At 70.5% G+C, this 113,494-nt stretch carries 104 protein-coding genes, 1 tRNA gene and 2 pseudogenes (1 of these 107 only partly in view); 60 read left to right on the plus strand and 47 right to left on the minus strand.

Annotated elements, in window-relative coordinates; all coding sequences use genetic code 11:
- Positions 1-105 precede the first annotated feature (105 nt).
- On the minus strand, positions 106-858 hold the full coding sequence (locus AQJ84_RS13720; RefSeq protein ID WP_030038227.1) for an SDR family oxidoreductase: 753 nt from the start codon (positions 856-858) through the stop codon (positions 106-108).
- Positions 859-955: 97 nt separating this feature from the next.
- On the opposite strand from AQJ84_RS13720, the gene AQJ84_RS13725 reads away from it, so the two are divergent.
- Positions 956-1,588 carry a TetR/AcrR family transcriptional regulator gene (locus AQJ84_RS13725; RefSeq protein ID WP_030038226.1) on the plus strand — a complete coding sequence of 211 codons (633 nt, stop codon included), beginning with the start codon at positions 956-958 and terminating at the stop codon, positions 1,586-1,588.
- Between the two features lie 411 nt (positions 1,589-1,999).
- A complete protein-coding gene (locus tag AQJ84_RS13730) occupies positions 2,000-3,466 on the plus strand; it encodes a sensor histidine kinase (protein WP_030038225.1) in 1,467 nt (488 codons plus the stop codon).
- A gap of 224 nt (positions 3,467-3,690) precedes the next feature.
- On the opposite strand, the gene AQJ84_RS13735 is transcribed toward AQJ84_RS13730, so the two are convergent.
- A complete protein-coding gene (locus AQJ84_RS13735) occupies positions 3,691-3,948 on the minus strand; it encodes a WhiB family transcriptional regulator (RefSeq protein ID WP_016639615.1) in 258 nt (85 codons plus the stop codon).
- A gap of 320 nt (positions 3,949-4,268) precedes the next feature.
- Positions 4,269-5,237, minus strand: a complete 969-nt coding sequence (locus tag AQJ84_RS13740) for a diacylglycerol/lipid kinase family protein (protein WP_030038224.1) — start codon at positions 5,235-5,237, stop codon at positions 4,269-4,271.
- A gap of 115 nt (positions 5,238-5,352) precedes the next feature.
- Here AQJ84_RS13740 and AQJ84_RS13745 point away from each other — a divergent pair, with 115 nt between their 5' ends.
- Positions 5,353-5,808: a hypothetical protein gene (locus AQJ84_RS13745; RefSeq protein ID WP_030038223.1), complete on the plus strand. Its 456-nt coding sequence runs from the start codon at positions 5,353-5,355 to the stop codon at positions 5,806-5,808.
- Between the two features lie 285 nt (positions 5,809-6,093).
- Here AQJ84_RS13745 and AQJ84_RS13750 read toward each other — a convergent pair whose 3' ends face one another.
- From AQJ84_RS13750 to AQJ84_RS13760, 3 genes are all read right to left on the minus strand, one after another.
- Positions 6,094-7,203, minus strand: a complete 1,110-nt coding sequence (locus tag AQJ84_RS13750; RefSeq protein WP_078631553.1) for an RNA polymerase sigma factor SigF — start codon at positions 7,201-7,203, stop codon at positions 6,094-6,096.
- A complete protein-coding gene (locus AQJ84_RS13755) occupies positions 7,200-7,613 on the minus strand; it encodes an ATP-binding protein (protein WP_019058277.1) in 414 nt (137 codons plus the stop codon). The genes AQJ84_RS13750 and AQJ84_RS13755 overlap by 4 nt, the downstream gene beginning before the upstream one ends.
- Before the next feature lie 251 nt (positions 7,614-7,864).
- Positions 7,865-8,125 carry a UBP-type zinc finger domain-containing protein gene (locus AQJ84_RS13760; protein WP_030038221.1) on the minus strand — a complete coding sequence of 87 codons (261 nt, stop codon included), beginning with the start codon at positions 8,123-8,125 and terminating at the stop codon, positions 7,865-7,867.
- An 86-nt stretch (positions 8,126-8,211) separates the two neighbouring features.
- Here AQJ84_RS13760 and AQJ84_RS13765 point away from each other — a divergent pair, with 86 nt between their 5' ends.
- Positions 8,212-9,807: a Na+/H+ antiporter gene (locus tag AQJ84_RS13765; RefSeq protein WP_030038220.1), complete on the plus strand. Its 1,596-nt coding sequence runs from the start codon at positions 8,212-8,214 to the stop codon at positions 9,805-9,807.
- 78 nt (positions 9,808-9,885) lie between these two features.
- Positions 9,886-12,798 carry an FxSxx-COOH system tetratricopeptide repeat protein gene (fxsT, locus tag AQJ84_RS13770; protein WP_053190857.1) on the plus strand — a complete coding sequence of 971 codons (2,913 nt, stop codon included), beginning with the start codon at positions 9,886-9,888 and terminating at the stop codon, positions 12,796-12,798.
- Here fxsT and AQJ84_RS13775 read toward each other — a convergent pair whose 3' ends face one another.
- Together AQJ84_RS13775 and AQJ84_RS13780 are read right to left on the minus strand one after the other, a co-directional pair.
- Positions 12,799-13,716 carry a 1-aminocyclopropane-1-carboxylate deaminase/D-cysteine desulfhydrase gene (locus tag AQJ84_RS13775; protein ID WP_053190890.1) on the minus strand — a complete coding sequence of 306 codons (918 nt, stop codon included), beginning with the start codon at positions 13,714-13,716 and terminating at the stop codon, positions 12,799-12,801.
- A 58-nt stretch (positions 13,717-13,774) separates the two neighbouring features.
- A complete protein-coding gene (locus AQJ84_RS13780; RefSeq protein ID WP_030038216.1) occupies positions 13,775-14,365 on the minus strand; it encodes a peptidoglycan recognition protein family protein in 591 nt (196 codons plus the stop codon).
- A gap of 315 nt (positions 14,366-14,680) precedes the next feature.
- On the opposite strand from AQJ84_RS13780, the gene AQJ84_RS13785 reads away from it, so the two are divergent.
- From AQJ84_RS13785 to AQJ84_RS13795, 3 genes are all read left to right on the plus strand, one after another.
- Entirely contained in the window at positions 14,681-16,087 is a 1,407-nt protein-coding gene (locus AQJ84_RS13785) for a family 2B encapsulin nanocompartment shell protein (RefSeq protein ID WP_030038215.1), read from the plus strand.
- Positions 16,088-16,200: 113 nt separating this feature from the next.
- Positions 16,201-17,289: a family 2 encapsulin nanocompartment cargo protein polyprenyl transferase gene (locus AQJ84_RS13790; RefSeq protein WP_030038214.1), complete on the plus strand. Its 1,089-nt coding sequence runs from the start codon at positions 16,201-16,203 to the stop codon at positions 17,287-17,289.
- Positions 17,290-17,508: 219 nt separating this feature from the next.
- A complete protein-coding gene (locus AQJ84_RS13795) occupies positions 17,509-18,120 on the plus strand; it encodes a GNAT family N-acetyltransferase (RefSeq protein WP_030038213.1) in 612 nt (203 codons plus the stop codon).
- A 107-nt stretch (positions 18,121-18,227) separates the two neighbouring features.
- On the opposite strand, the gene AQJ84_RS13800 is transcribed toward AQJ84_RS13795, so the two are convergent.
- Positions 18,228-18,818, minus strand: coding sequence for a TetR/AcrR family transcriptional regulator (locus tag AQJ84_RS13800; protein ID WP_030038212.1), 591 nt, complete (start codon positions 18,816-18,818; stop codon positions 18,228-18,230).
- A gap of 111 nt (positions 18,819-18,929) precedes the next feature.
- On the opposite strand from AQJ84_RS13800, the gene AQJ84_RS13805 reads away from it, so the two are divergent.
- From AQJ84_RS13805 to AQJ84_RS13820, 4 genes are all read left to right on the plus strand, one after another.
- Positions 18,930-19,514 (plus strand): dihydrofolate reductase family protein, encoded by a 585-nt coding sequence (locus AQJ84_RS13805; protein WP_030038211.1) that lies wholly within the window; start codon positions 18,930-18,932, stop codon positions 19,512-19,514.
- A 26-nt stretch (positions 19,515-19,540) separates the two neighbouring features.
- Positions 19,541-19,786: a hypothetical protein gene (locus tag AQJ84_RS13810; protein WP_030038210.1), complete on the plus strand. Its 246-nt coding sequence runs from the start codon at positions 19,541-19,543 to the stop codon at positions 19,784-19,786.
- Between the two features lie 106 nt (positions 19,787-19,892).
- Positions 19,893-20,306 (plus strand): YciI family protein, encoded by a 414-nt coding sequence (locus tag AQJ84_RS13815; protein WP_030038209.1) that lies wholly within the window; start codon positions 19,893-19,895, stop codon positions 20,304-20,306.
- A gap of 10 nt (positions 20,307-20,316) precedes the next feature.
- A complete protein-coding gene (locus AQJ84_RS13820; protein ID WP_053190860.1) occupies positions 20,317-21,648 on the plus strand; it encodes an RNA polymerase sigma factor in 1,332 nt (443 codons plus the stop codon).
- A gap of 53 nt (positions 21,649-21,701) precedes the next feature.
- Here the strand turns inward: AQJ84_RS13820 and AQJ84_RS13825 are convergent, their stop codons facing one another.
- From AQJ84_RS13825 to sodN, 4 genes and pseudogenes are all read right to left on the minus strand, one after another.
- Positions 21,702-22,442, minus strand: coding sequence for a VOC family protein (locus AQJ84_RS13825; protein WP_030038207.1), 741 nt, complete (start codon positions 22,440-22,442; stop codon positions 21,702-21,704).
- Between the two features lie 151 nt (positions 22,443-22,593).
- A complete protein-coding gene (locus AQJ84_RS42180) occupies positions 22,594-22,791 on the minus strand; it encodes a hypothetical protein (RefSeq protein WP_030038206.1) in 198 nt (65 codons plus the stop codon).
- Positions 22,785-28,920 (minus strand): annotated as a pseudogene (locus AQJ84_RS13835) (DNRLRE domain-containing protein). The gene AQJ84_RS42180 and the pseudogene AQJ84_RS13835 overlap by 7 nt, the downstream one beginning before the upstream one ends.
- 431 nt (positions 28,921-29,351) lie before the next feature.
- Complete coding sequence (sodN, locus tag AQJ84_RS13840; protein WP_030038205.1) at positions 29,352-29,747, minus strand: superoxide dismutase, Ni; 396 nt, start codon at positions 29,745-29,747, stop codon at positions 29,352-29,354.
- A gap of 145 nt (positions 29,748-29,892) precedes the next feature.
- On the opposite strand from sodN, the gene sodX reads away from it, so the two are divergent.
- Positions 29,893-30,327 carry a nickel-type superoxide dismutase maturation protease gene (gene sodX, locus AQJ84_RS13845; protein WP_037802239.1) on the plus strand — a complete coding sequence of 145 codons (435 nt, stop codon included), beginning with the start codon at positions 29,893-29,895 and terminating at the stop codon, positions 30,325-30,327.
- On the opposite strand, the gene AQJ84_RS13850 is transcribed toward sodX, so the two are convergent.
- Positions 30,231-30,860, minus strand: coding sequence for a CGNR zinc finger domain-containing protein (locus tag AQJ84_RS13850; RefSeq protein ID WP_030038203.1), 630 nt, complete (start codon positions 30,858-30,860; stop codon positions 30,231-30,233). The two genes, sodX and AQJ84_RS13850, sit on opposite strands and share 97 nt — an antisense overlap.
- A 99-nt stretch (positions 30,861-30,959) precedes the next feature.
- On the opposite strand from AQJ84_RS13850, the gene AQJ84_RS13855 reads away from it, so the two are divergent.
- Positions 30,960-31,730, plus strand: coding sequence for a class I SAM-dependent methyltransferase (locus AQJ84_RS13855; RefSeq protein ID WP_030038202.1), 771 nt, complete (start codon positions 30,960-30,962; stop codon positions 31,728-31,730).
- Positions 31,731-31,792: 62 nt separating this feature from the next.
- Here the strand turns inward: AQJ84_RS13855 and AQJ84_RS13860 are convergent, their stop codons facing one another.
- The 3 genes from AQJ84_RS13860 to AQJ84_RS13870 are packed head-to-tail and all read right to left on the minus strand — an operon-like array spanning position 31,793 to position 34,491.
- Positions 31,793-32,554 (minus strand): amino acid ABC transporter ATP-binding protein, encoded by a 762-nt coding sequence (locus tag AQJ84_RS13860; RefSeq protein WP_030038201.1) that lies wholly within the window; start codon positions 32,552-32,554, stop codon positions 31,793-31,795.
- Positions 32,551-33,495, minus strand: a complete 945-nt coding sequence (locus tag AQJ84_RS13865) for an amino acid ABC transporter permease (protein WP_030038200.1) — start codon at positions 33,493-33,495, stop codon at positions 32,551-32,553. The genes AQJ84_RS13860 and AQJ84_RS13865 overlap by 4 nt, the downstream gene beginning before the upstream one ends.
- A 33-nt stretch (positions 33,496-33,528) precedes the next feature.
- Positions 33,529-34,491 carry an ABC transporter substrate-binding protein gene (locus AQJ84_RS13870; RefSeq protein ID WP_030038199.1) on the minus strand — a complete coding sequence of 321 codons (963 nt, stop codon included), beginning with the start codon at positions 34,489-34,491 and terminating at the stop codon, positions 33,529-33,531.
- 641 nt (positions 34,492-35,132) lie between these two features.
- Here AQJ84_RS13870 and AQJ84_RS13875 point away from each other — a divergent pair.
- The 4 genes from AQJ84_RS13875 (at position 35,133) to AQJ84_RS13890 (ending at position 38,416) form a co-directional block, all read left to right on the plus strand.
- Positions 35,133-36,356: an NAD(P)-dependent malic enzyme gene (locus AQJ84_RS13875; protein WP_030038198.1), complete on the plus strand. Its 1,224-nt coding sequence runs from the start codon at positions 35,133-35,135 to the stop codon at positions 36,354-36,356.
- Positions 36,357-36,534: 178 nt separating this feature from the next.
- Positions 36,535-37,503, plus strand: coding sequence for a zinc-binding dehydrogenase (locus tag AQJ84_RS13880; protein ID WP_030038197.1), 969 nt, complete (start codon positions 36,535-36,537; stop codon positions 37,501-37,503).
- Between the two features lie 140 nt (positions 37,504-37,643).
- Positions 37,644-37,853, plus strand: a complete 210-nt coding sequence (locus tag AQJ84_RS13885) for a helix-turn-helix domain-containing protein (RefSeq protein ID WP_030038196.1) — start codon at positions 37,644-37,646, stop codon at positions 37,851-37,853.
- Positions 37,853-38,416, plus strand: a complete 564-nt coding sequence (locus AQJ84_RS13890; protein WP_030038195.1) for a Clp protease N-terminal domain-containing protein — start codon at positions 37,853-37,855, stop codon at positions 38,414-38,416. The genes AQJ84_RS13885 and AQJ84_RS13890 overlap by 1 nt, the downstream gene beginning before the upstream one ends.
- Positions 38,417-38,682: 266 nt before the next feature.
- Here the strand turns inward: AQJ84_RS13890 and AQJ84_RS13895 are convergent, their stop codons facing one another.
- Both AQJ84_RS13895 and AQJ84_RS13900 read right to left on the minus strand, forming a co-directional pair.
- The gene (locus AQJ84_RS13895) at positions 38,683-39,756 is read right to left on the minus strand and encodes a PadR family transcriptional regulator (RefSeq protein WP_053190866.1); all 1,074 of its coding nucleotides are present in this window, start codon (positions 39,754-39,756) and stop codon (positions 38,683-38,685) included.
- 1 nt (position 39,757) lies between these two features.
- Entirely contained in the window at positions 39,758-40,714 is a 957-nt protein-coding gene (locus AQJ84_RS13900; protein WP_030038194.1) for a DUF4097 family beta strand repeat-containing protein, read from the minus strand.
- Positions 40,715-40,879: 165 nt separating this feature from the next.
- Between AQJ84_RS13900 and AQJ84_RS13905 the strand changes: the two genes are divergently transcribed.
- Positions 40,880-41,728 (plus strand): hypothetical protein, encoded by an 849-nt coding sequence (locus AQJ84_RS13905; protein WP_030038193.1) that lies wholly within the window; start codon positions 40,880-40,882, stop codon positions 41,726-41,728.
- 59 nt (positions 41,729-41,787) lie between these two features.
- On the opposite strand, the gene AQJ84_RS13910 is transcribed toward AQJ84_RS13905, so the two are convergent.
- The 5 genes from AQJ84_RS13910 to AQJ84_RS13930 form a co-directional block, all read right to left on the minus strand.
- Entirely contained in the window at positions 41,788-41,967 is a 180-nt protein-coding gene (locus AQJ84_RS13910; RefSeq protein WP_030038192.1) for a DUF6104 family protein, read from the minus strand.
- Positions 41,968-42,054: 87 nt separating this feature from the next.
- Positions 42,055-45,867 (minus strand): multifunctional oxoglutarate decarboxylase/oxoglutarate dehydrogenase thiamine pyrophosphate-binding subunit/dihydrolipoyllysine-residue succinyltransferase subunit, encoded by a 3,813-nt coding sequence (locus tag AQJ84_RS13915; RefSeq protein WP_053190893.1) that lies wholly within the window; start codon positions 45,865-45,867, stop codon positions 42,055-42,057.
- 281 nt (positions 45,868-46,148) lie between these two features.
- Positions 46,149-47,255: a sensor histidine kinase gene (locus AQJ84_RS13920; RefSeq protein ID WP_030038189.1), complete on the minus strand. Its 1,107-nt coding sequence runs from the start codon at positions 47,253-47,255 to the stop codon at positions 46,149-46,151.
- Positions 47,252-47,989: a response regulator transcription factor gene (locus AQJ84_RS13925; RefSeq protein WP_030038188.1), complete on the minus strand. Its 738-nt coding sequence runs from the start codon at positions 47,987-47,989 to the stop codon at positions 47,252-47,254. The genes AQJ84_RS13920 and AQJ84_RS13925 overlap by 4 nt, the downstream gene beginning before the upstream one ends.
- Positions 47,990-48,113: 124 nt before the next feature.
- Entirely contained in the window at positions 48,114-48,791 is a 678-nt protein-coding gene (locus AQJ84_RS13930; protein WP_030038187.1) for a spermine/spermidine synthase domain-containing protein, read from the minus strand.
- Between the two features lie 145 nt (positions 48,792-48,936).
- On the opposite strand from AQJ84_RS13930, the gene AQJ84_RS13935 reads away from it, so the two are divergent.
- Together AQJ84_RS13935 and AQJ84_RS13940 are read left to right on the plus strand one after the other, a co-directional pair.
- A complete protein-coding gene (locus AQJ84_RS13935) occupies positions 48,937-49,836 on the plus strand; it encodes a rhomboid-like protein (protein ID WP_225889093.1) in 900 nt (299 codons plus the stop codon).
- Positions 49,833-50,483, plus strand: a complete 651-nt coding sequence (locus AQJ84_RS13940) for an MOSC domain-containing protein (protein ID WP_030038184.1) — start codon at positions 49,833-49,835, stop codon at positions 50,481-50,483. The genes AQJ84_RS13935 and AQJ84_RS13940 overlap by 4 nt, the downstream gene beginning before the upstream one ends.
- Positions 50,484-50,565: 82 nt before the next feature.
- Here AQJ84_RS13940 and AQJ84_RS13945 read toward each other — a convergent pair whose 3' ends face one another.
- Positions 50,566-50,916: a DUF1330 domain-containing protein gene (locus AQJ84_RS13945; protein WP_053190869.1), complete on the minus strand. Its 351-nt coding sequence runs from the start codon at positions 50,914-50,916 to the stop codon at positions 50,566-50,568.
- A 118-nt stretch (positions 50,917-51,034) separates the two neighbouring features.
- Positions 51,035-51,583 carry a GNAT family N-acetyltransferase gene (locus tag AQJ84_RS13950; RefSeq protein WP_051869582.1) on the minus strand — a complete coding sequence of 183 codons (549 nt, stop codon included), beginning with the start codon at positions 51,581-51,583 and terminating at the stop codon, positions 51,035-51,037.
- 172 nt (positions 51,584-51,755) lie between these two features.
- On the opposite strand from AQJ84_RS13950, the gene lon reads away from it, so the two are divergent.
- Positions 51,756-54,179 carry an endopeptidase La gene (lon, locus tag AQJ84_RS13955; protein ID WP_053190870.1) on the plus strand — a complete coding sequence of 808 codons (2,424 nt, stop codon included), beginning with the start codon at positions 51,756-51,758 and terminating at the stop codon, positions 54,177-54,179.
- A gap of 73 nt (positions 54,180-54,252) precedes the next feature.
- Here the strand turns inward: lon and AQJ84_RS13960 are convergent, their stop codons facing one another.
- A complete protein-coding gene (locus AQJ84_RS13960) occupies positions 54,253-55,080 on the minus strand; it encodes a lysozyme (RefSeq protein WP_198536292.1) in 828 nt (275 codons plus the stop codon).
- Between the two features lie 241 nt (positions 55,081-55,321).
- Here AQJ84_RS13960 and AQJ84_RS13965 point away from each other — a divergent pair, with 241 nt between their 5' ends.
- The 3 genes from AQJ84_RS13965 (at position 55,322) to AQJ84_RS13975 (ending at position 56,965) form a co-directional block, all read left to right on the plus strand.
- On the plus strand, positions 55,322-55,816 hold the full coding sequence (locus AQJ84_RS13965; protein ID WP_030038178.1) for a MarR family winged helix-turn-helix transcriptional regulator: 495 nt from the start codon (positions 55,322-55,324) through the stop codon (positions 55,814-55,816).
- 130 nt (positions 55,817-55,946) lie between these two features.
- Positions 55,947-56,771, plus strand: a complete 825-nt coding sequence (locus tag AQJ84_RS13970) for a helix-turn-helix domain-containing protein (protein WP_051869577.1) — start codon at positions 55,947-55,949, stop codon at positions 56,769-56,771.
- Entirely contained in the window at positions 56,768-56,965 is a 198-nt protein-coding gene (locus tag AQJ84_RS13975; RefSeq protein WP_030038176.1) for a DUF397 domain-containing protein, read from the plus strand. Before AQJ84_RS13970 ends, AQJ84_RS13975 begins: the two co-directional genes overlap by 4 nt.
- Positions 56,966-56,977: 12 nt before the next feature.
- Here the strand turns inward: AQJ84_RS13975 and AQJ84_RS13980 are convergent, their stop codons facing one another.
- Positions 56,978-57,766, minus strand: a complete 789-nt coding sequence (locus AQJ84_RS13980) for a protein phosphatase 2C domain-containing protein (protein WP_030038175.1) — start codon at positions 57,764-57,766, stop codon at positions 56,978-56,980.
- Positions 57,767-58,131: 365 nt separating this feature from the next.
- On the opposite strand from AQJ84_RS13980, the gene AQJ84_RS13985 reads away from it, so the two are divergent.
- The 5 genes from AQJ84_RS13985 to AQJ84_RS14005 are packed head-to-tail and all read left to right on the plus strand — an operon-like array spanning position 58,132 to position 63,931.
- On the plus strand, positions 58,132-61,050 hold the full coding sequence (locus AQJ84_RS13985; protein ID WP_079022634.1) for a sensor histidine kinase: 2,919 nt from the start codon (positions 58,132-58,134) through the stop codon (positions 61,048-61,050).
- A complete protein-coding gene (locus tag AQJ84_RS13990; RefSeq protein ID WP_030038174.1) occupies positions 61,047-61,550 on the plus strand; it encodes a roadblock/LC7 domain-containing protein in 504 nt (167 codons plus the stop codon). Before AQJ84_RS13985 ends, AQJ84_RS13990 begins: the two co-directional genes overlap by 4 nt.
- Positions 61,547-61,999, plus strand: a complete 453-nt coding sequence (locus AQJ84_RS13995; RefSeq protein ID WP_051869576.1) for a DUF742 domain-containing protein — start codon at positions 61,547-61,549, stop codon at positions 61,997-61,999. The genes AQJ84_RS13990 and AQJ84_RS13995 overlap by 4 nt, the downstream gene beginning before the upstream one ends.
- A complete protein-coding gene (locus AQJ84_RS14000) occupies positions 61,980-62,663 on the plus strand; it encodes a GTP-binding protein (RefSeq protein WP_030038172.1) in 684 nt (227 codons plus the stop codon). The genes AQJ84_RS13995 and AQJ84_RS14000 overlap by 20 nt, the downstream gene beginning before the upstream one ends.
- 14 nt (positions 62,664-62,677) lie before the next feature.
- Positions 62,678-63,931, plus strand: coding sequence for a styrene monooxygenase/indole monooxygenase family protein (locus AQJ84_RS14005; RefSeq protein ID WP_030038171.1), 1,254 nt, complete (start codon positions 62,678-62,680; stop codon positions 63,929-63,931).
- Positions 63,932-63,959: 28 nt separating this feature from the next.
- On the opposite strand, the gene AQJ84_RS14010 is transcribed toward AQJ84_RS14005, so the two are convergent.
- From AQJ84_RS14010 to AQJ84_RS14060, 11 genes are all read right to left on the minus strand, one after another.
- Positions 63,960-64,982, minus strand: a complete 1,023-nt coding sequence (locus tag AQJ84_RS14010; protein WP_037802203.1) for a C40 family peptidase — start codon at positions 64,980-64,982, stop codon at positions 63,960-63,962.
- Positions 64,983-65,124: 142 nt separating this feature from the next.
- A complete protein-coding gene (locus tag AQJ84_RS14015; RefSeq protein ID WP_030038169.1) occupies positions 65,125-65,442 on the minus strand; it encodes a hypothetical protein in 318 nt (105 codons plus the stop codon).
- A gap of 46 nt (positions 65,443-65,488) precedes the next feature.
- Positions 65,489-66,142: a TetR/AcrR family transcriptional regulator gene (locus tag AQJ84_RS14020; RefSeq protein ID WP_053190876.1), complete on the minus strand. Its 654-nt coding sequence runs from the start codon at positions 66,140-66,142 to the stop codon at positions 65,489-65,491.
- Between the two features lie 75 nt (positions 66,143-66,217).
- Positions 66,218-67,156: an AurF N-oxygenase family protein gene (locus AQJ84_RS14025; RefSeq protein ID WP_030038168.1), complete on the minus strand. Its 939-nt coding sequence runs from the start codon at positions 67,154-67,156 to the stop codon at positions 66,218-66,220.
- Between the two features lie 140 nt (positions 67,157-67,296).
- On the minus strand, positions 67,297-67,818 hold the full coding sequence (locus AQJ84_RS14030; protein WP_030038167.1) for a DUF3291 domain-containing protein: 522 nt from the start codon (positions 67,816-67,818) through the stop codon (positions 67,297-67,299).
- Positions 67,819-67,900: 82 nt separating this feature from the next.
- Positions 67,901-69,376, minus strand: coding sequence for a penicillin-binding transpeptidase domain-containing protein (locus tag AQJ84_RS14035; RefSeq protein ID WP_053190879.1), 1,476 nt, complete (start codon positions 69,374-69,376; stop codon positions 67,901-67,903).
- 16 nt (positions 69,377-69,392) lie between these two features.
- Positions 69,393-70,754: an FtsW/RodA/SpoVE family cell cycle protein gene (locus AQJ84_RS14040; RefSeq protein WP_030038164.1), complete on the minus strand. Its 1,362-nt coding sequence runs from the start codon at positions 70,752-70,754 to the stop codon at positions 69,393-69,395.
- Positions 70,755-70,797: 43 nt separating this feature from the next.
- Positions 70,798-71,208: an SH3 domain-containing protein gene (locus AQJ84_RS14045; protein WP_030038163.1), complete on the minus strand. Its 411-nt coding sequence runs from the start codon at positions 71,206-71,208 to the stop codon at positions 70,798-70,800.
- A gap of 114 nt (positions 71,209-71,322) precedes the next feature.
- Complete coding sequence (locus tag AQJ84_RS14050; RefSeq protein ID WP_053190882.1) at positions 71,323-72,558, minus strand: ATP-binding protein; 1,236 nt, start codon at positions 72,556-72,558, stop codon at positions 71,323-71,325.
- Entirely contained in the window at positions 72,555-73,355 is an 801-nt protein-coding gene (locus AQJ84_RS14055) for a hypothetical protein (RefSeq protein WP_107082673.1), read from the minus strand. The genes AQJ84_RS14050 and AQJ84_RS14055 overlap by 4 nt, the downstream gene beginning before the upstream one ends.
- 133 nt (positions 73,356-73,488) lie before the next feature.
- Positions 73,489-73,995 carry a protein-tyrosine phosphatase family protein gene (locus AQJ84_RS14060; RefSeq protein WP_030038159.1) on the minus strand — a complete coding sequence of 169 codons (507 nt, stop codon included), beginning with the start codon at positions 73,993-73,995 and terminating at the stop codon, positions 73,489-73,491.
- A 126-nt stretch (positions 73,996-74,121) separates the two neighbouring features.
- Between AQJ84_RS14060 and AQJ84_RS14065 the strand changes: the two genes are divergently transcribed.
- Complete coding sequence (locus tag AQJ84_RS14065) at positions 74,122-74,925, plus strand: nuclease-related domain-containing protein (RefSeq protein WP_030038158.1); 804 nt, start codon at positions 74,122-74,124, stop codon at positions 74,923-74,925.
- 94 nt (positions 74,926-75,019) lie between these two features.
- Here AQJ84_RS14065 and ligD read toward each other — a convergent pair whose 3' ends face one another.
- Positions 75,020-75,901 carry a non-homologous end-joining DNA ligase gene (gene ligD / locus AQJ84_RS14070; RefSeq protein ID WP_030038157.1) on the minus strand — a complete coding sequence of 294 codons (882 nt, stop codon included), beginning with the start codon at positions 75,899-75,901 and terminating at the stop codon, positions 75,020-75,022.
- Positions 75,902-75,973: 72 nt separating this feature from the next.
- On the opposite strand from ligD, the gene ku reads away from it, so the two are divergent.
- On the plus strand, positions 75,974-77,062 hold the full coding sequence (ku, locus tag AQJ84_RS14075) for a non-homologous end joining protein Ku (RefSeq protein WP_037802235.1): 1,089 nt from the start codon (positions 75,974-75,976) through the stop codon (positions 77,060-77,062).
- Positions 77,063-77,121: 59 nt separating this feature from the next.
- On the opposite strand, the gene AQJ84_RS14080 is transcribed toward ku, so the two are convergent.
- Both AQJ84_RS14080 and AQJ84_RS14085 read right to left on the minus strand, forming a co-directional pair.
- Positions 77,122-77,622, minus strand: coding sequence for a peptidylprolyl isomerase (locus AQJ84_RS14080; RefSeq protein WP_030038155.1), 501 nt, complete (start codon positions 77,620-77,622; stop codon positions 77,122-77,124).
- A 104-nt stretch (positions 77,623-77,726) separates the two neighbouring features.
- Positions 77,727-79,025, minus strand: coding sequence for an acyltransferase family protein (locus AQJ84_RS14085; protein ID WP_053190885.1), 1,299 nt, complete (start codon positions 79,023-79,025; stop codon positions 77,727-77,729).
- Positions 79,026-79,306: 281 nt separating this feature from the next.
- Here AQJ84_RS14085 and AQJ84_RS14090 point away from each other — a divergent pair, with 281 nt between their 5' ends.
- Both AQJ84_RS14090 and AQJ84_RS14095 read left to right on the plus strand, forming a co-directional pair.
- Entirely contained in the window at positions 79,307-80,359 is a 1,053-nt protein-coding gene (locus tag AQJ84_RS14090; protein WP_128092195.1) for a hypothetical protein, read from the plus strand.
- Complete coding sequence (locus AQJ84_RS14095) at positions 80,356-81,054, plus strand: DNA alkylation repair protein (RefSeq protein ID WP_030038151.1); 699 nt, start codon at positions 80,356-80,358, stop codon at positions 81,052-81,054. Before AQJ84_RS14090 ends, AQJ84_RS14095 begins: the two co-directional genes overlap by 4 nt.
- Before the next feature lie 47 nt (positions 81,055-81,101).
- Here AQJ84_RS14095 and AQJ84_RS45100 read toward each other — a convergent pair.
- Together AQJ84_RS45100 and AQJ84_RS14100 are read right to left on the minus strand one after the other, a co-directional pair.
- A pseudogene (locus AQJ84_RS45100) lies at positions 81,102-81,482 on the minus strand (CU044_2847 family protein); the annotation flags it as partial.
- Positions 81,483-81,488: 6 nt separating this feature from the next.
- Positions 81,489-81,560, minus strand: a tRNA-Arg gene (locus tag AQJ84_RS14100).
- 205 nt (positions 81,561-81,765) lie between these two features.
- On the opposite strand from AQJ84_RS14100, the gene AQJ84_RS14105 reads away from it, so the two are divergent.
- From AQJ84_RS14105 to AQJ84_RS14230, 26 genes are all read left to right on the plus strand, one after another.
- A complete protein-coding gene (locus tag AQJ84_RS14105; RefSeq protein ID WP_078631547.1) occupies positions 81,766-82,233 on the plus strand; it encodes a response regulator in 468 nt (155 codons plus the stop codon).
- A 312-nt stretch (positions 82,234-82,545) separates the two neighbouring features.
- Complete coding sequence (nrtL, locus tag AQJ84_RS14110; RefSeq protein WP_030042692.1) at positions 82,546-83,595, plus strand: ArgS-related anticodon-binding protein NrtL; 1,050 nt, start codon at positions 82,546-82,548, stop codon at positions 83,593-83,595.
- 17 nt (positions 83,596-83,612) lie between these two features.
- Complete coding sequence (gene lysA, locus AQJ84_RS14115) at positions 83,613-85,004, plus strand: diaminopimelate decarboxylase (RefSeq protein ID WP_030042691.1); 1,392 nt, start codon at positions 83,613-83,615, stop codon at positions 85,002-85,004.
- Positions 85,005-85,152: 148 nt separating this feature from the next.
- The gene (locus AQJ84_RS14120; RefSeq protein WP_030042690.1) at positions 85,153-86,445 is read left to right on the plus strand and encodes a homoserine dehydrogenase; all 1,293 of its coding nucleotides are present in this window, start codon (positions 85,153-85,155) and stop codon (positions 86,443-86,445) included.
- Between the two features lie 6 nt (positions 86,446-86,451).
- Positions 86,452-87,510, plus strand: coding sequence for a threonine synthase (gene thrC / locus AQJ84_RS14125; protein WP_030042689.1), 1,059 nt, complete (start codon positions 86,452-86,454; stop codon positions 87,508-87,510).
- A gap of 263 nt (positions 87,511-87,773) precedes the next feature.
- Complete coding sequence (thrB, locus tag AQJ84_RS14130; protein WP_030042688.1) at positions 87,774-88,703, plus strand: homoserine kinase; 930 nt, start codon at positions 87,774-87,776, stop codon at positions 88,701-88,703.
- A gap of 409 nt (positions 88,704-89,112) precedes the next feature.
- Positions 89,113-91,179 (plus strand): transcription termination factor Rho, encoded by a 2,067-nt coding sequence (gene rho / locus AQJ84_RS14135; protein ID WP_053191714.1) that lies wholly within the window; start codon positions 89,113-89,115, stop codon positions 91,177-91,179.
- Positions 91,180-91,328: 149 nt separating this feature from the next.
- A complete protein-coding gene (locus tag AQJ84_RS14140) occupies positions 91,329-93,143 on the plus strand; it encodes a trypsin-like serine protease (protein ID WP_030042687.1) in 1,815 nt (604 codons plus the stop codon).
- A 205-nt stretch (positions 93,144-93,348) separates the two neighbouring features.
- Positions 93,349-94,500: an LCP family protein gene (locus AQJ84_RS14145; protein ID WP_030042686.1), complete on the plus strand. Its 1,152-nt coding sequence runs from the start codon at positions 93,349-93,351 to the stop codon at positions 94,498-94,500.
- Between the two features lie 195 nt (positions 94,501-94,695).
- Complete coding sequence (gene rpmE / locus AQJ84_RS14150) at positions 94,696-94,917, plus strand: 50S ribosomal protein L31 (protein WP_030042685.1); 222 nt, start codon at positions 94,696-94,698, stop codon at positions 94,915-94,917.
- A 108-nt stretch (positions 94,918-95,025) separates the two neighbouring features.
- Positions 95,026-96,102 carry a peptide chain release factor 1 gene (prfA, locus tag AQJ84_RS14155; RefSeq protein ID WP_030042684.1) on the plus strand — a complete coding sequence of 359 codons (1,077 nt, stop codon included), beginning with the start codon at positions 95,026-95,028 and terminating at the stop codon, positions 96,100-96,102.
- A gap of 39 nt (positions 96,103-96,141) precedes the next feature.
- Positions 96,142-96,987 carry a peptide chain release factor N(5)-glutamine methyltransferase gene (prmC, locus tag AQJ84_RS14160; RefSeq protein ID WP_030042683.1) on the plus strand — a complete coding sequence of 282 codons (846 nt, stop codon included), beginning with the start codon at positions 96,142-96,144 and terminating at the stop codon, positions 96,985-96,987.
- A 61-nt stretch (positions 96,988-97,048) separates the two neighbouring features.
- Positions 97,049-97,696, plus strand: a complete 648-nt coding sequence (locus AQJ84_RS14165) for an L-threonylcarbamoyladenylate synthase (RefSeq protein WP_030042682.1) — start codon at positions 97,049-97,051, stop codon at positions 97,694-97,696.
- Complete coding sequence (locus AQJ84_RS14170) at positions 97,693-98,361, plus strand: arsenate reductase/protein-tyrosine-phosphatase family protein (protein ID WP_053191713.1); 669 nt, start codon at positions 97,693-97,695, stop codon at positions 98,359-98,361. The genes AQJ84_RS14165 and AQJ84_RS14170 overlap by 4 nt, the downstream gene beginning before the upstream one ends.
- Before the next feature lie 130 nt (positions 98,362-98,491).
- On the plus strand, positions 98,492-99,733 hold the full coding sequence (locus AQJ84_RS14175; RefSeq protein ID WP_030042680.1) for a serine hydroxymethyltransferase: 1,242 nt from the start codon (positions 98,492-98,494) through the stop codon (positions 99,731-99,733).
- A 129-nt stretch (positions 99,734-99,862) separates the two neighbouring features.
- The gene (locus tag AQJ84_RS14180) at positions 99,863-101,206 is read left to right on the plus strand and encodes an MraY family glycosyltransferase (RefSeq protein WP_030042679.1); all 1,344 of its coding nucleotides are present in this window, start codon (positions 99,863-99,865) and stop codon (positions 101,204-101,206) included.
- Positions 101,207-101,516: 310 nt separating this feature from the next.
- Complete coding sequence (locus AQJ84_RS14185) at positions 101,517-101,963, plus strand: hypothetical protein (RefSeq protein ID WP_030042678.1); 447 nt, start codon at positions 101,517-101,519, stop codon at positions 101,961-101,963.
- Positions 101,964-102,173: 210 nt separating this feature from the next.
- The gene (gene atpB / locus AQJ84_RS14190) at positions 102,174-103,010 is read left to right on the plus strand and encodes a F0F1 ATP synthase subunit A (protein ID WP_078632177.1); all 837 of its coding nucleotides are present in this window, start codon (positions 102,174-102,176) and stop codon (positions 103,008-103,010) included.
- Positions 103,011-103,089: 79 nt separating this feature from the next.
- On the plus strand, positions 103,090-103,326 hold the full coding sequence (locus AQJ84_RS14195) for an ATP synthase subunit c family protein (RefSeq protein WP_030042676.1): 237 nt from the start codon (positions 103,090-103,092) through the stop codon (positions 103,324-103,326).
- 44 nt (positions 103,327-103,370) lie between these two features.
- Positions 103,371-103,922 carry a F0F1 ATP synthase subunit B gene (locus AQJ84_RS14200; RefSeq protein WP_030042675.1) on the plus strand — a complete coding sequence of 184 codons (552 nt, stop codon included), beginning with the start codon at positions 103,371-103,373 and terminating at the stop codon, positions 103,920-103,922.
- Positions 103,919-104,734 carry a F0F1 ATP synthase subunit delta gene (locus AQJ84_RS14205; RefSeq protein ID WP_053191709.1) on the plus strand — a complete coding sequence of 272 codons (816 nt, stop codon included), beginning with the start codon at positions 103,919-103,921 and terminating at the stop codon, positions 104,732-104,734. Before AQJ84_RS14200 ends, AQJ84_RS14205 begins: the two co-directional genes overlap by 4 nt.
- A gap of 125 nt (positions 104,735-104,859) precedes the next feature.
- The gene (atpA, locus tag AQJ84_RS14210; RefSeq protein ID WP_053191707.1) at positions 104,860-106,455 is read left to right on the plus strand and encodes a F0F1 ATP synthase subunit alpha; all 1,596 of its coding nucleotides are present in this window, start codon (positions 104,860-104,862) and stop codon (positions 106,453-106,455) included.
- Positions 106,456-106,475: 20 nt separating this feature from the next.
- Entirely contained in the window at positions 106,476-107,390 is a 915-nt protein-coding gene (locus AQJ84_RS14215) for a F0F1 ATP synthase subunit gamma (protein WP_030042674.1), read from the plus strand.
- Positions 107,390-108,826: a F0F1 ATP synthase subunit beta gene (gene atpD / locus AQJ84_RS14220; RefSeq protein WP_030042673.1), complete on the plus strand. Its 1,437-nt coding sequence runs from the start codon at positions 107,390-107,392 to the stop codon at positions 108,824-108,826. The genes AQJ84_RS14215 and atpD overlap by 1 nt, the downstream gene beginning before the upstream one ends.
- 109 nt (positions 108,827-108,935) lie before the next feature.
- Positions 108,936-109,310, plus strand: a complete 375-nt coding sequence (locus AQJ84_RS14225; RefSeq protein ID WP_030042672.1) for a F0F1 ATP synthase subunit epsilon — start codon at positions 108,936-108,938, stop codon at positions 109,308-109,310.
- A 151-nt stretch (positions 109,311-109,461) separates the two neighbouring features.
- Positions 109,462-109,908 (plus strand): DUF2550 domain-containing protein, encoded by a 447-nt coding sequence (locus AQJ84_RS14230; RefSeq protein ID WP_030042671.1) that lies wholly within the window; start codon positions 109,462-109,464, stop codon positions 109,906-109,908.
- A 5-nt stretch (positions 109,909-109,913) separates the two neighbouring features.
- Here the strand turns inward: AQJ84_RS14230 and AQJ84_RS14235 are convergent, their stop codons facing one another.
- The 3 genes from AQJ84_RS14235 to AQJ84_RS14245 all read right to left on the minus strand — a co-directional run.
- Positions 109,914-111,737: a glycoside hydrolase family 18 chitinase gene (locus AQJ84_RS14235; RefSeq protein ID WP_053191705.1), complete on the minus strand. Its 1,824-nt coding sequence runs from the start codon at positions 111,735-111,737 to the stop codon at positions 109,914-109,916.
- A gap of 128 nt (positions 111,738-111,865) precedes the next feature.
- Positions 111,866-112,507, minus strand: coding sequence for a response regulator (locus AQJ84_RS14240; RefSeq protein WP_030042668.1), 642 nt, complete (start codon positions 112,505-112,507; stop codon positions 111,866-111,868).
- Positions 112,508-112,541: 34 nt separating this feature from the next.
- Positions 112,542-113,494, minus strand: partial view of a sensor histidine kinase gene (locus AQJ84_RS14245; protein ID WP_053191703.1) — the 3' portion only. 244 nt of this gene lie beyond the right edge of the window; 953 of the gene's 1,197 nt are visible here — the last part of the coding sequence; its start codon lies beyond the right edge, outside the window; the stop codon is at positions 112,542-112,544.

The raw sequence follows: 113,494 nt of genomic DNA on the forward strand, positions 1-113,494 counted from the left end.
AAAGGACCATGTGGTTTAGACCAATCTAACAGAGGTGGGTCCCGCGAGCCCAGGCGACTCAAGCCCTCTCGTCACCAGGTCGGCCAACGTCCGTGGGTGGCGCACCTAGGTCAGTGAACCTCCCGTCACGTCCACCCAGCTCCCCGTCACCCACCGGCCGGCGTCCGACGCCAGGAACGCCACCACGTCCGCCACATCGGCCGTCTCGCCCACCCTGCCCAGCGCCGATAGCGCCGCCGCGTCAGCCCACGCGCCCTCGCTCCGGTGCAGCAGCTCATATGTGTTGTCGGTGGCGATGATTCCCGGTGCCACGGAGTTCACGGTGATGTTCCGGGGGCCCAGGACCTTCGACAGATCCCGGGAGAGCAGGTCCAGCGCTCCCTTGGTCATCGCGTACGCCACGTTGTCCGGCATCGCCGCTGTCCGGGCGAGCCCCGACGAGATGTTGATGACCCGGCCGCCGTCGCGCAGGCGGGGCAGACCGTGCTTGACGAGGAAGAACGGCGCCTTCACATTCACCGCGAAGACCCGGTCGTACTCCTTCTCGTCGATCTCGCCGATCGGCCTGGCGCTCCCGATTCCGGCGTTGTTCACCAGGATGTCCAGCCCGTCCGCGTGCCGGTCGAACTCCTTCCACAGGGCCTCCGCGTCTCCCGGCAGCCCCAGTTCGACCCCGATCGTGAAGGCCGAGCCCCCGGCCGCCTCGATCGCGGCCACCGTCTCCTTCGCCGCGGCCTCGTTCCGTCCGTAGTGCACCGCGACCCGGGCGCCGTCGCGCCCCAGTCGCTCGGCGATTCCCCGGCCGATGCCCCTGCTCGCCCCAGTGACCAGAGCCGTCCTGCCTGCAAGCACGCCCATGGCGGCGCCCCCTTCTCATTTCCCTAGCGGTCGCTACAGAAAGGACCGTACAGCACGGCCCGTCCATTTCTCTAGCACCCGCTATACAATTCACTCCATGGTGCGCAGCGAGGAGACGAAACCGCAGGTCAGGCCAGCATCCAAGCCGCGTGGCCGACCGCGCTCCTTCGATCGCGAGACGGCGCTGGAGAAGGCGCTCCTGGCCTTCTGGGAGCACGGGTACGAGGCCACGTCGGTCTCCGACCTCACCCGCGTCATGGACATCGGGGCCCCTAGTCTCTACGCGGCCTTCGGCGACAAGCGGTCACTGTTCGAGGAGGTCGTGCGCGAGTACGGCGCGAGGTACGGCTCCTTCGGCGACCGCGCCCTCGCCGAGGAACCGACCGCCCGCGCCGCCGTCGCGCGCACGCTCCGGGAGGCCGCCGTCGAGTACACCGACCCCGCCCACCCCTACGGCTGCCTCGTCATCCACGCGGCCATCAACTGCACGACCCCCGAGGTCGAGCAGTCGCTGCGCGAGCGGCGCAACGCCAACATCGCCGCGTTCGAGAGCCGCATCAGGGCCGACATCGCCGCGGGCGAACTGCCGCCCGGCACCGACGCGGCCGCCCTCGCCCGGCATGCGGGCGCGATGATCCAGGGCATGTCGCAACAGGCGCGCGACGGCGCGAGTCAGGGGGAGTTGGAGGCGCTCGCGGAAATTGCCATGGCTATCTGGCCCCGCACATGAACCCACACGGGTTAGGCTGCGTGATGGTTGCCAGGGCGTCCTACTGGCCGGGACAGCAACGGCGCCTCGCCGAAAAGTCCCAACAACAAACAGCCTTCAACGCATGGACACACGCAGTGGTCTAGTCCACAATGCGTAGAGAACAAGTAAAAACGCACATGCTTCCGCCTTCCCCGCACAGGAAGGCGGACCGAGGAACCGGTGCTCTCTGCCCTGACTGCCCCGGCTCCTCATCCTCGGCCTACCGGGACCGCACACCCCGCGGCCGATTTGCTCCGGGCTGCGGTGCCGGGAGGGTTGAGGGTCCCTCCCAGGCGCCGCGGCCCGCGGGTGTTTTCGGGGCCCGTTCCGTGCGCCGCCGGTTTTTAGGCCCAGCACATACCCCCAGGTACGCTCGCACTCGTGCCCTCCATGAACGAACTCGTACGCCAGCACACGGCCCTCGACGACTCCGACCTCGAGTGGCTGCACCTGCTGGTCTCGGAGTGGCAGCTGCTCTCCGACCTCTCCTTCGCCGACCTCGTCCTGTGGGTCCCGACCCGCGACGGCACCCGCTATGTCTCCGTCGCCCAGATGCGGCCCAACACCGGCCCCACCTCGTACCAGGACGACATGGTCGGCCACCTCGTCCCGCGCGGCCGCCGCCCCCTGCTGGACGCCGCCCTGGACGAGGGCCGGATCGTGCGCGAGGGCGACCCGGAGTGGCGCGAGGAGGTCCCCGTCCGTGTCGAGTCCATCCCCGTGCGGCGGGAGGGGCGCGTCCTCGGTGTCATCGCGCGCAACACCAACCTCCTCACCGTGCGTACCCCGAGCCGCCTGGAGCTGACGTACCTCCAGAGCGCCTCGGACCTCGCGCAGATGATCGCGGCCGGATCCTTCCCGTTCGCGAACCAGCAGGTCGACATGGACGCCTCGCCCCGCGTCGGCGACGGTCTGATCCGGGTCGACGCGGACGGTGTCGTCCAGTACGCCTCACCGAACGCACTGTCCGCCTACCACCGGATGGGCCTCGCCGCCGACCTCGTCGGCCACCACCTCGGAAAGACCACCGCCGAACTCGCCCCCACCCAGGGGCCGGTGGACGAGGCACTCGCCAAGGTGGCCAGCGGGTGGGCGCCGCGCGAGTTCGAGATCGAGGCCCACGACGGAGTGATCCAGTTCCGGGCGATCCCGCTCAAGCCCAAGGGCACCCGTATCGGTTCGCTGGTCCTCCTGCGTGACGTCACCGAACTGCGGCGCCGCGAGCGTGAGTTGATCACCAAGGACGCGACCATCCGGGAGATCCACCACCGCGTCAAGAACAACCTTCAGACGGTGGCGGCGCTGCTCAGGCTCCAGGCCCGGCGCATCGACTCCGACCGTGGCCGGGAAGCTCTGGAAGAGGCGGTCCGACGCGTCGGATCGATTGCGATCGTGCACGAGACGCTCTCCCAGAACCTGGACGAGCGAGTGGAGTTCGACGAGATCGCCGACCGGGTCCTCGCGATGGTCGCCGAGATCTCGCCGGGCAAGGTCACCGGCCGGCGCAGCGGTCGCTTCGGCATCCTGGACGCGGAGGTCGCCACTCCTCTGTCCATGGTCCTGACCGAGATCCTCCAGAACGCCCTGGAACACGGCTTCCGTGAGGGGGAGACGGGCACCGTAGAGGTCTCCGCCGTCCGTGGTGGCACCACCAAGGAGGCCCGCCTCCTCGTCACCGTCCAGGACGACGGCGTCGGTCTGCCCGAGGGCTTCGACCCGCACACCGCGGGAAACCTCGGCCTGCAGATCGTACGAACCCTGGTGGAGGGCGAGTTGGGCGGCACGTTCGACATGGTCCCGGCGCCGGAGCGGGGAACCCAGGTGATCCTGGACATCCCGGTACGCGCGCACAAGTAGGCCGGCGCCGCGGGTGCGGGTGGCGCTGCCGGCCGGAGAGCACAGAGTCCGAACAACAAAGGGCCCGGACAGCAAAGAGCCCCGGACCGTTCAGGTCCGGGGCTCAACATGCTCGTTGCCAGCTTGTGCTGCGCATCGGGGGTACTGCGCGCTGCGGCTCGGGGGCGGGAGATGCGTACTCGCTGTACGCGCCGCCAAGCTCAGGCTGTCGCGGGGCGGGTGTGTCAGGCGGAGGCCTGACGGGCCCGGTTGCGGGCGGCGCGGCGCTTCATGGCGCGGCGCTCGTCCTCGCTGAGACCACCCCAGACGCCGGAGTCCTGGCCGGACTCGAGCGCCCACTGCAGGCACTGCTCCATAACCGGGCAGCGACGGCAGACGGCCTTGGCTTCCTCGATCTGCAGCAGCGCAGGACCGGTGTTGCCGATGGGGAAGAAGAGCTCGGGGTCTTCCTCGCGGCAAACGGCGTTGTGACGCCAGTCCATGGCTGCTACCTCTCCTTGGTATTACGTGCAGGTTGCTTGTGAATGTGAACGCTTTCACGAATCCCTCAACAAGTGAAGGGCCGACTGCCAGGTTCCCTGGCGTGGTCCTGTGGATTGAAGAGGGGTTCCGGTGATCTTGTTGAGGCCGGTGTTGCGGGCCGTCTCGATCGCCACGTAGAGACTCGCAAACCTCAGCGGCGGATACAACCCCTACCGGAAAGTTTTTTTTGATTCCTCGGTGTCGACTAGGTCACAGCCGTACTTCCATGGGGTGGACCCGCGCCTAAACGTTCGAGTGAAAGGACTTACGCCCTTTCTGCTCACACAATCACACGCAGTGCACGGCGTACGCCTGTGAACGTCACGCTCGTACGCAGCCCTAGGTGGTCGCCGTCCATCTGGAGGGGGAGCGGCACCTTCGAATGCAAGGTGAACTGGTCCTGGTCGTGCAGGGAGACCGCGTGCTTTCCGTGCGGTCCCCGCTCGGGGGACGAAGTGAGCAACTGGGTGCCATACCGGGCAACCGCGGTCGTCGTCATACGGCTGAGACCGAGTACGTCGAGGCCTTTATCGAACGAGGCCTTAGGTGACGCGTACATCGGGTGATTGCCCAGGAAGGTCCACGGAGAGGTGTTCGAGACTATGGAAAGCACCAGATCGGTCACCGGCTCGGCATCCGGCCTTTCCAGCGTGATCGTCCCGTGCCGGCGGTGCGTCTCGCCGAAGAACTGGCGCAGCGCCTGACGTACGTAGAGCGCGTGGGTGGACTTCCTGCCGCGTTCCCGGTGCTGCTCGACCCGTCCGACCACGCCCGCGTCGAAGCCGAGGCCCGCGTTGAAGGTGAACCAGCGCGACGGCACGGCCTCGTCGTCCGTACCGGGGGTGCCTGAGGTCAGGCCCAGGCCGACCGTGCGCTCACGGCCCTCGCGCAGGGCGTCCAGCAGGGCGCCGGTGGCCTCCACCGCGTCGTTGGGCAGTCCGAGGGCGCGGGCGAAGACGTTCGTCGAGCCGCCGGGGACCACCGCGAGGCCGGGCAGGCGCTCGGGGTCGGGGCCGGCGTGCAGGAGGCCGTTGACCACCTCGTTGACCGTGCCGTCACCGCCGAGGGCCACGATCAGGTCCACGTCCGCGCTCTCCGCCGCCTGGCGGCCCAGGTCGCGCGCGTGGCCGCGGTACTCGGTGGTGACCGCCTCCAGCTTCATCTCGCTCGCAAGCGCGTGGATCAGGACATCGCGCGTACGTGCGCTTGTGGTGGTTGCCGCCGGATTGACCACGAGAAGTGCACGCATGAGTTGCAGCGTACCTACTGGGTGGTACCGGGCACAGGGCGAGGTAGGGATCAAGTAAGACTTCCGGCGTGAACCTCACCACGGCGGCCTGTCGGCCGAGGGCTACCCTTCAGGGGTGAGCGCTGAGCAGACCCCCACCCCCGAAGCCGCGGAAGCCGCCCGAGAGGCGGGGCCCCGTCCCGGTCGGCTGACCGCCGCGGCGGCACTGGCCGCGCTGGAGGGGCTCGCCCTGGCCGTCGGTGGCGCGTGGATGCTGGTGGAGGGATTCGCGGGCGACCCGGACGACCGGCGGTCGGCCGTCACCGGGGGCGTCACCCTGATCGTGCTCGCGCTGCTGCCGCTGCTCGCGGCGCGCGGGCTGCTCGCCCGGCGCAGCTGGAGCCGTGGCCCGGCCGTCATCACCCAGATCATGGCGCTGCCGGTGGCCTACAACCTGCTCCAGGCCGACAGTGTGGCGATCCCGGCGGGGATCGCGCTCGCGGTCGTGGCCCTGGCCGCGCTGGTCCTGCTGGTCAACGGGGAGACGACCCGGGCCCTGGGGATCCGGGGACCGGGGAACGCGCAGAAGTAACGCCCTGGGGCCGAGAGCCTCGAGAGGTGCCTCCAGGGAGGCGGCCGCGGGTGTCCGCACGGGCCTGGCGTCCGGAGAGGCAGCCGCAGGCGTCGGTCGTGTCGGTCGTGTCGGTCGTGTCGGTCATCGGGCGTGCCCGCCGGGAAGACAGCCACGCCGTCGGCCCTTGGGAGCGGTCTCCGGAGTGAAGCCGCGTGCGTCGCTCGCGGGACGCGGCGTCCGAGACGAGAGCCGCGGGCGTCGCGCCCTTCCGGCGGCTGCGTCCGCGGCGCTGCGCCCGCGCTGTTACTCCTCCACCAGCAGCTTCTCCCGCAGCTGTGCCAGTGTCCGGGCCAGCAGCCGGGACACGTGCATCTGCGAGATGCCGACCTCCTGCGCGATCTGCGACTGGGTCATGTTGCCGAAGAACCGCAGCAGCAGGATCCGCTTCTCGCGCGGGGGCAGATCCTCGAGCAGCGGCTTGAGCGACTCCCGGTACTCGACGCCCTCCAGCGCCTCGTCCTCGGCGCCCAGGGTGTCCGCGACCGCCGGGGACTCGTCGTCGGTGTCGGGGACGTCCAGGGACAGGGTGGAGTACGCGTTGGCGGACTCCAGGCCCTCCAGGACCTCCTCCTCCGAGATGGCCAGCTTCTCGGCCAGCTCGTGCACCGTGGGGGAGCGGCCGTGCTGCTGGGACAGCTCGGCCGTCGCCGTGGTCAGCGACAGCCGCAGCTCCTGGAGCCTGCGCGGGACGCGCACCGCCCAGCCCTTGTCACGGAAGTGCCGCTTGATCTCGCCGACGACCGTGGGGGTCGCGTATGTCGAGAACTCGACGCCGCGGTCCGGGTCGAAGCGGTCCACCGACTTGATCAGGCCGATGGTGGCGACCTGGGTGAGGTCGTCCAGCGGCTCGCCGCGGTTGCGGAACCGGCGCGCGAGGTGCTCGACGAGTGGCAGGTGCATGCGGACCAGCTGGTTGCGCAGCTCCGCGTACTCCGGACTGCCGTCCTTCAGGGCGCGCAGTTCCAGGAACATGGCGCGCGCCCCACTGCGGTCCTGAGGGCTGTGCCGCGTGGCCTGCACACGCTGCGCGGCCTTCTCGTCGTCTCGCTCGTGCTCGCTCATCGTCCCGCCCGTAGCCCTTCCCCGAGCCCTAGCCTGGGCTCGGACAGGGGACACCCCGATCCGTCCGTCCAGAGGCGTGCTCTGCACGGCACCTTCCCGATCACGCTGCCCGTCTTCCAGGAAGCCGCTCTCCGAGGAGGCGTCCTCCGGGTGCGGCCGGGCCTGCTCGGGGATGCCGTCGATGCCGTCCGCCATGCGTCGGGTCGCGCCCGGACCGCCTGCGTCATCGGCGGCCGGCAGCTCCCTTGCGCCGCGCTCTTCGTCCCGCACCGGCCCGTCCCCGTCCCTCACGCCGGCCCGGGTCCCGCGCCGCGCTGTTTGTAGAGGCTGATCGAAACGGTCTTGTCCTCGTCGACGGCCGACGAGACCTTGCCCGCGAGGGCCGACAGCACGGTCCAGGCGAAGGTGTCACGCGCGGGGGCGTGACCGTCCGTGGTCGGCGCCGAGACGGTGACCTCCAGCGAGTCGTCGACAAGACGGAACACACAGCTGAGGACGGAGCCGGGCACGGCCTGCTGGAGCAGGATCGCGCAGGCCTCGTCCACGGCGATGCGCAGGTCCTCGATCTCGTCGAGGGTGAAGTCCAAACGGGCCGCGAGGCCGGCCGTGGCCGTACGCAGCACCGACAGGTAGGCACCCGCAGCCGGCAGCCGGACTTCCACGAAGTCCTGGGTCGCGGGCTCGCCTGCGATCTGGGACACCCTCACCTCCAAGGTGGTACAAGCATTTCGGGGCCCGAGGGTCGCCCCCCGGGGTAACGCGATACGTGGTTCAGCGGTGACGCTATCGCGCTCTCAAGCTTCCTGTCCCCGGGACCCCAACCCCTTGCTGTCACTCATAGTAAACACGCGAACACGCTCCGTGGCTAGGGGGTTCGCGGGCCCAATTGGGAAGAGCGCGCGCCGGGTTGACGTACCCAGGCGTCAGACGGTCGAACCGTCCGACTCGGCGGTCATACGAGGACGTGGTCCACGAAGCACCAACGCCACGCCTCACCTGGCTCGAAGGTCCGCATGATCGGATGTCCCGACTCCTTGTGGTGCTCCGTCGCGTGCCGTCCCGGTGAGGAGTCGCAGCAACCGACATGGCCGCAAGTCAGACACAGCCGGAGCTGTACCGGATGCGTGCCGTCCGCCAGGCACTCGGGACAGGTCTCGCTCAGCGGCTCGGGTTCCTGGTGCGGCAGCGCGTCGGCGTGCGTGCACTGTTTCATGATTGCCAGGTTACGACGGGCGCGTGCACACTCGCGCCGGAAAACGAGGGTGGGCGACCGATGACGAACGAGGGCGGGCGAGAACCATGGACGTGATGCCACTGCTGCTGCTGGTGGCGGGCAGCGCCGTGATCGCCGCGGCGGCCCGGCGGACCCCCGTACCGGCACCGCTGCTGCTGGTCGCCGCCGGGCTCGTGTTCTCGTACGTCCCAGGGGTCCCGGAGTACACCCTGGACCCGCACATCGTCCTGCCGCTCGTGCTGCCCCCGCTGCTGTACACGGCGGCGACCGACAGTTCGTACCTCGATCTGCGGGCGCAACTGCGTCCCGTGGCGCTGCTCTCCGTCGGGTACGTCCTCTTCGCGACCTTCACCGTGGGCTGGGCCGCCTATGTGATCGTGCCGGGCCTGCCGCTCACCGCCGCGCTGGTCCTGGGCGCGGTGGTGGCGCCGCCGGACGCCGTCGCGGCCACGGCGGTCGCACGCCGGGTCGGGCTGCCCTCCCGGATCACCACGATCCTGCAGGGCGAGTCCCTGGTGAACGACGCCACCGCGATCACCGCCTACCGGGTGGCCCTCGCCGCCGCGGTCGGCGAGGGTGCGACCTGGGCCGGCGGGATCGGCGAGTTCCTGCTCGCCGCGGTCGGCGGCGTCGGCTTCGGACTGGTGCTCATGGTGCCGATCCACTGGCTGCGCACGCACCTCAAGGAGGCGCTGCTGCAGAACACGCTGTCCCTGCTGATCCCGTTCGTGGCCTACGCGGCCGCCGAACAGGTGCACGCCTCCGGTGTCCTCGCGGTGGTGACCGTCGCGCTCTACCTCGGCCACCGCGCGTGGGAGGTCGACTTCGCGACCCGCCTCCAGGAGGAGGCCGTCTGGAAAATGGTCGCCTTCGTCCTGGAGTCGGCGGTGTTCGCGCTGATCGGCCTGCAACTGCGCGTGATCCTCAAGGGCCTGGGGGAGTACGAGGGGGGCCGCGCCGCCCTGTACGCGGTCGCCGTCTTCCTGGTCGTGGTCGTCTCCAGGTTCGTGTGGGTGTATCCGGCGACCTTCCTTCCGCGCCTGCTGTCGGCGCGGATCCGGGAGCGCGAGGACAACCCCACCTGGAAGGCACCGTTCGTCATCGCCTGGGCCGGCATGAGAGGCGTGGTCTCCCTTGCCATCGCCTTCTCCATCCCGGTGACCATGCACGGCGACGAGCCGTTCCCCGAGCGCAACCTCATCCTGTTCCTGACCTTCACCACGGTCATCGGCACCCTGGTCCTCCAGGGCCTGACCCTGCCCCCGCTGATCCGCGTCCTGAAGCTCCCCGGCAGGGACGCGCGGGCCGAGACCCTCGCGGAGGCGAACGCCCAGGCGCAGGCCTCCCGGGCCGCCGAGCGCCGCCTGGACGAACTCCTCTCCGACGAGCGCAACGAGCTTCCGCAGCCCCTTGCCGACCGTCTCCACACCGTCCTGGAGCGGCGCCGCAACGCCGTCTGGGAGCGCCTCGGTCAGGTCAACCCCCACACCGGCGAGACCGTCGACGACACCTACCGCCGTCTCTCCCGGGAGATGATCAGTGCCGAGCGCGAGGTCTTCGTCAAGCTGCGCGACGGCCGTCACATCGACGACGAGATGCTGCGGACGCTGCTGCGCAGGCTGGACCTGGAGGAGGCGGCGGCCTATCGGGAGGCGGCGTGAGCGTTTCCGTACCGCTGAGCGGCGTGACGCGGGATCATGGAGGGGACACGAACGGGACAGGGTGACTCGGGGGGCTCGATGACCGGCACCGCGCAACGGTTCTTCATCAGTTATGCGGGCGTCGACCGGCAGTGGGCCGAGTGGGTGGGCTGGCATCTCGAGCGCAGCGGCCACCAGGTCCGGCTGGACGTGTGGGACTGGCGGACCGGTGACGACTTCGTCGAGCGCATGGACGAGGCGCTGGCGCAGTCCGACGCCGTGGTGGCGCTGTTCTCCAAGTCGTACTTCGAGCCCGGGCGCTGGACACGGGAGGAGTGGTCCGCGGTCGTCGGGCGCCGGGAACGCCTGATACCGGTCGCCGTCGAACCGTTCACCGACGCCGAGGTACCCCCGCTGCTGGCCACGAAGGTGCGCAAGAACCTCTACGCGCTGGACGAGACGTCGGCGATCGCGGCGTTGCGGGAGGCGGTGGACGGCGGACGGAGGCCGAGCGCGGCCCCGGCGTTCCCGGGAGGAGGAGCCCCCGGGGTGCCGGACGAGCCGGTGGGCCCCGGCGAGGCGGTGGTGCCGGACGGGCCGAGGCCCCGGCTGCCCGGAAGCACCGAGCGGCCGGAGCTGTGGAACGTACGCCCCGCGAACCGCGACTTCTCCGGTCGGGAGGCCGAGATCGAGCGGCTTCGGGCCGGACTGCTCAGGGGCCGGCGCTCCGCCGTGTACACCCTGCACGGGATGGGGGGCTTCGGAAAGACGCAGATCGCGCTGGAGTACGCGCACCGGTTCGCCGACCAGTACGACCTGGTGTGGTGGATCGACGCGGAACAGAGCGACCAGATCCCGGTTCACTACACGGAGTTGGCCGACCGGGTCGGTGTCGCGGTCGCGGAGGCGGGGGCCGAGCTCAACGCCCGCGCGCTGTTGCGGTACCTGCGCAGGCAGTCCCGATGGCTGGTCATCCTCGACAACGCGGAGGACCCCGAGCAGATCGAGCCGTGGCTGCCGGAGGGCCAGGGGCATGTGCTCATCACGTCGCGCAACCCCAACTGGCGCCGTATCGCCCAGCCGATGGCCCTTGACGTGTTTACGCGGGCGGACTCGCTGGCGTACCTCCGCAGTCGTATCGAAGGCATCGCCGAGGAACAGACGGAGCTGTTGGCCAAGGACCTCGGCGACCTGCCGCTGGCTCTCGCCCAGGCGGCGGGCGTGATCGAGAACGGCATGACCGTCGACCGGTACCGGCGGTTGCTGACCGAGAACACGGGGCGGATTCTGCGCGAGGGGGAGGCGCCGGGGTACTCGGCCTCGCTGGAGGCCGCGGTCAGCATCGCCGCGGGGCGCCTTGCCGACAGGCACCCTGAGGCGGGGGCACTGCTGCGGCTGGCCGCGTTTCTGGGGCCCGAGCCGATCCCCACCGAGTGGCTGGAGAACGCGCGCCCTCACCTGGCCACCATTCCGGGTGACCCTGACGACCTGATGTGGCCGCAGGCCGCGCTCGAACCCCTGCGTCGTTACGGCCTCGCCCGTATCGACGGCGAAGCACTGCAGATCCACCGGCTCACGCAGGCCGTTCTCCGCGATCACGTAACGCCTGAGCAGACGCGGGCGATCCACGACGACGCCGCGGCCGTCCTGGCCGTCGTCGCACCGGGCGACCCGCAGTCGCCGGTCAGCTGGCCCCTCTGGGCGACGCTGACCTCCCATCTCACGGCACAGCACATCGGCGTCCGGGACCGCGCCGAGCTGCGTGCGACGCTCCTGGACGCCGTGCACTTCCTGATCCGCAGCGGCCGGCCGCGGACGGCGGTGGAACTCGCCACGGGCCTACGGGAGGTGTGGACCACCCAGTCGGGTCCGGACGATCTCGACGTCCTGTCGTGCACGCAGTACCTCGGCCACGCGACCTCCGACCTCGGCGACATGTGGGCGGCCCGGCCGATCATCGAGGACGCCTTCGCCCGTCGTCGGCGAACTCTCGGAGACGATCACCCCGACACCCTCAAATCAGCCAACGACCTCGCGGCGATCCTCGGGGGGCTCGGTGAGTACGCGGAGTCCCATCGGATGGACGAGGAGACGTTCGCCCGCCGTCGCGAGGTTCTCGGGGAGGACCATCCCGAGACCTTCCAGTCCGCGAACAACCTGGCGGCCTCGCTCCGCGTCCTGGGTGACTACGCGCCGGCCCTGCGGATGGACGAGGACACGTTCGCTCGTCGTCGCCGCGTCCTGGGGGAGGACCATCCCGACACTCTCCAGTCCGCCACCAATGTCGGGGGTGGCCTGGCCGACGTCGGCAAGCTGCCGGAGTCCCGTCACACGCTCGAGGACACCGTCGCCCGCTGTCGCAGGACGCTCGGTGACGATCACTACGCCACGCTCGCCGCTGTCAGCCGCCTCGCCAGCACCCTGTTCGCTCTGGGCGAGTACGAGGAGGCGCGCCGCCTGCACGAGGACATCCTGGCCCGTCGTCGCCGTCTCGTCGGTGACGATCACCATGACACCCTCACGTCCGTCAACGGCCTCGCCAGCACGCTCCACGGCCTCGGCGAGTACGAGGAGGCGCGCCGCCTGCACGAGGACAACCTGGCCCGCCGTCGCCGCCTGTTCGGCGACGACCACCCGGACACCTGCACGTCCGCGCTCAACCTGGCGGTCTCACTGCACTCGGCCGGCCGGTACGCGGAAGCCCGCCTCATGGATGAGGACACCTTGGCTCGTCGTCGCCGCGCGCTCGGCGACGATCACCCCGACACCCTCAGAACGGCGGAGAACCTCGCCGTCACCCTGCACGCCCTGCGGCACCACTCGGAGGCGGTGCGCCTGCTGGAGGACACCCGGGCACGCCAGCGCCGCGTTCTCGGCGACGACCACCCCGACACCCAGCGCGCCACGCGCAATCTCGCCAACGCCTACATCTCCGTGGGGAAGAAGTTCAAGGCCCAGCAACTGATGGCCAAGAAGAAGCCCAAGCGTCGCCTCGGCCGGAAGTCCCGCTAGTCAGCCATCGAACGGGGACCCCGTGACCACCGCCGCCACCGTGGTCCCCGCCTCCCACAGCCCCTCGTCGACCAGGACGACGAGCCCGTACAGCAACTTGGCGACATAGAGACGCTCGACCGCCACCCCGTGCCGCCCTTCGAAGTCCTCGGCAAAGGCATCGAGTTCACGGGGCACGCGTCCGTACCCCCCGAAGTGGAAACGGTCGTCGAGGGACCAGTCGCCGCGCCGCCCGCCGAAGGCCCGCTCCTGGAGGCCGGTTATCTCGGCTGCCAGGAAACCGCCCTTGAGTACGGGGATTCCCCAGGCGCGCTGCTCAGGCTCCAGCCCCGCGGCCAGTCCCGCCAGCGTGCCGCCCGTACCGCAGGCGATCGCCACGACGTCCGCCCTGCCGCGCAGTTCCTCGCCCAGGGCCTGACAGCCGCGTACGGCGGGCACGTTGCTGCCGCCCTCGGGGACGACGTACGCCGTCCCGGTGTCGACGCCGAGGTCCCTGAGCAGCCTTGCGAGGGTTTCCGTCTCGGTCTTACGTCGATACGTCGACCTGTCGACGAAGTGCAGCCGCATGCCGTCGGCGGCGCACCGGGCCAGGGACGGGTTGAGGGGTCGGTCGGCCAGTTCCTGACCCCGGACGACGCCGATCGTCGGCAGGCCGAGGAGGCGGCCCGCCGCGGCCGTGGCGCGGAGGTGGTTGGAGTAGGCGCCGCCGAAGGTGACGACCGTGCGACCGGCCGCGGCGGCGAGGTTGGGGGCCAGTTTCCGCCACTTGTTGCCGACGAGGTCCGGGTGGATCAGGTCGTCGCGTTTGAGGAGCAGGCGGACGCCCCGGCGGGTGAAGCGGTCGTCGACGACCTCCTGCAACGGCGACGGGAGCCGGGGGCGCAGGGCGGCGAGATCGGGGGCGTCGGGGCTGGTCACCACTCCATTGTCACCAGCCCCGGCCCTGCGGTGACCTCCGTCGGTTCGGCGACTTCCGTCAGTTCAGACGGTCCCGGATGCGTCCCCGCATCGACGCCATGGTGAACCCGCGCGGATCCACCTTCCCGGGCTGCCACTCCAGGTGGCCGAGGACCGATCGTTCCGTCCAGCCGTGGTGGCGGCAGATCGCGGCGGCCGCTCTCTCGATCGCCTCGAGTTGGGCCTCGGGCCAGGGATCCTTGCCGTCGCCGAGGTTCTCGCACTCGAAGCCGTAGAAGTGCCGGTTGCCGTCGGAGTTGGCCTCGTTGTCGTGGGGGAGCGCGTCCTCGCCGATCACCGCGCGCAGGACGTCGTCGTCGCCGAGGCCGGCGTGGTTGGCGCGGCCGTAGCCGACGAGGTGGACGCGGCCGTCCTTGGTGATGACTCCGTGGCACAGCGGGCCCGGGAGGCTCGCGTGGCCTTTTCGGCAGAGGTCCACCGTCACCTTGCTGCCCTTGGTCACGGTGTGGTGGATCATCACACCGTGGACAGGGCCCCAAGCGCCCTTGTGGTTGCGGTTGTGGGTCTCCCAGTCGCCGACCTCGACGACGGTGAGCCCTTCCGCCTTCAAACCTGCCAGGAAACCGCTCGCGGACATGGGTGAGGCCATGGCCGCCTCCTTAGTGCTGCGCGGCGGCCGCCGTGCGCGGGCCGCCTCGTATCGCTTGCTTGTACCGGAAGCGGAGAGTCCGTACTAGTCGCTCGCACAGCGTGCGAGCCGATCCGGACAACATCATTCCGCACTCGGGAGCGCCCGGCGACTCGAGCGGGTCTGGACGGGAATCCCCTGTGTGCCCAGTCGTTCGGTGATCCATTCCCGCTCTTTCGTGTAATAGCACCGGCACGGTTCGTGATGGAAGGGTTGCCCGTGGAGATCGATGCCGGCGCAGTTCAGCGCCGCGCATGACCGGGAGGGCAACTTTTTATGTCGGTAGGCGAAGAGGTCCGCACCGAGCAGGACAGGCCGCAGCAGAGCCTCGGCACGGCGGCCGCGCGGAACCTGGCCACCACCACCAAGTCCGCACCCCAGATGCAGGAGATCAGCTCCCGCTGGCTGCTGCGCACGCTGCCCTGGGTGAACGTGCAGGGCGGCACGTACCGGGTGAACCGCAGGCTGACCTACGCCGTGGGGGACGGCCGGGTCACGTTCGTGAAGACCGGTGACCGCGTCGAGGTGATCCCCGACGAGTTGCGCGAACTGCCCGCACTGCGGTCGTTCGAGGACGCGGAGGTGCTCACCGAGCTCTCCCGGCGTTGCGAGCAGCGGGAGTTCAGCCCGGGAGACGTGATCGCCGAGTTCGGCAGCCAGACCGACGAGGTCTTCCTGCTGGCACACGGCCGGGTGGAGAAGGTGGGCACCGGACCGTACGGCGACGACGCGGTCCTCGGAGTCCTCGCCGACGGCGCGTACTTCGGAGAACAGGCGCTGCTCGACCCGGAGGCCATCTGGGAGTACACCGCCCGCGCGGTCACCGCCTGCACGGTGCTGGTGCTGCCCCGCGGCCATGTCGAGCAGGTCGCGGAGCGTTCCGAGTCCCTGGGCGGGCATCTCCAGGAGCAGCGTGCGATCCCTTCGCAGCGCACCAACAAGTTCGGCGAGAAGGAGATCGACCTCGCGGCCGGCCACGACGGCGAGCCGGACATCCCGCACACCTTCGTCGACTACGAGGCCAGGCCCCGCGAGTACGAACTGAGCATCGCCCAGACCGTGCTGCGCATCCACTCCCGCGTCGCCGACCTCTACAACCAGCCGATGAACCAGACCGAGCAGCAGATCCGGCTGACGGTCGAGGCGTTGAAGGAGCGCCAGGAGCACGAACTCGTCAACAACCGGCAGTTCGGGCTGCTGCACAACTGCGAGTACGACCAGCGGATCCAGCCGCACGACGGCGTGCCCAGCCCCGACGACCTGGACGAGCTGCTCAGCAGGCGGCGTGGCACCAAGCTGCTGCTCGCCCATCCGCGCGCGATCTCCGCGATCGGGCGTGAGCTCAACAAGCGCGGACTGGTCCCGGAGACCATCGAGGTGGCGGGCAACCGCATTCCCACCTGGCGCGGCGTGCCGATCTACCCCTGCAACAAGATCCCGGTCACCGAGGCCCGGACGACCTCGATCATCGCCATGCGTACCGGCGAGGCCGAGCAGGGCGTCATCGGACTTCAGCAGGCCGGTATCCCGGACGAGATCGAGCCGAGCCTGTCCGTGCGCTTCATGGGCATCAACGAGCAGGCGATCATCAAGTACCTGGTGACGGCGTACTACTCGGCCGCGGTCCTCGTGCCGGACGCGCTCGGCGTTCTGGAGAACGTCGAGATCGGCCGCTGGAGGTGACGTTCCCGCACCTGAGGGACGTGTCCCCACCTCTCGGGGCGGGGACACCCCGGTCCTGCGCGCCCAGCCACACCGTAAGTGCCACCGTCCGCGGACTCTCCGAGGGGAATCCCATGACCGAGTTCATGACGGAGCCGAAGCAGGGTGACACCGGAAGCGCTGTGGGGGCGCATCCGCTCGACGGGCACGAGGCGGGGGCGATCCTGGAGCGGGTGCGGGCCTCGGTCGACCCCGAGTTGCGGTCCGCCCTGGAGTCGCTGCCCGGCTCCATGCGCCGTATCGCGCTCTACCACTTCGGCTGGGAGCACGCCGACGGCACCCCGGCGGCGGGCAACGCGGGCAAGGCGATCCGGCCCGCGCTCGTCCTGACCGCGGCCACCGCCCTCGGCGGACAGCCGGCGCGTACGGCGGCCGTCCGGGCGGCCGCGGCGGTGGAACTGGTCCACAACTTCACACTGCTGCACGACGACGTGATGGACCGGGACACCACCCGGCGGCACCGGCCCACCGCGTGGACCGTGTTCGGCGACGCCGACGCGATCCTCGCCGGGGACGCCCTCCAGGCGCTGGCCCTGCGGCTGCTCGCCGAGGATCCGCATCCGGCGTCCGCGCGGGCCGCCGCACGGCTCGCTGACTGTGTCGTCGAACTGTGCGCGGGCCAGCACGCGGACACGGCCATGGAACTGCGCCGCCCCGGTGAGGTCACCCTCGACGAGACCCTGGCCATGGCCGAGGCCAAGACCGGTGCGCTGCTCGGATGCGCCTGCGCACTGGGCGCGCTGTACGCGGGGGCGTCGGAGGAGGACGTCGAGGCGCTGGACGCGTTCGGCCGGGAGGCCGGGCTCGCCTTCCAGCTCATCGACGACGTGATCGGCATATGGGGCGACCCCCGCAGCACCGGCAAACCGGCCGGCGCGGATCTCGCCGCCCGGAAGAAGTCCCTGCCGGTGGTCGCCGCGCTCACGTCCGGCACACCGGCGGCGGACGAACTGGCGGAGCTGTACGGCGTTCCGTACGAGGAGGCGGACCTGGAGCGGACGGTGCTCGCCGTGGAGCGGGCGGGTGGCCGGGACTGGGCACAGGTCCAGGCTGCCGACCGTATGGCGCGCGCCATGCAGGAGCTGGCGCGCGCGGTGTCCGATCCGGAGTCGGCGGGCGGGCTGCTGGCGTTGGCGGAGTTCGTGACGCGGCGCAGCAGCTGAGGTTTCGAGACCCCGGTGCCGCCGGGGCCGGGCGGGTTCCTGACCCCGCGCGGCCGTCGGCGACGCCGGTCGGGCGGGACCCGCACATCCCCACGGTGTGCGGGCCCCGCCCGTTCCTCCCCGCCGAGGGCCCGAACGCCCCTGCCCGGTGACTCGATCCCCCCTGTCGATACGCTCAACGACCGTACGATCAAGGTCCGTTGACGCGAAGGGGCGAACATGGGTGTGGCGATCCGGACGGCAGACACCGGTGACCGTGAGCTGATCGTCGGGCTGCTGGACGCGGCCTTCCAGGACGATCCGGTCAGTCGCTGGGTGTTCCCCGGCGCCGAGCACCGCCGCACGACCCACCCCGGACTGATGGCCGCGTTCACCGACCTCGTGCTGGCCGAGGGCCGTGTCGACGTCACCGAGGACGGCAGGGCCTGCGCGCTGTGGCTGTCCGTGCCGGCGGGCGGTGGCGGCCACGACTCCGAGGAGGCCGCAGGCGACGACGGTCCCGCGCAGGTGCGTGCCGCCGTTGATCCCGGGAACGAACGCGTCGAGCTGATCGGCCGTCTCACCGCCGGCATCCACCCGTCGGACCGCGCCCACGCCTACCTGTGGATGATCGGCGTGGCCCCCGAGCACCAGGGCGAGGGTCTCGGCACGGCGCTCATCGCCTCGGCGCTCGACCGCTGCGACCGCGAGGGCCTGCCGGCCTATCTGGAGGCCAGCAACGCCCGCAGCCGCAAGCTCTACGAGCGCCTGGGCTTCGAGCTCACCGACCGTCCTCTCGACCTTCCCGACGGCCCCCGGATGTGGCCGATGTGGCGCGAGCCGCGAGCCTGAGCCACACCGCGTACCGATCGGCGCCGGGAGCTGCCTCCGGGGCTACCCCTCCGGTAGCCGGAGAGCCGCCCAGGGGAGCTGCCCCCTGGCCGGAGAGCCGCCCCCCGCTACCCCTCCGGTACCACCGTCCTCACGATCTGTTCCACCAGTCCCTCCGGCACGCTCAGGCCGGGGATCACGTCCTCCAGGACACCTGGGAGGGTCAGGTGTTCCAGGATCAGGCCGAGCATCGCGAGGTAGAGGACGGTGACCGTCTCGTCGCCACCGGGTAGGCCGGCGTCCCGGTGGAAATCCATGCCGTACTCCAGGTCGGCGCGCACCGACTTGGTGTAGGAGGCGCGCAGTTCGGGGCGGCGGGTGGCTTCCAGGCGCATCTCCAGGAGGGCCAGATAGCCGGTCCGGTCACGGGTCGCGCGGGTCATCAGGTCGTGCATGAAGGCCGTGACCAGCGCGCGGTCCTTCGGCCTCGTCATCAGCCGGGCGAGCTGGTCGGGGTCCGGCGCGAGCCGCTCGTGCAGCCGGACGTCCATCTGCCGCAGCAGGTCGTCGCGGCCGGTGAAGTAGTTCGAGGCGGTGCCCACCGGCACCCCCGCCTCGCTGTCCACCGCGCGGAAAGTCAGCCCGCGCGCCCCCTCGCGGGCGAGCACCTCGACCCCCGCGTCCACGAGCGCGGCCCGGCGCTCCGGATTGCTGGCCATGCGGAATCCCCTCTCCCACTTGATTCCGAGCTCGGAATCCCCTTGCAACCACTACAAACGAAGTACTACAACTGTAGTTGTCCGCACGGCAGCCTACGGAAAGAGACCGACTTGCGAAAGCTCACGTACTACATCGCGTGCTCCATCGACGGCTTCATCGGGGACGAGGGCGGCGACGCCTCGACCATGCTCCGCTTCCTCGACGAGGAGTTCTACGACTTCGTGAAGAGCGAGTATCCGGACACGCTGCCGACCCACAGCCGAGGCCCCCTCGGCGTGGAGGACCTGGAGAACAAGCGGTTCGACACGATCATCCAGGGCCGGGCCAGTTACGACCTGGCCCTGAAGATGGGCGTCACCAGCCCGTACGCCCACCTGCGCGAGTTCGTCGCCTCCCGCACCCTCGGGGAGTCGCCGGACCCGAACGTCGAGATCATCGCGGACGACCTGGTCGGCAGGGTGCGCGAGCTCAAGGCGGAGGACGGCGAGCTCGGCATCTACCTGTGCGGCGGCTCGGTGGTCGCGGGTGAACTGCTCGAGGAGATCGACGAGCTGGTCATCAAGACGTACCCGATCGTGCTGGGCACCGGCATGCCGATGTTCGGCTCCGGCCTCGCGGTCACCGACTTCGTGCTCGACTCCGTGCGCACCTTCGAGAACGGGTTGCTGGTACGGACGTACAGCAGGAAGCGCTGACGCCCGGCTCGCCCTACCCTGAAGGCATGGACAGCGACGCGCACGCCTGTCCCGATTGTGGACAGTCCGTCGACACAGTCGTCCGGCGTCACAAGACGCTGGGCGCGTGGGTTCCGGTGTGGGTGGCAGGCCCGTGCCGCAACCCGAAGTGCGAGGCGTACGTCGGCAGGGCCACGCAAGCGGCCGACGCCGACGGCAGGCACCGCACCCAGGCCACGCACACCGTCGCGAAGAGGACCAGCACGGGGAAGTCCGCCACGGAGAAGACCTGAGCCGAGCTGTCGAGAACCCCCGACCGGCTCCGACGTCCCCTGTGAGAGCCGCCCGGCACGGGCGGCCCGGGGCGAAGACGCCGAAGACGCGAAGGAGTGGAGACTCATGAAGTACCTGGTCATGGTGCAGGGCACACAGGCGGACTACGAGGCGATGCAGGGCAAGGCGTCTCCGGGCTCCCCGGCCTGGAACGAGCAGGACGTCCGGGCGATGTACGCCTACATGGAAGCGATCAACAACGACCTGGCCGAGACGGGCGAGATGGTCGACGGACAGGGCCTGGCCGAGCCCGCGAAGATCCGCTCGGTCACGCTCGGTGACGACGGCAAGGCAGTGATCACCGACGGCCCGTACAGCGAGACCAAGGAGCTGATGGCCGGCTACTGGGTCCTGGAGTGCGCGAGCCTGGAGCGGGTCACGGAGATCGCCGACCGCATCATCCGCTGCCCCCAGCCCGCCGGGGCCCCGAACTACCCGGTGGTGATCCGGCCCATCATGGACGGCGCCGGGGACATCTGACGACCCGGCCGTGCGAGCCGACCGCGAGATCGAGGACCTGCTGCGCCGCCACGCGCCGCAGGTCCTCGGCGCGCTGGTCAGGCGGTACGGCCACTTCGACGCCGCCGAGGACGCCGTACAGGAGGCACTACTCGCGGCGGCCGGGCAGTGGCCGTCGGCAGGGCTGCCGGACAATCCGCGCGGGTGGCTCATCAAGGTGGCCTCGCGGCGGCTGACCGACGCCCTGCGGGCGGAGGAGTCGCGGCGGGCGCGGGAGGAGAGGGCGGCGGCGCTGACCCCGCGATGGGGGCACGTCCCGGGGCCGCCGGGATCCGGGGGAGCGTTCACCGCGCCCCCGCCGGGCGCCGACCGCGCCCCCCGCGAGGACGACACCCTCTCCCTCCTCTTCCTGTGCTGCCATCCGGATCTGCCCCCACCCGCGCAGGTCGCGCTGACCCTGCGCGCGGTCGGCGGTCTGACGACGGCGGAGATCGCCCGCGCCTACCTGGTCCCGGAGGCGACCATGGCCCAGCGCATCAGCCGGGCCAAGCAGAAGGTGCGGGGTGTGCGCTTCGGGCAGCCGGACAACTGGGCCGAGCGTCTGCCGGCGGTCCTGCAGACCCTCTACCTGATCTTCAACGAGGGCCATACGGCGACCTCCGGACCCTCCCTCCAGCGGCGCGACCTCGCCGGTGAGGCGATCCGCCTGACCCGCACGGTCCACCGGCTGCTTCCCGACGACGGCGAGGTGACCGGCCTGCTCGCCCTGATGCTGCTCACCGACGCCCGCCGTGACGCCCGCACCGGCCCGCACGGTGAACTCGTCCCCCTCGACGAGCAGGACCGCGACCGCTGGGACAGGGGCGCGATCGAGGAGGGCGTCACCCTGGTCACCCGCGCCCTGAGCCGAGGGCCCGCCGGAAGCCGAGCCGGCACCGGCAGCGAAGCCCGTACCGGTAGCGAAGCCCGTACCGGCAGCCGACCACCCGCCGGCCCCTACCAGGTGCGCGCCGCCATCGCCGCCGTCCACGACGAGGCGCCGTCCGCCGAGGCGACCGACTGGCCGGAGATCCTCGGCCTGTACGACGTCCTGGTGCGCCTCGTTCCCGGCCCCGTCGAACGGCTCGGTCGTGCGATCGCCGTCGCCATGGTCCGTGGGCCGGAAGCGGGACTCGCCGAACTGGACGCGCTGGAGGGCGAGTTGCGGAACGGCCACCGTCTGGACGCGGTCCGGGGCCATCTACTGGAACGCGCCGGCTCGTACGACGCGGCACGCACCGCCTACGAGTCGGCCGCCGTCAAGACCCTGAGCCTGCCGGAGCAGCGCTATCTCCGGGCGCGCGCGGCACGGCTGAGACGCTAGGGGGTGCCCCTCTCATCCCGCAGGCGGCGGCATGGCGGGCGGCTACCGCGCGGTCATGTCCGGCCGGGCAGTCCGCCCGTCTCCGGATCACGGCCGGTCAGGCAGTACGTGCCGCCCGCCGGGTCCCGCATCACCGTCCAGTGGCGGCCGTGGACGACGAGTTCCGCACCGAGCCGCTCGTGCGCGGCGCGGGTCGCCCCCGTGTCCGCGCACGCCAGGTCCAGGTGGGCGGAGAGGGGCCGCTCCTCGCCGAGGCGCTGGAGGAGGATGCGGACCGGCAGCCCTGGCGGCGGCTTGACCACGTGGAACTCGGGGAGCGAGCCGGACAGGGACTGCCAGCCCGGCAGCAGCGTGCCCCAGAAGGCGACTTCGGCCTCGTAGGCGGAAGGCGGGACGTCGAGGCAGACCTGGTCGAGCCGGCTGCCCCGCACCACGGGTGGCCGCACCGCCTCCCCGTGCCAGGGCACGGCACAGAACAACTGCCCTCCGGGCGACCGCAGTACGGCCCAGTCCCCGTGCTCGGCGGCGATCGACGCGCCGCACCGCAGCGCCGACGCCACGAACTGGGGTACGTCCTCCACCGCGAAGTCGAGATGCGCGCCGCCGGAGCCGTCCGCCACACCCTGGACCTTCACACAGGCGTCGGCCCCGTCCGGCAGCAGAGTCGCGAACTCGCCCCGGTCACCCCGGGGCGGGGAAAGCCGCGTGTCCGTGACGGCCGTCCAGAACTCCTGGGCACGGTCGAGGCGCTCGGCGGGCCGGTCGATGAAGGCGTAGGTCCAGCGGATGCTCATGCGGTGATCGTAGGTGGGGGAGCCCTGGAGCCCGGCGCGGAGTTCGCGGGCGGGGGACGCGCCCGAGTACGCGGGCCCGGGGCAGGTGGCGAGGTCGGACAACAAGAACCGGGGCGCCCCATGAACAGGGGCGCCCCGGCTGGTGCCGATGTCAGTCCCGGTTGCCCCTGCGCACGCGTCGCGTCGCGTCGACGACGAACGAGGCGGAGCCCACGGCCAGGATGACGGCGAGTGCGGTGTCCCGCTGCACCGCGAGGGTGACGCACAGGGCCGCCAGGACCGCGGCGGCGCCTATCTCGGCGGTCAGTGCGAGCCGACGCTTCGTCGCGTCGGTCGGTTGGTTCAGCATCGGCGCGTCCAGATGGTAGGCGGAATGGGAATGAACACGTTGCCTCCCAGTCTGAGGGCTCCGGTGATCACGGAGGTGCACTTCCCGCGAGCCACCGCGTACGCGGCCACCGTGGTGAAGTACCAGAGGTATCCACGGATCGCCGTGATGGCGTGCTTCCAGGGACCGGGGACCCACTTTATGTCCTTGGCCCAGCCGACGAACGCCGCTGCGCTTCCCACCCCGAAGGCCACCCAACGGGTCTCCGCCTTGTTGAGGTCCAGCCTGAGGAAGTACTTCGGGGACCACCACGGCTTCCACCAGCGGATGCGGACCTTGCCGCTGATGTCGGTGCACCCGACCGGATCGCCGCCGCAGTACTCGTAGGCGTTGGCGTTCCCGCCGTAGACGGGGTCGACGGAAAGGAAGCGCCCGGTGTTCGGGTTGTAGAGGCGGACGCCCATGAGCATGAGCGAACTCACCGTCTCGGACGACCGCTGGTGGTTGCCCAGCCAGCCGTAGCGGGTGGACTGCTGCCCTGCCCTGCTCTTGCCGTACTCCTCGCTGTCGAGAGCGACCGGAGCCTTTGTGGTGTCCAGCGGAAGCTGGAGCGCCACGTCTCCGTGCACCGAGGTGAACTGCAGTGTCGTGTCACCCGACTTGGCGGTCGTGGCGCCCAGATCGCCGCTCGCGGAGCGGACGTTGCGCGTCACCAGGCCGCTCGACGTGTTCTCCACGATCCAGCGGGGGTTGTCGCCGTCGCCGTCGTAGTGGTTGAGCTTCGACGCGGCCTGGGCCCAGGTGCTGCCGTCCGCCGAGGTCTCCAGCGTCCAGCCCCGGAAGCGGTGGGACGCGTCCAGGGACCAGGTCTGGCGCTTGCCCGACGAGGTCTGCTGCCTGACGAGGTCGTTGGAGTAGTAGCCGACGGTGCCGTTGCCGGGCGCCGCAGTGGTCCGGCCCAGGGCATCGTAGACGTAGCCCGAGTCGGTGATGCGGTCGTAGCTGTCGTAGGTGTGCTGCTGAGTCGTTCCTCCCGTGGTGGGGCAGGCCGCGCCGGAGTCGGCGGCCGCGGTGGTCAGCGCGGTGCGGTTGGCCCGCTTGTCGAACGTGTAGGAACGCCGGGTGCAGACCATGCCGACCGTGTCGTCGACCGAGGACAGCCGGCCGGCCGCGTCGTACCGGTAGCTCTGCTCCGACCAGCCGGCGTGCCGCAGCACCTGTCCGTGCGCGGACCGGGCGACGGTGTCGGTGTAGACCGAGACGCCGTCACTGTCACGGGTGTAGGAACGGCTCGCGACCGCCCCCGTGGGGTCCGTGTCGACGGCCAGCGTGTAACCACCGGGCGGCTGCTCGGTGACAACGGCGCCGTCGGCGTCGTAGGTGGCATGGAAGTCACCGGCGACCGAGTCGCTCGCCTTCGTCAGCACACCGCGCGGGTCGACGGCCGTGTCGTAGGTGTAGGTGACGGTGGACGGGACGCTGTCGGTCTCCCTGACGGCCCGGCCGAGCAGGTCGTACTCGGTGGTGGTGGTACCGCCGTCGGCATCGGTGTAGGAGATCTGCCGGCCGAGGGCGTCGTAGCTCTTGGTGATCGTTCCGCCGGTGGCCGAGCTGACCTTGGTCACCTGGCCCGACTCCGAGTCGTACGTGGTGGTGGACACCGGCACCGCCGCGCCCAGGCCGCCGGTCACCGTCGTGGTGGTGGGCCGTCCGGCCGAGTCGTACTCGACGACTGTCGTGCGGGCCACGCCGTTGGCGTCCTCGGTCCGCTTGGTGACCTCGCCGTAGTAGCCGTACTCGGTGGTCGCGCCGGGTGCCTCCGAAGGGTTGCTGCCACCGCCCGTGATCGCGCCAGCGGGCCCGGCCCAGCACTCGAGGCCCGCCCATTCGGGGCGCCCCTCGCACGATCCGGTGCCGGTCGGCTTCCAGTACGTGACGACCCTGGACGCCGCGTCGTCGCCCGTTCCGCCGGGGGGTACGACGTCCGTGACCCGTCCCTCGGCGTTGTACGCGGTGGTGGTGGTGAGGTTCAGACCGCCGGAGTCCTCGATGGTGAGGGTGGGCAGGCCCCTGGCCCAGTCGTACTGGGTCTCGGTGACCCGCTTGTCGCCCATGACCGAGTAGTAGTCACGGGCCCGGGTTCCGGTGATGGTGAGGGTGACCTGGTTCTTCGCGACGGCCGTGCCGTCGGTGGGGCGTCCCTCGTCGTACTCGTTGACCGTCCAGGAGCGCCCCGGGACCGAGGAGCCGGCGGTCGCCAGGACGGTGGTGCCGTCCTTGAGGTCCTGCGTCAGGTCCATCCGGTGGATGGGGCCGAGCACCTCTTCGAGGCGTGCGCCCGAAGCGTCGTAGAGCGACGTGGTGGACAGTTGGTGCGCACGCTCCGCCGAGGACAGGCTGATGATGCCCAGGTCGGTGAGGGTCGCGTTCCGTGACGTCGTCCCGCCGAGGGCCAGTTGCCTGTTGCCCGCGGACAGTTCGCGCACGACGCCGCCGAACCGGTTGTACTCGACGGTGGAGATGTGCCCGCCCGGCTCGGCCGTGTTCACCTGGCGGCCGGAGGCGTTCAGGTAATGGACGGTCGCGCGCTGGTAGTTGCCCTTGTCCAGATCGGCACCGGAGTTCGACGTCGGCACGGAGTCGGCCGGGAACACCGCGGTGGCGTCGGTGGGTGCGTCACTCTGACCCCAGGCCGCGATGCTCGTCGAACTCATCGCGTGCGGCGCCTTGGTGCCGCTGGGCGGAACGCCGTAGACCACGGTGGTGACGGCGTCGCCCTGGATCTCGGTGGCGGACCCCTGCTTCAGCCGCGGCTGGGAGACGTTCAGCAGCATGCCGTCGCCCGAGGCGGCGCCGCTGCCCGCGTTGCCGTAGGAGAAGGTGTACGGCAACTGCCCGGCCGGGTCGAGCCAGGTGATCCGGCCCTCGTCGTAGGCGTACTGGGTCTCCGCCTGCTGGCCGATCCGCGGGTCCCAGGTCTGGCGCAGCCGGCCCTGGGAGTCGTAGCGGTAGGTGGTCACGGCGGTCGCGGTCGCGGCGGAGGCGCGGGGAGCGGTGGCCCACAGCCGGATCTGCTTCACCTGGCCGGTGAAGTCACCGAACTGCGCGTCTGTCTCCGTGCCCGTGGCCGTGGTGGCCGTGGCGTACACGAACTCCAGGACGCGGCAGCCCTTGGTCGCCGGATCGGCCTCGCACGCGGCGGCGGTGGCCGCCGTGGTCGGGGCGATGATCCGCTTCGGACGGGCCAGCGTCTTGCCGTCCACCGTGACGGTCTCGGAGGCCACCGTGGTGGTCGAGTTGGTCAGGCCGCCCAGCAGTGAGCCGGTCACCTGCCAGGTCGTCGCGGCCGCGGTCGGTTTGGCGAAGGTGGTCACCGTGCCGCTGGTGTCGGTCAGGGTGAAGGAGCCGGAGAAGCCGCCCTTGAGCGTCAGAGCCTCGGCGCCGGGTTCGGCGATCCAGCCGGTCTTCGCCGCGTTCGCGGTGAAGCTCAGTCGGCGCTGGTCCTCCGTCACCACCCGCAGGGCCGTGTCGGAGACCTTCTCGAGGTAGGTGTAGTCGGACTGGGAGACCTCCGCGACCGTGCCGGAGGTCCACTCCTTGCCGAAGATGGCGGCCTGGCCCTCCTGCTTCGCGCCGGCGCCGGGCGTTCGCGAGGAGATGCTGCGCGTGACGCTCATCCCGAAGAACGAGGCGTCGTCGGCGGAGAGCGTGTAGTCACCGGTGAGCAGGTTCACCGAGCCGGGCCCGACGTCCGTCGTCGACGCCGCGTCGGCGTTGCGGTCCACGACCACGGTCAGCGGTTCGGTGCTTCGGGTGGCGGAGTCCGGACCGGTGAAGTCGGCCTTGATCTGGACCGTGCCGTCCGGGTCGACCGTGCTGGTGGCGCTCCACACCAGCGGGGAGTTCTTGCCGCCGGTCAGCGCGACCGGCCAGGCGCTCAGCGCGGTGTCGCCGGAGGTGACGTCACCGACCGGGATCTTCACCCAGGTGTCGGCCTCCGATCGCCGCCAGGAGAAGGACACCTTGTCGTACCTGCCCGACTCGGCCTCGGCCACCAGCGGCAGGCGGCGCGCGGTACGTTCACCCTCGGACGGCTGGAGGAAGCCACCCGGCCCGGCGTGGAAGACGTACTCCTTCGCCTCGGACTTGTTGTCGGCCTTGTCCACCGAGCGGACCTGCAGCGTGTGCGTGCCGTCCTTCGGCGGGGTGACGCTGACGCTCTTCGCGGCACTCGCTCCGCCGGTGGCGACCTTGGTCCAGGTCACGCCGTCCAGCGACCACTCCAGCCAGTTGTGGTCGGTGCCGGAGGGCGGGGTGATGGTGAAGACGCCGGCCTGGCCCGCGCCCTTGACCCACTGCCCGCTGGGGTAGTCGGTGGAGGTGACGGACGCGGGGGCGGAGGGCGCTGTGGTGTCGACGGTGAACGTCTTCCACGCCGACCAGCCGGTGTTGTAGTGCGCCCCGTCGTAGGGGTTGGTGCGGAACTTGTACGTCTTGCCGCTGCTCAGTACGCCGGACGGAACCGTCACCGACGCGGCGGAGCCACTGGCCACGTACTTGGAGACGATGACGTCACCGACCTGCGCGTTCGTGGCGTTGTCGTAGATCTGGAAGGTGCCGTTGACCTTGTCCCCGTCGGCGTCGACGAAGGTGTCGCGCAGTGTGGGGGTGGTGGTGTTGACCGCGTAGGCGCCGCCGTGTGAGAAGAACGGCGGGCCGGCCTCCTGCTTGGTGCCGGTCTTCGGCCGGTAGTTGTAGTTGACGACCAGCTTCGGCGGGTTGGAGGCCGCGTTCGCGGAGTTGACGCGCTTCCACTGGGCGAGGGCGGTCTCACTCGTCGCGCGCAGGCCCATGTGGCCGCGGGTGGCCTTGGCGGACGCCCACTCCTGCACCAGCGCGGACACGTCGGCGTTGATCCAGCCGTCGGGCTGGGCGGAGCACCCGGCGTTGCCGGTGGTCTCGGTGGACGTGGCCTTCTTCGCCGTCCAGGCCGGCTGCGCGGTCCAGCGCGAGGAGGTCGAGGCGGCGCCGGAGGACCACACCTCCCACGGGTAGGCCTTGCAGTCCGTGTTGCCGGAGTGGAAGTTCCACAGGCTCAGCTTGGCGCTGGAGATCAGCGCGTCCTGGATCGGCGTGGTGTTCCAGGAGACGAAGGACCGTGCAGTTCGGGCGGTGCCGTCGGAGTTGGTCGTGCCCGGGTTGCCGAGGTCCAGCTCGGTGTCGGCGGACCAGTCGACGGTCTCACCCTGCTGGACGTAGGTGTCGAAGACGTTCGACAGCGAGGACGTCGACGGTGACGGGGTACCGGGTCTGAGGGTCGGAGAGGAACCGCGCGTCCGGGGTGACCACCAGGTCGACGGAGGAGCCCTTCTTCACGACCCTCAGGTCGACCTCCGCCTTGTGGGTGTGCTCGCCGGACCGCTTGTCGACGGCGGAGTCCCACATCACGGGCGCGGGCATCACGGCCCGCTTCTTGTTCTTCCTGTCGGTGAACTGCACGCTTCCGTCGGCGAGTTGCTTCACCTTCAGGCCCTTGGCCTTCAGCGGCAGCGTGTAGGAGTAGCTGCCCTGATCGGGCCGCTGTCTGATCTCGACGAACTGTTCGAAGCCGGTTCGGGTGGCCTCGACGACCACGTCCGCGCCCGGCACCGCATTGGCGTACTCGGCCCGCGTTCCGTCGAGCGTGGGCTTCGGCAGGCCGCCCTTCCACTGGAGGGTGATCTGCTGGTCGCCTTCTCCCAGCGTCACCAGGTCGGTCGCCCTGGCGGTGCGAGCGGCCTTCAGCGACTTCGCCGGCGTGCCCGTCTTCCCCGCGAGCCGCAGTCCCTCCGGGTGCGCGACCGGCTCGACGCCCGAGCCGGACTCACGCAACTCCACGTCGACGTCGAGCCACTTGCCGTCCCGCTCGAAGCGGACCGGACCGGCTGCGAGGGAGGTGGTGAGGCTACCGTCCTTGTTCACCCAGGTCGTCGACGTCTCGGTGCGCTCCGAGAGAGCTTCGACCCGCTTGCCGGACAGTTTCGCCGCGACACGGGCAGAGGGTATGTCGGCGGCCTGTGTCGCCGCCTTCTTCGGGTTCTTCGGCGCCTCGGCGATCCCGGCCGGGGTGGCGGCCTGCGAACCGGCCGCGTTGATCAGGGTGATGGCCAGGGCCAGGGAGACACAGCTCGCCGTCCAGCGAACGTTCCCGACCAGCCTGGGTCTTCCGCGCCGGCGTGGCGCGGATCTGTGAACCGACATGCTTCCTCGACCTCTCGCATTCGCAAAGCCATCACTCACGTGATGCAAGAGTGAAGGTATGTGGCAGGTAAAGATCAGAAATGGTGCCAAGATCACAAAAGGTGGACGTGCGGGTTTCGCCAGTTAGGGTGATTCGCGTCACCGTCACGCGCCAATCGGCTTGAGGGAGCCAGTAGTTCACCTTGACCATGCCGAAAATTCAGCCACTGGTGGCCGGAAAGGCCTGACAGGTGCCGACGCGGCGAAAGGGCCCGACCGGAGCTTGTCCGGTCGGGCCCTTTCGGGGTGCCCGTGAACCTGCGATGGTGCACCGATCGCAGGTCGGGAGGCCGGCCTGGTGGTCAGGCCTTCTTGGTCTCCCAGAAGATCTTGTCGATCTCGGCGATGTAGTCCAGAGCCTTCTGGCCCGTGGCCGGGTCGGTCGAACCCTTGGCGGCCGAGAGGGCCTTCAGGGCGTCGTTGACCAGCTGGTGCAGCTCCGGGTACTTCTCGAAGTGCGGCGGCTTGAAGTAGTCGCTCCACAGCACGGAGACGTGGTGCTTCGCCAGTTCGGCGCGCTGCTCCTTGATGACGGTGGCGCGAGCCTGGAAGTGCGGGTCGTCGTTGCCGGCCATCTTCTCCTGGACAGCCTTGACCGACGCCGCCTCGATGCGGGCCTGGGCAGGGTCGTACACGCCGCAGGGCAGGTCGCAGTGGGCGCTGACCTTGACCTTGGGGGCGAACAGTCGGGAAAGCATGGAGCAGTCCTTCCTCGTGATCGTCTTCTCAGGTGGGACATTACTCCCTGGAAGAAGCGATTTCGCGGGTGCCCCCATGGGCTTAGGGCAAAAGTACGGGGTGAGACTGAGACTGGTGGATGAACGGACCGGGGAGGTGCCGGAGATGCCGGAGCTGTCGCAGGAGACCGAGCGCAAGGGGGCCTTGCTGCCGTTCGGGCTGGCCGAGGTGACCGGGCCGTCCATGGTGCCCACGCTCAGTCACGGGGACCGGCTCGTGGTGCGATGGGGTGCCCGGATCAGGCAGGGCGACGTGGTCGTCCTGCGTCATCCCTTCCAGCAGGACCTGCTCGTGGTCAAGCGGGCCACCGAGCGCCGGGCGGGCGGCTGGTGGGTGCTCGGCGACAACGCGTACGCCGGCGGCGACAGCACCGACTACGGGACCGTGCCCGACGAGCTGGTGCTCGGGAAGGTCCGCTTCCGCTACCGGCCGCGCAGGCCGGATCAGCGCTCGCCCTTCGCCGCGGTGCTCTGGGCGCTGTCGGCCGCCCGGCCCGTCCTGTCCGACCGGTCGGCCTCCAGGCGTTTGCGGGCCCGGTAGGCGGCCACGTTGGCCCGGGTCGCGCAGCGGTCCGAGCAGTAGCGCCGGGAGCGGTTCGTGGACGTGTCGAGGTAGGCGTTGCGACACGGCGACGCCTCGCACAGACCCAGCCGGTCCACGCCGTACTCCGTCAGGTGGAAGGCGAGGCCCATCGCGGCGATGGCCGCGTAGCCCGCGGTCGCGTTCGACGGGTGGTCCGCCAGGTGCATGTGCCACAGCGGTCGGCCGTCGTCGTCCCGGAAGTCGTGCCCGGAGATCTGCGGGCTCACCGGGAACTCCAGGAGGAGCGAGTTCAGCAGGTCCACCGCGAGGGTCTCGTCGCCGCCGTCCGCCGCCTCGAAGACCGCGCGCAGCCGCCCCCGCACCGAGCGGAACCGCGTCACGTCCGCGTCGGTGGCCCGACGGGCGGCCGAGGCGTTGGCGCCGAACAGGTCCCGGACGGCCTCCACCGAGGTCAGCGCGTCCTTGCCCCGGGCCGGTTCCTCGCTGTTGACGAGGCGCACCGCGTAATCCGAGTAATAGGCCAGTTCCACTTGTAGTCCTTACGGAGGCGTTCTATGGTCGTGGTGCGGTCGGGTAACAGACGGTCGTGCATCCAGGGTATTACGTGACGTAGGCGACGGAGGGGCTCGATGACGGACGCGGACACCACGACGACCGGTGCGGACTGGCAGGCCTGGCAGGAGAGCTGGGACCGCCAGCAGGAGTGGTACATGCCCGACCGGGAGGACCGCTTCCGGATCATGCTCGACATGGTCGAGGCCCTCGTCGGCACCGCACCGCGCGTCCTGGACCTGGCGTGCGGCACGGGAACCATCACGGCCAGGCTCCTCGCGCGGTTCCCGCAGGCCACCAGCACCGGCGTCGACCTCGACCCCGCGCTCCTCGCCATCGCCGAGGGCACCTTCGCGGGCGACGAGCGGGTCACCTTCGTCACCGCCGACCTCAAGGACCCCGACTGGCCGACGAAGCTGCCGCACGACTCGTACGACGCGGTCCTGACCGCCACCGCCCTGCACTGGCTGCACAGCGAACCCCTCGCGGCCCTCTACGGTCAGGTCGCGGAACTCGTCCGCGACGGCGGTGTCTTCATGAACGCGGATCACATGATCGACGACACCACGCCCCGGATCAACGCCGCCGAGCGCGCCCAGCGGCACGCGGGCATGGACCGGACCAGGAGCGGCGGCGCCCTGGACTGGGCCGAGTGGTGGCAGCTCGCCGCCAAGGACCCCGTCCTGGCCGAACCCACGGCCAGGCGCTTCGAGATCTACGGTGAGCACGCCGACGGCGAGATGCCGTCCGCCGCGTGGCACGCGCACGTCCTGCGCGACAAGGGCTTCGGCGAGGCCCGCCCGGTCTGGTGCTCGCCGTCGGACACACTGCTGCTCGCGCTCAAGTAGCCCACCGCACACGGGAGGGGCGGTACGGGAACCCCGTACCGCCCCTCCCTTCTCACGTGTCGCTACAGCACCTTCGACAGGAACGCCTGCGTCCGCTCGTGCCGCGGGTTCGTCAGGACCTCGCGCGGGTCGCCGGACTCGACCACCACGCCGCCGTCCATGAACACCAGGCTGTCGCCCACCTCGCGGGCGAAGCCCATCTCGTGGGTGACGACGATCATCGTCATGCCCGACTCGGCGAGGTCGCGCATGACGTCGAGGACGTCACCGACCAGCTCCGGGTCGAGAGCCGAGGTCGGCTCGTCGAAGAGCATCAGCTTCGGGTCCATGGCCAGCGCACGGGCGATCGCCACGCGCTGCTGCTGGCCGCCGGAGAGCTGCGACGGGTAGCTGCCGGCCTTGTCGGCGAGACCGACACGGTCGAGCAGATCCTGTGCCCGCTCCCGGGCCTGGGCCCGGCTCACGCCCTTGACCTGGACCGGGGCCTCCATGACGTTCTCCACGGCCGTCATGTGCGGGAACAGGTTGAAGCGCTGGAAGACCATGCCGATGTCCCGGCGCTTGAGCGCGACCTCGCTGTCCTTGAGCTCGTAGAGCTTGTCGCCCTTCTGGCGGTAGCCGACCAGCTCGCCGTCGACGTACAGCCGGCCGGCGTTGATCTTCTCCAGGTGGTTGATGCACCTGAGGAACGTGGACTTGCCGGAGCCGGAGGGGCCGATGAGGCAGAACACCTCGCCGGACTTCACTTCCAGGTCGATGCCCTTGAGGACCTCGACCAGACCGAAGGACTTGTGGACGCCCTCGGCCTTCACCATGGCGGTCATGCGGTACCTCCCGCCGACGAACGGTTCGACAGGGACAGCAGGTTCGCCCTGATCTTCTGGAACGGCGTGGCCGGCAGACTGCGGCTCGAACCGCGGGCGTAGTACCGCTCCAGGTAGTACTGGCCGACGCTGAAGACCGAGGTCAGCACCAGGTACCAGGCTGCGGCGAGGAACAGCATCTCGGCCGGGGCGCCGGAGGTCTGGCCGATGTCCTGGGCGACGCGCAGCAGCTCCGAGTACTGGACCACGGACACCAGCGAGGTCGTCTTCAGCATGTTGATGACCTCGTTGCCCGTGGGCGGCACGATCACGCGCATCGCCTGCGGGACGACGATCCGGCGCAGCGTCTTGCCGTGGCTCATGCCCAGCGCCTGCGACGCCTCGGTCTGGCCCTCGTCGACCGAGAGCAGGCCGGCCCGGCAGATCTCCGCCATGTAGGCCGCCTCGTTGAGGCCGAGGCCCAGCAGCGCCGTCAGGAACGGGGTCATGAACTGCGACCACTCGTCCTTGTAGATCGGCCCGAGGTTGATGTACTCGAAGACCAGGCCCAGGTTGAACCAGACGATCAGCTGGACCAGGACCGGGGTACCGCGGAAGAACCAGATGTAGAACCACGCGATGGACGAGGTGACCGGGTTCTTCGACAGGCGCATCACCGCGAGCAGGATGCCGCCGACGACGCCGATGATCATGCACAGCACGGTGAGCAGGAGTGTCTTGCCCACGCCGCTGAGGATGCGGTCGTTGAAGAAGTAGTCCGGGATCGCGCCCCAGTTGATCCTGCCCTGGGAGAACGCGTAGATGACGCCGCCCAGCGCGGCGATGGCGATGACGGCGGAGACGTACCGCCCGTAGTGACGGACCGGGATGGCCTTGATGGCCTCCGGGCCGGCCGACGGGGTGTCCGCCGGCCCGTCCGTCTTGTCGATGTCAGCAGTCACGGGTGTTGCCTTTCAGTGCCGCAGACCGCGCGGTCACTTGCCGCCGTTGATGGTGGCTTCCTTGACGGCGCCGTCTGCGACGCCCCACTTCGAGATGATCTTGTCGTACTCGCCGTTCTTGATGATCGCGTCCAGCGCGGCCTGCAGAGCGTCTCGCAGCTGGGTGTTGTCCTTGGCGACCGCGATGCCGTACGGGGCGGCCTCGACCTGCTCGCCGACGATCTGGAAGTCGTTGCCGCCACCGGAGGTCTTCACGGCGTACGCGGCGACCGGGAAGTCGGAGGAGCCGGCATCGGCGCCGCCCGCGCGCAGGCGGGTCTGGGCCTGCTGGTCGTTGTCGAAGGCCTGGATGGAGATCGTCTTGCCGCCGGTGCACTTCTTCGCCTCGGCCTTGGCGAGGTCCTCCGAGACCGTGCCGCGCTGCACCACGATCTTCTTGCCGCACAGGTCGGACCAGGTCTTGATGCCCTGGTCGTCACCCTTCTTGGTGTAGATCGAGACACCGGCGGTGAAGTAGTCGACGAAGTCGACGCCCTCGCCGACCTTCTTGCCGGTGTCGGAGTCGATGCCCTCCTGACGGTCCTTGGTGTCGGTCATCGCGGACATGGCGATGTCGTAGCGCTTGGAGCGCAGACCCGTGATCAGGGTGTCGAAGGTGCCGTTCTCGAACTCGAACGTCACGCCGAGCTGCTTGCCCATGGCTGCGGCGAGGTCGGGGTCGATACCGACCGTCTTGCCGGAGCTGTCCTTGAACTCGACCGGCGCGTAGGCGATGTCGGAACCGACCTTGACGACGCCCGCGTCGCGGATCGACTTCGGCAGCTTGTCGGCCAGCGGGGCCGCGCTCGCCGAGGTGGTGTCGGTGCTTTCCGCGCCGCTGTCCTTGGTCTGGTCACCGCAGCCGGTGAGCAGCAGGGCGCCCGCGACCGCGATCGCACCGACCGCTGCCAGACGGTTGTGCGTGGCGGTCGAACGACGGGTGGAGCTTGCGGTCATGGTGGGTCCTCCGGCGGATGGGTGGAGTTGCCGATGGGGCGGACAACTGCCGATGGGTTCGGCAGGTGCCTTGGGTCCTGGGTCGACGAGAGCACACGTCTTCGAGTGTCGCGACCTCGTGTGATGACGGCATCTTGCCATTCGGACTGGGGCATTCTGGGGGGCAGCCATGTCAAAATCGGATAACGGGCGACCCCCGAACCACACCAGGTTGGTACATCCTGGCCGCACCATCTGCGGGAATCTTCCGTTCCGGCCGCAATATCTTCGGTCTATCTCGGGATGCGGACGCCGCCGCGTCGCAGGTCGGAGCGGTTCGAGCGCCACTCGAACGACCGTCAAGCGGATCTTGAGCGGTTGTCCCGGTATGTCGCATGATTCATGTCACCGGCAAGTGGATGTTCGCCTTCCGCCATGTGACCTTGCACGTATTGGACTCGTCGTCGGTGCGGTCCGTCCGGTAAGAAGGTTCTTTACACCCCTCATCCGGGGCTCAGGGCGCGTGTGCGGCGCGCCCGTCGCGTAGGGCTCGTACGTACCCCCGTACGCAGCATCGTTTCAAGGGCCGTACGCGGTGCCCGCCCACTTCTCAACCAGGAGTGGCCACCCTCAAACCATGCAGACCTAAGGGGTAAGACAAAGTGGCAGCGGAGATCGTCAATCCTCGCAGCGACAGCAGTACGGACCAGGAAGGCGAGGCCGAGCCCCTCGATTCCTTCGATCCGGCGTTCGCGCTGCACCGCGGCGGCAAGATGGCCGTGCAGGCCACCGTGCCGATCCGCGACAAGGACGACCTGTCCCTGGCGTACACGCCCGGCGTCGCGAAGGTGTGCAGCGCGATCGCCGAGCAGCCCGAGCTGGTCCACGACTACACGTGGAAGTCCTCGGTCGTCGCCGTCGTGACGGACGGTACTGCCGTGCTCGGACTCGGTGACATCGGTCCCGAGGCCTCCCTCCCGGTGATGGAGGGCAAGGCGATCCTGTTCAAGCAGTTCGGCGGCGTGGACGCCGTCCCGATCGCGCTGAACTGCACGGGCGTCGACGAGATCGTCGAGACCGTGGTCCGGCTCGCGCCGTCCTTCGGCGGTGTGAACCTGGAGGACATCTCGGCGCCGCGGTGCTTCGAGATCGAGCGCAAGCTCCAGGAGCAGCTGGACATCCCGGTCTTCCACGACGACCAGCACGGTACGGCGGTCGTGACGCTGGCCGCGCTGCGGAACGCGGCGAAGCTCACCGGTCGTGGGATCGGGGAGCTGCGGGTTGTCATCTCGGGCGCCGGCGCGGCCGGTGTCGCCATCGCGAAGATGCTGGTCGAGGCCGGCATCGGCGACGTGGCCGTGGCGGACCGCAAGGGCATCGTGTCCGCCGACCGGGACGACCTGACCTCGGTCAAGCGTGAGCTGGCCGGCTTCACCAACAAGGCCGGGATCACCGGATCGCTGGAGGCGGCCCTGGAGGGCGCCGACGTCTTCGTCGGTGTCTCCGGCGGTACGGTGCCGGAGCCGGCGGTGGCCTCGATGGCCGAGGGCGCCTTCGTCTTCGCCATGGCCAACCCCACCCCCGAGGTCCACCCTGATGTCGCGCGCAAGTACGCGGCGGTCGTGGCGACCGGGCGGTCCGACTTCCCGAACCAGATCAACAACGTGCTGGCGTTCCCCGGGATCTTCGCGGGTGCGCTCCAGGTGCGGGCCTCCCGCATCACCGAGGGCATGAAGATCGCGGCCGCGGAGGCGCTGGCGTCGGTGGTCGGGGACGACCTCGCGGCGGACTACGTGATTCCGTCGCCGTTCGACGAGCGGGTGGCGCCTGCGGTGACGGCGGCGGTGGCCGCGGCGGCGCGAGCGGAAGGTGTCGCCCGGCGCTGAGGTGCTGTGCGCCGAATGGCCCCGTCCGTTTGGGCGGGGCCATTTTTTTACCCGCCCGCCCGCCCGTTCGGGTGGCACGGGCTCGCGGGTGGGCACAGGCCGGGCACCTGACAAGAGGGCGTGTGTCACAGCCCGCCACGGTTCCGCCCGCCCGCCGCCGACACCTATCGTCAAGGTCATGTTCGCTGTCTACGCCGCCCGAATCGACCGCGACCGGCCGCTCTCCGGCCTGGAGTCGGGGGAGCGCCCGGCCCCCGGACCCCGCCCCGGCTGGAGCGTCGTCGACGTCAGGGCCGCCTCCCTCAACCACCACGACCTCTGGTCCCTGCGCGGCGTGGGCCTCGCGGAGGACAAACTGCCGATGATCCTCGGCTGCGACGCCGCCGGCGTCGACCAGGACGGCAACGAGGTCGTCCTGCACTCCGTCATCGGCCAGACCGGCCACGGCGTCGGCCCCGCGGAGCCCCGCTCCATCCTCACCGAGCGCTACCAGGGCACCTTCGCCGAGCAGGTCGCCGTACCGACCTGGAACCTCCTCCCCAAGCCCAAGGGGCTCTCCTTCGAGGAGGCCGCCTGTCTGCCCACCGCATGGCTGACGGCGTACCGGATGCTGTTCACCAACGCCGGCGTGCGTCCCGGCGACTCCGTCCTCGTGCAGGGCGCCGGCGGCGGTGTCGCCACGGCGGCGATCGTGCTGGCGAAGGCGGCCGGGCTGCGGGTCTTCGCGACCAGCCGGGACGAGGCCAAGCGGAAGCGGGCCCTCGAGCTGGGTGCCGTGGAGGCGTTGGAGCCGGGCGCGCGGCTGCCGCAGCGCGTCGACGCCGTTATCGAGACGGTCGGCGCGGCCACCTGGTCGCACTCGGTGAAGTCGCTGCGGCCCGGGGGAACGCTGGTGATCTCCGGCGCGACCAGCGGTGACCGTCCCTCGCACGCCGAGCTCACCCGGATCTTCTTCCTGGAGCTCAAGATCGTCGGCTCCACCATGGGCACCAAGGACGAGCTGGAGGACCTGCTCTCCTTCTGTGCCGCCACGGGTGTACGTCCCGTCATCGACGAGGTGCTCCCGCTCGACCGCGCCCGCGAGGGCTTCGAACGCCTCGCGTCCGGGGACCTTTTCGGCAAGATCGTCCTCACGAACGGCCAGTAGCGCCTCCCTCCTCCCCTCCCTCTCCCTCGCCTGCTGACGGCCGGTCCGGTTTCCGGGCCGGCCGTCAGTCTTGCCGTCCCTTCGCCCGCATCTTGTCAACATTGATTGACAGTCGGGTGATGTCAACGTAGGTTGACGTCATGACCGAAGCAACGGATCTCGCCGAGCGTGCTGGCGACCGAGACCCCCGGGTCGGCCTGCGCGCCGTCGCCGCGCTGCGCAGGCTGCTGGAGCAGTTGGAGGCGGTGCAGGTGCGCAGTGCGCGCCATCAGGGCTGGTCGTGGCAGGAGATCGCCGCGGAACTCGGTGTGAGCAGGCAGGCCGTGCACAAGAAGTACGGGAGGCATTGATGTTCGAGCGGTTGACGAAGGACGCCCGGGACGTGGTGCGCGGGGCGGCCGAGCACGCCGAGGGGGCGGGGGCGCGGTCCGTGGAGGCGGAACACGTCCTGCTCGCCCTGCTGGACGGGGAGGCCTCGCGCGCCTCCTTCGGGCTGGCCGCGCTGGGGCTCACCGAGCGCAAGGACTCGGTACGGCAGGCCCTGACCGAGTCCCGGCGGCGGGCGGGTCTGTCCCAGGCCGAGGCCGACGCCCTCGCGGGTCTCGGCATCGACGTCTCGGAGATCGTCGCCCGGGTGGAGGAGGTGCACGGCGTCGGCGCGATGTCCGGCGACCGCAAGGACAAGGGCTGGTGGTCGGGGCGCCGCACTTTCGGGAGGGACGCCAAGGAGGTCCTGGAGCGGTCCCTGCGCATCGCCGTCGCCCGCCGCGACCGCCATGTCGGCGACGAACACATCCTGCTGGCCCTGACCGCCTGCCCCGGCGTGCCCGCGGAGATCCTCGCCGACCACGGCGTGACGTACGAGACGCTGACGCGGGTGCTGTACGGCGGGGGAGAGGCGCAGGCGGGCTGAGGCGAGGTCAGGCCGAGGTGCGGGCGGGCTGGGGCGCAGACTGACTGGGGCGCGGGCGGGCTGGGGCGCAGACTGACTAGGGCGCGGGCGGGCTGGCTGGGGCGCAGGCCGAGGCTGGGGCGGGCTGACGCGAGGGCGGGGGTCGCCTGGCCGGGAATCCTCCGGCGACGTTGTCGAGCCCTGCCGAGCCCGTCGGCGACGTTGTCGAGCCCATCGGCCGCGCTGGGCAGCCGATGGGCTCGGTGGCGGTGCCGAACGTGCCTCGCTCAGGCCTTCGGTGTCCGCAGCAGCGCCCCGATGTGGGCCGCCGCCGTCGAGAGGTGGCGGCGGGCGTCGCGGACCTGGTCGGGGGTGACGCCGTGGTCCCGGGCCGCGTCGCGGATGTCGTCCCGGAAGCGGTCGAGCAGACGGTCCATGTCGCGGGCCGGGTCGCCGGTGGGGTCCTCATGGGCCCACGCCGGCTCGTACTCGGCCGGGAAGTCCTCCGGGGTGTGGGAGTACTCGGGCGCCGACGCCGGCGCGGCCTTCTCCGCGTTGCCGAAGCCCCGCCCGAAGCCGAAGTCCTTGCCGAACTCCTTGCCGTAGTCCTTCCCGAACTCGCCGAACTCCTTGGCCAGTTCGGTGAGCCCTTCGCGCACCCCGGTCGGCCAGTCGCCCCGCGCGAAATGGTCCTGCACCTGCTCCTGAACCCGTCGGGCGATGCGCTGCACCTCCTCCTGTGCCTGCTCCCGGGCCCGGTCCTGCGCCTCCTTGGCCTGACGGCGGGCCCGCTGGGCCTCGTCCCTCGCCCGGCGGCTCTCGTCCTTGGCGCGCCGGGCCTGTTCCTTCCACTCCTGCTTGACGCGGCGCATCTCCTCCCTGGCGGCGCGCCACGCCTCCTTGTCGGTGTAGTCCGTGAAGTCCCCCAAGGGGCCGGCCTGTTCACCGCCGCCGGCCTCGGCGCCCGTTCCCCGGCGGGCCTCGGAGGCGGCCGCCCGCATCTCGCGCCGCAGGTCGCCCGCCGCGCCGCGCACGTCGGCCCGGATCTCGGCGGCGAGTTCCGCGACCGACTCGCGGATCTCCAGCTCGAGGTCGGCCAGTTCACCGCTGCGGTCGGCCAGCTCGGCGCGGCCCGCGTCCGTGATGGCGTACACCTTGCGGCCGCCCTCGGTGGTGTGGGTGACCAGGCCCTCGGCCTCCAGCTTGGACAGCCGGGGGTACACGGTGCCCGCGGACGGTGCGTACAGCCCCTGGAAGCGCTCCTCCAGGAGGCGGATCACCTCGTAGCCGTGGCGCGGAGCCTCGTCGAGCAGCTTCAGCAGGTAGAGGCGGAGGCGGCCGTGGGCGAAGACGGGGGGCATGTCAGAGCACCTTCTTGTCGGTCGTACCGTCGGCCGGAGTGCTGGTGGAGCCGCCGTCCCGGCCGGAACCGGAATTGTCTCCCGACGTGTCCCGCGGGCGGTTGGCCGGGTCGTCGGCGGGCAGGTCCGTGAGGTCGTCCCACGGCTCGTCCTCCCGGGGTGGCCGGCGCAGGAGGGCGATGGAGCCGGAGATGGTCGTGGCCCGCAGCTTGCCGTTGCCCGGACCGAGACGGCCGGTGATCTTGTGCGCGCCCCACTGGCCGTGTACGCGGAGTCCCTCGAAGGCGTTGGAGATCGTGCCGCTCGCGGTGTTGGCCTCGACCTCGGTGTCCGCGGGCTGGGGCAGCCTGATCGCGATCTCGCCCGAGATGCTGGTCAGCCGGACGTCGGTCGGGCCGTCCGGATCGAGATCGACGATCATGGAGCCGCTGACCGAGTCGGCCCGCACGGAGGACCCCGAGCCGTCGACGACGGTCAGGTCGCCGGAGACGGAGTTGAAGCGGAGGTCGCCGGTGACGGCCTGAGCCTCGAGGTTCCCGGAGACGGTGTCGGCGCGGACCGGGCCGGAGAGCCCGACGAGTGTCGTGTCGCCGTTGACCCCCTTCACCACGGACGTCCCGCGCAGCCCGGAGACGACGGCCCCCGCGCTGATCACGCCCACCTCGACCTGGGTGTCGGCCGGCACGGCGAGAGAGACGACCGCGCTGCGGCGCCAGCCCTTCCGGTCGAGCCACTTGAGGAAGCCCTTCCAGGGCAGGTCGTCGTACGCCACGGTGAGCGTGCCGGCTTCCTGGGTCACGATCAGGGGCGGGCCCTCGATCTCGGAGATCTCCAGGCGGGCGGAACCCTCGTCGGTGCCCACCACGTTCACTGTTCCGTCGACGACGCGGACGCGGAGGGTGGTGACCGGATCGTCGAAGGTGAGCTTCGTCGGCTCTGTGACGGACCACTCGGACATCGGTGCGACCTCCCCGTAGCAACGCGCCATATCGCGTCTCCTGGCATTCACGATATATCGCGGACACGGAAAGTCAAGACACCCGTTCCGGGGATCCTCGGGCTCGAACGTCGCTCCGGAAGCTCCCGAGTGACCGAAACGGGCGAATCGTCCTAGCGTGTGACCATGCCGACGGAATCTTCACGAACCGCTCCCGCCGCCCCGGGCCGTACCCCCGGCGCCCTGCTGCTCTGCCGTGCGGAGCCCGATTCCGTCGCTCCCGTGGCCCGGCTGCTGCGCGAACCCATGCTGCTCACGCGCGCGGGCGAGGAGTGGAGCGTCCTCGTCCCCGAGGGCACGCCCTGGCTGGAGGACGGCGAACCCGTCGACCGCGTCCTGACGGGCTGGGCCACCGCCCTGGCCGTCGGCGCCCCCTGGCCCGTCCTCGCCCTGTGGTGGGACGCGGACCGCGCCGGCTACACCCTGGCCACCGGCTTCCGCCGTCCCGTCGGCTACGTCTGGCTGGCCAACGGCACCCCGGCGGGCGAGGACGAGGCCATGCGCACCTTCGCCGCCCGTATCGGCCTCGACCCGGTGCTCGACGTGCAGACCCTCTACCGGCTCACCGAACCGGCCTCCGCGACCGACGCACCCGCCCGTCTGCGGGCCCTGCTCGCCGTCCTCACACGCGTGGGAGTCACCCTTCCCGCGGGCCTCGCCCCCGGGGAGTCCGCCGACCGCCTCCGCGCGGCCGCGGGCGCCCAGCCGGACGCCCGCCCCGTCGAATGGCCCGGCTGGCGCGACGCGGTCCGAGCGGAGCTCGAAGCCGCGACCCACGCCCGTTTCGGCCCTTGGTTCCCCTGGTCGGGAGACCCCAGAGCCCGCCTCCTGGCCCTCGCCCAGATGGCGGCGGGCCTCCCGCTCGCCGCCTGGGGCCTACGGCGCCGCAGCGGTGGCTGGACCACGGCGGGAGCGCTGCTGCTGGCGCACGGCGCGCTCGGTCTGGCGTACGGACTGGCCCATCCGCCCGACTGACGCCATGACAAACGGGGCGCCCCACAGGCGCCCCGCACATGAGCCGAACCGACCGGCGTCTACTCGTCGTCCTCGTCGTCCAGCCGCGCCAGCCAGGTCGCCAGCCGCTCCACCGGCACCTCGAAGTCCGGGTTCAGGTCGACGAACGTCCGCAGCTGCTCGGCGAGCCACTCCAGGGTGACCTCCTCCGCGCCGCGCCTCTTCTCCAGCTCTTCGATGCCACGGTCCGTGAAGTACATGGCTCAAGGATAAGTGGGCGCGAACGACCGGGCCGCACCCCTCGCAGAGGGATGCGGCCCGGTCACGTACGGCCTGCGCGAGAGCGGTTACGCCTCGAAGACCTCACGCACCAACTGCTCCTGCTCGGCCTGGTGCCGCTTCGCGGAGCCGACCGCCGGCGAGGAGCCGTGCGGGCGGGAGATGCGACGCAGGCGCTCCCCGTGGGGGACGTCCGCGCCGACCGCCAGGTCGAGGTGGTCGATGAGGTTGAGGGCGATGAACGGCCAGGCACCCTGGTTGGCCGGTTCCTCCTGGGCCCAGAGGTACTTCTCGGCGTTCGGGTACTTGGCGATCTCGGCCTGGAGCTCGGCACCCGGCAGCGGGTACAGGCGCTCGATGCGGATGATCGCGGTGTCCGTCACGCCGCGCTTCTGACGCTCGGCGTCGAGGTCGTAGTAGACCTTGCCGGCGCAGAAGACGACCTTCTTGACCGCGGCCGGGTCGACCGACGCGTCGCCGATGACCGGGCGGAACTGGCCGCTCGTGAACTCCTCCGCCTTCGAGGCCGCGGCCTTGAGGCGCAGCATCGACTTCGGGGTGAAGACGATCAGCGGCTTGTGGTGCGGGTTGTGCACCTGCCAGCGCAGAAGGTGGAAGTAGTTCGACGGGAGCGTGGGCATCGCGACCGTCATGTTGTTCTGGGCGCAGAGCTGGAGGAACCGCTCGACGCGGGCCGAGGAGTGGTCCGGGCCCTGGCCCTCGTAGCCGTGGGGCAGGAGGAGCGTGACGCCGCTCGTCTGGCCCCACTTCTGCTCGGCCGCCGAGATGTACTCGTCGACCACCGTCTGTGCGCCGTTGACGAAGTCGCCGAACTGCGCCTCCCACATCACCAGCGCGTCGGGGCGGGCCAGCGAGTAGCCGTACTCGAAGCCCATGACCGCGTACTCGGACAGCAGGGAGTTGTAGACGTTGTAGCGCGACTGGTCCTCGGCGAGGTACTGGAGCGGGGTGTGCTCCTCGCCCGTCTCACGGTCGATGAGGACCGCGTGGCGCTGACCGAAGGTGCCCCGCTGGGAGTCCTGGCCGGACAGCCGGACCGGGGTGCCCTCCAGGAGGAGGGAGCCGACCGCGAGGGTCTCGCCCATGCCCCAGTCGATGGTGCCGTCCTCGACCATCGACGCCCGGCGCTGCAGCTGGGGCAGCAGACGCGGGTGCACGTGGAAGTAGTCGGGGATGTTGACCTGCGACTCGGCGATCCGCTTCACGACCTCCGTGGAGATCGCGGTGTTCACGGCGACCGGGAACTCCGCCTGCGGGTCGGACACCGGACCCGTGCTCGGCTGGGCGGTGACGGCCTCGCGGACCTCCGTGAAGACCTTCTCCAGCTGACCCTGGTAGTCCTGCAGGGCCTGCTCGGCCTCTTCCAGGGTGATGTCGCCGCGACCGATCAGGGACTCGGTGTACAGCTTGCGCACCGAGCGCTTCTTGTCGATCAGGTCGTACATCAGCGGCTGCGTGAACGCCGGGTTGTCCGACTCGTTGTGACCGCGGCGGCGGTAGCAGATGAGGTCGATCACGACGTCCTTGTTGAACGCCTGGCGGAACTCGAAGGCCAGGCGCGCGACGCGGACGACCGCCTCGGGGTCGTCGCCGTTCACGTGGAAGATCGGGGCCTCGATCATGCGGGCCACGTCCGTGGCGTACATCGAGGACCGCGACGACTCGGGAGCCGCCGTGAAACCGACCTGGTTGTTGATGACGATGTGGACCGTGCCGCCGGTGCGGTAGCCGCGCAGCTGCGACATGTTCAGGGTCTCGGCCACCACGCCCTGGCCCGCGAAGGCCGCGTCGCCGTGCAGGGCGACGGGGAGGACGGTGAAGTCCGTGCCGCCCTTGTTGATGATGTCCTGCTTGGCCCGGGCGATGCCCTCGATGACCGGGTCGACCGTCTCCAGGTGGGACGGGTTCGCGGCCAGCGAGACCTTGATCTGCTCGCCGTCCAGGCCCGTGAAGGTGCCCTCGGCGCCCAGGTGGTACTTCACGTCGCCGGAGCCGTGCATCGACTTCGGGTCGAGGTTGCCCTCGAACTCCCGGAAGATCTGCGCGTACGACTTGCCGACGATGTTGGCGAGGACGTTGAGGCGGCCGCGGTGGGCCATGCCGATGACGACCTCGTCGAGGCGGGACTCGGCGGCCGAGTCCAGCACCGCGTCGAGCAGCGGGATGACGGACTCGCCGCCCTCCAGGGAGAAGCGCTTCTGCCCGACGTACTTCGTCTGCAGGAACGTCTCGAAGGCCTCCGCGGCGTTCAGCCGGCGCAGGATGCGCAGCTGCTCCTCGCGCTCCGGCTTGGTGTGCGCGCGCTCGATGCGGTCCTGGATCCACTTGCGCTGCTTCGGGTCCTGGATGTGCATGAACTCGACGCCGGTGGTGCGGCAGTACGAGTCGCGCAGCACGCCGAGGATGTCGCGCAGCTTCATCAGGGACTTGCCGGCGAAGCCGCCGACCGCGAACTCGCGCTCCAGGTCCCACAGCGTGAGCCCGTGCTCGGTGATGTCCAGGTCGGGGTGCTTGCGCTGGCGGTACTCCAGCGGGTCGGTGTCGGCCATGACGTGGCCGCGGACCCGGTAGGAGTGGATCAGCTCGAAGACCCGGGCGGCCTTGGTGACGTCGTCGTCGTGGCTGGCGTCGATGTCCTTGAGCCAGCGGACCGGCTCGTAGGGGATGCGCAGCGCCTCGAAGATGTCGTCGTAGAAGCCGTTCTCGCCGAGGAGGTAGTTGGCGACGACGCGCAGGAACTCGCCGGAGGCGGCGCCCTGGATCACCCGGTGGTCGTAGGTCGACGTGAGCGTCATGACCTTCGAGATGCCGAGCTTGTTCAGGGTGTCCTGGGAGGTGCCCTGGAACTCCGCCGGGTAGTCCATCGAGCCGACGCCCATGATGACCGACTGTCCGGGCATCAGACGCGGGACGGAGTGCACGGTGCCGAGGCCGCCGGGGTTGGTCAGGGAGACCGTGACGCCGGTGAAGTCGTCCATCGTCAGCTTGCCGTCGCGGGCGCGGCGGACGATGTCCTCGTAGGCCTGCCAGAACTCGAAGAAGTTCAGCGTCTCGGCCTTCTTGATGCCGGCGACGACGAGCTGGCGGTCGCCGTTGGGCTTCACCAGGTCGATGGCGAGGCCGAAGTTGACGTGCTCCGGCTTGACCAGGGTCGGCTTGCCGTCCTTCTCCACGAAGGAGTAGTTCATGGACGGCATGGCCTTGATGGCCTGCACCATCGCGTAGCCGATGAGGTGGGTGAAGGAGATCTTCCCGCCCCGGGCGCGCTTCAGGTGGTTGTTGATGACGATGCGGTTGTCGAAGAGCAGCTTCACCGGGACCGCGCGCACGGACGTGGCCGTGGGGACCTCGATGGAGGCGTTCATGTTCTTCGCGACCGCGGCGGCCGGGCCGCGCAGTGTCACGAACTCCGGCCCCTCGGGGGACGCGGCGGCAGGCTCGGCCTTCGGCTTGGCGGCGGCCGGCTTAGCGGCCGGAGCCGGAGCCTTGGCCGGAGCCGGTGCGGCGGCCTGCGCGGGCGCCGGAGCGGCGGCCGCGGGCTTGGCGGCCACGGGAGCCGGAGCGGCCGGAGCCGGAGCGGGCGCCTGGGCCGGCGGGGCGGCCTGCGCGGGCGGGGCGGTGGTGGTCTCTGCGGCCCCCGCGGCCGCAGTACCCGCCGGAGCCGAGGCGGCGGCCGCCCCGGGCTTGTAGTCGGCGAAGAAGTCCCACCAGGCTCGGTCTACGGAATTCGGGTCCTGGAGGTACTGCTGATAGATCTCGTCGACGAGCCACTCGTTGGGACCGAAGGCCGCTGCGGGATTCTTGCCCGCTTGGTCTGCGTCGGTCGAGATGCTCGAGTTACTGGGGGACTGTGGCGACACGGCGGCAACCGCCCTCTTCCGCTTCACAAGGTGATGGACAGCGGGAATAAAGGCTACGCCTCCAAGACCGGGTAGGTCAGGCCGGGCCCGTCCATCGTCGTGTAAGTCACATGAAACTGCGTGTTTCGGGGGTGGAAATGGCGGGAAACAAGCGTGGTTCCGCTTCTTCCGGGATGCGCGGAGCGGGCCTCGACGCGACGACGGCGCGGGCCTGTGCCTGATCACACGTGTCCGTCAGTACGGACGAGCGTGGATCTTGTGGCTCCGCTTCGAACTTTACGTCAACTTGGCAGAGATGGAAGGCCCGGAAGACTGATGAGAATCCGGCAGCCCCGCTCGGATTCGGCCACACCGATCCGGCCGCCGTGCAGATCCACCGCCCAGCGGGCGATCGCCAGGCCGAGGCCCGTACCGCCGTCGCTGCCGGGCCCGTGCGGCCGGCTCACGCTGCCGCGGTTGAACCGCTCGAAGACCCGGTGCCACTCCGACCGGGGGATGCCGGGGCCCTCGTCGAGAACCTCCAGCTCGAGCGACTCGGGAAGGGCCCCGCGCCGCGCCCTGACCGTCACCCGGCCGTGCGGCGGGCTGTGCTTGACCGCGTTGTCGATGAGATTCGCCACCACCTGGTGGATCCGCTCCGGATCGGCGTGCGCGGTCAGCTCCGGAGGGGTCACGTCGAGGTGCAGATGGACGTCCGTGCGCGTGTGGCTGCCGGACCCGGAGGCGATGCCGGCCCGCGCCGAGGCGACCATGTTGGCCTCCTTCAGCACCCCCGACAGGTAGGGCCACACCTCGAAGCGCCGCCTGCGCAGCGGTACGACCCCGTTGTCCAGCCTGGACAGGTCGAGGAGCGTCTCCACCAGACGCCCCAGGCGCTCGGTCTGCTTCAGGGCCGTCCGCATCGTCTCGGGGTCGGCCTCCGTGACGCCGTCGACGATGTTCTCCAAAACCGCCCGGAGGCCCGCGATCGGTGTGCGCAGCTCGTGCGAGACATTCGCCACGAGCTCCTTGCGCTGCCGCTCCTGGGCCTCCAGGTCGTCCGCCATGCGGTTGATCGTCTGGGCCAGGTCGCCGAGCTCGTCCCGCCGGTTCTCGCGGACGCGGCGGGTGTAGTCGCCGTGCGAGATCGACCGGGCCACCGCGTTCATCTCGTCCAGCGGTGCGGTGAGCGAATGCGCCACGAACTGCGTAATCAGCAGCGTGGCGATCATCGAGAAGACCGTGATGAAGCGCAGTTCCGTCTTCGTGTGCACCGCGATCATGAGCAGACCGGTGGTGATCAGCACCGAGATGACGACCAGGGCGCCGAGCTTGGTCTTGACCGAGAACGGGCGTACACCGCCCCAGGGATCCCCGGGGCGTCTTGGTGCGGCCGGCCCCTCGCTCATGGCGTCGGCGTCTCCAGGGCGTAGCCCACGCCGTGCACCGTGCGGATCCGCTCGGCGCCGATCTTCCGCCGCAGCGCCTTGATGTGGCTGTCGACCGTGCGGGTGCCGGAGGCGTCCGCCCAGTCCCACACCTCGGCCAGCAGCTGCTCACGGGAGAGCACCGCGCGCGGGGTGTTCGCCAGGCAGACCAGGAGGTCGAACTCCGTGGGCGTCAGATGGACGTCCTCGGAGCGCACCCGTACCCGGCGCTGCGCGTGGTCGATCTCCAGCTCGCCGAGCCGCAGGATGCCGCTGCGCGGGGTCGAGGCGGCGATCGCCGCCCGCTCCACGCGGCGCAGCAGGACGTGCACGCGCGCGGCCAGCTCCCGCATGGAGAAGGGCTTGGTCATGTAGTCGTCGGCGCCGACGCCGAGCCCGACCAGCATGTCGGTCTCGTCGTCCCGCGCCGTGAGCATCATCACCGGCACCGGCCGGGCGGCCTGCACGCGACGGCAGACCTCCAGACCGTCGAAGCCGGGCAGCATGATGTCGAGGATCAGCAGATCGGGCTGCCAGGCCTCGGCGGTGTCTACCGCGGACGGACCGTCGCCCGCCGTTTGCACGAGGAATCCCTCGGCGCGCAGGCGGGTCGCGATGGCGTCCACGATCGTCGGATCGTCTTCGACGACGAGTACCCGGCGCTGTGCGCCCTGGGTTGCCGCCGTGCCGTTGTGGGAGGTGTGTGTCTGCTCCATCGCCCGCCCCTGAGGTGTGCAATTCCGGAACCAGTGGGGTGATCCCTTGTCTGCGCATGACTGCGCTTGACGCTTGAATGATCGGCGTCAGGGAAGCAGAGTACGGGGAGTCACCTCGGCTTTGCTATCCAGGTCGGACGGCGAGATGCACCACGTCCGGAACGCCCCGGGCAACCGGGATCTCTTCGGTACGCACCTGTTGGAACCCGGCATTCCATAGGGATCCCTCGAATTCCGGAGAGGGCTGGGCCGACCACACCGCCAGTACCCCGCCTGGCCTCAACGCCCTTGCGCAGCTTGCGAGTCCGGCCGCGGTGTACAGCCCGCCGTTGCCCTCCGTGACCGTCCAGTCGGGCCCGTTGTCGATGTCCAGGCACAGCGCGTCGAACGTGTCGCATCTCTCATTGACGAATGCGACTAGATCCGTTTCCACAATTTCGGTGCGGGGGTCGGCGAGGGCCCGCTCCGACAGCGTGGCCAGCGGCCCGCGACGGTGCCAGTCGATGATCGCCCGCTCCCGCTCGACCACCGTGATCCGGCCCCAGCGGGGATCGGCCGCGGCGTGCGCCAGTGAGAAGCCGACGCCGAGGCCGCCGATGAGCACGCTCGGCCCGGTGCGGCCGTCGAGCGCGTCGAGGGCGGCGTCCACGAGCCGCCGCTCGGAGCGGCCGTCGGAGGTGTCCATGAGGAAGCAGCCGTTGGCGATGATCTGCAGTAACTCGCCGTGCCTGCGCAGCACGACCTCGCCGTGCGGGCCCTCACGGCGGTCCAGGACTTCGGGGATGTCGTACGAGGTGGGCATCGGCCCATCCTGGCAGCCTGAAGCGGATCCGTGTGCGGTCGGTGTTCTTGAGAAGTGGCTGTGAATCGGCGTCGGGGTGGCGCGGGTCACAGACAGCGCCCCGGTGGGAAGCCAAGGGTGGGGTGAACGGAAGGAGCGCCTCACCGTGGAACGGAACGTGACGGTGGGTACGACGGGTTCCTCCCCGCCGGTGCCCGGGAGCGCGGCGGGGCAAGACGCCCCTGTGCCCGGCGTCTCCGGCCTGCTGGACGCGATGCCTGCCCAGAGAGGTGCCGCGCCCCGGGCCGCCCCCGCGCCGGTCACGCCGGCCGCCGCGGAACCCCGTGAACCCGGCCCCCGGTTCCGTTTCCGCCCCTGGTGCCTGCTGCCCACCCCCACCGGGACACCCTTCACCTTCGGCTACGCCGCCGTCCTCGCCGTCACCTCCCTGGTCACCGAGTACGCCGACCCCGCCCTCGTGCACACCCTGCACCAGGCGTCCAGCACCGATGTGGCGCACCTGGTGCGGACGCCCGTCCTCGTCCTGGTGGCCAGCGCGCTGTGGATCGCGGGCGGCGTCCTCTCGCCGTACGCGATCGGCTTCTTCTTCGTCCTGACCGCCCTTGAGCGTCGCATCGGCGGCCTGCGCACGGCCGGTGTCTTCCTGCTGGGGCATGTGCTCGCCACCCTCGCGACCGAGGTCCCGGTGGGGCTCGCGGTACTGGCGGGCCACCTGCCCGACAGTTCGCTGCACCGCCTCGACTACGGCGTCAGCTTCGGCGTCGCCACCTCGGTGGGCGCCCTGGCCGGCCTGCTCACCCCGTGGCTGCGCTGGCCGCTGCTGGCGCTGTTCGGCGGGATGCTGATCCTGGACCTGGTCGCCTTCACGGACCCGCTGACCAACTGGGGCCACCTGATCTCACTGACGATCGGCATCGCCACGTGGCCGGCGACGCGACGCCGGCACCGGACACGGGGGTCCGGGGGTTCGGTCCGCCCGGGCCGGGCCGCGGCGGGGAAAACGTGTCGCCCCCGGGGCGCGGCAGACCCTACCGTCGTCCCATGAAGCTGCTCTCCGTCAACGTCGGCAGGCCCCGCCCCAACCCCTGGAAGGGGCTCGGCGCGACAGGCATCGACAAGCAGCCTGTCGAGGGCCCGGTCGCGGTCGTCGCCCCCGGCCCCAAGGGCACCGGCGCGGTCGGTCTCGCCGGCGACCGGGTCTACGACGTGAAGCACCACGGCGGCTTCGACCAGGCCGTCTACGCCTACGCCCGCGAGGATCTCGACGGATGGGAGGCCGAGTTGGGCAGGCCGCTCGCGGGCGGCGTCTTCGGGGAGAACCTCACGACCACCGGCCTCGACGTCAACGGCGCCCGGATCGGTGAGCGCTGGCGCATCGGGCCGGACGTCGTCCTGGAGGTGTCGTGCGCGCGGATCCCGTGCGTGACGTTCCAGGGCTGGCTGGAGCGTGACGGTTGGCTCGGGCGCTTCACGCGGGCCGCGCGGCCGGGCGCGTATCTGCGCGTGATCGAGCCGGGGGACATCAGTGCCGCCGATCCGGTCGAGATCGTGCACCGGCCGGACCACGAGGTGACCGTCGCGCTCGTCTTCCGCGCGATGACCCTCGAACCGGAGCTGCTGCCACGGTTGCGGGCCGCCGACGCGCTGCCGGAGGAGATCAAGGACCTGGTCCGCAGGCGTACGACCGCCTAGGCCGTCCCCTCCAGGGGGACCCTCCGCGCGCGTCGGACGACGGTTCGGGCGACGGACCGGACGACGGCGTCACCCGGCTGAGTCACCGCTCGTCGCGCAGGGCCTCCCGCAGCGACTTCGCGGTGGCGGTCGGGTCGTAGCCGTCGGGCACGCCCTCGACGAGGATGATGTCGCCCTGGATGTGCCGCGAGCGCAACGGTGCGATCTCCTGGTACTCAGGTGAGTCCCACCAGGCCCGCGCCTCCGTGATCCCGGGAAAACCGATCACCACGACGCTCCCGGGCCAGCTGCCTTCCTTCACCTCGTGCTGCGCGAAGTGCACGAGGAAGCGTCCGCCGTACGGCTCGAAGGTGGCGGGTATCCGCTCGACGTACTCGATGATCTCCGGGTGCGGCGCGGCCTCTTGCAGGTGGGCGATCGCGTAGGCGGGCATGGTGTCCTTCCGTCGGGTCGAACTCTCTGCGACGAGGATGGTATGCCCTGCGCTTGAGGGGCGGTGCTTGTGAACTCCGTTGCGGAGACAGGGCAGTTGCCGTGCGGTGGGCGGAGTGTCAGTCGTCGCCCCGCACGCGCGCGTGCAGGTGCTGGTCGTGCCGGCCGTCGGCGTGCAGCAGGGCGCCGCGCATGGTGCCCTCCAGGGTGAATCCGGCCTTCTCGGCGACTCGGCAGGACGCCGGGTTGGACACCGAGTGGCACAGCGTGACGCGGTGCAGACCCAGGTCGTCCAGGGCCCACCGGGTGAGGCGACGCGCGGCCTGGACGGCGACCCCGCCACCGCGTCCGGCGGGCAGCACCCAGTAGACGATCTCGGCACTGCCGCCACCGAGGTCGACGCCGATCCAGCCGGTCAGGCCCACGACCTCCCCGCCGCCCACCCGGGCGATCGCCCAGATCGCGCCGGTCTCCGCGGCCCAGCGCTCGTGCATGCGCTCCACGCGTGCGCGTGCCTGGTCGGGAGTCTGCTCCGGGAGCAGGTTCCAGTGGCTGATCGCAGGGTCCCGGCCGGCGGCGACGAGCGCGTCGGCGTCCGCGAGTCGCCACGGCCGCAGTTCCAGGCCGGTGCCGGGAAGGTCGAGGACCGGCTGGGCGTTGTCGGACATGCGGCCCGCGGGGACGACCGGAGGTATCGGAGCGATCACCGGCGCATCATGTCAGACCTGGTCAGAGGGCAGTTGGAGCGTGATCGCTGACAGCGAACGCGCCTGGGGGAACATTCGGCGGCGCACGTGCATTGAGTCGGCATAGCTCAACTTGACTGCCGAAGGGGAGATCATGGCTACTGAGTCCACGGCGTTCACACCGCTCAACCTGCCTGTGCTGCCGCTCGACGACGAGGTCGTGCTGCCCGGGATGGTGGTTCCGCTGGACCTGAACGACGCCGACGTCCGCGCCGCGGTGGAGGCCGCCCAGGCCGCCGCACGGTCGGAGCCGGGCAAGCCCAGGGTGCTGCTGGTACCACGCATCGACGGGACGTACGCGGGCACCGGTGTGCTCGGTACCGTCGAGCAGGTCGGCCGGCTGGCCGACGGTGACCCGGGTGCGCTGATCCGCGGCCGCGGCCGTGTGAAGATCGGCGCCGGCACCACCGGCCCGGGCGCGGCGCTGTGGGTCGAGGGCACCCGGCTCGACGAACGCGTGCCCGAACCGCTGCCGGGGCAGGTCACCGAACTGGTCAAGGAGTACAAGGCCCTTGCCACCGCGTGGCTGCGCAAGCGCGGCGCCTGGCAGGTCGTCGACCGCGTCCAGGCCATCGACGACGTCTCCGCCCTTGCCGACAACTCCGGTTACTCGCCCTTCCTGACCACGGAACAGAAGGTGGAGCTCCTGGAGACGACCGACCCCGTCGCCCGTCTCAAGCTCGCCACCCAGCAGCTGCGTGACCACCTCGCCGAGCAGGACGTCGCCGAGACCATCGCCAAGGACGTCCAGGAGGGCGTCGACAAGCAGCAGCGCGAGTTCCTGCTCCGCCGCCAGCTGGAAGCCGTACGCAAGGAACTGCGCGAGCTCAACGGCGAGTCGGAGGGCGAGGAGTCCGACGACTACCGTGCCCGCGTGGAGGCCGCCGACCTGCCGGAGAAGGTCCGGGAGGCCGCCCTCAAGGAGGTCGACAAGCTGGAGCGTTCCAGCGACCAGTCGCCCGAGGGCTCGTGGATCCGGACCTGGCTCGACACCGTCCTCGAACTGCCGTGGAACGAGCGGACCGAGGACCAGTACGACATCCAGGGCGCCAAGGCGGTCCTCGACGCCGAGCACGCGGGCCTGGAGGACGTGAAGGAGCGGATCACCGAGTACCTGGCGGTGCGCAAGCGCCGTAGCGACCGGGGTCTGGGTGTCGTCGGCGGCCGGCGCGGCGGCGCCGTGCTCGCCCTCGTCGGCCCGCCCGGTGTCGGCAAGACCTCACTCGGCGAGTCCGTCGCCCACGCCATGGGCCGCAAGTTCGTCCGGGTCGCCCTCGGCGGCGTGCGGGACGAGGCCGAGATCCGCGGCCACCGGCGTACGTACGTCGGCGCGCTGCCCGGCCGTGTCGTGCGCGCCATCAAGGAGGCCGGGTCGATGAACCCGGTGGTCCTGCTCGACGAGATCGACAAGGTGGGCTCGGACTTCCGCGGCGACCCCGCGGCCGCCCTCCTGGAGGTCCTGGACCCGGCGCAGAACCACACCTTCCGGGACCACTACCTGGAAGTGGAGCTGGACCTGAGCGACGTGGTGTTCCTGGCGACGGCCAACGTCCTGGAGGCCATCCCGGAGGCGCTGCTCGACCGTATGGAACTGGTCCGGCTGGACGGCTACACCGAGGACGAGAAGGTCGTCATCGCCCGCGACCACCTGCTGCCGCGTCAGCTGGAGCGGGCGGGTCTGGAGAAGGCCGAGGTCACCCTCGACGAGAGCGCGCTGCGCAAGCTGGCCGGCGAGTACACGCGCGAGGCGGGCGTCCGCAACCTGGAGCGGTCCGTCGCACGACTGCTGCGCAAGGTCGCGGCCCAGCACGAACTGGGCGAGCGGAAGCTGCCGTTCACCGTCCGCGACGAGGACCTGCGCGATCTCATCGGCAGGCCGCACCACGTACCGGAGTCCGCCCAGGACCCCGCGGAGCGCCGCACCGCCGTACCGGGCGTGGCGACGGGCCTCGCGGTCACCGGCGCGGGTGGCGACGTGCTGTACGTCGAGGCGTCGCTGGCGGACCCGGAGACCGGCGCGGCGGGCCTGACCCTGACGGGCCAGCTGGGTGACGTCATGAAGGAGTCGGCGCAGATCGCGCTGAGCTTCCTGCGGTCGCACGGCGCGGAGCTGGAGCTGCCCGTGGGCGACCTGAAGGACCGGGGCGTGCACATCCACTTCCCGGCGGGCGCGGTCCCCAAGGACGGCCCGAGCGCGGGCGTCACGATGACGACGGCACTCGCGTCGCTGCTGAGCGGACGGCTGGTCCGTACGGACGTGGCCATGACCGGCGAGGTCTCGCTGACCGGCCGGGTCCTGCCGATCGGCGGTGTGAAGCAGAAGCTGCTCGCCGCGCACCGGGCGGGCGTCACCACGGTCGTGATCCCCAAGCGCAACGAACCCGACCTGGACGACGTCCCGGCCGAGGTCCTGGACAAGCTCGACGTCCACGCCGTCACGGACGTCCGCCAGGTCCTGGAGCTGGCGCTCGCGCCCGCCACCAACGGGGCGACGCCGGAGGTGCCGGTGGCGGCGTGACGGACGCCACCGGACGGGCGAGGCCCGGGTCCCGTGAGGGAGGCCCGGGCCTTCGTCCTGTCACCCGCCGACGTCAGCCGCCGGCGAGGGCGACGACCCGGTCGAAGGCGCCGTTGAACCGGTCGTGGTCGCCGACGGTCGGGCCGGTGGACGTGTACTGCCACATGGTGAAGTTGCTCCAGCCGGCCGGCAGGGGCCCCACGGTGGACGCGTACCGTGCGATCCACAGCGGGGTGGCGGCGGCGAAACCGGCGTAGTCGCCGGTGCACTGGGCCCACCAGCTGGTGGCGGTGTAGATGACGGCCTCCCGTCCCGTCCGCGCCCGGTACTGGTTCAGGAAGTCGCGGATCCAGGTGACCATCGCGCTCTGCGACTTGCCGTAGCAGGCGTCGCCGTACGGGTTCCACTCGATGTCGAGCGCGCCGGGCAGCGTCCTGCCGTCCGGGGACCAGCTGCCGCCGCGGTCGACGAAGTAGTCGGCCTGGGTGGCGCCGCTCGTGGTGTCCGGGGTGGCGAAGTGGTAGGAGCCGCGGATCATCCCGACGTCGTACGAGCCGTTGTACTGCTGCGCGAAGTAGGGGTTGGAGTAGTACGTCCCCTCGGTCGCCTTGGCGTAGGCCCACTTGACCCCGCTGCTCCACAGCTTCGGCCAGTCGACGTTGCCCTGGTGGCTGGAGACGTCGACGCCTTCCGTCTGGGCGGCGCGGTTGTCGGCGGGGAGACCGCCCTGGCCGTCGTGGGCCACGACGCCCATGCCCATGTAGGCGGATCCGCGAGCGGGGGTCGCCGTCGCGGAGGCCGGGGACGACGGGGCGGTGAGGGTGAGGGGGAGGGTGAGGGCGGCGAGCAGGACGCCGGTGAGGAGGTGGCGCCGGGGGCGGCGCGTATCGGGTCTAGGCACGAACACAGCGTGCCTCCGGAGGCTCGGTGGTGCTCGGCGGAAGGATCACCGTCGACCTGCCGCCGGCACCGTTTCCGGCGAGGCCATGCCGGCCCTGACCCGAAGCCGCGCACGTGGCACGCCGGGTGGAGGGGCCCGGAGGCTGCCGTCGGTCCAGCCCTGCGAAATACTGGCGGAGCTGCGACGATGCGGCCATTTGGCGGTAACTTCCAGGACCGGGACATCCGAGGCAGGGGCTGACGTGCACGAAGACGGGAACGGCGACAGAAGCGGTGTCGACTCCGGCGTGTCCGCGAGCGGGGTGGACCAGCCCGCGTTCCTCGCCCTCGAACGCGAACTGACCGTCCTGCTGCGACGCGCCCGCGCCAACCAGGGCGAGATGGCCCGCGAGGTCCACCCCGACCTGGAGTCGGCGGCCTACGGCCTCCTCGTGCGCCTCGACGAGTACGGCCGTCAGCGCGCCACGGAACTCGCCGCGTACATCGGCGTCGGCAAGGCCACGATGTCCCGCCAGCTGCGCGCACTGGAGGAACTCGGCCTGGTGGCCCGCGAGCCCGACCCCGCGGACGGCCGCGCCTGGCTGGTCGCGCTGACCCAGGAGGGCCACCAACGGGTCCGCAGAGTGCGCGAGGCCCGCCGGGCACGGTACGCGGGGCGGCTCGCCGACTGGGATCCGCGCGAGGTGGGGGAGCTGGCACGGTTGCTGGGGCAGCTGAACCAGGGGATGGAGAAGTAGGGCGGGCCGGGGGAGGTTCGTCCCTTTGAGTGGCTCATCGTAGGTTTTCGGCTCACCGGAGCGCCCCAGGGAATTCCCTGGGGATTTCGGGCGGTACCGCCCCAGGGTGATTCCGGAACAGGGAGCCGACATGACCCAGCCGAAGCCTCTCGACCCCGCCTCCATGACCGAGTTCTACGGCGCCGAGTTACGCCGCAGGCGCGAAGAGGCGGGGCTGTCGCAGGGTGGGCTCGGGGATCTGGTGTTCTGCTCGGGGGCGTATGTCGGGCTGATGGAGATGGCCAGTCGTAGGCCGCAGTTGGAGCTGTCCGAGCGGATCGACCAAGCCCTCCACGCGGACGGGTTCTTCCGGCGGTTGTGCGAGGCCATCCTCAAGGCGTCCAGGTTCGCGAGCTACTTCGCGGCGGCGGCCGAGCTGGAGCAGCGGGCCCTGACGGTCTGTGACTTCGCGACGATGGTCGTACCCGGGCTGTTGCAGACGCCGGAGTACACGCGGGCCCTCATCCGCTCTGCCCGGCCGCGGGTCGACCCGGAAGAGATCGAACGCCGCGTCACCGTGCGGCAGGAGCGGGCGCGTGCGGTTGAGGCGGGCCAACCCGAGCTGTGGTTCATCATTCACGAGGCCGTGTTGCGCGTGCCGGTCGGTGGGGACGAGATCATGCGCGAGCAGTTGGCGCACGTCGCCGAGATGGCGCGGAGCGAGCGGGCCGTGGTGCAGGTGATGCCGTTCTCGGGCGGGGTGAATCCGCTCCTGTACGGGACCACCACGCTTATGACCTTCGCCGACGAACCACCTGTGGTGTACACCGAGGCCGCCTATTCGGGGCTGTTGATCGAGGATCCGGCAGTGGTCGCCGGCAACGCCAAGTCCTACGATCTGGCCAGGGCGGTTGCCATGTCACCACGGGCCTCCCTCGCCTTCATCTGCCGACTCGCGGAGGAGTACACCCCATGAGCAGCACGCATGATCTGACTTCCGTGCGCTGGTGCAAGTCGTCCTACAGCAACGCGGACGGCGGCTCGTGCGTCGAGGTCGCCGACGGCCTCGCCGGTCTCATACCCGTCCGCGACAGCAAGGTCCCCGGCGGACCGGTGCTGGTCGTGTCCGCCGACGCGTGGGCCGCCTTCGTCCGGGGCTCTGTCAAGTAAGTCCGGCAAGGCTCAGAACTCCACGAACACCACCGTCGCGTCATCATGCGTCTTGCTCCGCCCCAGGAACTCCCGCGCCTCCGCATCCCCCCGCTCCAGCCCCCGTACCCGCTCCACCAGCGCCCCCGCCCCTTCCTTCCGTGCGAAGGCGAAGCAGTCGGTCCAGTCGCCCTGGCCGAACTTCTCCACCCACCGGGTCGCCCCGTCCGTCAGGGCCGCCAGGGCGCGGACCTCTTCCCGGGGCAGCACCCCCGTCACCGCGCGCCCCGCCACCGTCGGATCCGCCGCCGCCGTGAAGAAGCCGCCCTCCTTGTTGCGGATCTCCGCGTCGATCAGGGCGTCCGTGGCCAGAAGTGCGCGGGGGAGGAGGGCGAGGCGGTCGTCCAGGTGGGGGGTCACGGTGCCGTCGGGTGACTCCACCAGCAGCGCCGAGTCCGACAGAACCAGGTACTCCACCGACTCCGCCGACCACCGCGCCACAACCACCGTTGCCTGTGGGGTTCGTGGGTGAGAAAGGTCACAAGTCGTTTCGTGGGCCTCGGCGGTTCGAAGAATCGCTCGGGAAAGGATCTCCGGCAGCGCCAGATCTGGGTAGGAAACGGTCAGTTCGGTCAGGGCACCGCCGAGCCGGGAAGTGAACCAGGGGACCGAATGCAGACAGCCCGTCGCACCCTTGGGGGGTGTCACCCCGTCCAGGACGACGAGCGTGCCGCCCAGTCCGGAAGCCGGTAGGGCGACACCGGCGAAGTCCTCGTTGGGGCGGGCCGGATCGCCGGGTTCCGAGACAAGTTCCGTACGCATCCGGCCAGTCTGCACGAGCTCTTCACAAGGTGCGCGAAAGGCCGCCACCGGACGCCGAATTGACGCAGTCGTGCAGGTCAGGCGCCTGGTTTGGGGTGGAATGACGCACTCCGGGAGGGCGTGACGGCGAATACTGCCACCGCCCGTCGCCGACGTCCAACCGGCCCACCGCGCGAGGGTGTCGCACAAGCCACAGGAACTTGCCCGTCAACTCCCCTCCGAGGTTCACTCCTTCGGGTGGCGGGTCCAATGATGCGCGACCACCGCCCACCGGCACTGGGAGGGTCGGGGCCGTACTGAGTGTACGCAGAGTCGACACTCGGTGGCGGAGCGTAACCCGGCCCATGGGTACTCACGAGTCAGGAATGCGAGCACCGGTGCAGAAGACGCGGCCTCGTCGTACAGGCAAGAAGGCGGCCTCCGGAGAAGGCGTGGAGCCCACGCCCGGCACCGCAGCCCCCGCCGCACCCGTCGGCAAGGGCCGTCCCACCCATGTGCGCACCCGGCTCATCCTCGCCGTCACCGTCGTGGCCGCCGCCATAGCCGGAGCGGGCGTGCCCTCCCTGATCACCGCCTCCGGGGAACTCAGCGACTCGCAGGGCCTGGTGACCCTCGCCGAGCAGACCCAGGACGCCCTCGCGCTCGCCCACTCCCTCGCCGACGAACGCGACGAGGTGACGCCCTACATCGCCGCCGGCCGCCCCAAGTCCAAGGCGCCCAGCGAGCAGCGCAGCGTCCGCGTCGACCGCCAGGTGGAGGAACTGCGCGCCGACAGCGACCTGCCCGCCGCCCTGCGGGGCGACCTGGACGGCATAGCGGCCGTGCGCCGGTCGGCACTCACCGGCAAGAGCAGCGCCTTCGAGGCGCACCAGGCGTACTCGTCCGCCATCTCCGACCTCCACCGGCTCGCCGAGGACCTGGCCGAGCGGCTGCCGCCCCGCGCCGGCTCCGGCGGCTACGCCCTCGCCGAGCTGGACTCCGCCGTCCAGCAGGCCGCGGCCACCCGCGGGCTCCTCCTCGCGGCCCTCGCCGTGCCGACGACGACGCGGACCGTCGTCGACCCGATCACCGGCCTGCCGGCCACCGAGACCAACTCCTCGGACGCCGACACCAAGCAGCGCGACGCCCTCACCGCCGCCGCCCAGCAGGCCCGGCTGCGCTCGGACGCCGCCCTCGCGGACTTCGCCGAGACCGCCCCCGCCGAGGCCAAGGCACGCTACGACTCCACGGTCACCGGCCCCGAGGTGAACTCCGCGGAGAAGTACCTCGCGACGCTCACCGACCAGCCGACCCTGTCCGGCGGTGAACTCGGCACCGGCGCCACCAAGCTGGACGCCGCCCTCTCCGCCCGGATCGACGCGATGCGCGGCGCCGAGGCCGCCCTCTACGACCGCCGGGTCAAGGACCTCGCCCAGCTGCGCGACGACGACGTCACAGCGCTGGAGATCCGCATCGCCGTCCTCGGCGCCCTGATGCTGCTGGCCGTCGGCATCGCCACCGCCATGGCCCGTACGCTCACCCGGCCGCTGTCCGTCCTGCGGCGCGGCTCGGCCCGCCTCGCCGAGGCGCCGGACCCGGCCGCCGAGGAACCGGTCACCTTCACCGGCCGCAACGACGAGTTCGCCCAGGTCGTCCGCTCCGTCAACGCCCTGCACGCACACGCCGCGGCACTCGCAGAGCGCGTCACCACCCTGGAGGCCGACCGCAAGCACCTGGTCGGCCAGCGGCAGAAGATGGCCGACGCCCGCGAGCAGCTCAAGACCGAACTCGCCGACTCCGCCGCCCAGCTGGAGCAGCTGCGCACCCGCATCGGCTCCACCTTCGTCAGCCTCGCCCTGCGCACGCTCGGCCTCGTCGAGCGGCAGCTCGCGGTCATCGAGGGTCTGGAGGAGCGCGAGCAGGACCCGGACCGGCTGGCCACGCTCTTCAAGCTCGACCACTTCGCGACGGTGATGCGCCGGCACAGCGAGAACCTCCTCGTCCTCGCCGGAACCGAACACGTCCAGCAGAGCGCCGTCCCCGTCCCGCTCGTCGACGTGGTGCGGGCCGCGGTCAGTGAGATCGAGCGCTACGAGCGCGTTCGTATCGCGGCCCTGCCGCCGCACGCGCACATCGCCGGGTTCGCCGCCGACGACCTCTCCCACCTGTTGGCCGAACTCATGGAGAACGCCACCTCGTTCTCCCCGCCCGACGTGCCCGTGGAGGCCTCCGCCTGGCTCCTGGAGAGCGGCGAGGTCATGCTCTCCGTCCACGACGAGGGCATCGGCATGACCGGCGACCGGCTGAGCAGGCTCAACGCCCGCCTCGCCGACTTCGACCCCGAGACGACCTACGAGTCCTACGGCTCCCTCGACGAGCACGGCGAGCACGGCCGCGACGGTGAGGACGGCCAGAGCGGCGAGGAGGGACTCGGCCTCGGCCTGTACGTCGTCGCCCGCCTCGCCCACCGGCACGGCGTCCGGGTGCAACTGCGCGAGCAGAAGCAGGGCGGCATCGCGGCCGTCGTCGTCCTCCCGAAGACGCTGCTGGCAGCCGCCCCGACCGCCGCCGCCCCGACGGCGTCCTCGTCACCCGCCGCCGGCGGCGCCCACGCCTTCTCCCTGCCCGGCGCGGACGCGGAGGTCAACTCCAACGTCCTGTACGGCCGCTCGGAGCCCGGCGACCCGCTGGTGGCCCTCGCGGAGAAGGCCGTACGACACAGCGAGCCGGAGGCCCCCGCGGAGACCACCATGGAGCTCATGGTGCCGCTCCCCGCGTCGCCGGAGCCGGAGCCGGAACTCCTGTCGGACCCCGACCGGGAACCCGAGCCGGAGCCGAGTCCGGGCCCCGACCCGGAGCCGGAACCGGAGCCGGAACCGGAGACGATCCCGGAACCGGAACCGGAACCGGAACCGGCGTCGGCGGTGCAGCCGCCGCCGCAGTCACAACCGCAGCCCGAGCCCGAGCCCGGGCCCGCGACCACCGAACCCGCAGCCGTCGACGGCGAAGCCGAGACGGAACACGAACGCACGCCGGACGAACCGCTCACCGACAAGGGCCTGCCCAAGCGCACCCCGAAGATCACCGCACCCACACAGGCGCCCCGCCCGCGCAGCGGATCCGTGGACGCCGAAGCACTCCGCCGCCGTCTCGGTGGCTTCCGCCGGGGGGCGGAGGCCGGCTACCGGGACGTGGAGGTGGAGATCGCCGAACAGACGGGCCAGAACAAGGCGCCCACACCCACCAGGGAATCCGCACAATCCGGAGAAGTCACGGGGGGCACAGCCGAGGAGGCAAGCAGTTGACCGCGCCCAGTACCTTCGGACTGAGCCGTGAGGCACGCAATCTGCACTTTCTGCTGACCAATCTCGTCGAGGAGGTTCCGGGCATCAAGTCGGTCGCCGTCGTTTCCTCCGACGGTCTGCTCCTGCTCTCCTCCGACGCCGACCGCAACGCGGCGGCACGCGAGGCACGCGACGACAAGCCCACCGGACCGCGTGGCTCCGCCGCCGACCTCGCCACCATCGTCTCCGGCATCGGCAGCCTGACCATCGGTGCCGCCAAGCTGATGGAATCCGGCCCGGTGAAACACACCATGGTCGCCATGGACGAGGGCAGCCTGTTCGTGATGTCGATCAGCGACGGTTCGCTGCTCGGCGTGCACGGTTCCGGGGACTGCGACATGAGCGTCGTGGCGTACCACATGGCGCTGTTCGTGGGCCGGGCCGGCCACGTCCTGACGCCCGAACTCCGCAGCGAGCTGCGCGAGTCCCTCGAGGGCGAGTCGACGGGAAGTGTCCGATGAGCAGCAGCGTGAGCAGTAGCAGCAGTCGAAGCAGCAGTACGCCGAACCGCCTGCCGGTCCGCGGCGGCGACCGCAAACCGGCCCGGGTGCGCCCCTACTCGCTCACCGGCGGCCGTACCCGCTTCGGACACGTCCTCCTGGTGGAGACGTTCGTGGCGAGCACCGCCGCGATCGAGGCCGCCGAGGAGCGCAAGGAACTGACGAACGGCTCCCTCCACACCCGGGTCATGCCGGAGATGCGGGCCATCGTCGAACTCTGCCGCCGGATGCGCACGGTGGCCGAGATCGCCGCGCTGCTGAAGATGCCGCTCGGCGTGGTCCGGGTGCTCCTCAGCGACCTCGCGGACCAGGGAAAGATCCGGGTGTACGGAACAGGAACCGGTCACGGCACGGGTCGGCCGGACCGCGCTCTGCTGGAAAGGGTGCTGAGTGGACTCCGTCGTCTCTGACGCCGCTCGCGGTGTCTCCCCGCGTCCCGTTGCGGGGCGTGCCGAACCGGGACGTGCCGAACCGGGGCTCGTCGAACCGGACGAGCCGCTGCGGCCCTGGCAGACGGACCGCACCCGCGCCCCGATCGCCACGAAGATAGTCGTGGCGGGAGGCTTCGGCGTCGGCAAGACCACGCTGGTCACCGCCGTCTCGGAGATCACGCCGCTGCAGACCGAGGCGCTGATGACCGAGGCGAGCGAGGAGCACGACGACCTCACCGCCACGCCCGGCAAGCTGACCACCACCGTGGCCATGGACTTCGGCCGCCTCACGCTCGACGACGACCTGGTGCTCTACCTGTTCGGCACGCCGGGCCAGCAGCGGTTCTGGTTCATGTGGGACGACCTGGTGCGCGGCGCGATCGGCGCCGTCGTCCTCGCGGACACCAGGCGCCTCAAGGACTGCTTCCCCGCGCTGGACTACTTCGAGAGCTGCGGACTGCCGTACGTCGTCGCGGTCAACCACTTCGACGGCAGCGAGCGGTTCGAACCGGAGGACGTGCGGGAGGCATTGACGATCCCCGCGCACATACCTGTAATGATCATGGATGCGCGCCGCCGGATCTCGGCGATCGAGACCCTCCTGGCTCTGGTGGGCCACGCGCTGGACGTCACACCCGAGTAGGAGAACAGCCCCGTATGCGGAAGATACTCGTCGTCGGAGCCGGCCAGTCCGGACTCCAGCTCGCCCTCGGACTCCAGTCGCACGGGTACGAGGTCACCCTGATGTCCAACCGGACCGCGGACGAGATCCGGTCCGGCCGGGTCATGTCGACGCAGTGCATGTTCCCCACGGCACTCCAGCACGAGCGCGATCTCCAGCTGAACTTCTGGGAGTCCCAGGCCCCGAAGATCGAAGGACTCGGCGTCTCGGTCGCCGCCCCGGGCTCCTGGGGCGAGGGCCCCGCGGCCCGCGCGATCGACTGGGTGGGCCGGCTCGACGGGTACGCGCAGTCGGTCGACCAGCGGGTGAAGATGGCCGGCTGGATGGAGACCTTCGCGCAGCGCGGCGGCCAGCTGGTCATCCACGGCGCGGCGGTCGGCGACCTCGACTACTTCTCCCGCTCCTACGACCTGGTGCTGGTGTCGGCGGGCAAGGGCGAACTGGTGTCCATGTTCGCCCGGGACCCGGAGCGGTCGCCCTACAGCGAGCCGCAGCGTGCGCTGGCCGTCTCGTACGTCCACGGTCTCGACCCGCGTCCGGAGCACCCGGACTACGAGGGGGTCCGCTGCAACCTGGTCCCCGGCGTCGGCGAACTGTTCGTCATGCCGACGTTCACCACCTCGGGCCGTGCCGACATCCTCTTCTGGGAGGGCATACCCGGCGGCCCGCTCGACGTCTTCAACGGCGTCAAGGACCCGGCGGAGCACCTCTCCCTGACCCTGGAACTCATGGAGAAGTACGTCCCCTGGGAGCACGCGCGGGCCACCAAGGTCGAACTGACCGACGCCGGCGGCACGCTGGCGGGCCGTTACGCACCCACCGTCCGCAACCCCGTCGGCCGCCTCCCCGGGGGTGGAATGGTCCTCGGCGTCGCCGACGTGGTCGTCGCCAACGACCCGATCACCGGACAGGGCTCCAACTCGGCGTCCAAGTGCGCGGCCGCCTACCTCGCGTCGATCCTCGAGCACGGGGACGAGGAGTTCGACGAGACCTGGATGCGGGCCACGTTCGACCGCTACTGGGACTCCGCCCAGCACGTCACCAAGTGGACCAACGCGATGCTCGGGCCGCCGCCGGAGCACGTCCTGAACCTGATCGGCGCGGCCGGGCAGCTGCCGCCGGTGGCTGATCGTTTCGCCAACGGTTTCGACAACCCCGCCGACTTCGAGAACTTCTTCTACGAGCCCGCGAAGACCGAGGCGTACCTCGCCGAGGTCATGGGTTCCTGACCGCCCGGACCGCACGGCGTCCGGCGTCTCAGCCCCGCGCCTGTGCGGGCGGGGCGTCCGGACGCACCGCTCCCAGGATCGGGTACGACGCGATCGGGGAGACCTTGACCTTCTCGCCGGTCCTCGGGGCCTGCACCACCTTGCCCTCGCCCTGGTACATCGCCACGTGGGTGGCCTCGGGGAAGTAGATCACCAGGTCGCCCGGGCGCAGCTCGTCCAGCTCGATCCTCGGGAGCCGGGCCCACTGCTCCTGGCTGGTCCGGGGGATCGGGGTCCCGGCGTGCTCCCAGGCCTCGGAGGTCAGGCCCGAGCAGTCGTACGACGTCGGGCCCTCGGCGCCCCACTCGTACGGCTTCCCGAGCTGCCGCTCGGCGTAGCGCAGCGCCAGCTCGCCCTCCGGGGACGGCTGGCGGTGGCTGCTGAGCGCACCGGAGGTCACGAGCTCGTCCTGGGCCCTGTCGACGCCCTGCCGCTCGAGCTCGGCCAGCGCGGTGAGCTGTTCGGCGGTGAGGGAGGCGAGGAGCTCCTCGACGTCCTTCAGGTGCTCGCGTACGGCGTCCCGCTCCTTCTTCTGCCGTGCGGCGACGGTGAGTTGCCGGTCCAGGGCCTTGCGGGCCGCCCGGGCCAGGCCGTCGGCCTTCTTCTCGCTGCCGGTCAGACGGCCCACCGTCTCGGCCCGCTCGCGCGCCAGCTGGCCGATCAGATGCCCCTGGTCGAGCGCGTGCTGGGGGTCGCGGGCAAGGAGCAGCCGTACGTACGGGGAGAAGTCGGTGCTGTCCTGGTACTGCTGCCGGGCCAGCCGGCCGGCCGCGCCCCGGCTGTCGTGCAGGGAGAGCCGGGCGCGGGAGAGCTCGGCGTCCAGGCGCCGCACCTCGGCACGCCGCTTCTTCAGCTCCTCCTCGGTGGCGTTGTACTTCTCGGTGGCCCGCTCGGCCTCTCGGTACAGCCGCTGAAGGTCCGTCAGCAGCGCGGCCACCGAGCGCTGCCCGGGCTCCGGCGGCTCAGGCACGGCCGCGGCGGGCAGCGGCGCGAGGACGGTTGCGGCCGCCATCGCCGCCGTACAGACGAGACGCAGAAGCCTTCCTGACACGTCATCACCTCCGGTGCGGAGCAGCCCTTCCGCTCCGCACCGCGAGCATCAGACGTGGGCGGCGGGTCCGCGCGCGGGATGTGCGCGGTTCGGCGCAACCCGGTCACCCGTCGGTGGCGTCCGGCTTGCCGCCCGGCGTGGCGTCCGGCCTGGACCAGGGCCACCTGCGTCGGCCGGCCTGCCCCGTGGGGTCGTACTCGTACTTCCATCCCTGGTGGAGTCCGAGCTTCTTGCCGTGCGCGCGCGGGACCCGGCGGTAGACGAGGACGGTGGGCGGGCCGCCGGCGGCGTCCGGGACGGGGATGCGGTAGGTCTTGGGCGGATGCCCGGTGACGCCCAGCAGGACGGGCAGCACCCGCCCGTCCATGGGGCCGCCCTCGAAGGGGGTGTCTTCGCTCTTCACGGCACCAGTGTCGGCCATCCGTCGCGAGGGCCTGCCTCGCGGGGGCCGGCCGTCGGCGCAGGGGTCAGAGATCCGCGGAGAGGGCCTCGACCAGCGCCGCGGTCTGCTGGTCCCGCCGCGCGGTCACCGACAGGACCGCCACGAACTGCTCCACCAGCCAGTCCCGCAGTTCGGCGGCGGGCGGCTGCTTGTCCTCGTCCAGCCAGATGAGGGAGGCCGCCTCGACCGCCGTGATCCACATCCGGACGGTCATCCGCAGCCGGGGGCCGGCTTCCGTGACCTCCAGGTGCCGCATGATGTGCTCGGCGGCGGCCCGTCGCACGCCGTCCACCGTGGCCGTCGTCCGGGACGTCTCGACGACGCTGCCGCCCTGCAGGAGGGCGCTGAAGCCTGCGTCGTGCTGGTCGACGAAGGCGAGGTAGCGGTCCAGGGCGCGGGAGAGGCGGGGGAGGAGGGGGCCCTGAAGGGGCTCGTCGAAGCAGTTGCGCAGCTCCTCGGCGGCGGACCGGAGGGCGGCCTCGTACAGCTGCTGCTTGCCGCCCGGGAAGTACCGGTACACGAGCGGCCGCGACACCCCGGCCGCCTCCGCCACGTCGTCGAGCGACACCTCCTCGGGCGCCCGGTGCGCGAAGAGCGACAGCGCGGCGTCGAGCAGCTGACTGCGCCGCTCCTCGACGCTGAGACGGCGGTAGGCGGGGGTGGGCGCGGAGGGGGTCATGACGGGCAGCGTAACCGGCGCACCCCCGCGGACCCCCGGCCCAACCCGCTGCCCAGGGCTGTCCGCCGACAGGCCCTAGGCGAGCAGCCCGGAGGACCGCCACAGGCGTCGGCCGACGCCCCGCAGTACCCCGATGTCGTCCAGGAAGTCGGTCAGGCGCTTGGCTCCCGTCTGCATGATCTCCCGGCGGTGGCCGCTGGCCTGGACCTGGGCGAGGGCCTCACGTCGGTCCAGGCCCACGTTCGTGTAGACGTCCGGGTTCACGAACGCCACCGAGAACACCCGGGCGAACTCGCCGGAGGTGACCCGGGTGAACTCCTGCGACCACCTGGGCGCGGTCACCATCTGGCGCCGCAGCTCCTCACGGGCGTACCGCACATGGCGGGCCTCCTCGACCACGTGGATCCGGGTCACCCCGCGGATCAGGGTCTGCACCCGCTCGTCGGGGAAGGTCAGCCGCTGCATCCAGTCGAGGATCTCCTCGCCCAGCAGGGTGGCGGTGAAGGAACCCGGCGTGGTGGAGATCGTCTTGAACAGCCGGCCGAGGTGCTGGTGGGCGCGGCTCACCGGGTACCAGGGCGTGCCCCCCTGCTCGATCAGCCGGGCGAACATCTTCGAGTGGCGGCACTCGTCCTCGATCTCCGTGAGCGCGTACCGCACGTGCGCGCTCGTCGCCGCCTTGTCGTAGATGTGCCGCACCAGCAGCTGCATCAGGATGATCTCGAACCAGATGCCCAACGAGGCCAGCGCCGCCGCCTCGTGCCGCGACAGCAGGATCCGCTGGTCCTCGCTCATCCGCTTCCACAACGGCGTGTCGTACAGCGACACCAGCTCCGGCGGCCAGAACCACCTGCCCTCCTCGAAGGGCGCGTCCCAGTCCAGTTCCTTGTCCGGGTCGAAGGAGTGCTTCGCGGAGGAGGCGAGCAGCCGCTCGGCCACCTGCTCCCGGTCCTTGAGCAGCCCGAGCGCGTCGCGCAGCCCGTCCAGCGCGTCGGCTTCGGTCAGGGTCGTCATGGCTGATCCACCTCGTCGTGTGTTACCGGCGGTTCACTTCTCCTGCCGTCTTATGAGACTGCCTGTCAGCAAGCGCGTCAATCCCCTCCGCACGACTTGTTGACCCGGTGTCTACATGTGGCCGGGGAAGGAGCCGGACCTCAGACCGGGCACCCGAGGTCGTCGGCGACCTCCCCCGTCGCCGGCTGCCCCGTCGCCGGCTCCGCCGCGCCCGCCGGGAACGACGTCCGCAGGGTGAAGGCGTAGGGCGTGGGGCCGTTGGCCCGCAGGTGCAGCAGGCGGGCCTCGGCCTCCGCGACGGTCGGGCGGTGCCCGGCCGGAACCCACCACAGCGCCGTCATCGCCTCCTGCACGCGCTCGAACCACTCCCGGCGGCGGGAGAGCATCTCGCGGTGCCGGCCCTGGTACATGTACGCCGTCAGCGCGTTCGGGTCGCGCCACACCGTCATGTTGATGATCAGCCACTGGTCGTCGAAGACGCTGATGTCCGTGGCGTCGTCGCCCTCCTCGGACTGCAGCCGCCACACGAAGCCGTCGGCGGCCTCCGCGTCGGCGTTCACGGGGTCGAGGGCGTCGACGAAGTCCTTCAACTGCGGGGAGTCCAGCGGGGCTTGGAGGCGGGCGAGGTTGACCTGGGCGAGTTCGTACGCGGCTGTCGTCATGGACCGAACGATAGGTCGGGAGACCACGGGTCGCCCAGACCCCGTCTCAGCAGACGGGCATCACCCGTCCGCTCCGGACGGCTCAACGGCCTCTGCCACCCGCGGACTTCAGGACCGCCTCCATCACGGCCCGGGCGATCGGTGCCGCGTCACCGCCCCCGCTGATCTCCCCGCGGTCCGCCTCCGCGTCCTCCACCACCACCGCGACCGCCACCTTCGCCTCCATGTCACGGTGGTCCTGCGCCCAGGAGACGAACCAGGCGTACGGCGTCCCGGAGTTGCCGAGGCCGTGCTGGGCGGTGCCGGTCTTGCCGCCGACGGTGGCCCCGCGGATCGCGGCGTTGGTGCCGGTGCCGTCCGTGACCACCTCCGTCATCAGCTCCCTGAGCCGGGCGGCGGTCGCCGGGTGCATCGCCTGCCGCAGCGGGCGCGCCCCGGCCGTCTCGACCGTGGAGCCACCCGCCCGGGTGGTCCGCTCCACCAGGTACGGCTGCCGCACCTGGCCGCCGTTGGCGACCGCCGCCGACACCATCGCCATCTGCAGGGGCGTGGCCCGCGTGTTGTACTGCCCGATCGACGACAGCGCCAGCTGCGCCTTGTCGACGGAGGTGTCGAAGGTGCTCTGCGCCACCGAGAACGGGATCCTCAGGGCCGTGTCGTTGAACCCGAAGGCCTGTGCCGTCGCCGTCATGTTCCGGACGCCCACTCGCACACCCAGCTTGGCGAACACCGTGTTGCACGACCACTTGAACGCCTCCCGCAGGGAGAGGTTCTCGCAGCCGTCCGACTCGTTCGTCAGCCGCGTCGTCGTCCCGGGCAGCCGGTAGGGGGCCGGCGAGTCGGTCCGCTGGTCGACGTCCTTGACCACGCCCGCGTCCAGTGCCGCCGCCGCGGTCACCACCTTGAAGGTCGACCCCGGCGGATACGTCTTGCGCACCGCCCGGTTCAGCATCGGCTTGTCCGCGTCGCCGTTCAGCCGCGTCCAGGACCGGCCCACCGCCGAGTCGTTCCCGGACAGCGCCGCCGGGTCGTACGACGGCGTCGACACCAGCGCCAGGATCCGTCCGGTCGACGGCTCGATCGCCGCCACCGCGCCCTTGCGCCCGTCCAGCCCGTCGTACGCGGCCTGCTGGGCCGCCCGGTCGAGGGTCGTCGCCACGTCACCGCCGGCGTTCTGGGAGCGCGTGAAGTCGTTCCACAGCGGGAACGGCGACAGCATCGGGTCCGCTCCGGACAGCACCGAGTCCTCGGAGTGCTCCAGGAGGGCCGTCCCGTACTCCTGCGAGGCGTACCCGGTGACGGGGGCGTACAACGGCCCGTCCTCGTACGTCCGTTCGTAGCGGAGCTGTTCTCCGGTGTCCCGGGAGCCGGTCACCGGCAGGCCGCCGACCAGGATGTCGCCGCGCGGCTGGCCGTAACGGGCGATGGTGTGACGGCGGTTGGCCGGGTTCTCGTCGTAGGAAGCGGCCTGGAAGACCTGGATCCGGGTCGCGTTGACGAACAGTGCCACCAGCAGCAGGGCGCAGAAGAAGGCGGAGTGGCGGATGTGGCGGGTCATCGGGCCTCCCGGTGTCTCACGGCGCCTGGCGGCCGTCGTACTGGCTGCGGGCCGAGTCGCTCACCCGGATCAGCAGCGCCACGATCGCCCAGTTGGTGACGACCGAGGAGCCGCCCTGCGCGAGGAACGGCATCGCCATGCCGGTCAGCGGGATCAGGCCGGTCACCCCGCCCGCGATCACGAACACCTGGAGCGCCACGATCGAGGCGAGCCCCACCGCGAGCAGCCGCCCGAAGGGGTCGCGCAGGGCGAAGCCCGCCCGGTAGCCGCGCTCCACGAGCAGCGCGTACAGGAGGAAGATCGCGGCCAGGCCGGCCAGGCCCAGCTCCTCGCCCGCCGTGGCCAGGATGAAGTCCGACTTGACGGCGAAGCCGATGAGGACGGAGTGGCCGAGCCCCAGGCCGGTGCCGAGGACTCCGCCGGCGGCGAAGGCGAACAGCGACTGGGCCAGCTGGTTGGGGCCCTGGCCCGCCTCGATCGACGCGAACGGATGCAGCCAGTCCTCGACCCGGCTGTGCACGTGCGGCTCCAGCCAGCCCACGGCGACCGCGCCCAGCGCGGCCAGTAGCAGGCCGACGGCGATCCAGCCGGTGCGGCCGGTGGCGACGTACAGCAGGACGACGAACAGGCCGAAGAACAGCAGCGAGGTCCCCAGGTCCCGCTCCAGGATCAGCACCCCCACGCTCAGCAGCCAGACGGCGACGATCGGGCCCAGGACGCGGCCGGTGGGGAGCTGGAGCCGCCAGATCCGGCGGCCGGCGTAGGCGAGCGCGTTGCGGTTGGCCGCCAGGTAGGCGGCGAAGAACACCGCGAGCAGCACCTTCGCGAACTCGCCCGGCTGGATGGAGAACCCGGCGATCCGGATCCAGATCCGGGCGCCGTTCACCGCCGGGAAGAAGATCGGCAGGATGAGCAGGACCATCGCGGCGGCGACACAGACGTAGGCGTACCGCGTCAGGACGCGGTGGTCCCGCAGCAGCAGGACGACCACGATGAACAGGGCCACCCCGAGCGTGGACCACACCAGCTGGGTGGGCGCGGCCCGGTCGCCGGGGGTCTCCAGGTCCAGCCGGTAGATCAGGACGAGGCCCAGACCGTTGAGCAGTACGCCGATCGGCAGCAGCAGGGGGTCGGCGTCCGGGGCGCGCAGGCGGACCGCGATGTGCGCGAGCAGTGCGAGCACGCCGAGCCCGGCGCCGTAACCTGCGGCGCCGGGCGGGATGCTGCCGTTCTTGGCGAGGCCGACGTCGCAGTAGCCGTACACGGACAGCAGGACGGCGAGGACGATGAGGGACAGTTCGATGCCACGGCGCCGGGGGAGGCGTACGGCGGGAGCGGGGGCGTCCACCCGTACGACGGTGGTTCCGACCTTGGTCATGTCCGGAACCTACCCAAATGAGACGCCTTGTGAGCCTTCGTCATCAGCACCAGCGGGGCGCGGGCCCGATGTTGTCGATGAAGCGGGCCGGTCCCCAGGCCCAGGTGCCGTCCGCGATCTGGTACCAGAGGGGGTTCCCGTGCACCGAGGGGCCGCCCACCTTGCAGAAGATGTTGAGGATCTCCCCCCGGTCGGCGTACCGGATGACCTGCGCGCCACGCGTCGGGGCGCTGCGCAGGGCCAGCGAGTCGGCGGTGACGACCCCCCGGTAGAAGCGCCGGTTGTCGCCGCCCTGGTTCTGGCCCCAGTCGGCGCCGCTCTGGCCCTGCTCCCACCCGTCGTTGCCCGGGGTCTGTCCCCAGTCGTCGCTCGCGAAGGCGGGAGCGGCGGTGACGGCGGTGGTGAGGAGGGTGCCGACGGCGAGTGCTATGGCGCAGCGGGAACGCAGGGACATGGGGTACCTCCACGAATGGGGTGAAGCTGACTATTCGCCACATTAGGATCGGTGGTCGGCCCCCGCCCGCCACGCTGGTCCATAGGGGCGCCCCGAAGCGGACGCGGCAGACGGCTAACCCAGCGTCAGTACGGCGACGGCCCCGCCGTCCGCCGCGTTGCCGAAGGCGAGCCGCGCTCCCAGGACCTCCGCCTGCCCCAACGCGATCGTCAGCCCCAGCCCGTGCCCCTTGGCGCCCCCCTCGGTACGGAACCGCTGCGGACCGTGCTCGACGATGTAGTCCGGATAGCCGTCCCCGTGATCCCGCACGGTCACCACCGGCCCGTCCACGGTCAGCACCACCGGTCCGCGGCCGTGCCGGTGGGCGTTCGCCACCAGGTTGCCCAGCACCCGCTCCAGCCGCCGCCGGTCGGTCTCCACCGCCACATCCCGTACGGCGACCACCTCGGTGTCCGTCCCCGAGGCCCGCACCACCCGCTCGGCCAGCGCCCCGAGCGGCTCCCGGTCCAGCTCCAGCCGCTCCCGCCCGGCGTCCAGGCGGGAGATCTCCAACAGGTCCTCGGTGAGCGTGCGCAGCGCCGCCACCCGGTCCCGGACCAGCTCGGTCGGCCGGCCCGCCGGCAGCAGCTCCGCCGCCGCGTGCAGCCCGGTCAGGGGGGTGCGCAGCTCATGGGCCACGTCGGCGGTGAACCGCTGCTCGGCGAGCAGTTTGCCCTGCAGCGAGGCGGCCATGGAGTCCAGCGCGGCGGCGACCGCGGCCACCTCGTCCTGCGGACGTGTCCGATCCCGCGTGCGGGGGTCGTCCACGCGGGCGTCCAGGTCGCCCGCCGTGATCCGCCGGGCCACCTGCGCGGTGGTGTGCAGCCGCCTGGTCACCCGGGTCACCGCGAACGCGCCCACCAGCAGTGTCGCCCCGATGGCCAGCGCCGACGACCACACGATCGCCCGGTCGAGGCCGTCGATGGTCCGCTCGCCCTGCGAGTAGTCGACCTCGACGGCCAGCGCCCGCCCGCCGTCGACCGGCCCGGCCGCCCACATCGTGGGGCGTCCACCGTGCTCGCCGACCATCGTGCCGCGCTCCCCGGCTGCCGCCAGCTCCCGCAGCGGCTCGGGCAGCTCCGGAGGGTCGAGAGCGACGCCACGCTCCAGCGCGTCCCCGGCCTCGAACGCCGCCGTCGCCTCCGTCAGCCGGTCCAGCGCGAGGTCGCGGGCCTGCCCCACGGTCTGGTTGGTCACCGAGACGTGCACGAGGACGCCGAGCAGGGCGGCCAGCGCGCAGCACATCACGGTGATGAAGACAGCGGCCTTCACGGCGAGCGTCCCGGCCCAGCGGGGGAGCGCGAGCCTCATCGGCCGCTCGCGGAGCCGGAAGCGGAAGCGGACGCGGACGCGGACGGGGAAGCGGACGGGGCCGGGGACGCGGACGGAGAGGCGGTGAGGGAACCGGCCGGGGACGCAGAGGAGCGTGCCGACGACGTCCCGCCGCCCCCCGTGCGCAGCAACTCGTCGTGCGTCAGCAGCATCAGGTGCTGGTCCGGGTCCCAGGTCCACTGGAAGCGGTACTCGTAGCCCGCGATGTCGGACGGCGAGCGGATGATCACGGACTTCCCCGCCAGCTCGACCCCGGCAACCGCGTCGTCGTTGGCCATGACCCGCACCAGCCGCCCGGCCTGGAAGGTGTAGACGCGTACCGCCGTCTGGTTGCCGGGCCGCAGCTCGAAGCCCAGGGTCAGGTCGTCGCGGCCGTCGCCGGTGAGGTCGCGGTAGTACGGCTCCAGGACGGGGCACCGGCCCTTCGCCACGCCCTGGTCGCAGTCGGCCATACGGCGGACCGTCTCGGCGTAGAGGGCCTTGCCGCCCGTGTACTCGTCCGGGTGCTGGGCGATCTCCGCGCGCACCACGGCCACCGGGTCCACCTTGTGGATGTCGTCGCCGGGCGCCGCGAGACCGCGCATCAGCTCGGCCTCGCCGTCGTCGTAGTCCCAGGCGGGACTGGAGGCAGGGGTGAGATCCGGCCACAGCCGGTCCGGGCTGATCGCGGTCGCCGTCGCTCCCGCGCCCCGCAGTTCGCCCGTGTCACCGCAGCCCGCCAGGGCCGCCGAGAGCACGGCGACGGTGGCGAGGGTGCGGACGGTCGGGCGGGACACGGTGCTCCCTCGGCTCGGGCGGGGCAGGGTCGGTGGCGCTTTACACCTTATTCCGATTCCGCGGGGAGACCCTTTTGCGCACCCGGTCGAAGGGGGCGGTCGGGCAGATGAGGAGCCGGCCGTGAAGAAACGATTACTCGGCCAGCTCCTCGAGGAGCCGCGCCGTCGGCAGCCCCGCCTGCAGGTACTCGACGAAGAGCTCGTTGTGCAGGGCCCACGGCGAGCGGCGGGACCGGATCAGCCGGATCGCCTCGTCCGCCGAGTGCCCCCGGCGGACCAGGGCGTGCGCGACGACCAGCCCCGACCGGTTGTAGCCGTGGTAGCAGCGGACCAGGACCTTGCGGCCCTCGTCCAGCGCGTCGCACGCGGCCCGCGCCAGGCGTATCACGCCCGCGAGTTGGGTGCCGTCCAGCGGCCCGTCGGGAATCGGCCACACATGGTGCTCGACCCCCGCGTCCGGGCCGTGCCCCGGCAGCCGCAACAGGGTCTGGACGACGTCGAACTCGTCCCGTACGACGGCGAACTCGACCTGCCCGGTGTGAGCCCGGAACTCGTGCCCGCCCATCCACAGCCCGGCCACGACCTCGTTCCACGGTTGGTCCGGAGCGGGTACGTCGGTCTGTTTCCTGCGTGTCCGCAACGGCGCCTCCCCAAGCCCCGGCCAACTCACGAACAGGGCTTACCCAGGTCAACTCCCCTTCAAAGGTGTCGGGCTCCTTGCCCCCGGAGCGCCCCGCCTGTTCCCATGGTCGTGGGGTGATGGTGCATGAGCGGACTGCGTGTCGTACCGACCTGGCGCCACGGTCAGGAACGGCTGTACGTCTGCCTCACGGACGGCAGAAGCATCGCCTGGTACGACCGTGAGGCATCCCGGGTCAACCTGCTGAGCGAGGACCGCCGACAGGATGTGCTCGCCGTCCTCCAGCCCTTCCTGACCGGGCCGGTGACGGTCGGGCCGCCCCCCGTGCCGACCCCCGCCGAGCTGGCCCGGCTGTCCCTCCACCCCGACGACGACCTTGCGCCCAACCGCCCCGGCGAGGCCCTTCGGATCGCCCTGGACCGGGACCCGGGGCCCGCCCACCGACTCCGCCCCGACCCCCGCCGCCGGGCCCTCGCGGCCGAACAGACGGTGGGGGAGACCCTGGAGCGCGTCGAGGGCGCCGGCTGGCACGCCCTGCACTCGATCCCGCTGCCCGGCGGCGACCGCGTCCACCACCTGGTGATCGGCCCCGGCGGCCTCTACGCGGTCCACACGCTGTACGCCCGCAGACAGCGGGTCACGGTCACCGACCCCATGGTCACGCTGGGCCGCCGGGAACCGCGCCCGCTGCTGCGCCGCGTCCGGGCCGACGCCGGCCGCGCCTCCTACGCCCTGACCGCCGAGGTCCACCCCGTGCTGGCGCTGGTCGGCCCCACCGACGTCCGGGTCGCCGCCCCGCCGCGCGAGGTCCGGATCGTGACGGACACCGAGATCGAGGACCTGGCCCACACCGGCGGAGTCCTCAAGCCGGCCGACGTGGAGGCGCTGCACGCGATGGCCCGGGACCGGCAGACGTGGGTACGCGTGTGAAGGGCCCACGGCCTGCTCCCGATGGTGACCGTGCTTCGGGCGACTGCGTGCCGGGTGCCCCCGACCGTCCTGCCGTGGTCCGCGGCCCGGCCGTTCAGGGCAGCGGTGCGGCCGTGTCCGGATCGAGCAGCGGGGCCAGCAGGTCGCCGTGGTCCTGCACGCGGGGCGCGAGGTCCGGGGCCTGGAAGGACAGTCGCCCGGGCTCCTCGCACGCCTCGACCTCCTCCCAGGTCACCGGGGCCGACACCAGCGGCAGCGCTCGGGCCCGCAGCGTGTAGGGCGTGGCCGTCGTCTTGCGCGCGGCGTTCTGGCTCCAGTCGACGAACACCTTCCCGGGCCTGAGGCTCCGCGTCATACGGTGCACGACCAGCCGCGGCATCGCCTTCTCCGCCTCGACGGCGAGCTGCTTGGCGTACTCGGTGGCGGTGTCGGAGGAGACCGGCCGCAGGGCCGCCAGCAGATGCAGCCCCTTGGAGCCGGCCGTCTTCGCGTACGCCTCGATCCCGTCCGACCTGAGCCGCTCGCGGAGCCACAGGGCGACCTCGCAGCACTCCACGATGGTCGCCGGCTCCCCGGGGTCCAGGTCGAAGACCAGCCGGTCGGCCTCGCCGGGCGCGTCGAGAAGCCACTGGTGGGTGTGGAACTCGGTGACGAGGTTCGCCGCCCACATCAGGCTCGCCAGGTCCTGCACCAGCACCATCCGGGCCGGCCCCTCCGACCTGGGCACCTCGGCGGTGGTGACCCAGTCGGGGGTACCCGGCGGCACGTTCTTGGCGAAGAAGACCTGTCCGTCGGGGCCGTCCGGGTAGCGCAGGAAGGACACCGGCCGATCCCGCAGGTGGGGCAGCAGCACCTCGGCGGTGGTCGCGTAGTAGTGCAGCAGCTCGCCCTTGGTGAACCCGTTCGCCGGATACAGCACCTTCTCCAGGTTGCTCAGCGCGAGCCTTCGCCCCTCCACCTCTGTGATCGGCGTCATACGATAAGAATCCCAGAGATATCGACACACATAGTGACAAAGCTCTGCAAACCGATCGAAAGGGTGCTGCACGTGCGATCCATATGGAACGGCGCCATCTCGTTCGGCCTGGTCAGCATCCCGATCAAGCTCGTGAACGCGACCGAGAGCCACTCGATCTCCTTCCGTCAGATCCACACGGAGGACATGGGCCGCATCCGCTACCGCAAGGTCTGCGAGCTGGAGGACCGCGAGGTGAGCACGTCGGAGATCGGCAAGGGGTACGAGGACGCGGACGGCACGATCATCCCGATCACGGACGAGGACCTGGCCCATCTGCCGCTCCCCACGGCCAAGACGATCGAGATCGTGGCCTTCGTCCCGGCCGACCGGATCGACCCGCTCCAGATGGACGCCGCGTACTACCTCGCCGCGGGCGGCGCCCCGGCCGCCAAGCCGTACACCCTGCTGCGCGAGGCGCTCAAACGCAGCAACAAGGTCGCCATCGCCAAGTACGCGCTCCGGGGCCGCGAACGGCTGGGCATGCTCCGGGTCGTCGAGGACGCCATCGCCATGCACGGGCTGCTCTGGCCCGACGAGGTCCGCGCCCCCCAGGGCCTCGCCCCCGACACCAAGGTCACGATCAACGACAAGGAACTCGACCTCGCCGACGCCCTGATGGACACCCTCGGCGAGATCGACCTCGACGACCTGCACGACGAGTACCGCGAGGCCCTGGAGGAGGTCGTCGCCGCGAAGGCGGCCGGGGAGGCGCCGCCTCAGACACCGGAGCCGGCGCGCGGCGGCAAGGTCCTCGACCTGATGGCGGCGCTGGAGAAGAGCGTGCGGGCGGCGAAGGAGTCCCGGGGCGAGGAGGAGGCCCCTGGCGAGGAGGAGGCCCGGGAACACGCGGAGGTCAGACCGCTGCCGGCCAGGAAGTCGGCGCGGGCCACGCCCAAGCAGGCGGGCGGCAAGAAGTCGACGTCCACGGCGAAGAAGTCCACGGCCGCGAAGAAGACGACGGCCGCGAAGAAGACGACGGCGAAGTCGGCCCAGGGGGCCAGGAAGACGGCGTCGGCCGGCGGTACCGGTACCGCGTCTGCCAGGAGCACGGCGGCGAAGAAGACCACCGCCAAGAAGACGCCGGCGAAGAAGACGGCGGCCCGCAAACGGACCGCGTGACCTGCGCACCGCGTGGACTGCCCGTCGCAGCCGCAGGTCCCGTCAGCCCTGTCGGCCGGTCAGTCGAGGACCTTGGCGCCCTCGATGATGACGGGCTGGGTGGGAACGTCCTGGAAACCGCGGCTGCTGCCGGTGCGGACCGCCTTGATCTTGTCGACGACGTCCTGGCCCTCGGTGACCCGGCCGAAGACGGTGTAACCCCAACCGCGCATGTCCTTCGACGTGTGGTTGAGGAACTCGTTGTCCGAGACGTTGATGAAGAACTGGGCGGTCGCGGAGTGCGGGTCGTTCGTCCGCGCCATCGCCACGGTGTAGGCGGTGTTCTTCAGCCCGTTGTCGGCCTCGTTCTGGACGGGGGCCATGGTGGGCTTCTGCACCATGTCCGCGGTGAAACCGCCGCCCTGCGCCATGAAACCGTCGATCACCCGGTGGAAGACCGTGCCGTCGTAGTGCCCGTTGCGGACGTACGTGAGGAAGTTCTCGACCGTCTTGGGCGCCTCGGCGTCGTGCAGCTCGAGAACGATACGGCCGAAGTTCGTGGTCAGCTCGACCCTGGACATGTGAATCGTCCCTTTCTGGTGGGGCTTGGCCGCAGCATCCTGCCACACGGCCGTTGACCAGGGCCGTTGCCGGGGCCGTACGCCTGGCGCCGGTCGACACCACGTCAGGCGACCTCGTCCAGGGCGCTTTTGGCGGACCTCTCCCGCCGTACGTCCGTCCGCCACCCGGACAGCACCACCAGCGCGATGCCCAGACCGACCCCCACCGTGGGCGCCACCGGCAGCCGTCCGTCGGGCGCGAACCCCCGCACGGCGAACCGGCTCAGCGCGGCGACGCACGCGACCAGCCCGAGCCACAGCGCCCAGGACCACCCCGGCCGGGCCCGCGGACCCACCCGCGCGTACACCGCGCCCACCCCCCGCTCCAGGGGCCGCAACCCGACCACGAGCCCGGCCAGCACGCCCCCGAGCACCAGCAGCCACGGCACCCGCCACGCCCACCAGGCCGGCGACCCGAACCCGGGCTCGGGCGCGAGGCCTGGCAGATAGAGGACGGCGGCCACGACCAGCACGGGCACCATGTGCCACAGGTACAGCGTCATGCTGACCCCGCTCACCACCCGGACCCGCCGCCACAGCCGCTCCCGCGCCAACACCCGCCGCAGCGGCGGCGCGAGCAGCAGACAGACCCCCACCTGGGCCACCACCCAGGCGAGCATCGCCGCCGACGGGGGATTGGTGTTGCTGGGGTCCTGCCCCGTCACCAGGATCAGACTGACCGGGTACGGCCCGGGGCCGACCAGCAGCGCGAAGGCGAGCCCGCCGCCCGCCGCCATCGCGGCGGCCCCGAGCGGCCGCCCGCCCAGCAGCCCGTCCCGCCGGCAGAACCCCAACTGGTAGGCGACACCCCACACGAGCACGTGGTTGAGCAGCCCGACGCCGAGGGCACCGGTCACGAGGGCGGCCGCGCCCAACGCCACGGGGACGAACACGCCCCACCGCCGATGCGCCGCGTGCAGCACCGGCGTGAGCGCACTGAGGACGAGATACACCGGCAGGAACCAGAACTGCATGGCCAGCGCCCACCCCACGAGCGCGAGGGTGTACGGATCCACACCGACGGCCGCCGAAACCCCCACGGCGACCAGCACCACCCCGCAGTACACCCCGGTCGGCAGCAGCAGCCGCAGCGCCCGCAGGCCCACCCACCCCGCGGCCCTGCCGCCCGCATCCCGGTGCCGCTCCCAGGAGCCGCCCGCGGCATGCCCGCCGGCGAAGAAGAACAACGGCATGACCTGGAACAGAAGGGTCAGCCACTGGGTCCACGGCATCTCGGCCAACAGCTCCGGCGCCCGGATCTCCCCACCGTCACCCCGCACCAGCCCGGTGATCAGCCAGTGTCCGAACACCACCGCACCGATCGCCCACGCACGCAGGAAGTCGACGTACCGGTCCCTGTTCACAGGCCGCACCGAAGTCCGCTCATGTCCGCGATGCTGCCCCAACGGCCGAGCCACCGCGCCGGTGAGCCCGTGCCGCAACCATTCCGTGCCCGGTACGACACCACACCGCGAACGCCTCGGGCCTTGGCTTGCGAAGAGGCTGTCGAGGCGGACACTGAGGAGTAGGGGCGGGACCGCGACCGGGTGATCAGCCGGATGCCACCGGTACCGCGCGGAATTGCGCATCCCGCATCCCGAATCCCCACCTCCACGGAATGGACAGTCGGGCGGAGGGCCGAGCGATGGCGGCAACCCCTGTGCACAGCATCCCGGACGAGTACGGGGACGTGGCGGGGACGAGAAAATCCTCGTGGCATCAACGGGCCTCCGCCTACGTCGCCGAACTCCAGGGGGAACTGGACGCGATCGAGGCCAGCGGCGAACTGTCGTGCGAGAGGGAGCGGTTGGTGAAGAAGGCCATCGTGCAACTCGGCGCCGCTCGGCAGGCCCTGAACGGCAGGGATACGCCGTTGTCCCTGCTGTCCGGTTCCTCGATGGACCGGGCCTGGGCGAATATCCACCGGGCCGAACTGAGCGTCCTGAAGCTCGCCGGTGAGGCAGACCTCGCCTGGTGGGGAACCGAAGTCCTCGCGCGCGCCAAGCAGCACCTGGGCACCGAGGACCCGCTGCGGAGTGAGCTGGCGGCGCAGGTCCAGACGAACGGGCGGCAGGTCTGCCCCCAGTTCAAGGACCTCGTAGTACGGGCCCTGCGCGCCGCCAACGACGCTCAGGACCTGGAACGAGCGAGGGCGCGAAGCTTCCGCAACATCCTGCTGACGTCCGTACTCCTCACCAGCGTGATCGCCGGACTCCTCGTCCTGTGGGGATACGTCGAACCGTCGGCGATAGCCCAGAAACTCTGCTTCAAATCACCGCAGAACGCGGACTTCTGCCCGATCGGCGGGGCGGCGTCCGGCGGTGACGTCCTCATCGTGGAGTTCTTCGGACTGTGCGGAGCGGCCTTGGCGGGAGCCGTCTCCCTGCGCCACATCCAGGGCACGGCAACGCCGTACATGGTGCCCATCTGCCTTATGCTGCTGCGCCTGCCGATCGGCGCCCTGGCCGCGGTGTTCGGCCTCCTGATAATCCAGGGCGGATTCGTGCCGGGACTCTCGGATCTCGACAGCGGAGCGCAAGTACTCGCCTGGGCCCTGGTGTTCGGCATCGCGCAGGAGACGGTAACCCGTCTCGTCGACGAACAGGGCCAGAAGGTGCTGGGCAACGTCCGCGGACCTTCGCGAGGCTTCGAGGAGGAGGAGGACGATCAGCAGACCCCGTACCGTCCGTCAGCATGACGACGGGCACCCTGAACGAACTGCGGTCAGCGCTGCGGAGCCAAGCGGAGCCCGGCATCCGGGCGCAGCACATGCGGGTACTCAGACCCGCGGACGGCGACGAACTGCTCGGCGTACGCGTCCCGGTGATGCGTGACCTGGCCCGGCGCTACCCGAAGCTGCCGCCGGCGGACGTGGACGTCCTGCTGCACAGCCGGGTGCACGAGGAACGGTTCGTCGGCCTGCTGGTCCTCGCCGAACAGGCGCGGCGTGCGCGGGGCGCCGACCTGAAGGCACTCGTCGACTTCTATCTGGCCCGCACGGATTGCGTGGACAACTGGGATCTGGTGGACTGCTCCGCGCATCTCGTCCTGGGCCCGTGGCTCCTGGACGGCGCACCGCTGGCCGTCCTGGACGAGCTGGCCGCGTCACCGCGGCTGTGGGACCGGAGGATCGCCGTCCTGGCCACGCTGGCACTGATCAGGGCAGGCCGCTTCGAGCCGACCCTCCACCTCGCTCTCACGCTCCGCCGGGATCCGGAACCGCTGATCCACAAGGCGGTGGGCTGGATGCTGAGAGAGATCGGCCGCCGAGACCGGCAGATGATGCTGACCTTCCTCGACCAGCACCTCCCCGACCTCCCGAGGCTCACCGTGCGATACGCCACGGAACACCTGCCACCGGACCAGCGGGCGCGGTACGTGAAGAGGCGGTAGAGCCTGTGCGCCGTCCGACACCGGAGACGCGTGAACGCGTCCGCCTCGGCATGCAGGTTGAGGCCGAACTCGACCTGGACCTCGTCGGGGGACTGCGCCGCCGACTGGATGTGGGAGACGACCGCGTGCATGGCGGGCTGCACGCGGTATATGGCGTCCTCGAAGGAGCGCTGAGCACGTTCGGCGCAATGCGTTCTGCACATCGGCGGGACGGTGGTGAGGCACGGACTTTCCGCCGCGTGATCATGGCTTCTCCGGCGTCCGGTCGGGGACTGCTCGGACCGACATCTGCCGGAGCGACCGCCGTCCCGAGCCGTCTGCTGGGGACCTGTGCGCGCCGCGGCTTCGGCGCCTGGCACGTGGCCGCACATACGCAAAGACCCCACCCTCAGCGTTTCCGCTGACGACGGGGTCTTCAGGCACCTCATACAGGGTGCCCCCGGCAGGATTCGAACCTGCGCACACGGCTCCGGAGGCCGTTGCTCTATCCCCTGAGCTACGGGGGCGTGTCGGTCGCGGTGTTCGCGGCGACGGGTAGAACCCTACCAGTTCTGTCGGGGTGTTCATGAACAGGTTTCCCGGCGTCAGGGGAGGTCGGGCCCGGCCCTCGGGGAGGGGGCAGATCGCGCTTGCGAGGGGAGGGGTGCCCCGCACGGGGTGGAAGTGGGGAAAACCCGGACGCGGTGGCCGGTGTCGACCTACTCTCGACTTGTGCCAGGCGCGTCGGGCCGGGTGCTTGTTGTGGACGACAACAAGGTCATCCGGCAGCTGATCAGGGTCAATCTCGAGCTGGAGGGTCTCGAGGTCGTGACCGCGGCCGATGGTGCCGAGTGTCTGGATGTCGTACATCAGGTGCGGCCCGATGTGGTCACCCTCGACGTCGTGATGCCCCGGTTGGACGGGCTCCGCACCGCCGCACAGTTGCGGAGCGACCCGCGGACCAGTCACCTCCCCCTCGCCATCGTCAGCGCCTGTACGCAGCACGAGGTGGAGGCCGGCCTCGACGTTGGTGTCGACGCGTTCCTCGCCAAGCCCTTCGAACCCGCCGAACTCGTGCGGCTCGTACGGGAGTTGATCGAGCGGGAGCAGAGCGGGGCGTCCGAGGGCGCGGACGGCATGGTGTTCGGGAGTGTGCTCGGAGGCGGAGAGGCCGAGCGAGCCGGCAGCACCGGCGCCTGACCCACACCTTCCCGCCTAATATCCCTCCAGCGACCAGCGACCAGCGACCAGCGACCAGCGGACGGCACCGCACCTGCTCCGCAGCGTCTGCCTCTTGGACGCCAGGGCCCCCGCCCCGCGCCCTCGCCCTTCCGCCCTCGACGCCAGAGTCCGCCCCCCGCCGGCCCGCCCACCCCCCCGGTGACCCGGCCCGACGCAGGGGCCACCCTCCGACCCGCCCAGCCCCGCCCCTCGCGGAAGACCCGTCCACATCCCGGACCCCCGTCCAAACCAACTAGCCTGCCCACCCCCCTCCTCCCCTACGCTTGTCCCGTGACCCCCGTCGAGCTCTCCCGTACCGTGCTGCGCGCGGTGCGTCGTGCTGTCGACGAGGGGGAGCTGAGCGTGACCGTGCCGGGGCGGGCCGTGGTGACCGTGCCAGGGGCCGGGGGGTGTGGGGACTACGCCACCAACATCGCGCTGCAGCTCGCCCGGCCGGCCGGGCAGCCACCGCTGCGCGTCGCCGAGATCCTCCGGTCCCGTCTCGCGGGCGCTGACGGCGTCACCGACGTCGTCGTCACGGGGCCCGGGTTCCTCAACATCAGCTTGCGGAGCGAGTCCTCCGCCGACCTTGTCGGAGAGATCCTGCGGCGCGGGCGGCGGTACGGATACGCCGACGGGCCCACCGGGCAGATCGTCCAGCTCCACGCCCCCCACGAGCTCCGTGCCGTCGTCGTCATGGGTGTCGTCGCCCGGCTGCTGCGCTCCCAGGGGGCCCTCGTCCGCACCAGCTGCGAGGCTCGCCCCGAGCCGGCCTGGACGGACGTCCTCGGCGCCGACGTCGACGCGTACGGCACCCCCGGCGCACCCGCCCCCCTCGACGTCAACGTACGACCCGTACCGGCGCCCCCCGACGACCCGGATCCCACCCGCCTCGGCCGCGACGCCACCCGCTGGGCGCTGCTCCACCCCGCCGCCCACGACCGCCCCCGCCTCAGCGACGACCACCTCGTCCAGCGCGAGAGCAACCCCCTCTTCCGCGTCCGTTACGCCCACGCCCGCACCCGGGCCCTCAGCCGCAACGCCGCCGACCTGCACTTCGACGCCGAACCCGGCGACGTGAGCGACGGCCTCGTCACACCCCTCGCCGACCACCCCCGCGTCCTGGCCCGAGCCGCGGCGCACCGGAGCCCGGACCTCCTGGCCCGGCACCTCGTCACCGTCGCCGACGCCGTTCTGCCTCTCCTGCCCACCGTCCTGCCGCGCGGTGAGGAGAAACCCTCGGCCGCCCACCGTGCCCGGCTCGCCCTCGCCGAAGCCGCCGGGACGGTGCTGGCCGGTGGCCTGTCCCTGCTCGGCATCGACGCACCCCGACACCTCTGAGAGAGCCACCCGAGAAGATGAGCCGTTCCGCACACCCCGCCGGGCCCCGTCACGCCGATGTTCTGCCCGAGGGCCACTACTCGGCCCCGCCCGCCGACCTCAACGCCCTCGACCCGAGGGTGTGGGCGCAGACCGTCGACCGCGACGCGGACGGTGTCGTCACCGTCGGCGGTATCGACGTACAGACCCTCGCCGAGGAGCACGGCACCCCCGCCTACGTCATCGACGAGACGGACTTCCGGGCCCGCGCCCGCGCCTGGCGCACCGCCTTCGGACACGACGCCGACGTCTTCTACGCCGGCAAGGCCTTCCTCTCCCGTGCGATCGTGCGGTGGCTGCACGAGGAAGGGCTCAACCTCGACGTCTGCTCCGGCGGTGAACTCGCCACCGCCCTCTCCGCGGGCATGCCCGCCGACCGCATCGCCTTCCACGGCAACAACAAGTCGGTGCAGGAGATCCACCGGGCCATCGAAGCGGGCGTCGGACGTATCGTCCTCGACTCCTTCCAGGAGATCGTGCGGGTCGCCCACATCGCGCAGTCCCTCGGCAAGCGGCAGCGCGTGCAGATCCGCATCACCGTCGGCGTCGAGGCCCACACGCACGAGTTCATCGCCACCGCCCACGAGGACCAGAAGTTCGGCATCCCGCTGGCCGGCGGACAGGCCGCCGAGGCGGTCCGGCGTGCTCTGCGGCTCGACGGCCTCGAGCTGATCGGGATCCACTCCCACATCGGATCGCAGATCTTCGACATGTCCGGCTTCGAGGTGGCCGCCCACCGGGTGGTCGGGCTGCTGAAGGACATTCGTGACGAGCACGGCGTCGAACTGCCCGAGATCGACCTCGGGGGCGGCCTCGGCATCGCCTACACCAGCGCCGACGACCCCCGCGAGCCCCACGAGATCGCCAAGGCGCTCACCGAGATCGTCACCCGTGAGTGCGAGGCCGCCAAGCTGCGGACGCCCCGGATCTCCGTCGAGCCGGGGCGGGCCATCGTCGGCCCGACCGCCTTCACGCTCTACGAGGTCGGCACCATCAAGCCCCTCGACGGGCTGCGCACGTACGTCTCCGTCGACGGCGGCATGTCCGACAACATCCGTACGGCGCTCTACGACGCCGAGTACAGCGTCGCCCTCGTCTCCCGCAGGAGCGACGCCGAGCCCATGCTCGCCCGCGTCGTCGGCAAGCACTGCGAGAGCGGTGACATCGTGGTGAAGGACGCGTTCCTGCCGGCCGACCTGGCACCGGGTGACCTGATCGCCGTACCGGCGACCGGCGCGTACTGCCGGTCCATGGCCAGCAACTACAACCATGTGCTGCGCCCGCCGGTCGTCGCGGTCAACGCCGGCGAGTCCCGGGTGATCGTCCGCCGCGAGACGGAGGAGGACCTCCTGCGCCTCGACGTCGGGTGAGTCGCCCCGCACAGAAGGGGCGGAAGATCTCCTGTCTCCCGCCCCCGTACAAATGAAATCGATGTCTCACGATCCGGACATGGGATAGAAACTCCCGTCCGGTGAGTGAGACTGGACCAACCGTGACGGTATGAGGAAACGAGGTCGGATGATGCGTACGCGTCCGCTGAAGGTGGCGCTGCTGGGCTGTGGAGTGGTCGGCTCAGAGGTGGCGCGCATCATGACGACGCACGCCGACGACCTCGCCGCCAGGATCGGCGCCCCCGTGGAGCTCGCCGGAGTGGCCGTACGGCGGCCCTCCAAGGTCCGTGAGGGCATCCCCGCGGAGCTGGTCACCACCGACGCCACCGCCCTCGTCAAACGCGGCGACATCGACGTGGTCGTCGAGGTCATCGGCGGGATCGAGCCCGCCCGCAGCCTCATCACCACCGCCTTCGAGCACGGCGCCTCGGTCGTCTCGGCCAACAAGGCGCTGCTCGCCCAGGACGGCGCCGCCCTGCACGCCGCCGCCGAGAACCACGACGCGGACCTCTACTACGAGGCCGCCGTCGCCGGCGCCATCCCGCTGATCCGCCCGCTGCGCGAGTCCCTCGCCGGCGACAAGGTCAACCGGGTGCTCGGCATCGTCAACGGCACGACCAACTTCATCCTCGACAAGATGGACAGCACCGGCGCGGGCTACCAGGAGGCCCTCGACGAGGCCACCGCCCTCGGGTACGCCGAGGCCGACCCGACCGCCGACGTCGAGGGCTTCGACGCCGCCGCCAAGGCCGCCATCCTCGCCGGGATCGCCTTCCACACGCGCGTGCGCCTGGACGACGTCTACCGCGAGGGCATGACCGAGGTCACCGCCGCCGACTTCGCCTCCGCGAGGGAGATGGGCTGCACCATCAAGCTGCTCGCCATCTGCGAGCGGGCCGAGGACGGCGGGTCCGTCACCGCGCGCGTGCACCCCGCGATGATCCCGCTCACCCACCCGCTCGCCTCCGTGCGCGGCGCGTACAACGCCGTGTTCGTCGAGTCCGACGCCTCCGGTCAGCTGATGTTCTACGGCCCCGGCGCCGGCGGCGCCCCCACCGCCTCCGCCGTGCTGGGTGACCTCGTCGCCGTCTGCCGCAACCGGCTCAGCGGCACCACCGGCCCCGGCGAGTCCGCGTACGCCGCCCTGCCCGTGTCGGGCATGGGCGCGGTCGTCACGCGCTACCACATCAGCCTCGACGTGGCGGACAAACCGGGTGTTCTCGCCCAGGTGGCCACCGTCTTCGCCGAGCACGGCGTCTCGATCGATACGGTTCGCCAGCAGGGGAAGGACGGCGAGGCCTCTCTCGTCGTCGTCACGCACCGCGCGTCCGACGCCGCCCTGGGCGGGACCGTCGAGGCGTTGCGCAAGCTCGACACCGTGCGTGGTGTCGCCAGCATCATGCGGGTTGAAGGAGAGTAACCAGCAATGACCCACCAGTGGCGCGGAATCATCGAGGAGTACCGGGACCGGCTTCCGGTGTCCGACACCACGCCGGTCGTGACGCTGCGCGAGGGAGGCACACCCCTCGTGCCCGCGCAGGTGCTCTCCGAGCGCACCGGCTGCGAGGTCCACCTGAAGGTGGAGGGGGCCAACCCCACCGGGTCCTTCAAGGACCGCGGCATGACCATGGCCATCACGCGGGCCAAGGAGGAGGGCGCGAAGGCGGTCATCTGCGCCTCCACCGGCAACACGTCCGCCTCCGCCGCCGCGTACGCGGTGCGCGCGGGCATGGTCTGCGCCGTACTCGTCCCGCAGGGCAAGATCGCGCTCGGCAAGATGGGGCAGGCGCTCGTGCACGGCGCCAAGATCCTCCAGGTCGACGGCAACTTCGACGACTGCCTCACGCTGGCCCGCGCCCTGAGCGACAACTACCCGGTGGCGCTGGTCAATTCGGTCAACCCGGTGCGCATCGAGGGCCAGAAGACGGCCGCCTTCGAGATCGTCGACATGCTCGGCGACGCGCCCGACGTCCACGTCCTGCCGGTCGGCAACGCGGGCAACATCACGGCGTACTGGAAGGGCTACAAGGAGTACGCCGCCGACGGCATCGCCGCGAAGACCCCCCGGATGTGGGGCTTCCAGGCGTCCGGCAGTGCCCCGATCGTGCGCGGCGAGGTCGTCAAGGACCCGTCGACCATCGCGACCGCCATCCGGATCGGCAACCCCGCGTCCTGGAACTTCGCGCTGGCCGCGCGGGACGAGTCGGGCGGCTTCATCGACGAGGTGACGGACCGTGAGATCCTGCGCGCCTACCGGCTGTTGGCCGCACAGGAGGGTGTCTTCGTCGAACCGGCGTCGGCCGCGTCCGTGGCCGGTCTGCTGAAGGCCGCCGAGCAGGGCAAGGTCGACCCGGGCCAGACGATCGTGTGCACCGTCACCGGCAACGGCCTCAAGGACCCCGACTGGGCGGTCGCGGGCGCCCCGCAGCCGGTCACCGTCCCGGTCGACGCGGCGACGGCGGCCGAGCGCCTCGGGCTCGCGTAGGCGACGGACCGGGGGCATTCCCCACAGGGGGTGCACGGGGGGCTTACGACACGCATCGTGCGCCTCCTGTGCGCCCTATGTCGCCACAGAACCTTCCTTCGATAGGCTGTACCGAACCCGCCCGCCGCATATGCCTCCGCATATGGCCGGGTGCCGCGCCGTCCCCGCGGCCCGGAAGTGGTTCTCTGGACCCCCCCGAGGGTCTTCCCGTACGTAGCGAATGTCTTTCGACAGTCCCGCAGTTCAAGGAGAGTCATCGAGCGATGGCCGGTCCAGCCTTCCGCGCCGCCGCCGTCCGGGTGCGCGTCCCCGCCACCAGCGCCAACCTCGGCCCGGGCTTCGACGCCCTCGGCCTCTCGCTGGGGCTGTACGACGACGTGGTCGTCCGGGTGGCCGACTCCGGGCTGCACGTCGACATCGCGGGTGAGGGCAGCGAGACGCTGCCGCGCGACGAGAACCACCTGCTCGTACGGTCCCTGCGCACCGCCTTCGACCTGCTGGGCGGACAGCCGCGCGGCCTCGAGATCGTCTGCGCGAACCGCATCCCGCACGGCCGGGGCCTCGGCTCCTCCTCGGCCGCCATCTGCGCCGGCATCGTCGCCGCGCGTGCCGTGACCATAGGCGGCGACTCCAGGCTCGACGACACGGCCCTGCTGGAGCTGGCGACCGAGATCGAGGGCCACCCCGACAACGTGGCGGCCTGTCTGCTCGGCGGTTTCACGCTCTCCTGGATGGAGGCCGGAGCCGCCCGGGCGATCAGGATGGAGCCCGCCGATTCCATCGTTCCGGTGGTTTTCGTGCCCGGTAAGCCGCTTCTGACGGAGACCGCGCGCGGTCTGCTCCCGCGCACCGTGCCGCACGTCGACGCCGCCACCAACGCGGGCCGCGCAGCGCTGCTCGTCGAGGCCCTGACCAGGCGCCCCGAGCTGCTGCTGCCCGCCACCGAGGACCGTCTCCACCAGGAGTACCGCGCACCGGCCATGCCGGAGAGCGCGGCGCTGGTGGAGCGACTGCGGGCCGACGGAGTCCCGGCGGTCATCTCCGGCGCGGGCCCCACGGTGCTCGCGCTGGTCGACGTCGAGAGCGCCGACAAGGTCGCACATCTGGCGGGCGGGGGCTGGGCCGCGAACCGGCTGGAACTCGACGCCCAGGGGGCCAGCGTGCTGCCGCTGGCGCCCGCCAGTGACATCTAAAATCCGGCGGTTGCCGGATTTCGAGAGGGGGAATGTTTGTTGGATCCGGTAGTGTTAACCTCAAGTCTGCACCCGACCCCACCATGGCGAGGTGCTTCGTGTCCCCGTCCGGGACAGACATTCTTCCGGGAGCCTCCCAAGCCGCACTGTGTTTCGTACGACGTACGCGGGCAGTACCTCGTACGCGGGCACTGAGCGACTTGCCGGGCACGCTCCGGAACAGGTGCGACCAAGCCGCGTGACACGGACACTCAGTGCCACGGCTCCGGGAAGCGCCGTCACCACATTCCTCCGCCGCCACAGGCGGACCACCGCCCCGGCACGGTCCACACAGCAAGGACCACTGTCGGACAGCACAAACGGTCGCCGAGCCAGACAGGCCGACGTCCGCTCCAGGGAAGGACCCTTCGTGAGCGACACCACCGATCTGATGGGCGCACGTGTCGAGGAGACCGCTGCCGCGCCCGCCACGGACGCCTCCGCGCCTGCCAGCGGTGCCGGCTCCCGGCGGCGCCGCGGTACCGGCCTCGAGGGCATGGTGCTGGCCGAGCTGCAGCAGGTCGCCTCGGGCCTCGGTATCAGGGGCACCGCGCGGATGCGCAAGAGCCAGCTGATCGAGGTCATCAAGGAAGCGCAGGCAGGTGGGGGCGCCGCTCCGGCCGCGAAGGCCGAGACCGCCACCGAGACCAAGCCGAAGCGCCGGGCCACCTCCAAGGCCCGTACCGGCGACGACGCCGCTCCCGCCGCCGCGAAGAAGGCGGCCGCGAAGTCCGAGGCCGCCGCCGACAAGGCCGTGGCCCAGCAGCAGATCGACATCCCCGGCCAGCCGGCCGGCGGCCCCTCCCGCGCGAGCGCGGCCGAGCGTGGGGCAGACGCCGAGCGTGGGGGAGACGACGCTCCCGCGGAGCGTCGCCGTCGCCGCGCCACCGCCGAGGCAGGCAGCCCCGAGACGATCGTCGCCGAGGCGAAGAGCGAGCCGAAGGCCGAGGCGTCCGCGCCGCAGGCGCAGGGCGAGGCCAAGGGCGGCGACGACGGTGGCGAGGGCCGCCGTCGGGACCGTCGTGAGCGCGGCCGTGACCGCGACCGCGGTGACCGCCGCAAGGGCGACGACCAGCAGGGCGGCCAGGGTGGCGGCCAGCAGCGTCAGGACCGCCAGCAGCAGCAGAGCGGCGGCGGTGGTCGTCAGGACCGCCAGGACCGCCAGCGCGACAACGGCCCGCAGGACGACGACGACTTCGAGGGCGGCCGCCGTGGCCGTCGCGGCCGCTACCGCGACCGCCGTGGCCGTCGTGGCCGTGACGAGATGGGCGGCCCCGAGCCGCAGCTCGCCGACGACGACGTCCTGATCCCCGTCGCGGGCATCCTGGACATCCTCGACAACTACGCCTTCATCCGTACGTCGGGCTACCTGCCCGGCCCCAACGACGTGTACGTCTCCCTCGCCCAGGTCCGCAAGAACGGTCTGCGCAAGGGTGACCACGTCACCGGTGCCGTGCGTCAGCCCAAGGACGGCGAGCGCCGCGAGAAGTTCAACGCGCTGGTCCGACTGGACTCCCAGAACGGCATGGCGCCCGAATCCGGGCGCGGGCGGCCGGAGTTCAACAAGCTGACGCCGCTGTACCCGCAGGACCGCCTCCGCCTGGAGACGGACCCGGGCGTCCTCACCACCCGCATCATCGACCTCGTCGCGCCGATCGGTAAGGGCCAGCGCGGTCTGATCGTGGCCCCGCCGAAGACCGGCAAGACCATGATCATGCAGGCGATCGCCAACGCGATCACGCACAACAACCCCGAGTGCCACCTGATGGTCGTCCTGGTCGACGAGCGTCCGGAAGAGGTCACCGACATGCAGCGGTCGGTGAAGGGCGAGGTCATCTCCTCGACCTTCGACCGCCCGGCCGAGGACCACACCACGGTCGCCGAGCTCGCCATCGAGCGCGCCAAGCGCCTCGTGGAGCTGGGCCACGACGTCGTCGTGCTGCTCGACTCGATCACGCGTCTGGGCCGTGCGTACAACCTCGCCGCCCCGGCCTCCGGCCGCATCCTGTCCGGTGGTGTCGACTCGACCGCCCTGTACCCGCCGAAGCGCTTCTTCGGTGCGGCCCGCAACATCGAGGACGGCGGCTCGCTGACCATCCTCGCCACCGCGCTGGTGGACACCGGGTCCCGCATGGACGAGGTCATCTTCGAGGAGTTCAAGGGCACCGGCAACGCGGAGCTCAAGCTCGACCGCAAGCTCGCCGACAAGCGCATCTTCCCGGCGGTGGACGTGGACGCGTCCGGCACCCGTAAGGAAGAGATCCTGCTCGGCAGCGACGAGCTCGCCATCACCTGGAAGCTGCGTCGCGTGCTGCACGCGCTCGACCAGCAGCAGGCGATCGAGCTGCTTCTCGACAAGATGAGGCAGACCAAGTCGAACGCCGAGTTCCTGATGCAGATCCAGAAGACGACGCCGACGCCGGGCAACGGCGACTGACGTCAGTCCTCCGAAGGGCCGCTCCTGTCTGCTTCAGGGGCGGCCCTTTCTGCTGCTCTCACCGGGCGGGATACGATCACGCTCTTCGGTCATTCATTCGACCGCGAACTCATGATCCCTAGGGGGGGACTACTCACGTGGGTACACCCATGTCCGGTGGCGGTGGCCGGCACAGACGCCGGATACGGATCGCCCTGCCCGTCGGCGCGGCCGCCGTGGCCGCGGCCGTGGCCGCCGCGCTGCTGACGTCGTCCGCGGGCGCCACCACGGGCTTCACGCCGAAAGCACCGGCCAGGACCGCCGTCGCCGAGCCCTCGCTCGCCGAGCTGAAGCAGCGCATCGCCGCCGCCATGGCCGGTGACGACGTCCCCGGCGGCACGACGACACGGACGTCGTTCGCGGGTGACACCACCACCGGCACCAGCACTGGCACCGGCACGGTCGACCCGAAGATCATCGGCGGGACCACGACCACCATCACCAGCGCCCCGTGGATGGCGCAGCTCTGGTACACCGACAACCAGGGCACGACCGACGAGAGCGACGACACCGGCTTCTTCTGCGGCGGCGCCGTGATCTCGCCGACGAAGATCCTCACCGCCGCGCACTGCGTGAAGGGCTACGACTGGACCGCCGGCAGTGCCGTCGTGACCGGCACCTCCCAACTGCCTTCGGGGGGCGACCTGCACGGCGGCACAGCCAAGGGCGTGCTGCGGCAGTGGTACCACCCGGACTACAGCTCCCGGACCCTCAGCAACGACATCGCGGTCCTCACCCTGACCGGCCCGATCAAGGCCACGCCGATCCGCATGACGACGTCCGGCGACACCGCCTCGTACGCGGCCGGCACCAGTGCCAAGGTCTACGGCTGGGGCCGCACGAGCTCCACCAGCGAGAACATCTCCGAGACCCTGAAGACGGCCACGCTGCCGATCCAGTCCGACGCCACCTGCGCCGGCTACTACGGCGCCGACTTCGTCAAGGGCCCCATGGTCTGCGCCGGCAAGCCCGCCACCGGCAGCGACACCGGCACCACCTCCGCCTGCAACGGCGACTCCGGCGGCCCGCTGGTCGTGAACAACCGGATCGTGGGCGTCGTCTCCTGGGGTGTCACCGACTGTGTGAAGAAGGGCGCCTACAGCGTCTTCACCAAGGTCAGCAAGATGGTCGGCGCCGCCTACCCGCGGGTCGACGACACCAACCTGAGCCTCGACCACAAGGCCGACCTGTGGGTGCGCAACGCCTCCACCAAGACCGGCTACGAGAAGGACTCCAAGGGCACCTCCTTCGGCGCCCGCCAGTCCTGGGGCAACTGGAGCGGCGTCAACGTCGTCCTGCAGACCGACCTCAACCGGGACGGCTACCAGGACTTCGTCTACCGGGTCGCCTCCACCGGCGACGTCTACTGGTGGCGCTACGTCCCGGCCACCGAGAGCTGGGCCGACCCCAAGAAGATCTTCGGCGACTGGAAGTCCCGCACCCGGATCGTCGCCCCCGGTGACGTCACCGGCGACTACCTGGCCGACCTGCTGTCGGTCGACTCCGCCGGCGCGCTGTGGATCTACCCGGGCAAGGGCGACGGCACCTTCGGCGCCCGGGTGAAGGTGAGCTCCGGGTGGAACCAGTACAACTCCCTGCGCGGCCACGGTGACTTCAGCGGTGACGGCAAGACCGATCTGATCGCCCGCGCCTCGAACGGCGCCGTGTACCTGTACAAGGGCACCGGCAAGTCCGGCTCCGGCGCCTTCTCCACCCGGGTCAAGGTGCGCACCTGGAGCAGCACCACGTACAACGCCTTCGACGCGGTCGGCGACGTGAGCGGCGACGGCAAGGCCGACTTCCTGGCCCGTACGCCCGGCGGCACGCTCTATCTGTACAAGGGCACCGGAAAGGCCACGAGCGAGATCTTTGCCACAAGGATCTCCGTCGGGACCGATTTCAAGCAGTACGACATCTTCGGCTGAAATCGCTGGTGAGCGGGGTTCGCCCCGAATAGCCCCGTTACGCGCTGTGGCCACCGCTTCACAGGGTGGCCACAGTGCGTTGTGCAACCCTTTCCCGGGTTTCGCCGTCTGACCAGGCGGAGCGACGATGGCGCGGTACGGGTCGCTTCGGCCACGCCTGACCCTGAAAGCAGGGGGTAACCGACCGAGGAGACAAGAGGAGCACATGTCCGCCGAGAGCACGCCGGAGCCCGGTATACCGGGTGCGTCCGGCCCAGCGGGTGAGCCCGGCACCGCCGGCCGCCACCGAGCCAAGGGCAGTCGCCGAAAGCCCCGGGCCAAGCGCAAGGGCCTCCTCGTGACGGCCTGGACCGCCGCCGGCATCGTCGTCCTCGGCGGCACCGGAGCCGGCTACCTCTACTTCAAGCTCAACGGCAACATCAAGAGCGTCAACATCGACCAGGCCCTCGGCAGCGCCCGGCCGACGAAGGTCGACAACGGCTCCGAGAACATCCTCGTCCTCGGCTCGGACACCCGCGCCGGCAGCAACAAGAAGCTCGGCGGCGGCGCCGACGACGGCAGCGCCCGCTCCGACACCGCGATGATCGTGCACGTCTACAAGGGCCACAAGAAGGCAAGCGTGGTCTCCATACCCCGCGACACCATCATCGACCGCCCCGAGTGCACCGACACCAAGGGCGAGACGCACGACGCCGCGTCCGGCGTGATGTTCAACTCCGCCTACTCGACCGGGGGCGCCGCCTGCGCGGTGAAGACCGTCGAGAGCATCAGCGGCATCCGCATGGACCACTACCTCGAGGTCGACTTCAGCGGCTTCGAGAAGATCATCGACGAGCTCGGCGGCGTCAAGGTCACCACGACCAAGGACATCAAGGACGACGACAGCCACCTCGACCTGAAGGCCGGCACGCACCAGCTCGGCGGTGAGCAGGCCCTCGGCCTGGTCCGCACCCGGCACGGCGTCGGCGACGGCTCCGACCTCGGCCGCATCCAGCTCCAGCAGGCCTTCATCAAGGCACTGATCAACCAGGTCAAGAGCATCAACCTGTTCGGCGACGGCACCAAGCTGTACGACCTCGCCAACACCGCCACCAAGGCCGTCACGACCGACTCCGACCTGGGCTCGATCAACTCGCTCATGTCCTTCGCCGGCGGGCTCAAGAACATCAGCGCCTCCCACATGCACATGGTCACGATGCCGGTCCAGTACGACCCGGCGGACCCGAACCGGGTGATCGTCAGGGAGGCCCAGGCCAAGCAGGTGTGGAACGCCCTGGAGAACGACAAGGCGATCCCGAAGTCGGCCACCGAAGGCACGGCCACCGGTGACGCCAAGGGAGTCGTGAGCGCCGGTTAGAGGTGTGCGACCGCACCCGTGGGCGGCTCCGTCGCGTGAGCGCGATCAGCCCCCACCGGCCCACGGGGAATACCTGACCCCCGCCCCCGGTTTTGGGGGATGGCCCCAGTCCTGGCAGACTGGTACGTCGGCTCCGGTTCACGCCTCCGCATCCCGCGGCTGCGACCCGGCGCCCTCCCGAAACTAGGAGACACCTTGAAGCGCGACATCCACCCCGAGTACGTCGAGACGCAGGTCAGCTGCACCTGTGGCGCGTCGTTCACCACCCGGAGCACCATCGACTCCGGCACCATCCGTGCCGAGGTCTGCTCCGAGTGCCACCCGTTCTACACGGGCAAGCAGAAGATCCTCGACACCGGTGGCCGTGTGGCCCGCTTCGAGGCCCGCTTCGGCAAGGCCGCCGGCTCCAAGAAGTAGCGAGCCCCATTTCGCCGGTCCACGGTCGCGCCCCTTCACCGGGCGCACCGGGACCGGCGTTTTTGGTCGCCCGCCTTCCCTTTCACCCGCAGTAACAGGAGCCCTGAGATGTTCGAGGCCGTCGAGGACCTCGTCGGTGAGCACGCCGACCTGGAGAAGAAGCTGGCCGACCCGTCGGTCCACGCCGACCAGGCCAACGCGCGCAAGCTGAACAAGCGGTACGCCGAGCTCACCCCGATCGTCGCCACGTACCGCTCCTGGAAGCAGACCGGTGACGACATCGAGACCGGGCGCGAGTACGCCGCCGTCGACCCGGACTTCGCCGCAGAGGTCAAGGACCTGGAGAAGCAGCGCGAGGAGCTGACCGAGAAGCTGCGCCTCCTCCTCGTCCCGCGTGACCCCAGCGACGACAAGGACGTCATCCTCGAGATCAAGGCGGGCGCGGGTGGCGACGAGTCGGCCCTGTTCGCCGGCGACCTGCTGCGGATGTACCTGCGCTACGCCGAGCGGGTCGGCTGGAAGACCGAGATCATCGACGCCACCGAGTCCGAGCTGGGCGGCTACAAGGACGTCCAGGTCGCCGTGAAGACCAAGGGTGGCCAGGGCGCCACCGAACCCGGCCAAGGCGTCTGGGCCCGCCTCAAGTACGAGGGCGGCGTGCACCGCGTGCAGCGTGTGCCCGCGACCGAGTCCCAGGGCCGTATCCACACCTCCGCCGCCGGTGTCCTCGTGACCCCCGAGGCCGAGGAGGTCGACGTGGAGATCAACCCCAACGACCTCCGCATCGACGTCTACCGGTCCTCCGGGCCCGGTGGCCAGTCCGTCAACACCACCGACTCCGCCGTGCGCATCACGCACGTTCCCACCGGAGTCGTCGCCTCCTGCCAGAACGAGAAGAGCCAGCTGCAGAACAAGGAGCAGGCGATGCGTATCCTGCGCTCCAGGCTGCTCGCGGCGGCGCAGGAGGAGGCGGAGCGGGAGGCCGCGGACGCCCGCCGCAGCCAGGTCCGCACCGTCGACCGCTCCGAGAAGATCCGCACCTACAACTTCCCGGAGAACCGCATCTCGGACCACCGCGTCGGCTTCAAGGCGTACAACCTGGACCAGGTCCTGGACGGCGACCTCGACGCGATGATCCAGGCCTGCGTCGACGCGGACTCGGCCGCCAAGCTCGCGGCCGCGTAAGAGGCGTACCCACGCTCCAGTACGACACGGAGGACTTGCGTGAACCTGCTGCTCGCAGAGGTGGCCCAGGCCACCCAGCGGCTGGCCGACGCCGGCGTGCCCTCGCCGCGCAACGACGCGGAGGAGCTCGCCGCGTTCGTGCACGGCGTGAAGCGGGGCGAGCTGCACTCCGTGAAGGACTCGGACTTCGACGCCCGCTACTGGGAGGTCATCGCCCGGCGTGAACAGCGCGAGCCGCTGCAGCACATCACCGGGCGGGCCTTCTTCCGGTACCTGGAACTCCAGGTCGGGCCAGGCGTGTTCGTGCCGCGTCCCGAGACGGAGTCCGTGGTCGGGTGGGCCATAGACGCCGTACGGGCCATGGACGTCGTGGAGCCCTGCATCGTCGACCTCTGCACCGGCTCCGGCGCCATCGCGCTCGCCCTCGCCCAGGAGGTCCCGCGCTCCCGCGTGCACGCCGTGGAGCTGTCCGAGGACGCCCTGAGGTGGACGCGCAAGAACACGGAGGGGTCCAGGGTCGACCTGCGTCAGGGCAACGCCCTGGACGCCTTCCCCGACCTCGACGGCCAGGTCGACCTGGTCATCTCCAACCCGCCGTACATCCCGCTCACCGAATGGGAGTACGTCGCACCCGAGGCACGGGACTACGACCCCGAACTCGCCCTGTTCTCGGGGGAGGACGGCCTCGACCTGATCCGCGGCATCGAACGCACCGCACACCGGCTCCTTCGCCCGGGCGGTGTCGTCGTCATCGAGCACGCCGACACCCAGGGCGGCCAGGTGCCGTGGATCTTCACCGAGGAGCGGGGCTGGGCCGACGCGGCCGACCACCCCGACCTCAACAACCGCCCCCGCTTCGCGACCGCCCGCAGGGCGACGCCGTGAACGCCCCCCAGACCGTTTCCCGGAAGTACGTGTACTTCGTGTACGAGGAGGCCCGCTAGACATGGCTCGGCGATACGACACCAATGACGCGACCGACCGCACGACCGGTCTGCGCGAGGCCGCGTCCGCCGTCCGCCGTGGCGAGCTCGTGGTGCTGCCGACCGACACGGTGTACGGCATCGGCGCCGACGCGTTCTCCTCGGAAGCGGTGTCGGACCTCCTGGAGGCCAAGGGCCGGGGCCGCAACATGCCCACCCCTGTCCTGATCGGCTCCCCGAACACCCTCCACGGTCTCGTCACGGACTTCTCCGAGCTGGCCTGGGAGCTCGTCGACGCCTTCTGGCCGGGCGCGCTCACCCTCGTCGCCAGGCACCAGCCGTCGCTGCAGTGGGACCTGGGCGACACCCGGGGCACCGTCGCCGTGCGCATGCCGCTGCACCCGGTCGCCATCGAGCTGCTGACCGAGGTCGGCCCGATGGCGGTCTCCTCGGCGAACCTGACGGGCCACCCGGCGCCGGAGGACTGTGACGCGGCGCAGGAGATGCTCGGCGACTCGGTCTCCGTGTACCTGGACGGCGGCCCGACCCCCGGCAACGTCCCGTCGTCGATCGTCGACGTCACCCGCGAGGTACCGCTGCTGCTGCGCGCGGGTGCGATCTCGGCCGACGAGCTGCGCAAGGTCGTACCCGACCTCGAGGTGGCGAATTGACGGCCCCTGACGCGGGGCGTGGCATAGGCAACGGGGAAGAGACAGGGACCTTCGGGCTCCCCATGAACAACTTCCGGATCCTCCACGTCAGCACCGGCAACGTGTGCCGCTCGCCGATCACCGAGCGGCTGACCCGCCATGCCCTGGCGGACCGGCTCGGCGACCCGCTGTGGGGCGGGCTGATCGTGGAGAGCGCCGGCACCTGGGGCCACGAGGGCGCGCCCATGGAGGCCAACGCGGAGACCGTGCTGGCCGACTTCGGCGCGGACGCCTCCGGCTTCACGGGCCGCGAACTGCTCGACGAGCACGTCATCATGGCCGACCTGGTCCTGACCGCGACCCGCGACCACCGCGCCCAGGTCATCTCCATGGGCCACTCGGCGGGCCTGCGCACCTTCACCCTGAAGGAGTTCACCCGCCTGGTGAAGGCGATAGACCCCGCGACCCTGCCGCCCCTGGAGGACGGCATGGTCGCCCGCGCCCGGGCCCTGGTCCGCGCCGCGGCGGCTCTACGCGGGTGGCTCCTGGCCCCCACGGCCGAGGCGGACGAGGTCTTCGACCCCTACGGCGCCCCGCTGCCGTTCTTCCGCTCCATCGGGGACGAGATAAACCAGGCACTGGACCCGGTGGTCACGGCGTTGACGGGCGTGCCCGCGCGCACCTGACGAGGGCGCGGGCACGGCCGGTGGTGCGGGGACGCGTCGGGGGTGTCCCCGCAAGGGCGTAACAGCCGAGCACCCCACGCGTCCCGGGCCTACATTGGTCGTACGTCACCGTCGACGCCCGGAGCCCACCATGTCGGTCACCCACGCCCCCGAGACCGCCGACGCCCTGCTGCGGCAGGACCCCGAGCTGGCCGAGATCCTGCTCGGGGAGCTCGACCGGCAGTCGACGTCGCTGCAGCTGATCGCCGCCGAGAACTTCTGCTCGCCGGCCGTCCTGGCGGCCCTCGGCTCGCCGCTCGCCAACAAGTACGCCGAGGGGTATCCGGGCGCCCGGCACCACGGCGGCTGCGAGATGGTCGACGTCGCCGAGCGGATCGCCGTGGAGCGCGCGAAGGCGCTCTTCGGGGCCGCGCACGCCAACGTGCAGTCCCACTCCGGCTCGTCGGCCGTGCTGGCCGCGTACGCCGCCCTGCTGCGCCCCGGCGACACCGTCCTGGCCCTCGGCCTGCCCTACGGCGGCCACCTCACGCACGGCTCCCCGGCCAACTTCTCCGGCCGCTGGTTCGACTTCGTGGGCTACGGGGTGGACGCCGAGACCGGGTTCATCGACCACGAGCAGGTCCGCACCCTCGCCCGTACGCACCGGCCCAAGGCGATCGTCTGCGGGTCCATCGCCTATCCCCGGCACATCGACTACGCCTTCTTCCGGGAGGTCGCCGACGAGGTGGGCGCGTATCTGATCGCGGACGCCGCCCATCCCATCGGGCTCGTCGCCGGGGGAGCGGCGCCCAGTCCGGTGCCGTACGCCGATGTGGTGTGCGCCACCACCCACAAGGTGCTGCGCGGACCGCGCGGCGGCATGATCCTGTGCGGCGCGGACCTCGCCGAGCGGGTCGACCGGGCCGTCTTCCCGTTCACGCAGGGCGGTGCGCAGATGCACACCATCGCCGCCAAGGCGGTCGCGTTCGGCGAGGCGGCGACCCCGGCCTTCACGGCGTACGCCCATCAGGTGGTGGCCAACGCCCGGGTGCTGGCGGCAGCGCTCGCCGCCGAGGGGCTCGTCATCACCACCGGCGGCACCGACACCCATCTCGTGACGGCCGACCCGGCGCCTCTCGGCGTCGACGGGCGCTCCGCCCGCGGCCGTCTCGCCGCCGCGGGGATGGTGCTCGACTGCTGTGCGCTGCCGCACGCGGACGTCCGTGGCCTGCGGCTGGGCACCGCGGCCGTGACCACCCAGGGGATGGGGGAGGCGGAGATGGTGAAGATCGCCGTACTCTTCGCGGGGGTGCTCAGAGGCGAGGTGGACAGCCAGCGGGCCCGTGAAGAAGTGCGGGAGCTGGTCGGTGGATTTCCGCCCTATCCCGCCTGAGCGGGGGTAGACGCACCAGGGTGCACAGCCACTCGTGCAACCATCGTCGCTACCCGGAAGTCCCCACTCGTAAGCGTCCGTCGCTAGGGTGTGGGGCTGAGATGGCCAGCGAGACCTGTGGGGAAGCCCGTGCGTGAATACCTGCTGACGCTCTGCATCACGGCCGCGGTGACGTATCTGCTGACAGGGCCGGTACGGAAGTTCGCGATCGTGGCCGGAGCGATGCCGGCGATCCGGGCCCGTGACGTGCACCGGGAACCGACGCCGCGGCTCGGCGGTATCGCCATGTTCTTCGGACTGTGCGCGGGGCTGCTGGCCGCCGACCACCTCACCAACCTCAACCAGGTCTTCGCCAAGTCCAACGAGCCGCGGGCGCTGCTCTCCGGGGCGGCGCTGATCTGGCTGATCGGTGTGCTGGACGACAAGTTCGAGATCGACGCCCTGATCAAGCTCGGCGGCCAGATGATCGCCGCGGGCGTGATGGTCATGCAGGGTCTGACGATCCTGTGGCTGCCGATCCCGACCGTGGGCAACGTCGCGCTGACCCAGTGGCAGGGCACCCTGCTGACGGTCGCGCTCGTCGTCATCACCATCAACGCGGTGAACTTCGTCGACGGCCTCGACGGCCTCGCCGCCGGCATGGTGTGCATCGCCTCGGCCGCGTTCTTCCTGTACGCCTACCGCGTCTGGGTCTCGTACGGCATCGAGGCCGCCGCCCCGGCCACGCTGTTCTCGGCGATCCTGATGGGCATGTGCCTCGGCTTCCTGCCGCACAACATGCACCCCGCGCGGATCTTCATGGGCGACTCCGGTTCGATGCTCATCGGTCTGGTGCTGGCGGCCGGCGCGATCTCCATCACCGGGCAGGTCGACCCGGACGCGCTGAAGCTGTTCGCCGGGTCCGAGAAGGCGGCGGTGCACCAGACGGTCCCCGTCTACATCCCCCTGCTGCTGCCGCTGACGATCATCGCGATCCCGGCCGCCGACCTGATCCTGGCGATCGTGCGCCGTACCTGGCGCGGCCAGTCGCCGTTCGCGGCGGACCGCGGGCACCTGCACCACCGGCTGCTGGAGATCGGGCACTCGCACAGCCGGGCGGTCCTGATCATGTACTTCTGGTCGGCGCTGATCGCCTTCGGCGCGCTCGCCTACTCGGTGAACTCGGCGTCCATGTGGATCGTGCTGGGCGTGGTCTTCCTCAGCGCGATCGGGCTGATCCTGCTCCTGCTGCCCCGCTTCACGCCGCGCACCCCGCGGTGGGCCGAGCACTTCGTGCCGCCGCGCTACCGCCGCCGCCGGGCCGAGGCGGAACCCGCGGCCGTCACGGAGCCGGCCGCGTCCGAGGAGGGCACCCCTCTCGAGGAGGAGCCGCGTACCCCGGTCGCCGCCGGGGTGGCCGGCGTCAACGGGGCGACCGCCCTCGGTGCCCGTTCGCACCTCCTGGACCGGGGTAAGGCCGAGTCGTCGCGCTGACGCCCAAGGTAAGAATCTGACTAAAGCATTGCCAACGCGTGGGGGTTGGGCAGGGGAGCAAACTTCCCCAATACCAGACAACCCGGTCGCGTTCCTGCACAGACGGGCAGGTTCACTCTCATGTGTGACAGTGGGCACACCCACTTGGTAAAGACCGCATCAAATAGTTTGTGATACGGTTCACGAGAACCCGGGGTAGAGCCGAAGGACCGCAGTGCGACGGTCCCTTGGCGTGTGGCTCACGCTCAGCCCGGGTCTACGCTCGTCCATGACGACACCCCTGCCCCCCTGCGAAAGCGGAGTTGCCGCCATGCCGTCCAACGACGTCCGGATCCTGCTCCAGGCTGCTGTGCCCACAGCTGCCGTCGGCGCTGTTGCCGCCGTCGTCAGTGGTGTGGTCGCCGGCGGCAAGGGGGCGATCGGGGCGATCGTGGCCGCGGTGGTCGTCATTCTCTTCATGGGGATCGGCCTCTACGTTCTGCAGCGCACTGCCAAATCGCTTCCGCACCTGTTCCAAGCGATGGGTCTGATGCTCTACACGGCGCAGATCCTGCTGTTGTTCATCTTCATGGCCGCCTTCAAGGACACGACGCTGTTCAATCCGAAGGCCTTCGCGGTCACTCTGCTTGTCGGCACACTGGCCTGGATCGCCGCTCAGGCGTGGGCCCACATGAAGTCCAAGATCCTCTACGTCGAACCCGATTCGAGCACCCCCGAGAAGGGCGAGAAGCCCGAAAAATCAGGGCACTCGTCGTGAGGGATAGGGTCGGGATAAAGGCGTCTGAGATCTCCTGCTATCGTCCGGTGCCAACTGCGGCATCGCGGGCGCGGGCATCCGAGCTGACGCCTGCTCAATCGCGAGGCGAGATGCCCCACAGCCGCCCCCACATCCGTAACACCAGTCCCGTGCCGAACCGCGGTGGTACACCGCGCCGACACAACGAGGTTGCCGTACCCATGCGTCACGCTGAAGGAGCCCGCGGTGAGTGCTGACCCGACGCAGGTGCTCGCCTTCGAGACCGACTGCCACATCTTCGACGGATGTGGCTTCCCGGCCCCCGGCCTGCACTCGTTCCTGTTCGAGCCCATCTGGGGCCACCAGGACGACGCCGTCTACTTCAACAAGACGATGCTGCTGGCCCTGCTCGGCTCGGTCATCATCATCGGCTTCTTCTGGGCCGCTTTCCGTAAGCCCAAGGTCGTCCCCGGCAAGCTGCAGCTGGTTGCCGAGGCCGGCTACGACTTCATCCGCCGTGGTGTCGTCTACGAGACCATCGGCAAGAAGGAAGGCGAGAAGTACGTCCCTCTGGTCGTCTCGCTCTTCTTCTTCATCTGGATGATGAACCTCTGGTCGATCGTTCCGATCGCCCAGTTCCCGGTGACGTCGATCATTTCCTACCCGTTGGTCCTGGCGCTGATCGTCTACATCCTCTGGGTCTCGTTGACGTTCAAGCGCCACGGTTTCGTCGGCGCCTTCAAGAACTTCACCGGTTACGACAAGTCGCTCGGTGCGGTGCTGCCGCTGTCGATGACGATCGAGTTCTTCTCGAACCTGCTCGTCCGTCCCTTCACGCACGCCGTCCGACTCTTCGCGAACATGTTCGCGGGCCACACGCTGCTGCTGCTCTTCACGATCGCCAGCTGGTACCTGCTGAACGGCATCGGCATCGCCTACGCCGGTGTCTCGTTCATCATGGTCATCGTCATGACGGCCTTCGAGCTCTTCGTTCAGGCCCTTCAGGCGTACGTCTTCGTGCTCCTGACGTGCAGCTTCATCCAGGGCGCGCTCGCCGAGCACCACTGAGCACGCACGCCCTTACACACCCCTGAAGACGTCCGGTGGCCAACCCCCACCGGTCCTTGAAAGAGAAGGAAGAACTGGCATGTCTACTCTTGCCGCTGTCACCGGTGACCTCAAGGCTCTCGGCTCCATCGGCTACGGTCTCGCCGCCATCGGCCCCGGCGTCGGCGTCGGCATCATCTTCGGTAACGGCACCCAGGCCCTGGCCCGCCAGCCCGAGGCTGCCGGCCTGATCCGTGCCAACCAGATCCTGGGCTTCGCCTTCTGTGAGGCGCTCGCCCTGATCGGTCTGGTTATGCCGTTCGTCTACGGCTCCTGATCGCTTCAGGCTGACGACCAGCAACCCAGACGAAAGGCAACGACATGAGCCACCTGCTCATTCAGATGGCGGCTGAGGGGGAGACCGAGAACCCCCTCATCCCGCCGATCCCCGAGCTCGTCATCGGCCTCATCGCCTTCGTCATCGTCTTCGGCTTCCTTGCCAAGAAGCTCCTCCCGAACATCAACAAGGTTCTGGAAGAGCGCCGCGAGGCCATCGAGGGCGGTATCGAGAAGGCCGAGGCCGCGCAGACCGAGGCCCAGAGCGTCCTCGAGCAGTACAAGGCCCAGCTCGCCGAGGCCCGTCACGAGGCCGCGCGGCTGCGCCAGGAGGCGCAGGAGCAGGGTGCCGCGCTCATCGCCGAGATGCGTGCGGAAGGCCAGCGGCAGCGCGAGGAGATCGTCGCCGCCGGTCACTCCCAGATCGAGGCCGACCGCAAGGCCGCCGCGTCCGCGCTCCGTCAGGACGTCGGCTCGCTGGCGACCGAGCTGGCCGGCAAGCTCGTCGGTGAGTCCCTCGAGGACCACGCCCGGCAGAGCCGTGTGATCGACCGCTTCCTCGACGACCTCGAGGAGAAGGCCGAGGCCACCCGATGAACGGAGCGAGCCGCGAGGCCCTGGCAGCCGCACGCGAGCGTCTCGACGCGCTGACGGACTCCACGTCCGTGGACGCCGGCTCGCTCGCCGACGAGCTGGCCGCCGTCACCGCGCTGCTCGACCGCGAGGTGTCGCTGCGTCGGGTCCTGACCGACCCGGCGCAGCCCGGCGAGGCCAAGGCCGAACTGGCCCAGCGCCTGCTCGGCTCCCAGGTCAGTGGCGAGAGCGCCGACCTGGTGTCCGGCATGGTGCGTTCCCGCTGGTCGCAGTCGCGCGACCTGGTGGACGCGCTGGAGGAGCTGGCGGCCCTCGCCGACCTCACCGCCGCGCAGAAGGCGGGCACGCTCGACAGCGTCGAGGACGAGCTGTTCCGGTTCGGCCGGATCGTCGCCTCGAACACCGAGCTGCGCGCCGCGCTGACCGACCGCAAGGCCCCGGCCTCGGCCAAGGGCGAGCTGCTGCGCAGCCTGCTCGGCAGCCGGACCGCCGCGACCACCGAGCGTCTGGTGACGCGCCTTGTGACCCAGCCGCGGGGACGTAGCCTGGAAGCGGGCATCGAGTCCCTGTCCAAGCTCGCCGCCGAGCGCCGGGAGCGCATGGTGGCGGTCGTCACCTCGGCGGTACCGCTGAGCGACCCGCAGAAGCAGCGCCTGGGCGCGGCCCTCGCGAAGCTCTACGGCCGCCGGATGCACCTCAACCTCGACGTGGACCCCGAGGTCCTCGGCGGGATCCAGGTGCAGGTCGGTGACGAGGTCATCAACGGTTCCATCGCGGACCGGATCGAGGACGCGCGCCGCCGCCTGGCGAGCTAGCAGCAAACTTCATAGCAGTACGTACTTATTACGGCCCATGTTGGGCCGTGCAGAAGAATCCTGGGGGTCGCCCCCAGACCCCCAAAGTGAAACTTCGGGCCCAACAAGGAGAGCAGGGAACCCAGATGGCGGAGCTCACGATCCGGCCGGAGGAGATCCGGGACGCGCTGGAGAACTTCGTCCAGTCGTACCAGCCGGACGCGGCCTCGCGCGAGGAGGTCGGTACGGTCACCGTCGCCGGCGACGGTATCGCCAAGATCGAGGGCCTGCCCTCGGCCATGGCGAACGAACTGCTGAAGTTCGAGGACGGCACCCTCGGTCTCGCGCTGAACCTCGAAGAGCGCGAGATCGGTGCGGTCGTCCTCGGCGAGTTCAACGGCATCGAGGAGGGTCAGCCGGTCACCCGCACCGGCGAGGTCCTGTCCGTGGCCGTCGGCGAGGGCTACCTCGGCCGCGTTGTCGACCCGCTCGGCAACCCGATCGACGGTCTCGGCGAGATCGAGACCAGCGGCCGACGCGCCCTCGAGCTGCAGGCTCCGGGCGTCATGGCCCGTAAGTCGGTGCACGAGCCGATGGAGACCGGCTACAAGGCCGTCGACGCGATGACCCCGATCGGCCGTGGCCAGCGTCAGCTGGTCATCGGTGACCGCCAGACCGGCAAGACCGCCCTGGCCGTCGACACGATCATCAACCAGCGTGACAACTGGCGCTCGGGCGACCCGAAGAAGCAGGTCCGCTGCGTCTACGTCGCCATCGGTCAGAAGGGCTCGACCATCGCCTCCGTGCGTGGCGCCCTCGACGAGGCCGGCGCGCTGGAGTACACGACCATCGTCGCCGCCCCGGCGTCCGACCCGGCCGGCTTCAAGTACCTGGCGCCGTACACCGGCTCGGCCATCGGCCAGCAGTGGATGTACGAGGGCAAGCACGTCCTGATCATCTTCGACGACCTGTCGAAGCAGGCCGACGCCTACCGCGCCGTGTCGCTGCTGCTGCGCCGCCCGCCGGGCCGTGAGGCCTACCCGGGTGACGTCTTCTACCTGCACTCCCGTCTGCTGGAGCGCTGCGCGAAGCTCTCCGACGAGCTGGGTGCCGGTTCGATGACGGGTCTGCCGATCGTCGAGACCAAGGCCAACGACGTCTCGGCGTTCATCCCGACCAACGTCATCTCCATCACCGACGGCCAGTGCTTCCTGGAGTCGGACCTGTTCAACGCCGGTCAGCGCCCCGCGCTGAACGTCGGTATCTCCGTCTCCCGAGTCGGCGGTTCCGCGCAGCACAAGGCGATGAAGCAGGTCTCCGGCCGTCTGCGTCTGGACCTCGCCCAGTTCCGTGAGCTGGAGGCGTTCGCCGCCTTCGGTTCCGACCTGGACGCCGCGTCGAAGTCGCAGCTGGAGCGCGGTCAGCGCCTGGTCGAGCTGCTCAAGCAGGCTCAGTACCAGCCGATGCCGACCGAGGACCAGGTCGTCTCCGTCTGGGCCGGCACCACCGGCAAGATGGACGACGTACCGGTCGCCGACATCCGTCGCTTCGAGAAGGAGCTCCTGGAGTACCTGCACCGCAAGGAGCAGGGCCTCATGACCTCCATCAAGGAGGGCGGCAAGATGTCCGACGACACGCTGACGGCCGTCGCCGACGCCATCACCGAGTTCAAGAAGCAGTTCGAGACCTCGGACGGCAAGCTGCTCGGCGAGGACGCTCCGTCCGTCAACGTCTCCAAGTGACGTAGGAAGGGACCTGACTCATGGGAGCCCAGCTCCGGGTCTACAAGCGTCGCATCCGATCCGTCACCGCGACCAAGAAGATCACCAAGGCGATGGAGATGATCGCCGCCTCGCGCGTCGTCAAGGCGCAGCGCAAGGTGGCGGCCTCCACGCCGTACGCGACCGAGCTCACCCGCGCGGTCACGGCGGTCGGCACCGGTTCGAACACCAAGCACCCGCTGACCACCGAGGCCGAGACGGCGACCCGTTCCGCGGTGCTGCTCCTCACGAGCGACCGCGGACTGGCCGGCGCCTTCAACGCCAACGCCATCAAGGCGGCGGAGCTGCTCACCGCCCGCCTCGAGGCCGAGGGCAAGGAGGTCGACACGTACATCGTCGGCCGCCGCGGTCTGGCCCACTACAACTTCCGCGAGCGCAAGGTCGTGGAGTCGTGGTCGGGTTTCACCGACGAGCCCACCTACGCGGACGCGAAGAAGGTCGCGGGTCCGCTGATCGAGGCCATCGAGACGGACACGGCCGAGGGTGGTGTGGACGAGCTCCACATCGTCTACACCGAGTTCGTGTCGATGATGACGCAGACGGCGATCGACAGCCGTCTGCTGCCGCTGCGCCTCGAAGAGGTCGCCGAGGAAGCGCCCCAGGGTGAGATCCTTCCGCTGTACGACTTCGAGCCGTCGGCTGAGGACGTCCTCGACGCCCTGCTGCCGCGGTACGTCGAGAGCCGTATCTACAACGCGCTGCTCCAGTCGGCCGCCTCCAAGCACGCCGCCACGCGCCGCGCGATGAAGTCGGCCACCGACAACGCGGGAGAGCTCATCACCACGCTCTCCCGACTTGCCAACGCGGCCCGCCAGGCCGAAATCACCCAGGAAATCAGCGAGATCGTCGGTGGCTCCGCAGCCTTGGCCGACGCGACCGCGGGGAGTGACAGGTAATGACGACGACAGTTGAGACGGCCGTTGCCACGGGCCGCGTCGCCCGGGTCATCGGCCCGGTCGTCGACGTGGAGTTCCCCGTCGACGCGATGCCGGAGATCTACAACGCTCTGCACGTCGAGGTGGCCGACCCGGCCCAGGACGGTGCGAAGAAGACGCTGACCCTGGAGGTCGCCCAGCACCTGGGTGACGGCCTGGTCCGCACGATCTCGATGCAGCCCACCGACGGTCTGGTCCGCCAGGCCGCCGTCACCGACACCGGTGCCTCCATCACGGTGCCGGTCGGCGACTTCACCAAGGGCAAGGTGTTCAACACCCTCGGTGAGGTTCTGAACACCGACGAGCGCTACGAGGGTGAGCGCTGGGGCATCCACCGCAAGGCCCCGAACTTCGACGAGCTCGAGTCGAAGACCGAGATGTTCGAGACCGGCGTCAAGGTCATCGACCTTCTCACCCCGTACGTCAAGGGTGGAAAGATCGGTCTGTTCGGCGGTGCCGGCGTCGGCAAGACGGTGCTCATCCAGGAGATGATCTACCGCGTCGCCAACAACCACGACGGTGTCTCCGTGTTCGCCGGTGTCGGCGAGCGCACCCGTGAGGGCAACGACCTCATCGAGGAGATGTCCGAGTCGGGCGTCATCGACAAGACCGCTCTGGTCTTCGGCCAGATGGACGAGCCCCCGGGCACCCGTCTGCGCGTGGCCCTCGCCGGTCTGACCATGGCGGAGTACTTCCGCGATGTGCAGAAGCAGGACGTGCTGTTCTTCATCGACAACATCTTCCGCTTCACGCAGGCCGGCTCCGAGGTCTCGACCCTGCTCGGCCGTATGCCCTCCGCGGTGGGTTACCAGCCGAACCTGGCCGACGAGATGGGTCTCCTCCAGGAGCGCATCACCTCGACCCGTGGTCACTCGATCACCTCGATGCAGGCGATCTACGTCCCCGCGGACGACCTGACCGACCCGGCCCCGGCCACCACCTTCGCCCACCTCGACGCGACGACGGTTCTCTCCCGTCCGATCTCCGAGAAGGGCATCTACCCGGCCGTGGACCCGCTGGACTCCACGTCCCGCATCCTGGACCCCCGCTACATCGCGGCGGACCACTACGCGGCCGCGATGCGCGTCAAGTCGGTCCTTCAGAAGTACAAGGACCTTCAGGACATCATCGCGATCCTCGGTATCGACGAGCTGGGCGAGGAGGACAAGCTCACCGTCCACCGCGCCCGTCGCGTGGAGCGCTTCCTGTCCCAGAACACCCACGTCGCCAAGCAGTTCACCGGCGTCGACGGGTCGGACGTCCCGCTGGACGAGTCGATCGCGGCCTTCAACGCGATCATCGACGGTGAGTACGACCACTTCCCGGAGCAGGCGTTCTTCCTGTGCGGTGGCATCGAGGACCTCAAGGCCAATGCCAAGGAGCTGGGCGTCTCCTGAGCCTCGCGCTCTTGAAGAGGGGCGGGCGCGTCCCGCCCCTCTTCGTACGCCCACTAGACTTGTAACCAACACCCGGCCAAACCGCCGGGTGGTGACCCGAGGAGCCACCTTGGCTGCTGAGCTGCACGTCGCGCTGGTCGCGGCCGACCGAGAGGTCTGGTCCGGCGAGGCCACCCTGGTCGTCGCGCGCACCACGTCCGGCGACATCGGCGTCATGCCCGGTCACCAGCCGCTGCTCGGTGTGCTGGAGTCGGGCCCGGTGACCATCCGTACGAGTGAAGGTGCGACGGTCGTCGCCGCGGTGCACGGCGGTTTCATCTCGTTCGCCGACAACAAGCTGTCGCTGCTGGCCGAGATCGCCGAGCTTTCGGACGAGATCGACGTCCAGCGCGTGGAGCGCGAGCTCGAGCGCGCGAAGGCGGAGGGCGACGCCACCGCCGAGCGCCGGGCGGACGTACGACTGCGTGCCGCGGCGGCGAGCTGAACCAGCGCCGACGCGTCACGCGATGACGTCACTCAGCCGCGGCTGGAACCGGAGCGATCCGGTACCGGTCGCGGCTGAGGCAGATGTGGGTGTTTTTTCCATTCCGTTACCGAGAAATCCGTAACCGAGGAGAACGAGGAGGTCGGTGTCGATGGTCCTCGCTCTGACTGTGTGCGGATTGGTCGTGGCCCTGGTGGCGCTGGGGCTGTTCGTCTTCGGTCTGCGCCGCAGGCTCATCCAGCGCTCCGGTGGCACCTTCGACTGCAGCCTGCGCTGGGACGTGCCGGAGAAAACGGACACCAGCGGCAAGGGCTGGAGCTACGGCGTCGCCCGCTACAACGGTGACCGGGTCGAGTGGTACCGCGTCTTCTCGTACGCCTATCGCCCACGCCGCACTCTGGAGCGTTCCGCCATCGAGGTGGCCGGCCGTCGGCTGCCCGAGGGCGAGGAGGAGCTGGCGCTGCTCTCCGACGCCGTCATCCTCACGTGTCTGCACCGGGGCACGCGTCTCGAGCTCGCCATGAGCGAGGACGCGCTGACCGGTTTCCTCGCGTGGCTCGAGGCAGCCCCGCCCGGTCAGCGCGTCAATGTGGCTTAGGCGTCCTACCTAAGGCCCTTGTCGATGGCGGTCACCAGCTCGCCGTTGCCGGTGTCACCGCTGAACTCCCAGAAGAACGCGCCGCCCAGGCCCTGGTTCCTGGCCCACGTCATCTTCCCGGCGATCGTCGAGGGCGTGTCGTAGGACCACCAGTTGCTTCCGCAGTGCGCGTACGCCGTGCCCGCGATGGTCCCGGTGGCCGGGCAGGACGTCTTGAGCACCTTGTAGTCCTCGATGCCCGCCTCGTAGGTGCCCGGCGCCGCGCCGGTCGCCGTGCCGCCGGGGGCGGACTGGGTGACGCCGGTCCAGCCGCGGCCGTAGAAGCCGATGCCGAGCAGGAGCTTGGCGGACGGAACACCCTTCGACCTCAGCTTGGCGATCGCGTCGGCGGAGTTGAAGCCCGCGGCCGGGATGCCGGCGTACGAGGTGAGCGGCGAGTGCGGGGCGGTGGGACCGTCCTTGTCGAAGGCGCCGAAGTAGTCGTACGTCATCACGTTGTACCAGTCGAGGTGCGCGGAGGCGCCGCCGTAGTCGGCCGCGTCGATCTTGCCGCCGGAGGAGCCGTCGGCGGTGATGGCCGCGGTGACCAGGTAGGTGGAGCCGAACTCCGAGCGCAGCGCCGACATCAGGTTCCTGAAGGCCGCGGGGCCGGACGTGTCACAGGTCAGACCGCAGGCGTTGGGGTACTCCCAGTCGATGTCGATGCCGTCGAACACGTCGGCCCAGCGCGGGTCCTCCACGACGGCCTTGCAGGACTTGGCGAAGGCGGCCGGGTTGGCCGCCGCCTGGGCGAAGCCGCCGGAGTAGGTCCAGCCGCCGAAGGAGTACAGCACCTTGATGTGCGGGTACTTGGCCTTCAGCTGGCGCAGCTGGTTGAAGTTGCCGCGCAGCGGCTGGTCCCAGGTGTCGGCGGCGCCGCTGACGGACTGGTCGGCGGTGTAGGCCTTGTCGTAGGCGGCGTAGGTGTCGTCGACCGTGCACTGTCCGTTCTTGACGTTGCCGAACGCGTAGTTGATGTGCGTGATCTTGGACGCGGAGCCCGAGCTCACCAGGTTCTTGACGTGGTAGTTGCGGCCGTAGACGCCCCACTCGGTGAAGTAGCCCAGCTTGATCTTGTCACCGGTGGGCGGCGGGTCGGTGGTGCCGCCGGTGGTGCGCACCGCCACCGCGCCGCTGACCGGGCCGGTCTGGTCGGCGGTGTCACGGGCCTGGACCGTGTACGAGTAGTCGGTGCCGGCGGTGAGGCCGGTGTGGGTGTACGACGTGGTGGTCACCGTCGCCACCTTGGCGCCGTCGCGCAGGACGTCGTAGTTCTTGACGCCCTTGTCGTCGGTGGCCGCGCTCCAGGACAGCTTCACCGAGGTGTCGGTGACGTCGGAGGCGGTGGGGGTGCCGGGGGCGGAGGGGGCCGCGTCGCCGGGGACCGAGGTGCCGTCGCAACTGCCGCCGTTCAGCTTGCAGTGGGACGGTGAGCCGGAGCCCGAGCCGTTGAAGCCGAAGGAGACCGTGGCGCCGGGGGCGAGGGTGCCGTTCCAGGCCTTGTTCTTGGCGGTCCAGTGGGTGCCGGAGGAGGTGACGTCGGCGTCCCAGGCGGAGGTGACGGACGTGCCGGAGGGGAAGTCCCACTCGACGGTCCAGGAGCTGAGGGAGGTGGTGCCGGTGTTCTTCACCGTCCACCTGCCCTCGAAGCCGGTGCCCCAGTCGGAGGCCTTGGTGTAGGTGGCGGTGGCGGACGTCGCGGCCTGGGCGGGGCTCGCGAGGCCGACCAGGCCGGCGAAGGGGAGCAACAGTGTCGCGAACCCTGCCGCGGCTCTGTGTCTGAAGCGCATGCTGCGCCTCCTCGGGATCTGGGGGCGCGACTGAGCCTTCACGCCCACGGTGCCGCGAGAATAGAAAGGTCTGGACCATAGGTCAATAGGTCTGGACCACTACTGGAGCAGTGCCCCTTTTGTGGACCTCAGATGCCCAATTCCTGTGCCAGCACGGCCGCTTGGACCCGGCTGCGCAGCTCCAGCTTCCCCAGCAGGCGGCTGACGTGCGTCTTCACGGTGGCCTCGGCCATGTCGAGACGGCCGGCGATGTCGGCGTTGGACATTCCCTCACCGAGGCAGGACAGCACCTCGCGCTCCCGGCGGGTCAGCGCGTCCAGCACCGAGGGGTCGACCGCGGGCTGCCGTACGGGCTTCGCCGCGAACTCGGCGATCAGACGCCGGGTCACGGCGGGCGCGATCAGGCCCTCGCCCCGCGCCACCGCGCGAACGGCCTCCAGCAGGTCCCTCGCCTCCGTGTTCTTGAGGAGGAACCCGGCGGCCCCCGCCCGCAGCGCGCCGAAGACGTACTCGTCGAGGTCGAAGGTGGTCAGCACCAGCACGTCGGCCAGGCCCTCCGCGACGACCTGACGGGTCGCCGACACCCCGTCCAGACGCGGCATCTGAACGTCCATCAGCACGAGGTCGGGCCGCAGCTCGCGCGCCAGCGTCACCGCCTGCTCGCCGTCCGCGGCCTCGCCCACCACCTCGATGTCCGACGCGCTGCGCAGGATGAGGACCAGTCCGGCCCGGACGGCGGACTGGTCCTCGGCGACGAGGACTCGGATCATGCGGGTTCCCCTTTCGTGCGCGGTCCGTCCGGCTTCACGCGGGATCCGTCCGCTCGGTGTCGGACACGGGAAGCGTGGTGCGCACGGTCCAGATCTTGCCGTCCGCCGACCCGGGATCGTCCACGGGGCCGGCCTCGAAGGTGCCGCCCAGCAGCGCCGTCCGCTCCTGCATCCCGACCAGTCCGGCGCCCGAGCCGGGGGCGCGCGGCCCGTCGTGGCCGCCGTAGGGGCTGGTCACCGTGACGGTCAGGTCGCCGCCGCGCTGGGTGAGGGTCACGGTGACCCGGCCGGGGGAGGCGTGTTTGAGGGCGTTGGTGAGGGACTCCTGGACGATGCGGTAGGCGGCGAGTTCGACCGGCGCGGGCACCTGGACGTGGCCGGCGTCGAGGGTGACGTCGAGGCCGTTGGCGCGGGCGCCCTCCACGAGTGCGGGGAGTCCTTCGAGGGTGGGGGTCGCGGCCGGTTCGTCGTCGCCGTCACGCAGGATCCCGATCAGCCGCCGCATCTCGGCGAGGCCCGCCACGCTGTTCTCGCGGATGACGCCGAGCGACTCCCGGGAGGTGTCCGGGTCGTCCAGGGAGAGCGCGGCGGTGGAGTGGATGGCGATGGCGGAGAGGTGGTTGGCGACCATGTCGTGCAACTCCCGTGCCATCCGCGCCCGTTCGGCCGTGACCGCCTGGACGCGGTCCATCTCGGCGAGCAGCGCGGTCTGTTCGGCCCGCAGCCGGGCGGCGTCGGCGGCGTCGCGGTGGTTGCGGACGATCCAGCCGGTGGCGGCGGGCCCGAACGCCACCACGCCGATGACCACACCGATCAGCAGGGCCTCCGGCACCCGCCACACCGCGAACGGCACCAGCGTGCCGGCCACCGTGAGCAGCCCGGTGATCCAGGGGATGCGGCGGGCCGAGGCCGGCGGACCGTACAGCACGGCCGCGTACATCAGGTCGGTGTACATCAGCACCGTCGCCACGTTGCCCTGGGTGAGGG

It is taken from the genome of Streptomyces resistomycificus, from assembly GCF_001514265.1.
In the GTDB taxonomy this organism is placed as follows: domain Bacteria; phylum Actinomycetota; class Actinomycetes; order Streptomycetales; family Streptomycetaceae; genus Streptomyces; species Streptomyces resistomycificus.

Coding starts and splice junctions, on each gene's coding strand:
- AQJ84_RS13720 (WP_030038227.1), bottom strand. CDS start 858: ATGGGCGTGCTTGCAGGCAGGACGGCTCTGGTCACTGGGGCGAGCAGG.
- AQJ84_RS13725 (WP_030038226.1), top strand. CDS start 956: ATGGTGCGCAGCGAGGAGACGAAACCGCAGGTCAGGCCAGCATCCAAG.
- AQJ84_RS13730 (WP_030038225.1), top strand. CDS start 2,000: ATGAACGAACTCGTACGCCAGCACACGGCCCTCGACGACTCCGACCTC.
- AQJ84_RS13735 (WP_016639615.1), bottom strand. CDS start 3,948: ATGGACTGGCGTCACAACGCCGTTTGCCGCGAGGAAGACCCCGAGCTC.
- AQJ84_RS13740 (WP_030038224.1), bottom strand. CDS start 5,237: ATGCGTGCACTTCTCGTGGTCAATCCGGCGGCAACCACCACAAGCGCA.
- AQJ84_RS13760 (WP_030038221.1), bottom strand. CDS start 8,125: ATGAAACAGTGCACGCACGCCGACGCGCTGCCGCACCAGGAACCCGAG.
- AQJ84_RS13765 (WP_030038220.1), top strand. CDS start 8,212: ATGGACGTGATGCCACTGCTGCTGCTGGTGGCGGGCAGCGCCGTGATC.
- fxsT (WP_053190857.1), top strand. CDS start 9,886: ATGACCGGCACCGCGCAACGGTTCTTCATCAGTTATGCGGGCGTCGAC.
- AQJ84_RS13780 (WP_030038216.1), bottom strand. CDS start 14,365: ATGGCCTCACCCATGTCCGCGAGCGGTTTCCTGGCAGGTTTGAAGGCG.
- AQJ84_RS13785 (WP_030038215.1), top strand. CDS start 14,681: ATGTCGGTAGGCGAAGAGGTCCGCACCGAGCAGGACAGGCCGCAGCAG.
- AQJ84_RS13790 (WP_030038214.1), top strand. CDS start 16,201: ATGACCGAGTTCATGACGGAGCCGAAGCAGGGTGACACCGGAAGCGCT.
- AQJ84_RS13795 (WP_030038213.1), top strand. CDS start 17,509: ATGGGTGTGGCGATCCGGACGGCAGACACCGGTGACCGTGAGCTGATC.
- AQJ84_RS13800 (WP_030038212.1), bottom strand. CDS start 18,818: ATGGCCAGCAATCCGGAGCGCCGGGCCGCGCTCGTGGACGCGGGGGTC.
- AQJ84_RS13810 (WP_030038210.1), top strand. CDS start 19,541: ATGGACAGCGACGCGCACGCCTGTCCCGATTGTGGACAGTCCGTCGAC.
- AQJ84_RS13815 (WP_030038209.1), top strand. CDS start 19,893: ATGAAGTACCTGGTCATGGTGCAGGGCACACAGGCGGACTACGAGGCG.
- AQJ84_RS13825 (WP_030038207.1), bottom strand. CDS start 22,442: ATGAGCATCCGCTGGACCTACGCCTTCATCGACCGGCCCGCCGAGCGC.
- AQJ84_RS42180 (WP_030038206.1), bottom strand. CDS start 22,791: ATGCTGAACCAACCGACCGACGCGACGAAGCGTCGGCTCGCACTGACC.
- sodN (WP_030038205.1), bottom strand. CDS start 29,747: ATGCTTTCCCGACTGTTCGCCCCCAAGGTCAAGGTCAGCGCCCACTGC.
- sodX (WP_037802239.1), top strand. CDS start 29,893: ATGCCGGAGCTGTCGCAGGAGACCGAGCGCAAGGGGGCCTTGCTGCCG.
- AQJ84_RS13855 (WP_030038202.1), top strand. CDS start 30,960: ATGACGGACGCGGACACCACGACGACCGGTGCGGACTGGCAGGCCTGG.
- AQJ84_RS13860 (WP_030038201.1), bottom strand. CDS start 32,554: ATGACCGCCATGGTGAAGGCCGAGGGCGTCCACAAGTCCTTCGGTCTG.
- AQJ84_RS13870 (WP_030038199.1), bottom strand. CDS start 34,491: ATGACCGCAAGCTCCACCCGTCGTTCGACCGCCACGCACAACCGTCTG.
- AQJ84_RS13880 (WP_030038197.1), top strand. CDS start 36,535: ATGTTCGCTGTCTACGCCGCCCGAATCGACCGCGACCGGCCGCTCTCC.
- AQJ84_RS13885 (WP_030038196.1), top strand. CDS start 37,644: ATGACCGAAGCAACGGATCTCGCCGAGCGTGCTGGCGACCGAGACCCC.
- AQJ84_RS13890 (WP_030038195.1), top strand. CDS start 37,853: ATGTTCGAGCGGTTGACGAAGGACGCCCGGGACGTGGTGCGCGGGGCG.
- AQJ84_RS13895 (WP_053190866.1), bottom strand. CDS start 39,756: ATGCCCCCCGTCTTCGCCCACGGCCGCCTCCGCCTCTACCTGCTGAAG.
- AQJ84_RS13900 (WP_030038194.1), bottom strand. CDS start 40,714: ATGTCCGAGTGGTCCGTCACAGAGCCGACGAAGCTCACCTTCGACGAT.
- AQJ84_RS13905 (WP_030038193.1), top strand. CDS start 40,880: ATGCCGACGGAATCTTCACGAACCGCTCCCGCCGCCCCGGGCCGTACC.
- AQJ84_RS13910 (WP_030038192.1), bottom strand. CDS start 41,967: ATGTACTTCACGGACCGTGGCATCGAAGAGCTGGAGAAGAGGCGCGGC.
- AQJ84_RS13920 (WP_030038189.1), bottom strand. CDS start 47,255: ATGAGCGAGGGGCCGGCCGCACCAAGACGCCCCGGGGATCCCTGGGGC.
- AQJ84_RS13925 (WP_030038188.1), bottom strand. CDS start 47,989: ATGGAGCAGACACACACCTCCCACAACGGCACGGCGGCAACCCAGGGC.
- AQJ84_RS13930 (WP_030038187.1), bottom strand. CDS start 48,791: ATGCCCACCTCGTACGACATCCCCGAAGTCCTGGACCGCCGTGAGGGC.
- AQJ84_RS13940 (WP_030038184.1), top strand. CDS start 49,833: ATGAAGCTGCTCTCCGTCAACGTCGGCAGGCCCCGCCCCAACCCCTGG.
- AQJ84_RS13945 (WP_053190869.1), bottom strand. CDS start 50,916: ATGCCCGCCTACGCGATCGCCCACCTGCAAGAGGCCGCGCCGCACCCG.
- AQJ84_RS13950 (WP_051869582.1), bottom strand. CDS start 51,583: ATGTCCGACAACGCCCAGCCGGTCCTCGACCTTCCCGGCACCGGCCTG.
- lon (WP_053190870.1), top strand. CDS start 51,756: ATGGCTACTGAGTCCACGGCGTTCACACCGCTCAACCTGCCTGTGCTG.
- AQJ84_RS13970 (WP_051869577.1), top strand. CDS start 55,947: ATGACCCAGCCGAAGCCTCTCGACCCCGCCTCCATGACCGAGTTCTAC.
- AQJ84_RS13975 (WP_030038176.1), top strand. CDS start 56,768: ATGAGCAGCACGCATGATCTGACTTCCGTGCGCTGGTGCAAGTCGTCC.
- AQJ84_RS13980 (WP_030038175.1), bottom strand. CDS start 57,766: ATGCGTACGGAACTTGTCTCGGAACCCGGCGATCCGGCCCGCCCCAAC.
- AQJ84_RS13985 (WP_079022634.1), top strand. CDS start 58,132: ATGCGAGCACCGGTGCAGAAGACGCGGCCTCGTCGTACAGGCAAGAAG.
- AQJ84_RS13995 (WP_051869576.1), top strand. CDS start 61,547: ATGAGCAGCAGCGTGAGCAGTAGCAGCAGTCGAAGCAGCAGTACGCCG.
- AQJ84_RS14005 (WP_030038171.1), top strand. CDS start 62,678: ATGCGGAAGATACTCGTCGTCGGAGCCGGCCAGTCCGGACTCCAGCTC.
- AQJ84_RS14010 (WP_037802203.1), bottom strand. CDS start 64,982: ATGGCGGCCGCAACCGTCCTCGCGCCGCTGCCCGCCGCGGCCGTGCCT.
- AQJ84_RS14015 (WP_030038169.1), bottom strand. CDS start 65,442: ATGGCCGACACTGGTGCCGTGAAGAGCGAAGACACCCCCTTCGAGGGC.
- AQJ84_RS14020 (WP_053190876.1), bottom strand. CDS start 66,142: ATGACCCCCTCCGCGCCCACCCCCGCCTACCGCCGTCTCAGCGTCGAG.
- AQJ84_RS14025 (WP_030038168.1), bottom strand. CDS start 67,156: ATGACGACCCTGACCGAAGCCGACGCGCTGGACGGGCTGCGCGACGCG.
- AQJ84_RS14030 (WP_030038167.1), bottom strand. CDS start 67,818: ATGACGACAGCCGCGTACGAACTCGCCCAGGTCAACCTCGCCCGCCTC.
- AQJ84_RS14035 (WP_053190879.1), bottom strand. CDS start 69,376: ATGACCCGCCACATCCGCCACTCCGCCTTCTTCTGCGCCCTGCTGCTG.
- AQJ84_RS14040 (WP_030038164.1), bottom strand. CDS start 70,754: ATGACCAAGGTCGGAACCACCGTCGTACGGGTGGACGCCCCCGCTCCC.
- AQJ84_RS14045 (WP_030038163.1), bottom strand. CDS start 71,208: ATGTCCCTGCGTTCCCGCTGCGCCATAGCACTCGCCGTCGGCACCCTC.
- AQJ84_RS14050 (WP_053190882.1), bottom strand. CDS start 72,558: ATGAGGCTCGCGCTCCCCCGCTGGGCCGGGACGCTCGCCGTGAAGGCC.
- AQJ84_RS14065 (WP_030038158.1), top strand. CDS start 74,122: ATGAGCGGACTGCGTGTCGTACCGACCTGGCGCCACGGTCAGGAACGG.
- ligD (WP_030038157.1), bottom strand. CDS start 75,901: ATGACGCCGATCACAGAGGTGGAGGGGCGAAGGCTCGCGCTGAGCAAC.
- AQJ84_RS14080 (WP_030038155.1), bottom strand. CDS start 77,622: ATGTCCAGGGTCGAGCTGACCACGAACTTCGGCCGTATCGTTCTCGAG.
- AQJ84_RS14090 (WP_128092195.1), top strand. CDS start 79,307: ATGGCGGCAACCCCTGTGCACAGCATCCCGGACGAGTACGGGGACGTG.
- AQJ84_RS14095 (WP_030038151.1), top strand. CDS start 80,356: ATGACGACGGGCACCCTGAACGAACTGCGGTCAGCGCTGCGGAGCCAA.
- lysA (WP_030042691.1), top strand. CDS start 83,613: ATGAGCCGTTCCGCACACCCCGCCGGGCCCCGTCACGCCGATGTTCTG.
- AQJ84_RS14120 (WP_030042690.1), top strand. CDS start 85,153: ATGATGCGTACGCGTCCGCTGAAGGTGGCGCTGCTGGGCTGTGGAGTG.
- thrC (WP_030042689.1), top strand. CDS start 86,452: ATGACCCACCAGTGGCGCGGAATCATCGAGGAGTACCGGGACCGGCTT.
- thrB (WP_030042688.1), top strand. CDS start 87,774: ATGGCCGGTCCAGCCTTCCGCGCCGCCGCCGTCCGGGTGCGCGTCCCC.
- AQJ84_RS14140 (WP_030042687.1), top strand. CDS start 91,329: ATGTCCGGTGGCGGTGGCCGGCACAGACGCCGGATACGGATCGCCCTG.
- AQJ84_RS14145 (WP_030042686.1), top strand. CDS start 93,349: ATGTCCGCCGAGAGCACGCCGGAGCCCGGTATACCGGGTGCGTCCGGC.
- prfA (WP_030042684.1), top strand. CDS start 95,026: ATGTTCGAGGCCGTCGAGGACCTCGTCGGTGAGCACGCCGACCTGGAG.
- AQJ84_RS14165 (WP_030042682.1), top strand. CDS start 97,049: ATGGCTCGGCGATACGACACCAATGACGCGACCGACCGCACGACCGGT.
- AQJ84_RS14175 (WP_030042680.1), top strand. CDS start 98,492: ATGTCGGTCACCCACGCCCCCGAGACCGCCGACGCCCTGCTGCGGCAG.
- AQJ84_RS14185 (WP_030042678.1), top strand. CDS start 101,517: ATGCCGTCCAACGACGTCCGGATCCTGCTCCAGGCTGCTGTGCCCACA.
- AQJ84_RS14195 (WP_030042676.1), top strand. CDS start 103,090: ATGTCTACTCTTGCCGCTGTCACCGGTGACCTCAAGGCTCTCGGCTCC.
- AQJ84_RS14200 (WP_030042675.1), top strand. CDS start 103,371: ATGAGCCACCTGCTCATTCAGATGGCGGCTGAGGGGGAGACCGAGAAC.
- AQJ84_RS14205 (WP_053191709.1), top strand. CDS start 103,919: ATGAACGGAGCGAGCCGCGAGGCCCTGGCAGCCGCACGCGAGCGTCTC.
- atpA (WP_053191707.1), top strand. CDS start 104,860: ATGGCGGAGCTCACGATCCGGCCGGAGGAGATCCGGGACGCGCTGGAG.
- AQJ84_RS14215 (WP_030042674.1), top strand. CDS start 106,476: ATGGGAGCCCAGCTCCGGGTCTACAAGCGTCGCATCCGATCCGTCACC.
- atpD (WP_030042673.1), top strand. CDS start 107,390: ATGACGACGACAGTTGAGACGGCCGTTGCCACGGGCCGCGTCGCCCGG.
- AQJ84_RS14230 (WP_030042671.1), top strand. CDS start 109,462: ATGGTCCTCGCTCTGACTGTGTGCGGATTGGTCGTGGCCCTGGTGGCG.
- AQJ84_RS14235 (WP_053191705.1), bottom strand. CDS start 111,737: ATGCGCTTCAGACACAGAGCCGCGGCAGGGTTCGCGACACTGTTGCTC.
- AQJ84_RS14240 (WP_030042668.1), bottom strand. CDS start 112,507: ATGATCCGAGTCCTCGTCGCCGAGGACCAGTCCGCCGTCCGGGCCGGA.